At 62.0% G+C, this 110259-nt stretch carries 115 protein-coding genes, 1 tRNA gene and 3 pseudogenes (1 of these 119 running past the window's edge); 72 read left to right on the top strand and 47 right to left on the bottom strand.

Features of this window, described 5'->3' with window-relative positions:
- The 10 genes from KUV26_RS04100 to rarD form a co-directional block, all read left to right on the top strand.
- Positions 1-1015 carry the 3' portion of a sarcosine oxidase subunit beta family protein gene (locus tag KUV26_RS04100; RefSeq protein ID WP_222507399.1) on the top strand. The gene continues 230 nt to the left of window position 1, outside the view, so 1015 of the gene's 1245 nt are visible here — the last part of the coding sequence; the start codon falls outside the window, past its left edge; it ends in the stop codon at positions 1013-1015.
- A 115-nt stretch (positions 1016-1130) separates the two neighbouring features.
- Complete coding sequence (locus KUV26_RS04095; RefSeq protein ID WP_222507398.1) at positions 1131-1340, top strand: hypothetical protein; 210 nt, start codon at positions 1131-1133, stop codon at positions 1338-1340.
- A gap of 240 nt (positions 1341-1580) precedes the next feature.
- Positions 1581-1922 carry a sarcosine oxidase subunit delta gene (locus KUV26_RS04090; RefSeq protein ID WP_222503031.1) on the top strand — a complete coding sequence of 114 codons (342 nt, stop codon included), beginning with the start codon at positions 1581-1583 and terminating at the stop codon, positions 1920-1922.
- A 49-nt stretch (positions 1923-1971) separates the two neighbouring features.
- Positions 1972-5004 (top strand): sarcosine oxidase subunit alpha family protein, encoded by a 3033-nt coding sequence (locus KUV26_RS04085; protein ID WP_222507397.1) that lies wholly within the window; start codon positions 1972-1974, stop codon positions 5002-5004.
- Positions 4997-5563 (top strand): sarcosine oxidase subunit gamma, encoded by a 567-nt coding sequence (locus KUV26_RS04080; RefSeq protein ID WP_222507396.1) that lies wholly within the window; start codon positions 4997-4999, stop codon positions 5561-5563. The genes KUV26_RS04085 and KUV26_RS04080 overlap by 8 nt, the downstream gene beginning before the upstream one ends.
- 248 nt (positions 5564-5811) lie before the next feature.
- Complete coding sequence (locus KUV26_RS04075; protein WP_315900070.1) at positions 5812-6186, top strand: hypothetical protein; 375 nt, start codon at positions 5812-5814, stop codon at positions 6184-6186.
- A gap of 218 nt (positions 6187-6404) precedes the next feature.
- The gene (locus tag KUV26_RS04070; protein ID WP_222507394.1) at positions 6405-7007 is read left to right on the top strand and encodes a superoxide dismutase; all 603 of its coding nucleotides are present in this window, start codon (positions 6405-6407) and stop codon (positions 7005-7007) included.
- A 153-nt stretch (positions 7008-7160) separates the two neighbouring features.
- Positions 7161-7355 carry a hypothetical protein gene (locus tag KUV26_RS04065; protein ID WP_222503035.1) on the top strand — a complete coding sequence of 65 codons (195 nt, stop codon included), beginning with the start codon at positions 7161-7163 and terminating at the stop codon, positions 7353-7355.
- 4 nt (positions 7356-7359) lie between these two features.
- Positions 7360-7815: a host attachment family protein gene (locus KUV26_RS04060; RefSeq protein ID WP_222503036.1), complete on the top strand. Its 456-nt coding sequence runs from the start codon at positions 7360-7362 to the stop codon at positions 7813-7815.
- Between the two features lie 61 nt (positions 7816-7876).
- A complete protein-coding gene (gene rarD / locus KUV26_RS04055; protein ID WP_222507393.1) occupies positions 7877-8788 on the top strand; it encodes an EamA family transporter RarD in 912 nt (303 codons plus the stop codon).
- Here rarD and KUV26_RS04050 read toward each other — a convergent pair.
- Positions 8725-9276: a TIGR00730 family Rossman fold protein gene (locus KUV26_RS04050; protein WP_222507392.1), complete on the bottom strand. Its 552-nt coding sequence runs from the start codon at positions 9274-9276 to the stop codon at positions 8725-8727. The two genes, rarD and KUV26_RS04050, sit on opposite strands and share 64 nt — an antisense overlap.
- 124 nt (positions 9277-9400) lie before the next feature.
- Between KUV26_RS04050 and KUV26_RS04045 the strand changes: the two genes are divergently transcribed.
- On the top strand, positions 9401-11047 hold the full coding sequence (locus tag KUV26_RS04045) for a LysM peptidoglycan-binding domain-containing protein (protein ID WP_222507391.1): 1647 nt from the start codon (positions 9401-9403) through the stop codon (positions 11045-11047).
- Between the two features lie 97 nt (positions 11048-11144).
- Positions 11145-12974 carry an ABCB family ABC transporter ATP-binding protein/permease gene (locus KUV26_RS04040; protein WP_222507390.1) on the top strand — a complete coding sequence of 610 codons (1830 nt, stop codon included), beginning with the start codon at positions 11145-11147 and terminating at the stop codon, positions 12972-12974.
- A gap of 250 nt (positions 12975-13224) precedes the next feature.
- On the opposite strand, the gene KUV26_RS04035 is transcribed toward KUV26_RS04040, so the two are convergent.
- Positions 13225-17061, bottom strand: a complete 3837-nt coding sequence (locus KUV26_RS04035) for an efflux RND transporter permease subunit (RefSeq protein WP_222507389.1) — start codon at positions 17059-17061, stop codon at positions 13225-13227.
- Positions 17058-18173 carry an efflux RND transporter periplasmic adaptor subunit gene (locus KUV26_RS04030; protein ID WP_222507388.1) on the bottom strand — a complete coding sequence of 372 codons (1116 nt, stop codon included), beginning with the start codon at positions 18171-18173 and terminating at the stop codon, positions 17058-17060. Before KUV26_RS04030 ends, KUV26_RS04035 begins: the two co-directional genes overlap by 4 nt.
- Positions 18174-18461: 288 nt before the next feature.
- Between KUV26_RS04030 and KUV26_RS04025 the strand changes: the two genes are divergently transcribed.
- From KUV26_RS04025 to KUV26_RS04000, 6 genes are all read left to right on the top strand, one after another.
- Positions 18462-19133: a hypothetical protein gene (locus KUV26_RS04025; RefSeq protein WP_222507387.1), complete on the top strand. Its 672-nt coding sequence runs from the start codon at positions 18462-18464 to the stop codon at positions 19131-19133.
- Between the two features lie 53 nt (positions 19134-19186).
- Positions 19187-20509, top strand: coding sequence for a PQQ-like beta-propeller repeat protein (locus KUV26_RS04020; protein ID WP_222507386.1), 1323 nt, complete (start codon positions 19187-19189; stop codon positions 20507-20509).
- 72 nt (positions 20510-20581) lie between these two features.
- On the top strand, positions 20582-22045 hold the full coding sequence (gene der, locus KUV26_RS04015; RefSeq protein ID WP_222503045.1) for a ribosome biogenesis GTPase Der: 1464 nt from the start codon (positions 20582-20584) through the stop codon (positions 22043-22045).
- A gap of 31 nt (positions 22046-22076) precedes the next feature.
- A complete protein-coding gene (locus tag KUV26_RS04010) occupies positions 22077-22715 on the top strand; it encodes a MarC family protein (RefSeq protein WP_222503046.1) in 639 nt (212 codons plus the stop codon).
- A gap of 129 nt (positions 22716-22844) precedes the next feature.
- Positions 22845-23798, top strand: a complete 954-nt coding sequence (locus tag KUV26_RS04005) for a fatty acid desaturase (protein WP_222507385.1) — start codon at positions 22845-22847, stop codon at positions 23796-23798.
- A 67-nt stretch (positions 23799-23865) separates the two neighbouring features.
- Entirely contained in the window at positions 23866-24432 is a 567-nt protein-coding gene (locus KUV26_RS04000; RefSeq protein WP_222503048.1) for a helix-hairpin-helix domain-containing protein, read from the top strand.
- A gap of 75 nt (positions 24433-24507) precedes the next feature.
- Here KUV26_RS04000 and serS read toward each other — a convergent pair whose 3' ends face one another.
- On the bottom strand, positions 24508-25800 hold the full coding sequence (gene serS / locus KUV26_RS03995; protein ID WP_222503049.1) for a serine--tRNA ligase: 1293 nt from the start codon (positions 25798-25800) through the stop codon (positions 24508-24510).
- 243 nt (positions 25801-26043) lie between these two features.
- Positions 26044-26460 (bottom strand): SET domain-containing protein, encoded by a 417-nt coding sequence (locus tag KUV26_RS03990; protein ID WP_222503050.1) that lies wholly within the window; start codon positions 26458-26460, stop codon positions 26044-26046.
- A 312-nt stretch (positions 26461-26772) separates the two neighbouring features.
- Between KUV26_RS03990 and yajC the strand changes: the two genes are divergently transcribed.
- The 10 genes from yajC to KUV26_RS03940 all read left to right on the top strand — a co-directional run bounded on the left by yajC (position 26773) and on the right by KUV26_RS03940 (position 33661).
- A complete protein-coding gene (gene yajC / locus KUV26_RS03985) occupies positions 26773-27057 on the top strand; it encodes a preprotein translocase subunit YajC (RefSeq protein WP_222503051.1) in 285 nt (94 codons plus the stop codon).
- A 33-nt stretch (positions 27058-27090) separates the two neighbouring features.
- Positions 27091-28752 (top strand): protein translocase subunit SecD, encoded by a 1662-nt coding sequence (secD, locus tag KUV26_RS03980; RefSeq protein ID WP_222507384.1) that lies wholly within the window; start codon positions 27091-27093, stop codon positions 28750-28752.
- A gap of 1 nt (position 28753) precedes the next feature.
- Entirely contained in the window at positions 28754-29722 is a 969-nt protein-coding gene (gene secF / locus KUV26_RS03975; protein WP_222503053.1) for a protein translocase subunit SecF, read from the top strand.
- Positions 29715-30467 carry a TSUP family transporter gene (locus KUV26_RS03970; RefSeq protein WP_222503054.1) on the top strand — a complete coding sequence of 251 codons (753 nt, stop codon included), beginning with the start codon at positions 29715-29717 and terminating at the stop codon, positions 30465-30467. The genes secF and KUV26_RS03970 overlap by 8 nt, the downstream gene beginning before the upstream one ends.
- A gap of 11 nt (positions 30468-30478) precedes the next feature.
- On the top strand, positions 30479-30832 hold the full coding sequence (locus KUV26_RS03965) for an Mth938-like domain-containing protein (protein ID WP_222503055.1): 354 nt from the start codon (positions 30479-30481) through the stop codon (positions 30830-30832).
- 87 nt (positions 30833-30919) lie between these two features.
- The gene (gene ccmA, locus KUV26_RS03960) at positions 30920-31534 is read left to right on the top strand and encodes a heme ABC exporter ATP-binding protein CcmA (RefSeq protein ID WP_222503056.1); all 615 of its coding nucleotides are present in this window, start codon (positions 30920-30922) and stop codon (positions 31532-31534) included.
- Positions 31531-32187 (top strand): heme exporter protein CcmB, encoded by a 657-nt coding sequence (ccmB, locus tag KUV26_RS03955; protein WP_222503057.1) that lies wholly within the window; start codon positions 31531-31533, stop codon positions 32185-32187. Before ccmA ends, ccmB begins: the two co-directional genes overlap by 4 nt.
- A gap of 55 nt (positions 32188-32242) precedes the next feature.
- The gene (locus KUV26_RS03950; RefSeq protein ID WP_174144618.1) at positions 32243-32974 is read left to right on the top strand and encodes a heme ABC transporter permease; all 732 of its coding nucleotides are present in this window, start codon (positions 32243-32245) and stop codon (positions 32972-32974) included.
- Positions 32974-33129 carry a heme exporter protein CcmD gene (gene ccmD / locus KUV26_RS03945; protein ID WP_174144620.1) on the top strand — a complete coding sequence of 52 codons (156 nt, stop codon included), beginning with the start codon at positions 32974-32976 and terminating at the stop codon, positions 33127-33129. Before KUV26_RS03950 ends, ccmD begins: the two co-directional genes overlap by 1 nt.
- The gene (locus KUV26_RS03940; RefSeq protein ID WP_222503058.1) at positions 33122-33661 is read left to right on the top strand and encodes a DsbE family thiol:disulfide interchange protein; all 540 of its coding nucleotides are present in this window, start codon (positions 33122-33124) and stop codon (positions 33659-33661) included. The genes ccmD and KUV26_RS03940 overlap by 8 nt, the downstream gene beginning before the upstream one ends.
- Before the next feature lie 19 nt (positions 33662-33680).
- On the opposite strand, the gene KUV26_RS03935 is transcribed toward KUV26_RS03940, so the two are convergent.
- From KUV26_RS03935 to acnA, 3 genes are all read right to left on the bottom strand, one after another.
- Positions 33681-34019, bottom strand: coding sequence for a DOPA 4,5-dioxygenase family protein (locus tag KUV26_RS03935; RefSeq protein WP_222507383.1), 339 nt, complete (start codon positions 34017-34019; stop codon positions 33681-33683).
- Between the two features lie 70 nt (positions 34020-34089).
- On the bottom strand, positions 34090-34374 hold the full coding sequence (locus KUV26_RS03930; protein ID WP_222507382.1) for an antibiotic biosynthesis monooxygenase: 285 nt from the start codon (positions 34372-34374) through the stop codon (positions 34090-34092).
- A gap of 234 nt (positions 34375-34608) precedes the next feature.
- A complete protein-coding gene (acnA, locus tag KUV26_RS03925; protein ID WP_222507381.1) occupies positions 34609-37383 on the bottom strand; it encodes an aconitate hydratase AcnA in 2775 nt (924 codons plus the stop codon).
- Between the two features lie 234 nt (positions 37384-37617).
- Here acnA and KUV26_RS03920 point away from each other — a divergent pair, with 234 nt between their 5' ends.
- The gene (locus KUV26_RS03920) at positions 37618-38319 is read left to right on the top strand and encodes a DUF1223 domain-containing protein (protein ID WP_222507380.1); all 702 of its coding nucleotides are present in this window, start codon (positions 37618-37620) and stop codon (positions 38317-38319) included.
- 9 nt (positions 38320-38328) lie between these two features.
- Here KUV26_RS03920 and KUV26_RS03915 read toward each other — a convergent pair whose 3' ends face one another.
- The 4 genes from KUV26_RS03915 to purB all read right to left on the bottom strand — a co-directional run bounded on the left by KUV26_RS03915 (position 38329) and on the right by purB (position 42687).
- Entirely contained in the window at positions 38329-39261 is a 933-nt protein-coding gene (locus KUV26_RS03915) for a lysophospholipid acyltransferase family protein (protein WP_222507379.1), read from the bottom strand.
- A 164-nt stretch (positions 39262-39425) separates the two neighbouring features.
- Positions 39426-40616, bottom strand: a complete 1191-nt coding sequence (locus KUV26_RS03910; protein WP_222507378.1) for a flagellar motor switch protein FliG — start codon at positions 40614-40616, stop codon at positions 39426-39428.
- Between the two features lie 76 nt (positions 40617-40692).
- Positions 40693-41226, bottom strand: a complete 534-nt coding sequence (locus KUV26_RS03905; RefSeq protein WP_222507377.1) for a tetratricopeptide repeat protein — start codon at positions 41224-41226, stop codon at positions 40693-40695.
- Positions 41227-41382: 156 nt separating this feature from the next.
- Positions 41383-42687 (bottom strand): adenylosuccinate lyase, encoded by a 1305-nt coding sequence (purB, locus tag KUV26_RS03900; RefSeq protein ID WP_222503066.1) that lies wholly within the window; start codon positions 42685-42687, stop codon positions 41383-41385.
- A gap of 86 nt (positions 42688-42773) precedes the next feature.
- Between purB and KUV26_RS03895 the strand changes: the two genes are divergently transcribed.
- Positions 42774-43115 carry a hypothetical protein gene (locus tag KUV26_RS03895; protein ID WP_222507376.1) on the top strand — a complete coding sequence of 114 codons (342 nt, stop codon included), beginning with the start codon at positions 42774-42776 and terminating at the stop codon, positions 43113-43115.
- Between the two features lie 107 nt (positions 43116-43222).
- On the opposite strand, the gene KUV26_RS03890 is transcribed toward KUV26_RS03895, so the two are convergent.
- Complete coding sequence (locus KUV26_RS03890; protein WP_222507375.1) at positions 43223-44437, bottom strand: bifunctional alpha/beta hydrolase/OsmC family protein; 1215 nt, start codon at positions 44435-44437, stop codon at positions 43223-43225.
- A 95-nt stretch (positions 44438-44532) separates the two neighbouring features.
- On the opposite strand from KUV26_RS03890, the gene KUV26_RS03885 reads away from it, so the two are divergent.
- Positions 44533-45084, top strand: a complete 552-nt coding sequence (locus KUV26_RS03885) for an NUDIX hydrolase (RefSeq protein ID WP_222507374.1) — start codon at positions 44533-44535, stop codon at positions 45082-45084.
- Between the two features lie 68 nt (positions 45085-45152).
- Here KUV26_RS03885 and dddP read toward each other — a convergent pair whose 3' ends face one another.
- The 4 genes from dddP to KUV26_RS03865 form a co-directional block, all read right to left on the bottom strand.
- Positions 45153-46496, bottom strand: a complete 1344-nt coding sequence (dddP, locus tag KUV26_RS03880; RefSeq protein ID WP_222507373.1) for a dimethylsulfonioproprionate lyase DddP — start codon at positions 46494-46496, stop codon at positions 45153-45155.
- Between the two features lie 150 nt (positions 46497-46646).
- On the bottom strand, positions 46647-47474 hold the full coding sequence (locus tag KUV26_RS03875) for a hypothetical protein (protein WP_222507372.1): 828 nt from the start codon (positions 47472-47474) through the stop codon (positions 46647-46649).
- Between the two features lie 343 nt (positions 47475-47817).
- Positions 47818-48612, bottom strand: coding sequence for a lytic transglycosylase domain-containing protein (locus KUV26_RS03870; RefSeq protein ID WP_222507371.1), 795 nt, complete (start codon positions 48610-48612; stop codon positions 47818-47820).
- A gap of 93 nt (positions 48613-48705) precedes the next feature.
- Positions 48706-49953, bottom strand: a complete 1248-nt coding sequence (locus tag KUV26_RS03865; RefSeq protein ID WP_222507370.1) for an Hsp70 family protein — start codon at positions 49951-49953, stop codon at positions 48706-48708.
- A gap of 248 nt (positions 49954-50201) precedes the next feature.
- Here KUV26_RS03865 and KUV26_RS03860 point away from each other — a divergent pair, with 248 nt between their 5' ends.
- Entirely contained in the window at positions 50202-51545 is a 1344-nt protein-coding gene (locus KUV26_RS03860) for a hypothetical protein (RefSeq protein WP_222507369.1), read from the top strand.
- A gap of 127 nt (positions 51546-51672) precedes the next feature.
- Here KUV26_RS03860 and glnA read toward each other — a convergent pair whose 3' ends face one another.
- Together glnA and KUV26_RS03850 are read right to left on the bottom strand one after the other, a co-directional pair.
- Positions 51673-53079: a type I glutamate--ammonia ligase gene (glnA, locus tag KUV26_RS03855; protein ID WP_222503075.1), complete on the bottom strand. Its 1407-nt coding sequence runs from the start codon at positions 53077-53079 to the stop codon at positions 51673-51675.
- A 45-nt stretch (positions 53080-53124) separates the two neighbouring features.
- Entirely contained in the window at positions 53125-53463 is a 339-nt protein-coding gene (locus KUV26_RS03850; RefSeq protein ID WP_008554830.1) for a P-II family nitrogen regulator, read from the bottom strand.
- A gap of 171 nt (positions 53464-53634) precedes the next feature.
- On the opposite strand from KUV26_RS03850, the gene KUV26_RS03845 reads away from it, so the two are divergent.
- Positions 53635-55392: an NAD(P)H-hydrate dehydratase gene (locus KUV26_RS03845; protein ID WP_222507368.1), complete on the top strand. Its 1758-nt coding sequence runs from the start codon at positions 53635-53637 to the stop codon at positions 55390-55392.
- A 9-nt stretch (positions 55393-55401) separates the two neighbouring features.
- On the opposite strand, the gene KUV26_RS03840 is transcribed toward KUV26_RS03845, so the two are convergent.
- On the bottom strand, positions 55402-55929 hold the full coding sequence (locus KUV26_RS03840; RefSeq protein ID WP_222507367.1) for a Hint domain-containing protein: 528 nt from the start codon (positions 55927-55929) through the stop codon (positions 55402-55404).
- A gap of 219 nt (positions 55930-56148) precedes the next feature.
- On the opposite strand from KUV26_RS03840, the gene KUV26_RS03835 reads away from it, so the two are divergent.
- Positions 56149-56233 (top strand) — tRNA-Leu (locus KUV26_RS03835).
- 96 nt (positions 56234-56329) lie between these two features.
- Here the strand turns inward: KUV26_RS03835 and xerC are convergent.
- The 9 genes from xerC to KUV26_RS03790 all read right to left on the bottom strand — a co-directional run bounded on the left by xerC (position 56330) and on the right by KUV26_RS03790 (position 60626).
- Entirely contained in the window at positions 56330-57340 is a 1011-nt protein-coding gene (gene xerC / locus KUV26_RS03830; protein ID WP_222507366.1) for a tyrosine recombinase XerC, read from the bottom strand.
- Positions 57334-57537, bottom strand: a complete 204-nt coding sequence (locus KUV26_RS03825) for a helix-turn-helix transcriptional regulator (RefSeq protein ID WP_222507526.1) — start codon at positions 57535-57537, stop codon at positions 57334-57336. Before KUV26_RS03825 ends, xerC begins: the two co-directional genes overlap by 7 nt.
- A gap of 49 nt (positions 57538-57586) precedes the next feature.
- A complete protein-coding gene (locus tag KUV26_RS03820) occupies positions 57587-57766 on the bottom strand; it encodes a hypothetical protein (RefSeq protein WP_222507365.1) in 180 nt (59 codons plus the stop codon).
- Complete coding sequence (locus KUV26_RS03815; protein ID WP_222507364.1) at positions 57763-58422, bottom strand: hypothetical protein; 660 nt, start codon at positions 58420-58422, stop codon at positions 57763-57765. The genes KUV26_RS03820 and KUV26_RS03815 overlap by 4 nt, the downstream gene beginning before the upstream one ends.
- 56 nt (positions 58423-58478) lie before the next feature.
- On the bottom strand, positions 58479-58751 hold the full coding sequence (locus KUV26_RS03810) for a hypothetical protein (RefSeq protein ID WP_222507363.1): 273 nt from the start codon (positions 58749-58751) through the stop codon (positions 58479-58481).
- Positions 58752-58762: 11 nt separating this feature from the next.
- A complete protein-coding gene (locus tag KUV26_RS03805; protein WP_222507362.1) occupies positions 58763-59041 on the bottom strand; it encodes a hypothetical protein in 279 nt (92 codons plus the stop codon).
- Positions 59042-59187: 146 nt separating this feature from the next.
- Complete coding sequence (locus KUV26_RS03800; RefSeq protein ID WP_222507361.1) at positions 59188-59547, bottom strand: hypothetical protein; 360 nt, start codon at positions 59545-59547, stop codon at positions 59188-59190.
- A 226-nt stretch (positions 59548-59773) separates the two neighbouring features.
- Positions 59774-60043 carry a hypothetical protein gene (locus KUV26_RS03795; RefSeq protein ID WP_222507360.1) on the bottom strand — a complete coding sequence of 90 codons (270 nt, stop codon included), beginning with the start codon at positions 60041-60043 and terminating at the stop codon, positions 59774-59776.
- Between the two features lie 322 nt (positions 60044-60365).
- Positions 60366-60626, bottom strand: a complete 261-nt coding sequence (locus KUV26_RS03790) for a helix-turn-helix transcriptional regulator (protein ID WP_039146292.1) — start codon at positions 60624-60626, stop codon at positions 60366-60368.
- Positions 60627-60945: 319 nt separating this feature from the next.
- On the opposite strand from KUV26_RS03790, the gene KUV26_RS03785 reads away from it, so the two are divergent.
- On the top strand, positions 60946-61269 hold the full coding sequence (locus KUV26_RS03785; protein ID WP_222507359.1) for a hypothetical protein: 324 nt from the start codon (positions 60946-60948) through the stop codon (positions 61267-61269).
- Between the two features lie 38 nt (positions 61270-61307).
- On the opposite strand, the gene KUV26_RS03780 is transcribed toward KUV26_RS03785, so the two are convergent.
- Entirely contained in the window at positions 61308-61664 is a 357-nt protein-coding gene (locus KUV26_RS03780) for a hypothetical protein (protein ID WP_222507358.1), read from the bottom strand.
- Between the two features lie 187 nt (positions 61665-61851).
- Positions 61852-62016, bottom strand: coding sequence for a hypothetical protein (locus KUV26_RS03775; protein ID WP_222507357.1), 165 nt, complete (start codon positions 62014-62016; stop codon positions 61852-61854).
- A 221-nt stretch (positions 62017-62237) separates the two neighbouring features.
- Between KUV26_RS03775 and KUV26_RS03770 the strand changes: the two genes are divergently transcribed.
- From KUV26_RS03770 to KUV26_RS03620, 31 genes are all read left to right on the top strand, one after another.
- Complete coding sequence (locus KUV26_RS03770) at positions 62238-62672, top strand: hypothetical protein (RefSeq protein WP_222507356.1); 435 nt, start codon at positions 62238-62240, stop codon at positions 62670-62672.
- Positions 62665-63465 carry a DNA-methyltransferase gene (locus KUV26_RS03765; protein ID WP_222507355.1) on the top strand — a complete coding sequence of 267 codons (801 nt, stop codon included), beginning with the start codon at positions 62665-62667 and terminating at the stop codon, positions 63463-63465. Before KUV26_RS03770 ends, KUV26_RS03765 begins: the two co-directional genes overlap by 8 nt.
- Positions 63458-63853, top strand: coding sequence for a helix-turn-helix domain-containing protein (locus KUV26_RS03760; RefSeq protein WP_222507354.1), 396 nt, complete (start codon positions 63458-63460; stop codon positions 63851-63853). Before KUV26_RS03765 ends, KUV26_RS03760 begins: the two co-directional genes overlap by 8 nt.
- A gap of 51 nt (positions 63854-63904) precedes the next feature.
- Positions 63905-64528, top strand: coding sequence for a hypothetical protein (locus KUV26_RS03755; RefSeq protein WP_222507353.1), 624 nt, complete (start codon positions 63905-63907; stop codon positions 64526-64528).
- Positions 64529-64712: 184 nt separating this feature from the next.
- Positions 64713-65306: a hypothetical protein gene (locus KUV26_RS03750; RefSeq protein ID WP_222507352.1), complete on the top strand. Its 594-nt coding sequence runs from the start codon at positions 64713-64715 to the stop codon at positions 65304-65306.
- Positions 65303-66001, top strand: a complete 699-nt coding sequence (locus KUV26_RS03745; protein ID WP_261399716.1) for a hypothetical protein — start codon at positions 65303-65305, stop codon at positions 65999-66001. The genes KUV26_RS03750 and KUV26_RS03745 overlap by 4 nt, the downstream gene beginning before the upstream one ends.
- Positions 66002-66094: 93 nt before the next feature.
- The gene (locus tag KUV26_RS03740) at positions 66095-66466 is read left to right on the top strand and encodes an HNH endonuclease (protein WP_222507351.1); all 372 of its coding nucleotides are present in this window, start codon (positions 66095-66097) and stop codon (positions 66464-66466) included.
- A gap of 86 nt (positions 66467-66552) precedes the next feature.
- On the top strand, positions 66553-67044 hold the full coding sequence (locus KUV26_RS03735) for a hypothetical protein (RefSeq protein ID WP_222507350.1): 492 nt from the start codon (positions 66553-66555) through the stop codon (positions 67042-67044).
- Positions 67044-68771 (top strand): terminase large subunit, encoded by a 1728-nt coding sequence (locus tag KUV26_RS03730; RefSeq protein ID WP_222507349.1) that lies wholly within the window; start codon positions 67044-67046, stop codon positions 68769-68771. Before KUV26_RS03735 ends, KUV26_RS03730 begins: the two co-directional genes overlap by 1 nt.
- Positions 68768-69982 (top strand): phage portal protein, encoded by a 1215-nt coding sequence (locus KUV26_RS03725; RefSeq protein ID WP_222507348.1) that lies wholly within the window; start codon positions 68768-68770, stop codon positions 69980-69982. The genes KUV26_RS03730 and KUV26_RS03725 overlap by 4 nt, the downstream gene beginning before the upstream one ends.
- A 5-nt stretch (positions 69983-69987) precedes the next feature.
- A complete protein-coding gene (locus KUV26_RS03720; protein ID WP_222507347.1) occupies positions 69988-70839 on the top strand; it encodes a head maturation protease, ClpP-related in 852 nt (283 codons plus the stop codon).
- Positions 70840-70854: 15 nt separating this feature from the next.
- Positions 70855-72177 carry a phage major capsid protein gene (locus KUV26_RS03715; RefSeq protein ID WP_222507346.1) on the top strand — a complete coding sequence of 441 codons (1323 nt, stop codon included), beginning with the start codon at positions 70855-70857 and terminating at the stop codon, positions 72175-72177.
- A gap of 80 nt (positions 72178-72257) precedes the next feature.
- Positions 72258-72506, top strand: coding sequence for a hypothetical protein (locus KUV26_RS03710; protein ID WP_222507345.1), 249 nt, complete (start codon positions 72258-72260; stop codon positions 72504-72506).
- A complete protein-coding gene (locus tag KUV26_RS03705) occupies positions 72503-72802 on the top strand; it encodes a head-tail connector protein (RefSeq protein ID WP_222507344.1) in 300 nt (99 codons plus the stop codon). Before KUV26_RS03710 ends, KUV26_RS03705 begins: the two co-directional genes overlap by 4 nt.
- Positions 72803-72804: 2 nt before the next feature.
- Positions 72805-73155 (top strand): phage head closure protein, encoded by a 351-nt coding sequence (locus KUV26_RS03700; protein WP_222507343.1) that lies wholly within the window; start codon positions 72805-72807, stop codon positions 73153-73155.
- Positions 73152-73550: a hypothetical protein gene (locus KUV26_RS03695; RefSeq protein WP_222507342.1), complete on the top strand. Its 399-nt coding sequence runs from the start codon at positions 73152-73154 to the stop codon at positions 73548-73550. Before KUV26_RS03700 ends, KUV26_RS03695 begins: the two co-directional genes overlap by 4 nt.
- Positions 73543-73959 carry a DUF3168 domain-containing protein gene (locus KUV26_RS03690; RefSeq protein WP_222507341.1) on the top strand — a complete coding sequence of 139 codons (417 nt, stop codon included), beginning with the start codon at positions 73543-73545 and terminating at the stop codon, positions 73957-73959. The genes KUV26_RS03695 and KUV26_RS03690 overlap by 8 nt, the downstream gene beginning before the upstream one ends.
- Before the next feature lie 83 nt (positions 73960-74042).
- Positions 74043-74453, top strand: a complete 411-nt coding sequence (locus KUV26_RS03685) for a phage tail tube protein (RefSeq protein ID WP_222507340.1) — start codon at positions 74043-74045, stop codon at positions 74451-74453.
- A gap of 3 nt (positions 74454-74456) precedes the next feature.
- Positions 74457-74894, top strand: coding sequence for a GTA-gp10 family protein (locus tag KUV26_RS03680; protein ID WP_222507339.1), 438 nt, complete (start codon positions 74457-74459; stop codon positions 74892-74894).
- Positions 74891-75097 carry a hypothetical protein gene (locus KUV26_RS03675; RefSeq protein WP_222507338.1) on the top strand — a complete coding sequence of 69 codons (207 nt, stop codon included), beginning with the start codon at positions 74891-74893 and terminating at the stop codon, positions 75095-75097. Before KUV26_RS03680 ends, KUV26_RS03675 begins: the two co-directional genes overlap by 4 nt.
- Entirely contained in the window at positions 75069-77132 is a 2064-nt protein-coding gene (locus KUV26_RS03670; protein WP_222507337.1) for a hypothetical protein, read from the top strand. Before KUV26_RS03675 ends, KUV26_RS03670 begins: the two co-directional genes overlap by 29 nt.
- Positions 77132-77809 carry a hypothetical protein gene (locus tag KUV26_RS03665; RefSeq protein WP_222507336.1) on the top strand — a complete coding sequence of 226 codons (678 nt, stop codon included), beginning with the start codon at positions 77132-77134 and terminating at the stop codon, positions 77807-77809. The genes KUV26_RS03670 and KUV26_RS03665 overlap by 1 nt, the downstream gene beginning before the upstream one ends.
- Position 77810: 1 nt before the next feature.
- Positions 77811-78476, top strand: coding sequence for a hypothetical protein (locus KUV26_RS03660; protein ID WP_222507335.1), 666 nt, complete (start codon positions 77811-77813; stop codon positions 78474-78476).
- Complete coding sequence (locus tag KUV26_RS03655) at positions 78473-78901, top strand: DUF6950 family protein (protein WP_261399715.1); 429 nt, start codon at positions 78473-78475, stop codon at positions 78899-78901. Before KUV26_RS03660 ends, KUV26_RS03655 begins: the two co-directional genes overlap by 4 nt.
- Entirely contained in the window at positions 78898-82902 is a 4005-nt protein-coding gene (locus KUV26_RS03650; RefSeq protein WP_222507334.1) for a phage tail protein, read from the top strand. The genes KUV26_RS03655 and KUV26_RS03650 overlap by 4 nt, the downstream gene beginning before the upstream one ends.
- The gene (locus KUV26_RS03645; RefSeq protein WP_222507333.1) at positions 82899-83276 is read left to right on the top strand and encodes a hypothetical protein; all 378 of its coding nucleotides are present in this window, start codon (positions 82899-82901) and stop codon (positions 83274-83276) included. Before KUV26_RS03650 ends, KUV26_RS03645 begins: the two co-directional genes overlap by 4 nt.
- A complete protein-coding gene (locus tag KUV26_RS03640) occupies positions 83276-83668 on the top strand; it encodes a hypothetical protein (protein WP_222507332.1) in 393 nt (130 codons plus the stop codon). Before KUV26_RS03645 ends, KUV26_RS03640 begins: the two co-directional genes overlap by 1 nt.
- 22 nt (positions 83669-83690) lie before the next feature.
- Complete coding sequence (locus tag KUV26_RS03635; protein WP_222507331.1) at positions 83691-83942, top strand: hypothetical protein; 252 nt, start codon at positions 83691-83693, stop codon at positions 83940-83942.
- 255 nt (positions 83943-84197) lie between these two features.
- Positions 84198-84512: a phage holin family protein gene (locus KUV26_RS03630; RefSeq protein ID WP_222507330.1), complete on the top strand. Its 315-nt coding sequence runs from the start codon at positions 84198-84200 to the stop codon at positions 84510-84512.
- The gene (locus tag KUV26_RS03625) at positions 84463-85290 is read left to right on the top strand and encodes a lysozyme (RefSeq protein WP_315900067.1); all 828 of its coding nucleotides are present in this window, start codon (positions 84463-84465) and stop codon (positions 85288-85290) included. Before KUV26_RS03630 ends, KUV26_RS03625 begins: the two co-directional genes overlap by 50 nt.
- Positions 85287-85616 (top strand): hypothetical protein, encoded by a 330-nt coding sequence (locus KUV26_RS03620; RefSeq protein WP_222507329.1) that lies wholly within the window; start codon positions 85287-85289, stop codon positions 85614-85616. The genes KUV26_RS03625 and KUV26_RS03620 overlap by 4 nt, the downstream gene beginning before the upstream one ends.
- Positions 85617-86495: 879 nt before the next feature.
- Here the strand turns inward: KUV26_RS03620 and KUV26_RS03615 are convergent.
- The 6 genes and pseudogenes from KUV26_RS03615 to KUV26_RS03590 form a co-directional block, all read right to left on the bottom strand.
- Positions 86496-87284 carry an endonuclease gene (locus KUV26_RS03615; RefSeq protein ID WP_222507328.1) on the bottom strand — a complete coding sequence of 263 codons (789 nt, stop codon included), beginning with the start codon at positions 87282-87284 and terminating at the stop codon, positions 86496-86498.
- Entirely contained in the window at positions 87277-88608 is a 1332-nt protein-coding gene (locus KUV26_RS03610) for a DNA cytosine methyltransferase (RefSeq protein WP_222507327.1), read from the bottom strand. The genes KUV26_RS03615 and KUV26_RS03610 overlap by 8 nt, the downstream gene beginning before the upstream one ends.
- A 754-nt stretch (positions 88609-89362) precedes the next feature.
- Positions 89363-92212 (bottom strand): TrlF family AAA-like ATPase, encoded by a 2850-nt coding sequence (locus KUV26_RS03605; RefSeq protein WP_261399714.1) that lies wholly within the window; start codon positions 92210-92212, stop codon positions 89363-89365.
- A gap of 100 nt (positions 92213-92312) precedes the next feature.
- Positions 92313-92579 (bottom strand): hypothetical protein, encoded by a 267-nt coding sequence (locus KUV26_RS03600; protein ID WP_222507326.1) that lies wholly within the window; start codon positions 92577-92579, stop codon positions 92313-92315.
- 1116 nt (positions 92580-93695) lie between these two features.
- On the bottom strand, positions 93696-93881 hold the full coding sequence (locus KUV26_RS03595; RefSeq protein ID WP_222507325.1) for a helix-turn-helix transcriptional regulator: 186 nt from the start codon (positions 93879-93881) through the stop codon (positions 93696-93698).
- A gap of 62 nt (positions 93882-93943) precedes the next feature.
- Positions 93944-94285 (bottom strand): annotated as a pseudogene (locus tag KUV26_RS03590) (transposase); the annotation flags it as partial.
- Positions 94286-94685: 400 nt separating this feature from the next.
- Between KUV26_RS03590 and KUV26_RS03585 the strand changes: the two are divergent.
- Together KUV26_RS03585 and KUV26_RS03580 are read left to right on the top strand one after the other, a co-directional pair.
- Positions 94686-95279 (top strand): helix-turn-helix transcriptional regulator, encoded by a 594-nt coding sequence (locus KUV26_RS03585; RefSeq protein WP_222507324.1) that lies wholly within the window; start codon positions 94686-94688, stop codon positions 95277-95279.
- 252 nt (positions 95280-95531) lie between these two features.
- Entirely contained in the window at positions 95532-95783 is a 252-nt protein-coding gene (locus tag KUV26_RS03580) for a hypothetical protein (RefSeq protein WP_222507323.1), read from the top strand.
- Positions 95784-95859: 76 nt separating this feature from the next.
- On the opposite strand, the gene KUV26_RS03575 is transcribed toward KUV26_RS03580, so the two are convergent.
- From KUV26_RS03575 to KUV26_RS03560, 4 genes and pseudogenes are all read right to left on the bottom strand, one after another.
- Positions 95860-97095, bottom strand: a complete 1236-nt coding sequence (locus KUV26_RS03575) for an ABC transporter permease (RefSeq protein ID WP_222507322.1) — start codon at positions 97093-97095, stop codon at positions 95860-95862.
- Positions 97092-97865 carry an ABC transporter ATP-binding protein gene (locus KUV26_RS03570; protein WP_222507321.1) on the bottom strand — a complete coding sequence of 258 codons (774 nt, stop codon included), beginning with the start codon at positions 97863-97865 and terminating at the stop codon, positions 97092-97094. The genes KUV26_RS03575 and KUV26_RS03570 overlap by 4 nt, the downstream gene beginning before the upstream one ends.
- A gap of 4 nt (positions 97866-97869) precedes the next feature.
- Complete coding sequence (locus tag KUV26_RS03565; protein ID WP_222507320.1) at positions 97870-99216, bottom strand: efflux RND transporter periplasmic adaptor subunit; 1347 nt, start codon at positions 99214-99216, stop codon at positions 97870-97872.
- A 105-nt stretch (positions 99217-99321) separates the two neighbouring features.
- Positions 99322-100025 (bottom strand): annotated as a pseudogene (locus KUV26_RS03560) (IS6 family transposase).
- 215 nt (positions 100026-100240) lie between these two features.
- Between KUV26_RS03560 and KUV26_RS23845 the strand changes: the two are divergent.
- Positions 100241-100336, top strand: a pseudogene (locus KUV26_RS23845) (IS5/IS1182 family transposase); the annotation flags it as partial.
- Between the two features lie 1249 nt (positions 100337-101585).
- Here the strand turns inward: KUV26_RS23845 and KUV26_RS03555 are convergent.
- Positions 101586-102776 carry a tyrosine-type recombinase/integrase gene (locus tag KUV26_RS03555; RefSeq protein ID WP_222507319.1) on the bottom strand — a complete coding sequence of 397 codons (1191 nt, stop codon included), beginning with the start codon at positions 102774-102776 and terminating at the stop codon, positions 101586-101588.
- 354 nt (positions 102777-103130) lie between these two features.
- On the opposite strand from KUV26_RS03555, the gene KUV26_RS03550 reads away from it, so the two are divergent.
- The 3 genes from KUV26_RS03550 (at position 103131) to tig (ending at position 107234) form a co-directional block, all read left to right on the top strand.
- Positions 103131-104246 (top strand): porin, encoded by a 1116-nt coding sequence (locus KUV26_RS03550; RefSeq protein ID WP_315900066.1) that lies wholly within the window; start codon positions 103131-103133, stop codon positions 104244-104246.
- A 341-nt stretch (positions 104247-104587) separates the two neighbouring features.
- Positions 104588-105706 (top strand): porin, encoded by a 1119-nt coding sequence (locus KUV26_RS03545; RefSeq protein ID WP_222503079.1) that lies wholly within the window; start codon positions 104588-104590, stop codon positions 105704-105706.
- 196 nt (positions 105707-105902) lie between these two features.
- Positions 105903-107234 (top strand): trigger factor, encoded by a 1332-nt coding sequence (gene tig, locus KUV26_RS03540; protein ID WP_222503080.1) that lies wholly within the window; start codon positions 105903-105905, stop codon positions 107232-107234.
- Positions 107235-107430: 196 nt separating this feature from the next.
- On the opposite strand, the gene KUV26_RS03535 is transcribed toward tig, so the two are convergent.
- The 5 genes from KUV26_RS03535 to rpsF form a co-directional block, all read right to left on the bottom strand.
- Positions 107431-107907, bottom strand: coding sequence for a lytic transglycosylase domain-containing protein (locus KUV26_RS03535; protein WP_222503081.1), 477 nt, complete (start codon positions 107905-107907; stop codon positions 107431-107433).
- Between the two features lie 418 nt (positions 107908-108325).
- On the bottom strand, positions 108326-108517 hold the full coding sequence (locus KUV26_RS03530) for a hypothetical protein (protein ID WP_222507317.1): 192 nt from the start codon (positions 108515-108517) through the stop codon (positions 108326-108328).
- 179 nt (positions 108518-108696) lie between these two features.
- Entirely contained in the window at positions 108697-109308 is a 612-nt protein-coding gene (gene rplI, locus KUV26_RS03525) for a 50S ribosomal protein L9 (protein WP_222503083.1), read from the bottom strand.
- Positions 109309-109320: 12 nt separating this feature from the next.
- Positions 109321-109548, bottom strand: coding sequence for a 30S ribosomal protein S18 (gene rpsR / locus KUV26_RS03520; RefSeq protein WP_005608650.1), 228 nt, complete (start codon positions 109546-109548; stop codon positions 109321-109323).
- 28 nt (positions 109549-109576) lie between these two features.
- On the bottom strand, positions 109577-109930 hold the full coding sequence (gene rpsF, locus KUV26_RS03515) for a 30S ribosomal protein S6 (protein ID WP_222503084.1): 354 nt from the start codon (positions 109928-109930) through the stop codon (positions 109577-109579).
- Positions 109931-110259: the final 329 nt, after the last annotated feature.

The raw sequence follows: 110259 nt of genomic DNA, 5'->3' as shown, positions 1-110259 counted from the left end.
CACCATCATCCGCTCGAACTACCTGCAGGATCCCTCGGCTGCGATCTATGAAAAGGCGCGCAGCCTGTACGAGACCATGTCGCAGGACCTGAACTACAACGTGATGTTCAGCCCGCGCGGCGTGATCATGCTGGCGCAGACCGAGCATGAAATCCGCGGCTACAAGCGCACCGCGCATGCCAACCAGCAGCAGGGCGTGAAAACCGAGTGGATCACCCCGGAGCGCGTCAAGGAACTGGTGCCGATCATCAACCTGCACGGCCCCCGCTACCCCGTGCTGGGCGGCCTGTGGCAGGAACGCGGCGGCACCGCCCGCCACGATGCGGTGGCCTGGGGCTATGCGCGCGCGTGCTCCGACATGGGCATGGACATCATCCAGAAGTGCGAAGTCACCGGCGTCCGCGTTGAGAACGGCCGCACCGTGGGCGTCGACACCACCAAGGGTCCGATCGACTGCGACAAGATCGGTATGATCGTTGCGGGCAACGCTTCGGTGCTGTCGGAAATGGCGGGCTTCCGCCTGCCGATGGAATCCGTGGCCCTGCAGGCGATGGTTTCCGAGCCGATCAAGCCCTGCATGGACGTGGTTGTGATGGCCAACACCGTGCACGGCTACATGTCCCAGTCCGACAAGGGCGAGATGGTGATCGGCGGCGGCACCGACGGGTTCAACAACTACACCCAGCGCGGCAGCTTCCATCACATCGAGGAAACCGTGCGCGCGCTGGTAGAAACCTTCCCGATGGTCAGCCGCCTGAAGATGCTGCGCCAGTGGGGCGGTATCGTGGACGTGACCGGCGACCGCTCTCCGATCATCTCGAAGACTCCGGTGCAGAACTGCTTCATCAACTGCGGCTGGGGCACCGGCGGCTTCAAGTCGATCCCGGGGTCGGGCTGGGCGATGGCGGAGCTGATGGCCACCGGCCATTCGCCGCTGACCGAGGAGTTCTCGATCAACCGCTTCAAAGAAGGCAAGTTCATCGACGAGAGCGTCGCCGCGGGGGTGGCGCACTGATGAACCTCGACCTGACACTGTCCAGCTTGCCGTCAGCGCGGCATGCTGCGGCGGGGAACTTTCGTGCAGGTCCGGGCGTTGTGGCCCCGGACTGCAATCTGCACAGGAGGTTCTCATGTCTGACGAAATTCACAACGATTCCGGGTCCGGCTCCGGCTCCGGCAACGGTGCGCTCGCGTTCATCCTTGGCGGCGTGGTCGTCGCGCTCGCGGTCATCGGGTGGTTCGTCCTTGGCGGCGAAAACCCGGTCGACGAGCCTGACCTGCGCATCGAACTGCCGGACGGTAGCGCCATCGAAGGCGAAGTCGAAGGCTCCGGTCAATAACGCAATCGGGCGCGCCGCCCGTTGCGGCGGCGCGCCGGTTTCCGGCGGCACCGTTCCGGCCCGGATGGTGCCTGTTGCCGATGCTTCTGCCGTTCTGCGGCAGAGTGCGGGTCTGTACCCACAACTGAATAAACGTGCCAAGGGCGCCGCATCTGCGCGCCGGGCTGCGCCTGCGCGCGCGGTCCCGGGGCTGCGCTGTCGCTCCGGCGCCGCTGAATTCCTCTCGATGGAGCATGCAAAATGCTGATCCTTGAATGCCCCTATTGCGGCGTCAAAGCCGAAGAAACCGAACTGGCCGCAGGCGGCGAAGCGCATCTGAAGCGTTTTGGCCCCGGCTCCTCGGATGATGACTTCCATGACTACCTGTTCATGCGCGAAAACCCCAAAGGCGTTCATTTCGAACGCTGGCGCCATGCCAACGGCTGCGGCAAGTGGTTCCATGCCGCCCGCTGCACCATGACGCTGGAGGTCTTCGGCACCTACACCGCCCAGACCAGCGAGCCGACGCAGGAGATCAAGGACAAGATCGCTGCCAAACGCCCGGGCTGGACCTGGCGCGAATTTGCGGACGGCCAGAAATGATCCGCCGCCTGACTGAAACACCCGCTTTTCTTTTGAAAGGTCTGCGCCCATGAGCACGCGTCTTGCCAAGCACGGCCGGCTGATCGACCGCTCCAAACAGATCGCCTTCACCTTCAACGGAAAGTCCATGAAGGGCTTTGCCGGCGATACACTGGCCTCCGCACTTCTGGCTAACGGCCAGGTGATGATGGGCCGCTCGTTCAAGTACCACCGCCCGCGCGGCGTTGTCGCATCCGGTTCGGAAGAGCCCAATGCGCTGATGCAGCTGGGTGTGGGCGACCGTTACGAGCCGAACCAGCGCGCCACCACCACCGAATTGTTTTCCGGCCTGACCGCGCAGTCGCAGAACCACTGGCCCAGCCTGGAGTTCGACGTCCTGTCGATCAACAACAAGCTGTCCCGGTTCCTGACGGCCGGCTTCTACTACAAGATGTTCATCCACCCGCGTCCGCTGTGGAAACACGTCTACGAGCCGATCATCCGGAAGTCCGCAGGTCTGGGCGCAGCCCCCGACAAGGAGCTGAAGGACGCCGACACCTACGAGCACTTCTACTTCTTCGCGGACGTTCTGGTCATCGGCGGCGGCGTTGCCGGCCTGCAGGCGGCCAAGGCGGCTGCGGCGTCGGGCGCCAAGGTTCTGGTGCTGGAACAGAACGGCCACTGGGGCGGCCGCGCACCGGTCGACGGCGGCACCATTGATGGCGATGCGCCCGAGGTCTGGATCGAAAAGACCCTGGCAGAGCTGCGCGCGATGGACAACGTCACCCTGCGCGACCGCTGCATGGGCTCCGGCGTCTATGACCACGGCTATGCCCTGGGTTATGAGCGCCTGACCGACCATGCACCGGGCCAGGGCGGGCCGCGCCACCGCCTGTGGCGGATCCGTGCGAGCCAGATCGTCACCGCAACCGGTGCGATCGAGCGCCCGCTGTCCTTTGCTGGCAACGATGTACCCGGCGTGATGCTGGCAGCCTCGATGCGCGACTATGTGGTGAACTGGGGCATCAACCCGGGCCAGAAGGTCGTGGTTGCCACCAACAACGACGACGCCTACCGCACCGCTCTGGTGCTGCATGACGCAGGCGTCGAAGTGGTCCGCGTGGTCGACACCCGCGAAACCGGCGGCGGCGCGCTGATGGAAGCGGTCCGCGAGAAGGGCATCCGGGTCGAACTGGGCCGCGCCATCGCCAAGGTGAAGGACGGCAAATGCGTGACCGAGGTCGCCATCTGCGCCCAGAACGGCGAGGGCGGCGCGCGTGAAGTCGTGCAGGCCGATGCGGTTGCCATGTCCGGCGGCTGGTCGCCGGTGGTCCACCTGTGGTCCCACTGCGGCGGCAAGCTGATCTGGGACGAGGTGAACGCCAACTTCCGCCCCGACGCCTCCCGTCCGCCGCTTGGCGACAACGGCCAGGGCTTTGTGGTGCCGGCCGGTGCCGCCAATGGCGAGTTCGGCCTGGGCGCGCTGCTGGAAGACGCAGCCGCGGCTGGCGCCAAGGCGGCTGAAGCAGCTGGCTTCCCGGCAAAATCCGTGACGGCTGCCAAGGGTGAAGCCGAGGAAGAAGCCCGCATGGAAGCGGTCTGGCTGATGCCTGCAAAGGCAGACGTCAAGCTGCGCATGAAGTCCTGGCTGGACTATCAGAACGACGTGAAAGTGTCGGACGTGCAACTGGCTGCGCGCGAAGGCTACGAGAGCGTCGAGCACACCAAGCGTTACACCACGCTGGGCATGGCCACCGACCAGGGCAAACTGTCCAACATCAACGGCCTGGCCATTCTGGCCGACAGCCTGAACTCGGAAATCCCGCAGGTGGGCACCACCACCTTCCGTCCGCCGTACCACCCAATCTCGCTGGGCGCGATCGCGGGTGAAGCACGGGCCGAGATCTTCCAGCCGGTGCGCAAGACGCCGATCTACGACTGGTTCGACAAGAACGGCGCGGATTGGGAGCCAGTCGGCCAGTGGCGCCGTCCGTTCTCCATCAACAAGCCGGGCGAGGACCGTCATGCCGCGGTGAACCGCGAGGTGAAGAACACCCGCGAGAACCTCGGCCTGCTGGATGCCTCGACCCTTGGCAAGCTGGTCGTGAAAGGCCCCGACGCAGGCAAGTTCCTGGACATGATGTACACCAACATGATGTCCACGCTGAAGCCGGGCAAATGCCGCTACGGCCTGATGTGCACCGAGAACGGCTTCCTGATGGACGATGGCGTGGTAGCCCGCATCGACGAGGACACCTGGCTGTGCCACACCACCACCGGCGGCGCCGAGCGCATCCACGGCTGGATGGAAGAGTGGCTGCAGACCGAATGGTGGGACTGGAAAGTCTATGTTGCCAACGTGACCGAGCAGTACGCTCAGATCGCGGTGGTCGGCCCCAACGCCCGCAAGGTGCTGGAGAAGCTGAACGCGGCGGCTGGCGGCGGCATGGACGTCTCGAAAGAGGCGCTGCCGTTCATGGAATGGCGCGACGGCAAAATCGGCGAATTCGACGCCCGGGCTTACCGGATCTCCTTCTCGGGCGAACTGTCCTACGAGATCGCGGTTGCGGCCTCCGAGGGCCAGGCGTTCTGGGATGCGCTGATGGAAGCGGGCAAGGAATTCGGCGTCATGCCTTACGGCACCGAGACCCTGCACATCCTGCGCGCCGAGAAGGGCTTCATCATGATCGGCGACGAGACCGATGGCACCGTGATCCCGCAGGATCTGGGGCTGCATTGGGCGCTGTCGAAGAAGAAGGAAGACTACCTGGGCAAACGCGCGCAAGCGCGCTCGCACATGGTCGACCCGGACCGCTGGCAGCTGGTTGGCCTGGAAACCGTGGACGGTTCGGTGCTGCCGGACGGCGCCTATGCGGTGGGTGAAGGCGTCAACGCCAACGGCCAGCGCAACATGATCGGCCGGGTGACCTCGACCTATCATTCCGCGACCCTGGGCCGCGGCATCGCCATGGGCCTGGTCAAGCACGGTCCCAAGCGGATGGGTGAAGTGATCGAGTTCCCGGGCACTGACGGCAAGACCTACAAAGCCAAGATCGTTGACCCGGTCTTCTACGACAAGGATGGAGAGAAGCAGAATGTCTAAGGCTGTTTCCGTACTGAACGGCGCCCAGTATTCCGGGCTGGCCAAGGTCGAGGATGCCGGCCTGCAGGGGATGATCACCCTGCGCGGCGATCTGGACTCCAAAGCGCTGAAGGCGGCCGTCAAGGCTGCCACCGGCGCCGAGGTTCCGGCCCGGGGCGCCATCACCGTTGCCGAAAACGGCGCCGCGGCCTGGATGTCCCCGGACGAGCTGCTGCTGCTGGTGCCTTACGAGGACGCGGTTGCCAAGACCACCGAGGTGGCCGAAGCCTTGAAGGGCGAGCACGCGCTCGCCGTCAACGTCTCCGACGCCCGCGGGTTCTTCCGCCTGTCTGGCGAAGGGGCGCGCGAAGTGCTGGGCAAGGTGAGCCCGGTTGACTTCGACGCCGCGGCCTTCAAGCCCGGGCAGTTCCGCCGCTCGCGCCTGGCGCAGGTGGCCGGCGCCTTCTGGCTGAACGAGGACGGCAGCTTTTACATCATCTGCTTCCGCTCGGTCGGTGAATATGTGTTCAAACTGCTGAGCACTGCGGCCCATCCGCAAAGTAAAGTGGGTGTTTACTAAAATTTTCACTCGCTTTATGCTTGTGACGCCTTTACGCGTCATTTACGGTGCCCTGGAGTTCTTCCGGGGCACCGTTTTTTGTGGTTCTGGCCTCCGGAAGGTTCCCTTTGCATATTTGGCAAGAGGTTGATTTCAAGCTGTTTCCTCTGGGGGGAGGGGCCGCGCGATGAGGTTTCAGGGAGCTGCCAATGGGTCTGCGGACAAGCGGAATATTTGCACTTTTTTTCACGCTCTCAGGGGCGCCTGTCGTGGCGGGCCACAGCTTTCACTGCGGTATTGAGCCGCTTTCCGGCGATGCCTGGATCCCTGGCCAGGTCAGTTTGCAATTCACCGATGACTTCAAGGCCGCCGAAGTCACTGACAAGGCCTTTGAGGTTCCAGTCCGCGCCAGGGTGGTGCGGCACAGCAGCACCTCCTATGCGCTGAACTGGACAATGCCCCATCTCGCTGTATCGGAAGATGCCGGGCGTCCGCAGCCGCTGTACCGGGCGGTCTTGAACACCGCCAACCTGAAGATGAGCTTGCAGGTGGTGCGGGCGGGACAAAGCGGCTCACCGCCGCGCGGAAGCGGCCAGTGCAAATGGGAACACGACCTGCCGCTGCTGGCGCAGAACGCAGGTTGAGCTGCTGAAACCTGGATTACCATCTTGCCAGGATCAGGTCCCCTGGCTGTAAAAGGGGGCAAGGGCTGGTTTGAGCACAAACGGTGTGCCGCCATGCCGGAGGCGGCGATTTTGCACATGGGCCTTGCGCGGAAATGCACCGGTGGCCCCTTGACCTGATAGCGCGCAAACAGCATGTATCTGCGCAGGAACGCAAACATTTTTCACAGGGGGCCCAAATGGCTTTTGAACTTCCCGATCTTCCTTATGCACACGACGCACTGGCCGCCAAAGGCATGTCGGCGGAAACCCTGGAATACCACCACGACCTGCACCACAAGGCCTATGTCGACAACGGCAACAAGCTGATCGCCGGAACCGAGTGGGACGGCAAGTCGCTGGAAGAGATCATCAAGGGCACCTATGACGCAAGCGCGGTCGCCCAGAACGGCATCTTCAACAACATTTCCCAGCTGTGGAACCACAATCAGTTCTGGGAAATGATGGGCCCGGGCGAAAGCAAGATGCCGGGTGAGCTGGAAAAAGCCCTGGTGGACAGCTTCGGCTCCGTCGAGAAGTTCAAGGAAGAGTTCTCCGCCGCAGGCGCGGGCCAGTTCGGCTCCGGCTGGGCCTGGCTGGTCAAGGACACCGACGGCGGCCTGAAGGTCACCAAGACCGAAAACGGCGTGAACCCGCTGTGCTTCAACCAGACCGCGCTGCTGGGCTGCGACGTGTGGGAGCACTCCTACTACATCGATTTCCGCAACAAGCGCCCGGCCTATCTGTCCAACTTCCTGGACAATCTGGTGAACTGGGAAAACGTCGCCTCCCGCCTGGGCTGAGACAGCTTGAATGGCAGCCGGTTCCTTTGAAAGTTCCGGATTAAACAGATTGCCCGCGCAGTATCGCTGCGCGGGCTTTTTCATGGGCGTTTCAGGAACAATGGCCTCCGGGTGCGCGTTGATTTCCTACATGCGCAACGAAAGGAGGCTCCCATGGCTGAACGCAAACGATCGAAAGACGGACGCCGAGAGACGGAAGAGATTCCGGGTGCGAAAGGGACCATCTCGCAGCAAGGCCGAACCGGCGGCACGCTGCAGCGCGATATTGCCTCGGAAGACGAGCTGAAACGGGCCAAGGAACGCCCGGCCGGTTCGACCCGAGTGACCAAATCGAAGGAGCAGGAGTGACACCATGACATCTCTGACGCAGGGCACCTGGGTGCTGGTTGCAGACAGCGAAAAAGCGCTGTTCCTTGAGAATACCACGGATGCGCAGAATCCCAATCTGCAGGTGCGGCGAAAGGACGAACAGGAGAACCCCTCTGACCGGGAGCAATCAGCCAACCGGCCGGGGCGGTTCAACGACGGTCCAAGCGTGCACCGCTCGGCAGTGGATGACACTGACTGGCACGAGCTGGCCAAGGAGCGGTTCGCCAAGGACCTGTCGGACAAACTGTACGAAATGGCCCACCGCGGCGATTTCGAGAAGCTGGTTCTGGTCGCCGCCCCGGAGGTCCTGGGCGAATTGCGCAAGAACCTGCACAAGGAGGTCAGCGACTGCGTGATCGGGGAGATCAGCAAGAACCTGACCGGTCATGAGATCGGCAAGATCGAGGAAATGGTCAAAGACGCGCTGCGTCACAGCTGACTGCACTTGACCCGCGCGCCTGCCCGGTGTCTGTGAGACAAAAGCCGGGCAGGAGCACACCATGGGCGAGGCACAAAAAGGCGTTCTGGCACTCTGTGCCTCCTGCACCGTCTGGGGGCATTCCGGCATTTATTACAAGGCATTGTCGCATGTTCCGCCGGAGCAGGTCCTGTCGCACCGGGCGCTGTGGTCGTTTGTCTTTTTCGCGATTGTTCTGCTGTTCCAGGGCCGTATAAGCGCGCTTGGCGCAGCGCTCTCCACCCGCCGCAGCGCGCTGCTTTTGGCCTTTGCCTCGGCGATGATCTCTCTCAATTGGTTTATCTTCATTTCGGCCGTGCAACTGGGCTATGCCACCGAGGCAAGCCTCGGCTACTACGTCTTTCCGCTGCTGAGCGTGCTTCTGGGGCGGCTGGCCTTCGGTGAGCGGCTGACGCGGGCGCAGGGGGTGGCGGTTTTCCTGGCAGGGCTTGCAGTGGCGGTCCTGTCCTTCGGGCTTGGTGCCGCGCCCTGGATCCCCTTGGCGCTCAGCTTCAGCTTTGCTCTCTATGGTGTTGTTAAGAAACAATTACCACTTGGGCCAGTGGTGTCTGTCACAGCGGAGGTCGCTCTGCTGCTTCCGGTTGCGCTGGCCATCATTTGGATGACCGGCGGGGCCGGTTTCCTGGGCGGTCCCGGGGACGCCGCCATGCTGATGTTCTCCGGCATCCTGACCGGCTTGCCGCTGATCCTGTTTGCCTATGCCGCGCGGCGCGTGCGGCTGGGCACCGTCGGGGTGCTGCAATACCTGAACCCGACGCTGCAGTTCCTGGTGGCGGTGCTGGTCTTTGCTGAGCCCTTCACGCCCTGGCATGGCACCGCCTTTGCGTTGATCTGGAGCGCGGTTGCGGTGTTCTCCTTTTCGGCCCTGCGTCAAGAGCGGGCGTCGCGCAGGGCGGCGATGGCGGCGACGGGCGTATCGGCCCAAATCAGATAATCCAGGGTTTCCCGGCCGGCAAAGCCCTGGCCGGTGACATGCCCGAGCAAGTCGCGCAGCTTGTCCCAGTAGCCTTCGATGTTCAGGATCACGATCGGTTTCGAGTGCAGGCCCAGCTGGCGCCAGGTCAGGGCTTCAAACAGTTCATCCAGAGATCCGGCGCCGCCCGGCAGCACAACGACTGCGTCGGCGTTCCATAGCATCACCTTCTTTCGCTCGTGCATGGTCTCCGTCACCACATAGGTGGTGAGATCCGATTTCCCTGCCTCGCGCCGTTCCAGGTGGCTGGGGATCACGCCGAAGGTCTCGCCGCCGGCCTGTTGCGCCGCCCGGGCCACTTCGCCCATCAGCCCGACATCGCCGGCGCCATAGACCAGCCGCATGCCGTTTTCGGCCAGCGCGGCGCCGAATGCGCGGGCCGCCTCGGCGTAGGCAGGCAGCGCCCCGGCGCGGGATCCGCAGTAGACACAGACGGATTTGATGCTCATCGGCCAGCCTTTCCGTGGAATATCAAGGTGAAAACCAATTGGTGTTTTGACCCGTGATAGCTGGATTGCTAGATTCCCTCAACTAAGCGGAAGGACACATTCCGCAATTGCCGAAGGGAAAGAAATGGCGGATGCATCGGGAAGCGGGGGTCTTGGGGCCCTCACACTTGGCGGTATTGCCGGCGCGGTGGTGGTCGTGGGCGGCGTGGTGCTTTACCAGCTGGGGATGTTTGGCACTGTAGCACCCGACGGCGCGGTGGTGACCGAAAAGACCGCCGGACAGGCGGCGGACGGCAACGGGGCGTTTTCCGGCACCGGCGGCGAATCCGGCCAGCCGCTGCAGAACCGGGCTGTTCAGGAAGCGGCAAGCAATCAGGTTGAAGCGGTTGAAGACGGCCCGCAGCCGGTAGCCGGGGCGGCGGAGGAAAGCGCCGGGTCGGACATCGCGGCTGGAGATCAGGCCGAAGCTGTGCCTGACGGCAGCGGAGCGGAAGGTGCCGGTGATGACGGCGAAACGGCAGAGGCCGGCGCGGATGACGCCGGAGCGGAAGCACCGGATCAAGGCACTGAACTGGCGGCTTTGACCGCCCCTGGGGACACCGCAGCGGGCGCCCGGCCTGAGCCGGAAACCGAAGCCGCAAAAGAGGATATTTTTGTGCTGCAGGCGCCGGAACTGGATCTGGTGCGGGTGGACAGCGATGGGGCCGCCGTGATTGCGGGCCGGGCGCAGGAAGGGGTGCAAATCTCGGTCCTGCTCGACGGTGAAATTCTGGAACAGCTTGAGGTGCCGGAAGGCGGCGAATTTGTCTCTCTGACCACGATTGAGCCCAGTGCGGATGCCCGGGTGGTTTCGCTGATGGCCGAACATGGGGGCGAGCAAAGCGCTTCCGGCGCCTCTTTCATCCTGGCGCCGGCCAGCCCGGTGGCTGCCGCTCTGTCGCAGGAGGCGGCGGAAACGGCTGCGGAAGGCCCGGCAGATCAGCTTGCAGCGCTGAGTTCCGAAGTCGCTGCAGCAAAGCTGCCGGAGCCCGCTCAGGCGGCGGAACAGGAATCCCTGGAAGAAAAGTCAGCCGCGGCCGGGACGGAGGAAGCAGTTCCATCCGCGCAGGGCGCATCTGACACCGGGCAGGATGCAGCCGAACCCGCCGCATCTGAAACGGCACCCGGCAGTGCGGCGCCTGCCGCTGACCCGGCCGCTCCGCAGCCGCAAGGGCAGGCGGTTGCCGTGCTGCGCGCAGACGAGGACGGGGTTGAAGTGGTTCAGCCCGCGATCCCCGCCGATCCGGAGCTGAGCGCGGAAGTGGCGCTGGATTCGATCAGCTATAACGGCACCGGCGGTGTCGAACTTGCGGGCCGGTCACGGCCGAAGTCGCGGGTGCGGGTTTACGTGGACAATCTGCCGGTTGCCGAACTGGACGCGGCTGAGGACGGCCGCTGGACCGGGGAACTGGCTGATGTGGCGCCGGGGGTTTACACCCTCCGGCTGGACGAAGTCGAACTGGGTTCCGGCAAGGTGGTCAGCCGTCTGGAAACGCCGTTCAAGCGCGAAGCGCCGGAGGTCCTGCCGCAGCCCGGAGGCGATGCGGAGCCGGACCGGCCAGCACCGCTGGTACGGGCGGTTACGGTGCAGAAGGGCGATACGCTCTGGGCCATATCGCAGCAGAAATACGGCAGCGGCTTCCTGTACGTCCGGGTGTTCGAGGCCAACCGCAGTGCGATCCGCGATCCGGATCTGATCTACCCCGGGCAGGTGTTCACCATTCCGGAATAAACATTCTAAAACGCGCCTCTGCGGCGCGTTTTTTCTGCCCGACCCTCGCAAAACCGTGAACAGGTGAATATCTGGAGGTGTCTAGCCAGGAACCGCCATGACCCAGACAGATCAGGCCGCCGCGCCGCGCCAAGCCGAAATAGCCCGAGACGAGCGCCGGTCCGGTCTGCGCACCCTGCGCAAGGTGGGGCCGTACCTTTGGCCCGCGGGCAACCGGGCGGTGAAGGTGCGGGTGGTGCTGGCGCTTGCGGTGCTGGTGCTGGCAAAGCTGATCGCGGTCTACACGCCAATGCTCTACAAGGGTGCGGTGGACAGCCTGGCAGGCGAGGGCGTGCCGCCGCTGGCGCTGGGGGCCGTCGGCCTCACCGTGGCCTATGGCCTGTCGCGGATCCTGACCACCGGCTTCCAGCAGCTGCGCGATGCGGTCTTTGCCCCGGTGGGGCAGCGCGCCCTGCGCCGCCTGGCGCTGGAGACCTTTACCCATATCCACCGTCTGTCGATGCGCTATCACATCACCCGCAAGACCGGCGGCCTCAGCAGGATCATCGAGCGCGGGGTGAAGGGCGTCGAATTTCTGCTGCGCTTCATGCTGTTCTCAATTGGGCCGCTGATCCTGGAACTGACGCTGGTGGCAGTCATCCTGACAGTGCTGTTCGACGCCTGGTATCTGGTTGTCGTGGCCGTCACCATCGGGCTCTATGTCTGGTTCACCTTTGCGGTCACCGAGTGGCGGGTGAAGCTGCGCCGGGAGATGAACAAGCAGGACACCGATGCCAACCAGAAGGCAATCGACAGCCTGCTGAACTTCGAAACGGTCAAATATTTCGTCGCCGAGGAGCGCGAGGCGGCGCGCTATGACGGCGCCATGCGGGGCTACGCCCAGGCCGCGCTCAAGACCGCATATTCGCTGGCCTTTCTGAACTTCGGCCAGAGCGTGATCATCACTGCCGGCCTGATCGGTGTCATGGTGATGGCCGCGATCGGGGTGGAACGCGGCGATCTGACCGTTGGCGATTTTGTCATGGTCAACGCCTACATGATCCAGATCACGGTTCCGTTGAACTTCCTCGGCACCGTCTACCGCGAGATCCGGCAAAGCCTGGTGGACATGGGGGAGATGTTCGATCTGCTGGAACAGCCCGCGGATGTGAGCGACCGGGCGGACGCACAGCAGTTGCAGGTCAATGGCGGCCGGATCACGCTCGAGAATGTGCGGTTCTCCTACGATGCGGGCCGTGAGATCCTGAAGGGCATCTCGCTGGAGGCGGAGCCGGGGCAGACGGTGGCCATTGTCGGCTCCACCGGGTCCGGCAAATCGACCATCGGACGGCTGCTGTTCCGGTTCTATGACGTGACCGGCGGGGCGCTGAAGATCGACGGGCAGGATGTGCGCGGCGTGACCCAGAAAAGCCTGCATCAGGCCATCGGCGTGGTGCCGCAGGACACGGTGCTGTTCAACGACACGATCCGTTACAACATCGCCTACGGCCGCGACGGTGCCACCCAGGAAGAGGTCGAGCAGGCGGCGCGCGATGCGCAGATCCACGACTTTATCATGGCGCTGCCGGAAGGCTACGACACCCAAGTGGGCGAACGCGGCTTGAAACTGTCCGGCGGTGAAAAGCAAAGGGTGGGGATCGCCCGGACGCTTCTGAAGAACCCGCCGGTGCTGCTCCTGGACGAGGCAACGTCGGCGCTGGACACCGACACCGAGCAGGAGATCAAGGAGGCGCTGGCGCGGGCCGGGCAGGGACGCACGGTGATCACCATCGCGCACCGCCTGTCCACCATTGCCGAGGCCGACCGGATCGTGGTGCTGGAGCAGGGCGAGATCGCCGAAACCGGCACGCATGAGGAGCTTCTGGCACGCGAAGGGCGCTACGCCCGGCTGTGGCAAGGCCAGCAGGCGGACCAGGACGCGGCCTGAGAGGCCTGGCAAGGGACCGCCATGCGGTCCGCCCCCAGCCGACGCCCCTCATGACGGATGAAGCGGACCCTCAAAGCGCGCCGGTTGCGGGATTATGCGGCCATTGGCTGCCTCTGTCCCGAGGACAACGATACCCAGGTGGAGAGAAAACCGGGCCTGTGTGCCGCCACCGGCAGGCTTTCTGCGCTGTGGCAGACCTGCTGTCCGCAAACGAAAAAGCCCCGCGGCAGCGGGGCTTTTGCTTGTTTGATTACTCCGCGGCCCGCAGGCGTCCCCGGGGGGCAGGGGGCTGCGGCTCGTCCTCTTCTGTTCCAGCCTCGCGTTCGCCGGTCTCGGGCAGCTTGTCTTCGATCCATTGAATTTCCGTGGTGGGCAAATGGCGCGCCTTTTTGAACAGCTTGGAATCCTGCGCGATTCGGCTGGAACGGCCGCGGGTGATCCGCGACAGCATCCGGCCCAAGGCGCGCATGTAGGTCGAGAACCATACCCGGATCGCGAGCAGCGACGGCGTCACCACCAGAGTCAGCACCGTTGCGATGCCCAGCCCAAAGACCACGGCGGTTGCCAGCTGCTTCCACCACAGCGCGGTGGGGCTGTCGATGGAGTAGCCGCCGTTGATGAAGTCCAGGCTGACGCCGAACATCATCGGCGTCAGGCCCGCCATCGTGGTGATGGTGGTCAGCAGCACCGGGCGGATGCGGGCCTCGGCGGTGCGGATGATCGCCTCGATCCGCGGCATCTGCTGGCTGAACTCCTGATAGGTATCGATCAGCACGATGTTGTTGTTCACCACGATACCCGCCAGCGCCACAATGCCGGTCCCGGTCATGATGATCGAGAACGGCTGCTGCATCACCATCATCCCGATCAGCACGCCGGTCGTGGACAGCACCACGGCCAGCAGCACCAGCACCGAATTGTAGAAGCTGTTGAACTGGGCCAGCAGGATCACGAACATCAGCGCCAGCGCGCCTGCAAAGGCCTTGGACAGGAAGGCGCCGGATTCCTCCTGCTCCTCCTGGTCGCCGGTCCATTCCCAGCCGATGCTGCGGGGAAGGGGGTCGGTCTTCAGCCACTCGGTCAGGAGGCCAATCCGCTCGTTCGGGTTCACGGGGCTGATCTTGGCGCCATTTTCCAGTGCGGCCTGCACCTCCTCAAAGCTTGCGGCTCCGGTGAGCTGTGCCAGCTGCATGGTCTTGCCGTTTGGCGCAACCAAGGTGTCGCCCGAGGCGGAAGCGCCTTCGGGCAGCTCCTTCAGGACCGCCAGGCGGGTCATTTCCCCGCTATCGGCATTCTCGATCACAACCTTGCTCAGTCCGGGCTCAACGTCCGCCTTGACGTCATAGAAACGCTCCTGGCCGATGCGGTTGATCTGCGCCAGCTTCGGCACCGGGTGGCGGGTCACGAAGTTCGACAGCGGCACCAGCCCGTCCGCGGTGCGGACCTTGAGGTTGTCCAGCGTCGACAGCACCCGGTCTGCCTCCGGCAGGCGGACGCGGATCTCGATCTCTTCATCCGAACTGTCGACCCGCATGGTGTCCAGCAGGATGCCGCGGGTAACCAGCTGCACCATTGCGCCCACGGTCGCCACGTCGGCGCCGTAGCGGCCGGCCTTCTCGACATCCACGTTGATCTGCCAGTCGATGCCGGGCAGCGGCAGGCTGTCCTCGATCAGGATCAGGCCCGGGGTATTCTCGAACTTCTCCCGCGCGGCCAGGGTTGCCGCGGTCAGATCCTCCCAGCCGTCGCCGCGCAGCCGCAGATGCACCGGCTTGCCGGAAGCCGGACCCTGCGCCAGGGCGCGGACCTCGACCTCGAAGCCGGGCAGCTTGCCGAGCACGGCATTCAGCTCTTCGATTACGGTGTTGCCGTCATATTCTTCGGCGATCACCTTCTTCTCGAACCCCAGGTATTGGCTCAGAACCCCGCCCAGCCAGCCGCCCAGCGGCTCGCTCTCGGTGGGGCGTTCTTCCCACGGGATGATCTCGAACTGAACCTGGCCGATGGTGTCCGGCGGCAGCTGCGCGCCCGATGCGTCGGTGTTCAGGCCGCCATCACCGGCAAAGGAGAACACATTGATCACCGCGTGATGGTCCAGAATGATCTCTTCGGCGGCGCGGACCAGCTCGTCCTTTTCATGCAGCGAAATATTGCCCCGGGCGCGGATATAGGCGGTGGCCTGTTCCGGTTCCGAATCCACAAAAAACTCGACGCCATAGTTGTTCTCGCTGAACATCGAGAACACGGTCATGATGGCAAAGCCGACAGCAGCGATCGTGACCACCGGCATAACGGGATTGCCGGCGATGAACTTGATGACCAGGCCAAACGGCGTGTGATGGTAACCGGGGGCAACCTCCTTTTCCTCACGCTCGATCCTGACCGAGCTGAGAGTGATCGAGGTGGCAAAGGCGGCGAGGGTGAACACCAGCCCGCCGAACAGCACTCCTGCCATCGGGCCGGTGCCGTCGCCTAGCAGGTATGATGGATTCAGCATCTGCATCGCACCTGCAAACATGCCCCACATGGAGACCGGCACCAGCAAGGCGCGCAGCCACCAGGGCGCGATCATGCGCAGGGCCCGGGAGGCGCCCTCGAAGGTGCGGCTGATGCGGCCGGTGACACCGCCCATGACCGGCAGGTAGATCAGTGCCACCACCAGCGAGGCCGACAGCACGAAGATCAGGGTCACCGGCAGCATGCCCATGAACTCGCCCGGCACGCCGGGCCAGAACAGCATCGGCAGGAAGGCGCAGAGCGTGGTCGCGGTGGACGACACGATGGGCCAGAACATCCGCTGCGCCGCCTCGACATATGCGTGCATCGGGCCGGTGCCTTCCTTGATCCGCTTGTCGGCGTATTCCACCACCACGATGGCGCCGTCGACCAGCATCCCCACGGCGAGGATCAGGCCGAACATCACGATGTTTGAGATCGAGATGCCCATCAGGGCGAGCAAGGCGAAACACAGCAGGAATGATGTTGGAATGGCAAAGCCAACCAGCAGCGCAGCCCGGCTGCCAAGGGCGGACAGCACCACGATCATCACCAGTGCGATGGCGGTCAGCACCGACCCCTCCAGCTGGCTGACCATCGAGCCGACCACGCGGCTCTGGTCGTTGGAGGTGCCGACCTCGACCGCGGCCTGCAGTTCGGGCGGCCAATTGGCCTTGGAATCTTCCAGGGTCGCCTTCACCAGGTTCACGGTGTCGATCAGGTTGTAGCCCTTCCGCTTCACGACCTGCAGGGCAACCGTATCTTCGCCGTTGAAGCGGGCGGTGCCCTCGCGGTCTTCGAAAGTGAAGTTGATCTGCGCCAGTTCACCCAGTTTCACCACCCGGTCGCCGTTGGTCTTGATGGGCAGCTGGTAGATGTCCTTCACATCATCGAAGGAAGAGGGGATCTTGACCGAAAACGCGCCTTGGCTTGTTTCCACCTCGCCGGCGGCAATCAGCTGGTTGTTGTTTTGCACAACATTGATCAGCTCCAGCGCGGTGACGTTATAGGCTTCCAGCCGCAGCGGGTCGATCAGCACCTCGACCATCTCGTCGCGGTTGCCGGCGATCCCGGCCTCCAGCACCGCATCCAGCGCTTCAAGGTCGTCCTGCAAGTCCTTGGCAATGCGCGCCATCGTGCGTTCCGGCACCGCGCCGGTCAGGTTCACGATGACAATCGGGAATTCGGAGAAGTTGATCTCGGTGATCGAGTATTTCTCGGCGCCTTCCGGGAATTCGGCCTCGGCCTTGTCCATGGCGTCGCGCACGTCGGCCATGATGGCGGTCTTGTCCCAGCCGAACTCGAACTCCAGCGCCACCCCGGCATAGCCTTCGGCGGCGGTGGAGGTCATCTTGTCGAGCCCGTCGAGGTCGGCAAGCTCGGTCTCCATCACCTTGACCAGCAGGGTTTCCGAATCCTCGGCGGAGATGCCGGGGAAGGGGACCGAAATGAACAGGGCCGGGATTTCGATGTCCGGCTCGCCCTCCTTGGGCAGCATCGAGTAGGCAAAGCCGCCGACAAGCAGCGAAATCGCGATGAAGGCGAGGACCATCCGGGCGCGGCCGGCGGCCCAATCGACGATGCCAATCACTGTTCAGTCTCCCGGTAGGTGGCCGCCACGGCGACGCCTTCGGTCACGAAATCCTGTCCCACCACGATCACGTCCGCGGTTTCCGGAAGGCCGCTTAGCCAGACGCCGTCCGCTTCATCCCGCAGAAGCTGCACGGGATAGAATACCACGGTGCTGTCGGCTCCGACAACGCGCACGCCCAGCTGCCCCTCGTTGTTGAGGGTCAGCGCCGATTGCGGCAGCTTGTGCGCCAGCGACCCTGCCGAAGAGATCGCGATGTCTGCCGTTTGGCCGTCACGGATGCTCAGGTCCGGGTTCGGCACGGTGATCTCCACCTCAAAAGTGCGGGTTGTGGGATCGGCGGAACGGCTGAGGAATGTGACCTCGCCTTGGACTTGCTGGCCGGTGGAAAGCTTGGCGCCCGCAGTGGCGCCGAGCGACACCTTGTTGACCTCGGCCTCGGGCACATAGCCAACCAGCTTGATCGTGTTGAGCTGGATCACCGTGCCGCACAGGCTGCCCGGCTGCAGCAGGCTGCCGAGCTCTGCGGTGTCGCTTTCCAGCAGCCCGTCAAACGGAGCGGTGATTTTCAGAAGCGCGATCTCCCGCTCAGCCGCAGCCACGGCTGCTTGCGCCGACCGCTGGGCAGCCTCGGACGAGGCCAGCCGGGTCTCAGAAGCATACCCGCCCTCGGACAGCTTCGAGGAGGCTGTGAGGTTGATTTCGGCCTCTTTCAGCTGCGCCTGCGCTTGCAGCAGGGTGGCGGGCCGGGTTCCTGGATCCAGCTCGCACAGCAGGTCGCCCTTTTTGACGTGGGCGCCCTTGCGCAGCGGTTCGGAAATCACCGTCGAAGTGGTTTCGGCCCGCACCTCCACCTGCCGTATGGCCTGGGTTTGTCCGCGCAGGATCACGGCATTGCCGATGGTGCGCGCCTTGCTGCGCAGCGCCACAACGCCGACACGCGATTCTTCTGCCTGGGCAGTCTGCTGGCCGCCAGCGGCTGCCGGGTCAGCCTGGCCGGCGTCCGAAGCGCTCTCGCCGCGGGCAAAGGCCATCAGGTCGTCGCGCTCGATAACCACCAGATAGAGGCTCGCGGTGACCGCCACTGCGGTCAGTATCGGTACAATGCGCATGTCGGCTCTTTCCTGTTCTCATTTTTAGCCCCGTGAAAGCCGCCATAGACCGGTTGCGGCCGGAGCTGTTCGAAACGGGGATCGCGCGTATGTGATAGACCTGATATAGGAGATGTCCATTCTAAACTAAGCAGTTCAGTTCACATTTCTTGCTTTTCTGGCCGAAATGACAAAGTTTTTGGTGCAAACGGGCCACTTGGCTTGGCCTTTGTGCCGGGGTAAGAGGGGCGCGACGCATTCAATACTGGCGCGGGCCAAGGTCCGGGCCGCGCATATCAGGGGCTTTTCATGAGCGATACCGACAGCTTTATCGATGAGGTGACCGAAGAGGTCCGCCGTGACCGGCTATTCCTGATGCTGAAGCGCTACGGATGGATCGGCGGCGTGGCTGTCGCGCTGATCGTCGGCGGGGCGGCGTTCCGCGAATACACCAAGGCACAGGAACAGGCCGCGGCGCAGGAACTGGGCGACGGCATCACTGCGGCACTGGAAGCCGAAGACAGCGACGCCCAGGCAGAGGCGCTGGCCGCGGTTCCGGCCAGCAGTGCCGGCGGGGCAGCCATCCTGAACATGCTCGAAGCGGGGGCGCTGGCGGAGGCTGGCAAAACCGCTGAGGCGGTTGCTCAGCTGGAGGCGGTTGCCGTCGACGGCGAACTGCCGCTGATTTACCGGCATGTCGCCGGCTTCAAGGCGCTGGCGCTGCAGACCGAAAGCCTGAGCGTTGCCGACCGCCGGGTGCAGTACGAGGCGCTGGCCCAGCCCGGCGCGCCGCTGGCGCTGCTGGCCGCGGAACAGCTGGCGCTGCTCGATATCGAAGAAGGCAACACCGAGGCAGCCATTGCCCGGCTGCGGGAGATCGTGGCGGATGCAACGGTCACTGCAGACTTGAAAGACCGCGCGTCTCAGGTGATTGTGGCGCTTGGCGGCACGGTCAACGAGGACGCTGCGCCTGAGGGGTAAGGCGCTCCGCGGATGGGAATTTGCGGACCAGGAACGGCAGACAGGGCAGGGCAATGACAATAAACAAAACTTTCTCCCGGGCACGGGTTCTTCTTTGCACAACCGCAGCTGCGGCCGTTCTGGCGGCCTGCGCGGAAGAGGAAGTCATTCTGCGCGGAGAGCGTGAGGACATCCGGCCCGAGGCCGCTGTGGAGATCGTCAATCAGTCCCGTGCCATTTCCCTGCCGCAGCAGGTTGCCAACGCCAGCTGGGAACAGGGGCACGGAGCCGAGGCCGGGCGCACCGCGCACCCGGCGCTGTCGGCGGCCCCGCAGAGGATCTGGTCCGCTTCGATCGGTGCCGGCGACAGCCGCCGCCAGCGGATTACCGCAACCCCGGTGGTCGGCGGCGGGCGCATCTACACGCTCGACAGTTCCGCCAGGGTGTCCGCGGTGTCCCCCCAGGGGCAGGTTCTGTGGCAAAGCGAATTGATCCCGGCAGCCGATGATGAGGGGCAGGCCACCGGCGGCGGTTTGGCCTTCGACGGCGGCGTCCTGTATGTCTCGTCCGGCTTCGGTGTGCTGACGGCGCTGAATGCGGCGGACGGAAGCCTGATCTGGCGGCAGGAACTGGAAGCCACCGGCTCGGGCCAGCCGCGGGTCAGCGGCGGTCTTGTCTACCTGGTGGCAGGTGACGACACCGGCTGGGCGGTGAACACAAAGGACGGACGCATTGCCTGGCAGATCGATGCCGCACCTTCGCCGGCCAATGTTTTGGGCGCCCCGGCTCCCGTTGTCACCAATGACCTCGCAGTCTTTGCCTTCGGTTCCGGCGACCTGATTGCCACTTTCCGCCGCGGCGGCCTGCGCCGCTGGAGCGCCTCGGTTTCCGGCCAGCGCACCGGCCGGACCCTGTCGCGGATCAGCGACGTCACCGGCGCGCCGGTGGTCTCCGGCAGCCGTCTGTACGCAGGCAACAACTCCGGCCGCACTGTGGCAATCGACCTGGAGACCGGCGACCGGCTGTGGACCGCACGAGAAGGCGCAGCCGGCACCGCATGGCCTGCGGGCGGCAGCCTGTTCCAGGTCAGCGACCTCAATCAGCTTCTGCGCCTGGACGCAGCCAGCGGCGAGGTGATCTGGGCGGTGGACCTGCCCGGTTATCTGAAGGACAAGCCCAGGAAGCGCGGCCAGATCCATGTGCACCACGGCCCCGTGCTGGCCGGCGGTCAGCTGGTCCTTGCCTCCAATGACGGGCTCCTGCGCTTCTTCAACCCCACCGATGGCAGCCTGGCCCGCACCGTCGAAGTGCCCGGCGGCGCCACAACGGCACCGGTTATTGCCGGGCGGACGCTTTATGTCGTTTCCACCAAGGGCGATTTGCTGGCATACCGCTGACAGGTGTTTCCGGGTGGCGGAAGCCGCCCGGATGCGCTATGAGCCGCGTCTGAATCGCAGAAAGCTGGTCTGATGTCCTTTACCCTCGCCATCGTGGGCCGCCCGAACGTGGGCAAGTCCACCCTGTTCAACCGCCTTGTGGGCAAGAAGCTGGCCCTGGTCGACGACCAGCCGGGCGTGACGCGCGATCTGCGCGAAGGCGCGGCGCGGCTGGGCGATCTGCGCTTCACGGTGATTGACACCGCGGGTCTGGAGGACGCCACCGACAACTCGCTGGAAGGCCGCATGCGCCGCCTGACCGAGCGGGCGGTGGACATGGCCGACATCTGCCTGTTCATGATCGACGCGCGCACCGGCGTCACCCCGACTGACGAGATCTTTGCCGACATCCTGCGCCGCAAGTCCGCGCATGTGATCCTCGCCGCCAACAAGGCCGAGGGCAACGCTGCCGAGGCCGGGGTGCTGGAAGCCTACGGACTGGGCCTGGGCGAACCGCTGCGTCTGTCCGGCGAGCACGGCGAAGGGATGCCGGACCTTTATGGCATTCTGCAGCCGCTGGCGGAGAAATTCGAAGCCGCGGCCGAAGAGCATGCGCCGGTCACCGATGTCGAACTCTATGAAGAGATCGGCGAGGACGAGGAAGAGATCATTCCGGTCCCGACCGATGCCAAGCCCCTGCAGGTCGCTGTGGTCGGCCGCCCGAACGCGGGCAAATCCACCCTGATCAACAAGATCCTTGGCGAGGAGCGGCTGTTGACCGGCCCGGAGGCCGGGATCACCCGCGATGCGATCTCGCTGAAGATCAACTGGAAAGACGTGCCGATGCGGGTGTTCGACACCGCGGGCATGCGAAAGAAGGCCAAGGTGCAGGAGAAGCTGGAGAAGCTCTCTGTGTCCGACGGCCTGCGCGCGGTGAAATTCGCCGAGGTCGTCGTGGTGCTGCTGGACGCCAGCATCCCGTTCGAGCAGCAGGATCTGCGCATCGCCGACCTGGCCGAGCGCGAGGGGCGCGCGGTTGTGGTGGCGGTCAACAAATGGGACGCCGAAGAGCACAAGCAGGAAAAGCTGCGCGACCTGAAGGAAGCCTTCGGCCGCCTGCTGCCGCAGCTGCGCGGCGCGCCTCTGGTGACAGTGTCCGCCAAGACCGGCAAGGGGCTGGACCGGCTGCACGAGGCAATCATGCGCGCCTATGGCACCTGGAACCGGCGTATCCCCACCGCGGCGCTGAACCGCTGGCTGGTGGGCATGCTGGAACAACACCCGCCGCCGGCCCCGCAAGGCAAGCGGATCAAGCTGCGCTACATGACCCAGGCCAAGAGCCGCCCGCCGGGGTTTGTGGTGATGTGCTCGCATCCCGACAAGCTGCCGGAAAGCTATACCCGCTATCTGGTCAACGGCCTGCGCGAGGATTTCGACATGCCCGGCACCCCGATCCGCCTCTATATGCGCGGGCAGGGCGACAAAAACCCTTACAAGGGCAAGCGGGCCAAGAATGCAGGCGCGCTGGAAAAGCACCTGAAAAAGCGCGGCAGCTGAGACAGCCCGTCAGAGGCGGAAAGCAGGAACCATGGATTGGCAGAGCCTCGTCCGGGAATTCGTGACCTTGTTTGTTGTGATTGACCCGGTCGGCTCGATTCCTGTCTTTCTGTATGCGACGGCTTCGATCCCGAAACGCCTGCATAAGACCTTTGCCCTGCGCGCGGTCCTCGCTGCGGCGGCCGTGCTGGCCTTTTTCCTGGTTGCGGGCCAGCTGCTGCTGGAAGCGATCGGACTGCGGCTGGGCGCCTTCCAGATCGCTGGCGGCATCGTATTGTTCCTGTTCGCGCTGAGCATGATTTTCGGCGAGGCGAAGCCTGAAACCGAAATCGAGGAAGCCGAGAACGAGGATCTCTCGGGGGCGGTGTTCCCGCTGGCTATCCCCTCAATCGCCTCGCCGGGGGCGATCCTGGCCGTGGTGATCCTGACCGACAACCATGAAACGGCCATCGCAGAACAGGCGGCAACCGCGGGCCTGCTTGCCGTGGTGCTGCTGATCACCCTGCTGATCCTGCTGCTGGCAGGCCGTATCGTGAAGCTGATCGGCCGCACTGGCGCCAGCGTCGTCAGCCGGGTCATGGGGCTGATCCTGGCCACCGTGGCGGTGGATGCGGTGCTGCAAGGGCTGGAACAGGTCGGTGTTCTGAAACTGGCCGCCGCCCCGTTCTGAGCCGCGCCTGCGCCGCGATATCCGCGGCGCTTGCGTCTTGCAGCTCTGCCGGCAAGAATTACCTGTAGTGCAGATTTCGAACGGCCTGGGTTCAACAGCCCGTCATATTCCGCATTTATGAGGTGTCTTATGGATCTGAGGGCACATACGCGCGCTTTTTGCGAGAAAGACAACGGGCTGGCGTCGCTCAGCTATTTCGGGACATTCGCCGTCTATTTCGCGGCGCTGTGGCTGGCTATTGCCCATGCCGACCGCTGGTATGTCATGCTGCCCGCAGGCATTGTTTTCGCCTTTGCCGCAGTAAGGCTTTATGTGCTGCAGCACGACACCGGCCACCATTCGCTGTTCGAAACCCGGCTGCAGAACGAGATCGCGGGCCACGTGCTGTCGCCGTTCACATTTGCCCCCTTCGAGGTGATGAAGCAGAATCACAACCTGCATCATTCCAATATCGGCAACCTGGAGCACCGCGAGACCGGTGAGATTCACACCATGACGGTCCGGGAGTGGAAGGCTGCCGGGTTCTGGCAGCGGCTGGGCTACCGGCTTTACCGCAATCCGTTTGTTTTGGTGCCGCTGGGGTCGGCCTTCACCTATTTCATCCGCTACCGCTGGCCCAAGAATACGGTGCGGTTCGGCGCCGCCGGGGTGATCCTGCATAACCTGGTGATCGTCGCCATGCTGGGCCTTCTTTACCGGGTGGCGGGGATGACCGGCATTTGGGTCTGGCTGGTATTTTCCTTCCTAGGCGGCATGATCGGGGTATTCCTGGTCTACTTGCAGCACAACTTCGAGGATACCTATTGGGATCGCCGCCCTGACCTGAACCCGCAAGTGGCGGCGCTGCAGGGGTCGTCCTGTCTGGATTTCGGCTGGTTCTTTGACATGGCAGTGGCAAACATAACCCTGCATGACATCCATCATTACAACGCCCGCATTCCATCCTACCGGTTGCGGCAGTGCCATTACAGCCTGCCGCCGGAACTGGGCCTGCGCCGGATCAAGTTCCCGGAGGCGGTGCGGGCGCTGGCGCTAAAGCTTTGGGATGAAGATAAAAAATGCCTGGTTCCCTTTCCGGCATGAGCGTTTATGTGCCATGCTTTTAACGGGATCCGGCAAGGAAAATGCATAATTCGGGGATGAAGCAGCGATGACAGCCATTCAGAAACTGCGCGGTGTGGGGCCTGCGCTGGCCAGGATGCTGGAAGCAGGCGGGGTCGATACCGTGGAGGCCCTGGCCGCGCTGGACGAGGCCCAGTTGCGGCGCATTCCAGGAATCGGCGCCAGCCGCGCAGCGAACCTGAAAAGTGCGGCCAGGGAGCATGCCCGTGAGCATTCCGATGCGCACCCCTCGGCCAAAGTGTCCTCTCCCGCTGCGGCGCGCATGAACGGCCAGCTGGCGAAACAGGGCGCCGGGGCCGGCGCATTATCCGGCGTTTCACCCTCTCAAGAGGAAATGGATGCCAGACTGGCGGAGGCTGAGGCTGCACGGGCCGCAGCTGAAAGCAAAGCTGAAAAGGCGGTAGCCAAGGCCGCAAAGGCCAAGCGCAAGGCGGCAAACCTGCTGGAGGAGTTTGCCGAGGCCAAGGTCAAGGCCAAGCTGAAGGCGAAGAAGATGAAAGCCAAGGCCAAGAAGGCCATCGAGAAGGAGAAGGCCAAGGCGCAGGCGATTCTGGAAGGCAAAGACGTCCCGAAGAAAAAGAAGAAGAAAAAGTAGCTGTAACTGTCCGGACGCAAAGAAAAACCGGCGCTGCCAAGCGCCGGTTCTTTTGTTCCGTCTTTAGGGTCCGGCTTAGGCCAGGTTGCCTTCTGCCGTCAGGGTCAGCTTGCCGCCCAGGTAAGGCGCCAGAACTTCCGGCAGCTTGACTGAACCATCGGCCTGCTGGCCGTTTTCCAGCACTGCGATCAGGCAGCGGCCGACCGCCAGGCCGGAGCCGTTCAGAGTGTGCACGAACTGCGGCTTGCCGCCGTCTGCGGGCTTGAAACGCGCGTTCATCCGGCGGGCTTGGAAGTCGCCGCAGACCGAGACCGAGGAGATCTCGCGATAGGTCTTCTGGCCGGGCACCCAGACCTCGATGTCATGGGTCTTGCGCGCGCCAAAGCCCATGTCGCCGGTGCACAGGACGATGGTGCGGTAGGGCAGGCCCAGGCGCTCCAGGATGTCCTCTGCACAGCGGGTCATGCGCTCGTGCTCCTCCACGCTCTTGTCCGGGTGCGTGACGGAGACCATCTCGACCTTTTCGAACTGGTGCTGGCGCAGCATGCCGGCGGTGTCCTTGCCGGCCGATCCGGCCTCGGAACGGAAGCACTGTGTGTGCGCCACATAGCGGCGCGGCAGGTAGCCTTCCTCAACCACGAGGCCGTTGACGATGTTGGTCAGCGTGACCTCGGCGGTCGGCACCAGCCACCAGCCGTTGGTGGTCTTGTAGCTGTCTTCGCCGAACTTGGGCAGCTGCCCGGTGCCGTACATCATCTCCTCACGCACCAGAACCGGAGTCCAGGTTTCGGTGAGGCCGTTTTCGTCGACGTGGGTGTTGATCATGAACTGTGCCAGGGCGCGGTGGATGCGGGCAACCGCACCGGACAGCACCACAAAACGGCTGCCCGAGAGTTTGGCCGCAACTTCGAAATCCATTCCAGGCTTCACGCCTTCGATTTCGAAATGCTCCTTGGCTTCGAAGTCCAGCGCCTTCGGCTCGCCCCAGCGGCGGATCTCGACATTGTCGTCCTCATCCGCGCCGTCCGGCACATCATCAAACGCCAGGTTCGGAATGGTCATCAGCATATCGGTCAGCTGCTGATCCAGCTCCTTGGCCTCGGTGTTCATGGCCGCCACTTCGGCCTTCTTCTCGGCCACCAGCGCGCGCAGACGCTCGAACTCGGCCTCGTCACCGCGGCCCTTGGCTGCGCCGACTTCCTTGGATGCCTTGTTCTGCTCTGCCTGGGCGGTTTCCGCTGCCAGGATCTTGGCCCGGCGCGCCTCATCCAGCGCCAGGATCTCGGATGACACGCCCGCATCCCCGCGCCGCGCCACAGCGGCGTCGAAGGCGGCAGGATTTTCGCGGATAGCGCGGATGTCATGCATGAGAGTCTCTCCTAGCGTTGGAAACGATTGAATCAGTAGGCCCATCCTATGACGCAAGGGTGAACAAAGGGGAAGGGGGGCGTGCGGTCTGTGCGCCGGAAGGGCTTTTCCGGCACAGTCCGCGCGGCTTGCGGCCCGGCAGAAAAGGCGGGAGGTGCCCGTCCGTACAGCGCGGACAGGCGCCTCCCGCCTTTCGCTGAGAAAATGGTCAGGACCGGCGGGCCGGTCCCGGTGTCATTTGAATCATTCCGCCGCCATCGGCAGCATATGCACCTGATGCCGGGGCGGCTGCATCCGGATCTCGCCGGTCAGGAAGTCCGCGTAATCGTAGGTCAGTTCCGTTCCGGCCGGGATGTTGCACAGCGCCCGGCCCCAGACCCCGTCCGAGAAATCGAGGTTCGGGTACATCGAGTGGTTCAGGAAGCGCCCTTCGTCGCATTGCAGGATAAGATAGCCCGGTCGGGTGGGATCCGGCACGCAGTATCGCTCCAGAAACTCTTTGGTGTGCGGCTCCACATTGTCCAGCTTGCTTTCCGGGAAGGTGGTGTCGAGCATTCTGTCATGCCGCCAGACGATGTCTCCCTTGGTGATGTGCTCATGGCAAAATACGCCCAGACCTTCGATGGCCGAGGGGGCGAGATAGCAGCGCACCATCATCATGCGCCTGTTCCTTCTCAATGGAATGGCCGGGCCGCCTTCCGGACCGGAGAATGGGGGGCATAGCCCCGCGCCTGGCGGCTTGCGCAAGGGAAAGCAAAGCGCCGAATCATGCTGTTTTGCAATCAAAATCTGCAGGCCGGATGTGGGCGTTTGCAGTTTCTTCCCGCCTTGTCCGGACGGGAGGCCGCCGCAGCCTGCATCCAGCGCTGTCCGGACCGCAGCGTTCCCTTGCAAACCCCCGGTTCAGCGAATAGGTTCCGCTGCAAAATTCCGGCGCTAAAACCGGCGCCGCTTTGACAGAAGGAATATCCCATGGACGGTGGCGCAATCGCCCAATTTCTCCCGCTTATCCTGATCTTCGCGATCATGTACTTCCTGCTGATCCGCCCGCAGCAGAAAAAGATGAAGCAGCATCAGGCGATGGTGGACGGCCTGCGCCGCGGCGACCAGGTGGTGACCCAGGGCGGCGTCATCGGCAAGGTGGCCAAGGTCAAGGAAGACGGCGAGATCGAGGTCGAGATTGCGGACGGCGTCAAGGTGCGCGTGGTCAAGGCGACCATTGCCCAGGTTCTGAACAAGACCGAGCCGGCAGCTTAAGCGCCCTTAACAACCAATTGAAAAGGCAGGGCAATGCTTCAAATCGATCTCTGGAAGAGGGTGCTGATCTGGCTGGTCTGTGCGGCCGGCCTGCTGCTTGCCCTGCCAAACGGATTTTACACCCGCGTCGAACAGGCCAATGACGCGGCCGCTGAAATCATCGCCAAGGGCGAGACCCCGGAACGGCTGGAAACAGCCGGCCAGTGGCCGTCGTTCCTGCCGTCGGGCCTGGTGAACCTTGGCCTCGACCTGCGGGGCGGCGCGCATCTGCTGGCCGAAGTGCAGGTCGAAGACGTCTATGAGGCGCGGATGGATGCCTTGTGGCCGGAGGTGCGCGATGCGCTGCGGCCGGAACGGGACACCGTCGGCACCTTCCGCCGCCAGCCGGGTCCCGCTGACCAGATTCGCCTGAAGATTTCCAAGCCCGACGGCATGTCCCGCGCGCTTGAAGTCGTGCGCGGCCTGGCCAACCCGGTGACCAGTCTGACAGGCGCCGGCGCAACTGATATCGAAGTCTCGTCGCAGGGCGATATTCTGGTCGTGCAGCTGAGCGAAGCAGAGAAGCTCGCGTCCGACGACCGCACCGTGCGCCAGTCGCTGGAGATCGTGCGCCGCCGGATCGACGAAGTCGGCACCCGCGAGCCAACCATTCAGCGCCAGGGCGCCGACCGCATCCTGATCCAGGTGCCGGGCATCGGCTCCGCCTCCGAGCTGAAAGCGATCATCGGCACCACGGCGCAGCTGACCTTCAACCCGGTTGTGGGCCGCGGCAGCGATGCCGATGCGGCGCCTGGCATCGGCAACAAGATCGTTCCGTCGCTGGATGAAGAAGGCGTCTATTACACCATCGAGGCCGCTGCGGTCGTCACCGGCGAGGACCTGGTGGATGCCCAGCCTTCCTACGACCAGAACGGCCGCCCGGCGGTGACGTTCCGCTTCAACACCTCCGGCGCGCGCCGGTTCGGGGACTATACCGCCGAGAATATCGGTTCTCCCTTTGCCATCGTGCTGGATGACGAGGTGGTTTCTGCTCCGGTGATCCAGTCGCACATTCCGGGCGGCTCCGGCATCATCACCGGCAATTTCACCATCGAGGAAAGCACCAACCTGGCCGTGCTGCTGCGCGCAGGCGCGCTGCCCGCGGGGCTGGAATTCCTGGAAGAGCGCACCATCGGCCCGGAACTGGGGCAGGACAGCATTGACGCCGGCAAGGTGGCAACCGCTGTGGCTTTCATTGCCGTGCTTGTCTACATGATCGGCAGCTATGGCATGTTCGGCATGTTCGCCAATGTGGCGCTGGTGCTGAACATCGCACTGATCTTCGGCATGCTCAGCCTCATCGGCGGCACCCTGACGCTGCCCGGCATCGCGGGCATCGTGCTGACCGTCGGCATGGCGGTGGATGCCAACGTGCTGATCTTTGAACGTATCCGCGAAGAGCTGAAGGCGGGCCGCGGCCCGGCCAAGGCCATCGACGAAGGCTATTCCAAGGCGCTGAGCGCCATTCTCGACGCCAATATCACCACCTTCATCACCGCGGTGATCCTGTTCGCCATGGGCTCCGGCCCGGTGCGCGGCTTTGCGATCACCCTGGGGCTGGGCATCATGACCTCGGTTTTCACCGCGATCTTCGTGACCCGGCTGATGATTGTGATGTGGTTTGAACGGCGCCGTCCGAAAACGATTGAGGTGTAAGATGCGGCTGAGACTTGTTCCCCAGGAAACCTCATTCGATTTCTTCAAACGCGCCAAGCTGTGGCTGGGCATCTCGGCCCTGATGATGGTGGTGGCTCTGGCCTCCTTCCTGCTGCAGGGGCTTAATTTCGGCATCGACTTCCGCGGCGGCACCACCATCCGCACCGAGGCGTCCGAAACAGTGGACGTGGGCGCCTACCGCGATGCGCTGGCGGTTCATGAACTGGGCGATGTGTCGATCACCGAGGTGTTCGACCCGTCGTTCGAGGACGACCAGCACGTTGCCATGATCCGCATCCAGGCGCAGGACGACGGCGAGGCGATCTCCGGCGAGATGATCGAAACGCTGAAAGCCTCGCTCGACGCGGTGGCGCCCGGCATCAAGTTCGTGTCGGTCGAATCCGTCGGCCCCAAGGTCTCGGGCGAGCTGATCACCACGGCGGTGATTGCGGTTGCCTTGGCGATTGGCGCGGTGCTGATCTACATCTGGCTGCGCTTCGAGTGGCAGTTTGCGCTGGGTGCGGTTGCGGCGCTGCTGCATGACGTGGTGCTGACCATCGGCGTGTTCTCGGAACTGCAGATCAAGTTCGACCTGGCAATCATTGCGGCCCTTCTGACCATTGTGGGCTACTCGCTGAACGATACCGTGGTCGTGTTCGACCGGGTGCGCGAGAACCTGCGCCGCTACAAGAAGAAGGACCTGGCCGAAGTTCTGAACATCTCGATCAACGAAACCCTGAGCCGGACCATGATGACCTCTGTCACCACGCTGCTGGCGCTGGTTTCGCTGTATGTGCTGGGCGGCGATGTGATCCGCGGCTTTGTCTTTGCGATGATCTGGGGCGTAATTGTCGGGACCTACTCGTCCGTGTTCGTGGCGTCCACCATCCTGCTGAAGCTGGGGGTCAAGCGCGACTGGTCGAAACAGGCCAACACCACCGGCAACCAGTTCTCCAACATCGATGCTTGAGTCGTTTCAGGCAGCCCTGCAAACGCCGGGGCTGTTCTGGCTGCTGATCACCATCGGAGCCGCGGGCCTTGTCCGCGGCTTCACTGGTTTCGGCACCGCGATGATTTTTGTTCCGGTCGGCGCGCAGTTTCTGCCCTCGGCGGATGTGGTGTTCCTGATGGTGCTGATGGGGGTATTTTCCACCATCACCCTGTTTCCGCAGGCCTGGAGCCAGGCGGACAGGGCAGAGGTCGGGGCCTTGTCCATGGCCGCAGCGGTGACCGTGCCTGCGGGGTTGTGGCTCATGTCGCAGATGGACCCGCTGACGCTGCGCTGGGTTGCGGCCGGAGTAATCGGTGTGACGCTAGCGGCCGTGATTTCCGGCTGGCGCTGGCAGGGCAAGCTGGGCTGGCCGGGGCGGTTTGCCATCGGCGGCGCGGCCGGCATCGTTGGCGGCATGACCGGGCTGACCGGGCCGGTGGTCATCGTATTCTACTTGGCCAACGTGCGCGACGTGGCGCGGGTCCGGGCCAACACCATCGTGTTTCTGGCCGCGCTGGATGTGGTGATTGCGGTAAATCTGATCTTCGGCGGACTCGCCAGCCTTCAGGCCTTCATTCTGGCGGGGCTTCTGGGCATCCCCTATTTGGTCACCACGCTCACCGGCAAGGCGCTGTTTGATCCCAAGCTGGAGAAGCTCTACCGTTTTGCCTCCTATTCCGTGATCGCGCTGGCCGTGCTATCCAGCCTCCCGGTATTCGACTGAAAGGAGCGCCCATGCGCCTGAACGAAGTGAACTATTCCGACGCGCAGCCGGTTGACGGCTATGGCGATGGTTTCTTCCGGATCGGCGGGCAGGTGCATCAGGGGGCGGTGCTGACTTCGACTGCCGGCACCGCGTCTTGGGGCGGGCTGGGCGATGCCGAACCGCTGCTGGCGCTGGCCGGCCAGATTGACGTTCTGTTCATCGGCACCGGGCCTGAGATCGCCCATATCCCGGCGGAACTGCGCAAGGCGCTGGAGGAGGCCGGGCTGGGTGTGGAGACAATGAACTCCCCCGCGGCGTGCCGGACCTACAATGTGCTCCTGTCGGAAGGGCGGCGGATTGCCATGGCGGCGCTGCCGGTCTGATTTCCTGAAAGTCATTTGACCTGCCGCAAAGCGCGCCTCCGCTGAATGGTCTTTTCATGCGCTGGCACAATGGGATAAGCGAACTCCATGACACTGACTGTGACGGATCTGAGCGTGGCGCGCGGCGGCATTCCGGTGCTGGAGGGGCTGAGCTTTGCGCTGGCACCCGGCAGGGCGCTGATCCTGCGCGGCCCCAACGGCATTGGCAAGACCACCCTGCTGCGCACCGTCGCGGGCCTGCAGCCGCCGCTGACGGGGCAGGTTGAGGGCGCTGAGGACCAGATCGCCTATGCCGCCCATTCCGACGGGTTGAAGCCGACGCTGACGGTGGCGGAGAACCTGATCTTCTGGGCCAGTGTGTTTGGCCGCAACGGCATAGAACAGGCACTGGACGGGTTCGACCTGCAAGCCCTGCGGGACCGGCAGGCGGGTGCGCTTTCCGCGGGCCAGAAACGCCGCCTGGGCCTGAGCCGGATGCTGGTGACTGGCCGCCCGGTCTGGATCATGGATGAGCCGACCGTGAGCCTCGACAAGACCTCGGTCGCGATGTTCGCAGATGCCGTGCGGGCGCATCTGGGGCAGGGCGGTTCGGCGCTGATCGCTACCCACATCGACCTGGGCCTTGAGGCCGATGTTCTGGAGGTCGGCCCCTACAAGGCCAAGCCCCCGGAGATCGACGATTTTGACGGAGGCTTCCTGTGATTGCGCTTCTCCTGCGGGATCTGAAGCTCGCCTTCCGGGCGGGCGGCGGCTTTGGGCTGGGTCTTGCGTTCTTTCTGATCGTGACCGTGATGGTGCCGTTTTCCGTCGGCCCGCAATCCGAGTTGCTTGCCCGCATCGCCCCGGGTGTGTTGTGGCTGGGGGCGCTGCTGGCGTGCCTGCTGTCGCTCGACCGGCTGCTGGCGCTGGATTGGGAGGACGGCTCGCTCGACCTCCTGGCCACCGCGCCGCTGCCCTTGGAAAGCACTGTCTCGATCAAGGCGCTGGCGCATTGGATCACCACCGGGCTGCCGCTGGTAATGGCGGCCCCGGTGCTTGGTGTGCTTCTGAACCTGCCGGTTCAGGGCTTCCAGTGGCTGGTGGTCTCGCTGCTGCTGGGGACGCCCGCGCTGTCCGTCATCGGCACCTTCGGGGCCGCGCTGACCGTGGGGCTGAAGCGCGGCGGTCTTTTGATGTCGCTGCTGGTGATGCCGCTTTACGTGCCGACGCTGATCTTCGGATCCGAAGTTGCCCGCCGCGGGGCCGAGGGCATGGCGGTGCAAACACCGCTGCTGCTTCTTGCCGGGATCTCTGCCGCCTCCATTGCCCTGCTGCCGTTTGCCAGCGCCGCCGTCCTGCGCGTCAATTTGCGCTGACCGCATCCCGTGACCGTGAATTGAGAAACCCGAGAACAAGAGCTAAATAGCCACCATGTCGATCTGGGAATACGCCAACCCGAAAAAGTTTCTGGCCACCACCGAAAAGGTGATGCCGGCCCTGTGGGTCAGCTCTGCGGTACTGATTTCCGTGGGCCTGGTCTGGGGCTTCTTTTTCACGCCTGACGACTACCGGCAGGGCTCTACCGTCAAGATCATCTTCCTGCATGTGCCATCGGCGCTGATGGCGATCAACGCCTGGTTCATGATGCTGGTGACATCGCTGGTCTGGGTGATCCGCCGACACCATGTCAGCGCCTTGGCCGCGCGTGCCGCGGCGCCGGTCGGTGTCGTGATGACCGTGATCGCGCTGGTGACCGGTGCAATCTGGGGCCAGCCGATGTGGGGCACCTGGTGGGCCTGGGATCCGCGGCTGACCTCCTTCCTGGTGCTGTTCCTGTTTTACCTCGGCTACATCGCCCTTTGGGAGGCGATCGACAATCCCGACACCGCTGCCGACCTGACCTCGATCCTCTGTCTGGTCGGCTCGGTCTTTGCGGTGCTCAGCCGCTATGCGGTGAACTTCTGGAACCAGGGACTGCACCAGGGCGCGTCGCTGAGCCTCGATGAAAAGGAAAACGTGGCTGATGCGTTCTCCAACCCGCTCTATGTCTGCATGGCAGGCTTTGTTCTGCTGTTCATTGCATTGGTGTTCTACCGCACCGGAACTGAAATCCGCGCCCGCCGCATCAAGGCCCTGATGGCGCGCGAACGGCTGGAGGCCTGATGCCCGATCTTGGAAAATACGCCGATACGGTGCTGTCGGCCTACGGCGCCTCGCTGGTGCTGCTGGTGGCGCTGGTGGTGGTGACGATCCTGCGAGGCCGCAAGGTGCGCCGGGAAATGGAAACTCTGGAAACCCGGATGAAACGCAATGGCTAAGATATCTCCGCTGATGGCGGTGCCCGGTGTGGTGTTCGCGGGCTTCGTGGGCCTGGCGCTTGTGGGCATGTTCCGCGAGGATCCTGACAGCCTGCCGTCCGCCCGCGAGGGCCAGCCTGCGCCGCCGGTGGTGCTGGATGAATTTCCGGGCAAGCAGATGTTCAGCGACGCCACCCTGCGCGACGGCACCGTGAAGCTGGTGAACTACTGGGCCAGCTGGTGCGCGCCCTGCCGGGCGGAGCATCCGAATTTGGAGGCCCTGTCCAAGGAGGGCATCCCGGTCTATGGCATCAACTACAAGGACCAGCTGGCCAATGCTGAGGCGTTCCTGAACGAGCTTGGTGATCCTTACACCGCGATCGGACGCGACGAGAAGGGCCGCATGGCGATCGACTGGGGCCTTTACGGCGTGCCGGAGACCTATGTGGTGGACGGCGAGGGCAACATCGTTCTGCGGTGGGCCGGACCGATCACCCAGCGGGTGATCGACAAGACACTGCGCCCGGCGATGGAAAAGGCCGCAGCGCAGTAAGGCCGGCTGGAGGTCGGCCTCAGCCGAACACCGACAGATCGAGCTTCAGCCCGGCGCCCAGCCAGATCCCGTGATCGCTGTGGTCCTCCAGGGCGTTTCCGGTTTCGGGATGGGCAAAGACAACCAGCCCGTTCCGGTTCAGTGCCAGCCAGGGCAGCAGCCGGGCGAATTGCTCCGGTGTTGCGGCCAGCTGGCAGGACCACATGGGATGCGGACCAACGGGTTTCTCATGAACGCGCCCCATCTCCACATCGAATTGCGCGGCCGCCTGCTGGCACAGCGTTCGGGCCTGCGCCACGGTGGCGGCGTCGAAGTATACATGGGCGTGGTAGCCCGTGATGCTGTCTGTCTGTTTCATGCCTGCAGTGTCACCAAAGCGGACCGCTCCGGCAAGGCAATGAAAATGAACAGGCCCTGTGCGTCACCTGCTAGGGCACGGAATAGGTGCGGAAGTCCTGTTCCCGCCGCATGGTAGCACTGCGGGCATCAAGATCGCCGCGTTCCGCCCGCCAGTCGAGGTAGCGGTTCAAATGGTCCGGCGATTCCCACAGGTGGAAAATTGCGATTTCGCAGCGCTCCCGGTTGATGCCGGCATGCGCCTGGATGCAGCCGGGAAACGACCGTGTTCCGGGCAGCATTGCCAGCACCGCCTCGGCGTGGTCATCGAATGTGTCGACGTCCGGGTAAACGACTGTAATAGCAGCCTCTTTCATGCTTCTGCATCCAGCTTATTCAAAGTTTTTCGCGGCGTTGTCAGATGCGTCCAGGAACTCCATCTGCATGTGCGATCTTAGCCGCGCAGACAGGAACCGGAAGGCGGTTTGCACAAATAAGTGAATTCGTGCTGCGGAGCCCGGCCCGAACGCGTTTGCCATTGGTTTGGCCCGGCTGCAAAAAAAACATGCACCCCGCAGGGTGCATGTTCAATGTTCACGAACTGGCGGGTCTTACGACTTAGCCAGGTTGCGCAGCACGTAGTGCAGCACGCCGCCGTGTTCGATGTACTCGATCTCCGGCGCGGTATCGATGCGGCACTTCAGGGTGATTTCCTTCACCGAGCCGTCTGCGAAAGTGATCGAGCAGGGCACCTCCTGCAGCGGCTGGATGGTGTCCAGCCCGCTGATCGAGACGGTCTCTTCCCCGGTCAGACCCAGCGTTTTGCGGGTGTCGCCGCCGGTGAATTCGAACGGAATCACACCCATGCCGACGAGGTTGGAGCGGTGGATGCGCTCGAAGCTCTCGGCGATCACTGCCTTGACGCCAAGCAGAGCAGTGCCCTTGGCCGCCCAGTCGCGCGAGGAGCCCGCGCCGTACTGCTCGCCGCCGAACACCACCAGCGGGGTGCCGTTGGCCTGATGCGCCATCGAGGCCTCGTAGATCGAGGTCTGTTCGCCATCCGGGCCTTTGGTGTAGCCGCCCTCGACGCCGTCCAGCATCTCGTTCTTGATGCGGATGTTGGCAAAGGTGCCGCGCATCATGATCTCGTGGTTGCCGCGGCGCGAGCCGTAGGAGTTGAAGTCGCGCGGCTGCACCTGGCGTTCCAGCAGGTACTGGCCTGCGGGCGAGGTGGTGGCAAAGGAACCGGCGGGCGAGATGTGGTCGGTGGTGACCATATCGCCCAGAACCGCCAGAACCTTGGCGTTTTCGATGTTCGAAATGGTGCCCGGCTCGTGACCCATGCCCCGGAAGTAAGGCGGGTTCTGGATGTAGGTCGAGGCTGCGGGCCAGTCATAGGTTTCCGCATCGGTGGTCTCGACCGCCTGCCACTTCTCGTCGCCCTTGAACACATCGGCGTATTTCGACTGGAACGCCTCGCGGGTCACGGTTTGCTCCACCAGGTCGGCGATTTCCTTCTGGGTCGGCCAGATGTCTTTCAGGTAGACGTCATTGCCGTCCTTGTCCTGGCCCAGCGGTGCAGTGGTGATGTCAATGTTCATGTCGCCTGCCAGCGCATAAGCCACCACCAGAGGCGGCGACGCCAGGTAGTTGGCGCGCACGTCGGGCGAAATCCGGCCTTCGAAGTTGCGGTTGCCAGACAGCACCGAAACGCCGATCAGGTCGTGTTCGTTGATGCACTTGGAAATCTCCTCGGCCAACGGACCGGAGTTGCCGATGCAGGTGGTGCAGCCGTAGCCGACCAGGTTGAAGCCGATGGCGTCGAGGTGCTTCTGCAGGTCCGCCGCTTCGAGATACTCGGACACCACCTGCGAGCCCGGCGCCAGCGAGGTCTTGACCCAGGGTTTGCGGGTCAGCCCGCGCTCATGCGCTTTCTTGGCGACCAGGCCTGCGCCGATCATCACGTAGGGGTTCGAAGTGTTGGTGCAAGAGGTGATCGAAGCGATCACGATGGAGCCGTCATGCAGCTGGTAGTTGTGCTCGTCCGTTGAAACGAAGCCGAGCTTGTGATGGCCTTCGTTGCCGGGAATGTCCTGCGGTTCGGGCTGGCCGCCCTCCGCTTCCCAGCGGCCTTCGGCGCGCGCGCTCGCATCCTTGGCGGCGCGCTGGCCCTCGACATATTTGTGGAAGGTGGCCGCGGCGGCGTCCAGTGCGATGTAATCCTGCGGACGCTTGGGGCCGGAAATCGCGGGCACGATGGTGCCCATGTCCAGGTGCAGCGTGTCAGTGTAGACCGGGTTGTAGCTGCTGTCGCGCCAGAAGCCGTTTTCCTTGGCATAGGCTTCGACCAGCGCGATGCGGTCCTCGTCGCGGCCGGTGTTGCGCAGGTAGCGCAGGGTTTCGTCGTCGATCGGGAAGAAGCCGCAGGTGGCGCCGTATTCCGGGGCCATATTGGCGATGGTCGCGCGGTCTGCCAGCGGCAGGCGGTCCAGGCCTTCGCCGTAGAATTCGACAAACTTGCCCACGACGCCTTTGGCACGCAACATTTCGACCACTTTCAGAACCAGGTCGGTGCCGGTGGTGCCTTCGGTCATCTCGCCCGTGAGCTCAAAGCCGACAACCTCGGGGATCAGCATGGAGATCGGCTGGCCCAGCATTGCCGCTTCGGCCTCGATGCCGCCAACGCCCCAGCCCAGGACGGCAGCGCCGTTGACCATGGTGGTGTGAGAGTCGGTGCCGACCAAGGTGTCGGGGTAGGCGACTTCCTCGCCGTTCTGGTCGGTGTCGGTCCAGACGGTCTGGGCCAGGTATTCCAGGTTCACCTGGTGGCAGATGCCGGTGCCCGGCGGCACCACGCGGAAGTTGTCAAAGGCGTTCTGGCCCCATTTCAGGAACTGGTAGCGCTCCATGTTGCGTTCATACTCGCGGTCCACGTTCATTTGGAACGCGCGCGGGTTGCCGAACTCATCGATCATGACGGAGTGGTCGATGACCAGGTCGACGGGAACCAGCGGGTTAATCTTGGCCGCCGAGCCCTTCAGGCCGACGATGCCGTCGCGCATGGCGGCGAGATCGACCACGGCGGGAACGCCGGTGAAGTCCTGCATCAGCACGCGGGCCGGGCGGTAGGCGATCTCGCGCGGGTTCTTGCCGCCGTTGGCCCCCCATTCGGCAAAGGCCTTGATGTCGTCGGTGGAGACGGAGAAGCCGCCGTCCTCGAACCGCAGCATGTTTTCCAGCACCACTTTCAGCGCGGCGGGCAGTTTGGAGAAGTCGCCAAAGCCTGCTTCGGTGGCTGCGGGAATGGAGTAGTAGGAGATCGACTTGCCATTGACGCTGAGCGTTTTGCGCGCCTTGGCATTGTCCTGTCCGACGGTAATAGGCATGGTTGGCCTCCCTCAAGAATTTGAAACCGGGGAATTCGCTGCCTGCTAAATGCATGAGGAAGATGAAGCATTCAATAGCCCAAACGCCGCAGGGCGCACTTTTGTATGCGATTGTACACATTTTTTGCAGATGGCGCGCCCGAAGCCCGGCTTTACCCGCCTCAAAAATGATTGATTGGCCAATTCGGCGGTACATCTTTAGACCGGAAGCCTAGAAAACGGAGACGGCGATTCATGAGACTTCTGGCGACTGCTGCATTGGTACTGGGGTTGGCCCTGCCGGCTTACGGGCAGTCCGCAGCGGAACCCGTAGTGGTCGAACTGTTCACCTCTCAGGGCTGTTCCTCCTGCCCGCCGGCCGACGCGCTGCTGCATGAACTGGCAGCGCGGGAGGACGTATTGGCCCTGGCGCTGCATGTGGACTATTGGGACTACATCGGCTGGAAGGACAGGTTTGCGATCCCCTCGCACACCAAGCGGCAGAAGGGCTATGCCCGCCGGGGCGGGCGGCGGATGATCTACACGCCGCAAATGATCATCATGGGGCAGGACGAGGTGGTCGGCGCCGATGCGATGAAAGTTGAGGACGCCATCACCAGGCAAAGGAAGCAGCCGCGGCCCGTATCGCTGACCGTGGCCCGCCGCGGCGGGGATGTGCTGGTCCGGCTCAAGCCGAAGGCGCAGATGCCCAAGGGGCGCCTGCTGGTGCAACTGGTGCGGTACACGCCGGAGCGAACCGTCAGCATCAAACGCGGTGAACTGGCCGGCCGGACGCTCAGCTATGCCAATGTCGTCGAAGACTGGCAGACCGCGGCAGAGTGGGACGGGGCAGGCGATCTCGAGGTCTCGGTGCCGTCTCCTGCCGGCAAAACGGCTGCGGTTCTGGTGCAGACGGCCCCGTTCGGGCCGATCATTGCTGCGGCGCGCGTGGACTGACCTGCCGGGTCACTCCGGTTCCGCTCCGCTTTGACGGGCAGCTTTTCCTACCGGCACATAGGGTTTCCAGCGGCGGTGGATCCAGAACCACTGGCCGGTATGCTTGCGCACAATGGCTTCCAGATCGGCGCTCAGCGCCCTGGTCATCGTCAGCGGATCGGAGGGCGGCACTTCGGCATTCATCACAATCTCGAAGTCGAGGCCATTTTCCTGCCGCACCGCGTAAACAGGGATCAAAGCCGCGCCGAATTTCAGCGCCAGTTCCGCTGGCACCGTGGAGGTCACGGCGGGTTTGCCGAAAAAGTCTATTAGCTTGCCGCCCTGGGCATGCAGGTCGGTGACGATGGCGGCGATGCCGCCCTTTTTCAGGTGGCGCACCAGTTCCACCATGCCGCGCTTGCCCTGTTCGAACATCGGCTCGCCGTTCTGCTTGATCGCTTCGACGTAGTGTTCGTTGAAATAGGGGTTGGCCATCCGGCGGTACAGCGCGCCCATCGCGTGGCCGCGGCCCACCAGCGCCGCGCGGGCGGCGTCATAATTGCCGAAATGAGCGGTTGCCAGCAGCACCGGACGGCCCGCTGCGCGGGCCTCTTCCAGCGCCTTCAGGCCGGGGCCGGTCACCGGCGCGGCCATGGCACGGTCATGAAACGGCGCCCCGGCATAGATTTCGGCGATCATCCGGCCCGCGTTGTCGCTGACATCCCGGTACAGCTCTGCCGGATCCATATCCGACAGCTCCGGGCTGACCAGTTTCAGATTGTCGCGCACCCGCTTGTCAAAGCCTGCCAGCCGCCCCATGGCGGTGACCAGCCGGCCCATCATCGGCACCCGGTACCGGTAGGGCACCAGTTTCATGCCCTGCAGCAGACCGCGCAGAAAAAGGTTGCTGCCAAAGTATTTGACATGGCTCCAGGTGGAGAGCTCGGAAGGATCTGCGGGCATGGCGTCTGGATGGCTGCGGCGCGGAACTGCGCCCGGAAGCCTGCATCATACGCAGCTGCCGCGGCAGGCACAAGCAGCTGGGAATGGCAAACGGGCAGGGCATCATCGGCGGCCGGGCGGGGCCGCCGCAACGGGCGCAAGGGTCAATTCAGACCCGTCAGGATTCAGGCGGCGTCCGCCTCATCGTCTTCTTCCGCTGACTTCAGCTCGATTTCGCCCGTGGCAACCAGATCGCGCATGGCAGAGATAATCAGGCTGAAGGCGGCCTCGCCGTCGCTGCGCTTGACCTTGCCGCGTTCGGCCACTTCCTCCCGGATGTTGTCGGCCATCCGGCTGGACATGTTCTTGAGCAGGAATTCGGAGGTGGCGACGTCTTCCTCGTCGGTGGCAAAGGCGATCGCGGTCACCAGGTCGGGCTGAGACAGCACGCGGACCAGCTTGGGCACATCCAGCGGTTGCATCCTTTCGGCAATCAGCGCGTAGGTGAAGATTGCCTTGCGCACGGTGATGGCAAAATCCTCGTCCTGTTCGTCCAATGCCGTCAGGACCTCGTCGCGCTTGGCTGCAGCAGCCTCGGTCAGAATGCCGCCGAGCCGCTGGCCCGGTGTCTGGTCAAACGCAAGGTCCGGCCGCGCCTCCACCTGGGCGGCAAGCGACAGGCCGATGCGGTCCACCGTGTCCGGCGTCACATTTGCTGTCTTGCTGACCGCAAATGTGATGCGGCGCGCCACAGGTCCGGGCAAGTGGATCAGCATCTGGGCGGCCTTGGCCGTGTCGAGCTTGGACAGCAGCACGGCGGCCACCTCGGTGCTTTCGGCTTCGGCCAGCCCGGCCAGGTCCTCGGGCGGAAGCTGCTTCAGCCGTTCCCAGGGATCGCCGAACTGGCGCACGCCGGCCTCCCGGCGCAGGCGGCTGTGGGTGTGGCGGCTGATCTTGCCTTCCATCGCGCTCAGCGCGCCGGCCAGGCCGTTGGGGAAATGCAGGCCAACATTGTCCAGAAGATCGGCAAATTCACCGGCAACGGCATTCAGCGTCTCGCGGTCGACGATCCGCATCCGGCCCATCTGCTGGGTCAGCTCCAGCTGCAGGTCGTCGGGCAGTTCCTCCAGCGGGATCTCGGCGCCTTCATTCAGCAGCAGCCGCACGATGATGGCAGCCTTGGCCTTGCCGCTGAGGCCGGAGGCCGCGGCCGGGTTCGCGACCGCGCCGCCCATTGCACCGCCGCCGAGGCCGCCTGCATCCAGACCGCCCATCGGCGCGGGAGCGGCGAAATCGCCCATGTCCATTCCGCCCATTCCGCCCATGTCGCCCCCGCCTAAATCCATCGGAAGCGCCAGCATGTTGTCTTGAGGCATTCTCGCACCCTAGCAAAAGATTCTTCTCAATCGTGGAGGGCAGGATAGGCCGCAAGCCGTAAAGAAAGGCTGAAGCCTAGTAGCTGTGGGAGGTGCCCGTTTCCAGCGCGCTGCGCAAGGAGGCCTCCGCCCAGCTGCCATCGCCGCCGCGGGCTCGGATTTCCTTCCACTGGGTCAGCGCTGCGCCGTATTTTCCCTGTTCGACAAAGCCTTGTCCCATGTAGGAACGGGTCAGAATATTGTCCGGGTCCTGCGCCAGCGCCTGCTCGTAATAGGCCTGCGCCAGCTTCAGATTGCCCAGCTTGCGGTGGGTGAAGCCCCAGTAGGTCAGCACCATGCTGGCTTGCTGATCCGCCATCGCGCGCAGCACTGCTTGCGCATCCTGCTGGCGTCCGGCATAGGCAAGCTCCCGCGCCGCATCCAATAGGCCCTGCTGGTCCAGCGAGGACTTGCGCGGCCTTACGCAGCGTTTCTTGGTCTCGTCCCAGACCCGTTTGCCCTTGCAGGTCTTGGTGGTCTCGGTGGGTTTCGGCGGGTTCCAGTCGTTGCCGCTGGCGGCAAGCGCTGCAACCGGCAGCGTCAGGGCGGCAGCCAAGGCGATAATGCGCATCTTCAGAACTCCAAATGCAAAGTTTTGGTCACTCTAACCTGAGACACCGGTGAGTAATTGGAATTTCTGTTCACAAAGGCGTTTTCCGGACTGTGAATGAAAAAAAAACGCCCCGCCGGCCAGGCGGGGCGTCAGATGCTTCATCCTCGGTCAGGCTTACTCGCCAAAGACCCGCTTGAAGATCGTGTCGACATGTTTGGTGTGGTACCCCATGTCGAACTTCTCGTTGATCGCTTCTTCGCCGAGCGCCGCAACCACGTCCTTGTCGGCCAGCAGAAGCTCGCGGAAATCGACGCGCTCCTCCCAGACCTTCAGCGCGTTGCGCTGCACCATCGCATAGGCGTCCTCGCGGCTGACGCCTGCCTGCGTGAGCGCCAGCAGCACCCGCTGCGACATCACCAGGCCGGGGAATTTGTTCATGTTGTCCAGCATGTTCTCGGGGAACACCAGCATCTTGTCGACAACGCCGGCCAGGCGGTGCAGGGCGAAGTCCAGGGTGATGGTCGCATCCGGGCCGATGCCGCGCTCGACGGAGGAGTGCGAGATATCGCGCTCATGCCACAGCGCCACGTTCTCCATCGCCGGGATCACTGCCATGCGCACCAGGCGGGCCAGGCCGGTGAGGTTCTCGGTCAGAACCGGGTTCTTCTTGTGCGGCATCGCCGAGGAGCCTTTCTGGCCCATCGAGAAGAATTCCGCGCCTTCCAGCACCTCGGTGCGCTGCATGTGGCGGATTTCCACCGCGACATTCTCAATCGAGGAGGCGATGACGCCGAGGGTGGCAAAGAACATCGCGTGGCGGTCGCGCGGGATCACCTGGGTCGAGATCGGCTCGGGGCGCAGGCCCAGCTGCTCGCAGACGTGTTCCTCAACCGCCGGGTCGATGTTGGCGAAGGTGCCGACCGCACCGGAGATCGCTCCGGTGGCGACTTCCCAGCGGGCCTTTTCCAGGCGGTTCTTGTTGCGGTCCATTTCCGCGTAGAAGCGGGCAAAGGTCAGGCCCATGGTGGTGGGCTCGGCGTGGATGCCGTGGCTGCGGCCGACGCGCACGGTGTTCTTGTGCTCCAGCGCGCGTTTCTTCAGTGCGGCCAGCACCTTGTCCATGCCATCCAGCAGAATGTCGGCGGCGCGCACCAGCTGCACGTTCAGGCAGGTGTCCAGCACGTCCGAGGAGGTCATGCCCTGGTGCACGAACCGGGCTTCCTCGGAACCCACGTGCTCGGCCAGGTGGGTCAGGAAGGCGATGACGTCGTGCTTGGTCACCGCCTCGATCTCGTCGATGCGCGCGACGTCGAACTCCACATCCTTGGCTTTCCATACCGCGTCGGCGTTTTCGCGCGGGATCACCCCCAGGTTTGCCATGGCTTCACAAGCGTGGGCCTCGATCTCGTACCAGATCTTGAATTTGGTCTCGGGAGACCAGATGGCGACCATCTCGGGGCGGGAATAGCGGGGGATCATGGGCGAAGGCACCTTTATGTGATTGCGCAGCAGATGCCCGGCCTCTTAGATCAGCGGAGGCAGGACAGCAAGGCTGGGAGAGGCTCATGAGGCAGTTTGCCCTGATGATTGCGTTATCATCTGCGGTTTCACCGGTTTCGGCCGGCGAATGGCAGCGCCTGAGCGGCGACGAGGTGCAGGCGGCACTGGAAGGGCGGCGGCTGGTCTACGGCAGCGGCGCCTGGCAGGAGTTCAGCGCCTTTGGCCGGACGCTCTACAACGCCGGCAGGGACAGCTGGGGCTACTGGGGTGTCCGGGACGGAAAATACTGCTCCAGCTGGCCGCCGTTGGATCTTTGGGCCTGCTACGCGCTGGAAAGTGACGGTGATGCCGTGCGCTTCATCGGGGAAAGCGGCGGCATCACGACGGGCCGCTATCACGGGCAGTGACGGTGGCCGTTCCGCAGGAGCCAGGTTCCGGGCTGCAGCAGTTGCAGACCGCAGCAGCGGACGGTCCGGCAGCGTCCCGCCTTCCTTTGAACCGCGGCGGCGTGCAGTCAGCCGTCCAGCCGCGTCACGACACGGGCACCGCTTTCCAGGGTCCTGTGAACCGGGCATTTACCGGCAATCTCCAGCAGCCTGGCGCGCTGCGCGTCATCCAGCGGGCCGCTCAGGTGTATGACCCGGGTGAACTGATCGATCTTTGCAGGCCCGGAGGGCAGCGCGTCCTGTGCATGCACCTTGTCGTGGCTGACATCGACGCTGATCCCTTCCAGCGGCCAGCCCTTGCGCCGCGCATACATCCTGAGCGTCATCGAGGTGCAGGCGCCCAGCCCCGCAGCGACGAAGCCGTAAGGCGACATGCCGCGGTTGGTGCCGCCATAGGCCAGCGGTTCGTCGGCCAAGGCGTGGTGGTAGGGGCCGGACTGCACGTCCTGCAGAAACCCTTCCGGGTCGGCTTCCGTCACCCGCAGGATGCCTTCAGGCGCACCGGGCGGCGGAGCCGGCGGCGTCATTCTGACATAGCGCCCGGCCCAGGCGGCAATGACCTCGGCAGCATATTCCGCATCTGCAGCGTTTGATATCAGGTGGTCGGCATCATCCAGGGTGACAAAGCTCTTGGGGTGTTTCGCAGCGGTGAAGATCAAGGCGGCATTGTCGATGCTCACGGTCTCATCCCGCGGCGCATGCAGCACCAGCAGCGCCGCCTTCAACTCCGCAATCGCAGGCTCCAGCGCCTCAGCCTTGATGTCCTCGACAAATTCCCTGGCGATCACAAACGGCCGTCCGCCGAGGCTGACCTCGGCCCGGCCCTCCGCCTCGATCTCCGGCAGGGCATCGTCGAAATGATGTGAAACATGGCCGGGATCAAACGGCGCTCCCAGCGTGACCACCCCCTTGACCGACGGAATGCCCGCGCGCGCCCGCAGAACCGCGGCACCGCCGAGGGAATGGCCGATCAGCAGTGCAGGCGCCATGTTGCACCCGGCCAGATACTGCGCCGCCTTGATCAGATCCGCCACATTGGAGCTGAAGGTGGTGTTCTCGAACTCGCCTTCGGAATGCCCCAGCCCGGTGAAATCGAACCTCAGCACCGCAATCCCCATCGCCGCCAGCCGCCCGGCAATCCGCCGCGCCGCCGGAATGTCCTTGGAGCAGGTGAAGCAGTGGGCGAACAGGGCGGTGGCCAGCACCGGCCCTTCGGGCAGGTCGAGGCGGGCGGCAAGGGTGTTTCCGGCATGGCCGGTAAAGGAAATCCGTTCCGTGGGCATGGGCGTGGCCTTTGTTGGGTGTTCCGCATAGATTGAGCGCTCAACCCGGCCGGAACAAGGCAGCGTGCCGGAACGTCACGGGAAGGTGAAGGCAGATGAGCAGCAGCGCCATCAGGGAAATCGGATGTTACAGCCCGCAGGACGCACGGGACCGGGAGATGTGGCAGCGCCTGCAGGACTTCTGCACGAGCGAGCCGCAGGCCTTCGGCCGCAATCCGGAAACCGGCCATGTGACCGGCTCCGCCTTTGTGATGTCGCAGGACATGAAGAGCGTGCTGCTGACCCACCACAGAAAGCTCAACCGCTGGTTCCAGCTGGGCGGTCATTGCGACGGCATTGCCGACGTGCCCTTTACAGCGCTGAAGGAAGCCTATGAGGAAAGCGGGCTCAAGAGGATCCGGCCGCTGTCAGCGCAGATCTTTGACGTCGACATCCACGAAATCCCTGGGAACGCGAAAGAATGCGCGCATCTGCATTACGATGTGCGTTACTTGTTTCAAGCAGTGGCGGGGGAGATTGTTGCCAGCGGCGAATCTCATGCCCTGGCCTGGGTGCCGCTGAGCCAGCTTGAAGAAGTCACGGGCTCGCCCGGCGTGCTGGTGCTGCGCGACAAGCTGGCGCCGTTCCTTAAGCAGCATTGTCAATAAGCGGTGGCGCCTGACGGCGCCGCAGGCTGTCCCGGCCCCTCCTGGCAGGAGGGACCGGCTGATTGGAATCAGGCCCCGCCCAGCAGTGCCTTGTCGAAGGGGTAGCTGGTCAGGTTCTCATACCCGTCCTCGGTGATCAGCACCTGATCCTCCAGCTTGATCGAGAAATCGCCGCCTTCCGGTGAAACCAGCGCCTCGACGCAGAGCACCATCCCCGGCTCCAGTTCATAGTCGAAGGCGCCCTCGACCATCTGGTCCGGGTAGGCAACCAGCGGCCATTCATCGCACAGGCCGACGCCGTGCATCATGCAGCCGTATTTCTGCTTCTGGAATTGCGCATCCAGCACATGGCATCCGCGCGAAAGCTCCTGGATGTTCACGCCGGGCTTCAGCATCTCCATGTTGTGGCGGATGTGCTCCAGCCCATGCTGCATGGCATAGACCATGTCGGGCCGCGGCTTTGCATCGCCGATCCACCAGCTGCGGGAGATGTCGATGCAAATGCCGTAGGAGCCGACCAGATCGGTGTCGAAACTGATCATCTCGTTGTTCTGGATGATGCGGGGGCCGCATTCCTGGAACCACGGGTTGGTGCGCGGGCCGGAAGCGAGAAGGCGGGTCTCGATCCATTCGCCGCCGCGGCGGATGTTTTCGGCATGCAGCACCGCCCACACGTCGTCTTCGGAGATATTGCCGCCAGGCACGTTTTCCCGGGCGAATTTCTCCATCGCCGCCACCGCGGTTTCGCAGGCGTGATGGGCGCAGCGCATTGCCAGGATCTCATCCGGGCCTTTCACCGCGCGGCATTTCTCGGTCAGCTCCTCGCCTGGGAGGATCTCCAGCCCCTGCGCTTCCAGCGCCCGCAGCCCGTGCAGCATCACCTTGTCCACCGCCAGCCGCTTGTTGCTGCCGCTGTGCTCCTCCAGCAGGATCCGCACTTCGTTGGAGAATTTGTCCGCGGCCACGTCGATCTTGTCGCCGCGGTCGAAATAGAACAGGTCGGCGCCTGCGCGCTGCTCGCGCACCAGCGGGTTGAACTCGCTGAGGAAGGGCGACTGCTTGTAATCCCACAGCACCATGTAGCCGTCGGCGCAGATCAGCAGCGCGCGGAACGGGTTGTGGGTGTTCCAGAGCTGCATGTTGGTGGAATCGGTAGCGTAACGGATGTTGAGCGGATCAAACACCAGCAGGCCGCCATAGCCGCGGTCGTTGATGTGCCTGACCAGCCGCTCCCAGCGGAATTTGCGCAGCGCCTGCAGATCCGGCAGCTGCAGCCCCGCCTTGGCCCATTCGGCAAAGGCCAGCTGGGTCGGGCCGATCTCGACCCGGTTGTTGTCGTTGGGGGTGTTGTCGCCCAGTGTGGCGCCGCGGGTCGGATCGATTTTGCGGGTGTCGCGGTAATGCTCGTTCATGCTGGGAAGTCCTCGCTGCACAGTTCTGTCCAATGTGCAGCCGGACGAGGGCAGATTCGCTGCTGAATGCGACGGATTCGGCCGTCGTTTCTGACCCGGGGCCGCGCGTTCAGCGGGCAGCCCGCCTTGCAGCGGGGCAGTGGTCGGGCCCTAAGGCACCAGCGGCCGGGCGGCGAGAACCATGCCGGCGCTTTCCAGATACAGCATCAGAGCGGAAACCAGCAGAACGTGGCTGATGAAGCGCAGGCGGCGCGCGCCGCCCAGGGACAGCGCAGCGAGGGCAGTGGCCTGCAGCTGCCGGCCCCAGCCGCGGCGCAGGTCGGCGGCCGGTTGCCCTGACGGCCGCGTGGCGGCAGCCGCCGCGGCGGCGGCGCGTGCCGCCTTGCGCATCTGCACTTCCTGCAGGGCGCGGTCGCAGTGGGCGTCAAGCGCCAGTGCGGTCTGATCGACAGGCGTGAAGCAATCCCGGCCGCGCGGACGGGCTTCTGCAGCCTGAACCGGCTTTGCTACCCGGGGCGCAACAGCGGCAGCTGGACGCGTGTCAGGCTGCTTTTCAGCGGCTTGCGGATCGAAAACGCTCAGAAACTGCTCGCAGGTCAGCGCAACCTCGGTGTCCAGCCATTCGACAGAGGTTGCTTCCACGGAATCCAGCAGGCGGCGCAGCATTTCCGCCAGCAGCAGTTCGGAAATCTCCTGGTCGCAATAGCCGGGGTAGGCCGGCGACAAGGACAGCTCAAGCAGGGCCGAAGGCTGCATGACGCTGCCAGGCAGTTTGCTCGTGCGCCGCAGGGGCACCCGGCGCAGGCGCACTGTCACAAGGTAATGGTCGCATTGCAGCCTGGCGGTGTTCTCCGCCCGGGCCGCGATCATTTCCGCAGGGTGGCCGAAATCCTCGAGCGTGTCGACAACCGCGGTCACCGCAGCCGAGAGGGTGCCGCTGTCGCGGTTTTCCAGCCCCAGCCGGCCTGTATATTGCACTGTTTCTGCCACTGTCCGGATCCTCCATTCAGGGTGCCGATAGAGAAACAGTAAAATTTGAAATAGTTAAAAGTGGGGCGGATCGGGCCAATTGCCGCGGAAACGGCGCGGCAGGCCGCGGTGAAATGGGGCGGTCTGCAAGTAATTGATTTTAATTGTTTATGTTGAAGGTTCAGCACTCCAGCGGCCAGAATGCGGCCCAACTGTGGCGGCTGGAGGACACATTGATGCCCCAAGGCCTACAATCGCCGAGGAATCGCGCGGACTGTTTTTGCCTGTCGGGCAGCAACGAAATACGCCGGCCGGCGGGCCGGCGTGCAACCCGCATTCCGCTGGCTGGGGATCAGCCGTCGATCTGGCGGCCCATGATGGCCAGAGACTGCTGATAGACGCTGGCCGCATTCCATTCCTTCAGAACGCGGTAGTTGGGCTCGCCGGGCTGATACCCCTTGCCGGGTTTCCAGCCCTTCTGCCGCAGGTAATTGGCGGTGGAGGCCAGCGCGTCGCCCATGTTGTAGAAATCCACCCTGCCATTGCCGTCCCAGTCCTGCCCGTATTCCAATGCATTGCCCGGGAGGAACTGGGTATGACCCAGTTCCCCGTGCTTGGCGCCCAGGGTCGCCGCGGAAATGGCGCCCTGATCCACCAGCTTCAGCGCGCCCAGCGCGTGCGGGCGGAAGAAATCGGAACGGCGGCAGTCATAGGTCAGCGTCACGATGGCGGAGACCACCTGGCTGTCGCCCATATAGTTGCCGAAGGCGGTCTCCATGCCGTGGATCGCGATCAGAACACCGGCGGGCACACCGTACTTGCGCTCCAGTGCGGCATAGAAATCGGGGTTGCGCGCCTTGCGCTTGCGGCCCTGCGCCACGATGGTTGCCGACCCGCGGATCTGCATGAATTTCTCCAGCGAGTATTTGAAGCTCTTCTGGTTGCGGTCGGCGGCAATGGTCCGGCGGGCGTACTGAGCATTGGCCAGCGCCTGCAGTCCCGCCTTGCGCACGCCTGCTCGCTTGGCCTCGGCGCTGAATGCCTGTTTCCAGGAATCAAACCCGGCAGAGCTGTTGCCGCAAGTGGCAGCGAGGGCGGGGGAGGCAAGCAGGGCGGAAATCAGGGCAGGGGCCAGCAGGCGGCGCATGAAGCAAACTCTCGGAATGTGACTCGTGGCCTGCAGCCTAACGCGCTGCCGCCTCATGTCTAACGGGAAAAGCCGCGATTGGTTCCCATTTGCCTAGGCAAAGGCGTCAGCGGAGGCCAGCGCCAGCCCGCCGGCAACTGCCGTCATGGCATTTTCCGTTTCCAGACGGGCATTTGGGCACAGCGCCCGCATTTCCGCCTGTACCGACGCCAGCAGCGAAGAGCCGCCGACCAGGACGATCCGATCCACCTTTTCCGCCGCTAGCCCGGCCTGAGCCAGTGTCTCGGCGGCGCAGGCGCCAATCGCGGCAGTCTGCTCCGCCAGCGTTTGTGTCATGGCGGCAGCATCCAGCGGCACCGATAGCCCGCGCTGCAGAAGCTTGAGATCGATGAGCGCGGTCCCGTCACCGGCATTGGCGCGGATCTTGCCGTGCTCCACAGCAAAGGCCAGCTCATGGCCCAGCTCGTCCTCCAGCACGGAAACCAGCCGGGCCAGTTTTTCCGGCTCCACCGCATTGGCAGCCAGATCCTGTGCCGCCCGGCGGCTGTCCGGCGCATAGAGAAAGGGGATCATCTGCCAGGTCGCAAGATCGTTGAACAGCCGGTTCGGCGCGGGCAGGGCGCCGCCGCCGAAGGCGTTGCGGATCTGGCTGCCCCGGCCCAGCAGTGGCATCACATGGCGGATGCTCAGCTGACGGTCGAAATCGGTGCCGCCCAGCCGGACGCCATGAGAGGCGAGGATGCGGGTTGCGCCACCGGCGTCCTGCTCAAAGGCGGTGAAGTCCGAGGTGCCGCCGCCGATATCGACAATCAGCCCGGTTCCGGGGGCAGGGGCAGCGGCGCGCAGCGCGGCCTCGGGCTCATGCATGAACAGCACATCCTGAAACCCGGCTTCCAGGTAGCAGGCCCGCAGGTCCCGTTCCGCCTGCGCATTGCGGTCCTCGTCCCTGGAATGAAACCGCACCGGCCGCCCCGACAGCGCATGGGTGAACTCCATCCGGGTGGCCGCTTCCGCCCGGTGCTTCATTTCCGCCAGGAACCGCGCGATCAGGGTGGCAAAGCTGATCCGCTCACCGCCCAGCCGCCGTTCCTCCTGCAAGAGCGGCGTGCCCAGCAGGCTTTTCAGCGCCCGCATGAACCGCCCCTCATCGCCGTTGATCAGCGCCCGTGTCGCGCTGCGGCCGATCCGCATGCTCCGCGCGCCCTCCTCAAAGAACACCGCGGTGGGCAGCGTCTGCTCGCCCGGCTCCATTTCCACCAGCCAGGGACGGCCCGCAACCGCGATCCCGGCCGCAGAATTGGAAGTGCCGAAGTCAATGCCGAGGGTGTTCGGGGCAGTCATGGGGAGGCTCCTGTCAGCTGCGGGAGCGGGCCTGACTACCGGCAGTCGAAGGCGAAGGCAAGAGGAGCAGGAAGGCCGCGCGTTTGCCCTGAACCGGCGGGTCGCGGTATATTGCAGCGGAGGGTCCCGCCCGAAAGGGCGCGCCGGGCAGTTCAATAAGCACCGGCCGTTTCAAGAACCGGCACATCAGTCATCGGGATACGCGGCACCAATTGCGCCGTGCAATCCCCTGTTTTTGGAGGGACGCCATGGTTGTCACACTCGCCGGATCCGTAGGGCGCAAGGGGAAGAACGGCGTGGAAGACGTCAGGGCCGTGCAAAAGCTGCTGAACGGCTTTGCCGGCCTGCTCAAACTTTCCAAGCTCAAGACCGACGGCAAGCCCAGCAAGGCGCTGGAAACCGCGATCGGAAAATTTCAGGAGGAGGTTTGCAAATTCCGCCCGGATTACAGGGTCGATCCGAAAAAGACCACGCTGAAGAAGCTGAACGCCGGGCCGGGCAAGGCGGCTTCCGAACAGAAGGCGGCAGAGAAGAAGCACGAAAAGGCCAAGGAGGATCAGCACAAGAAGACCATGGCAGCGGTGAAAAAGCTGGCGGAGAAAGCGGCCAAGAAGCAGGGCGTTGATTCCAAGAGCTGGGCGTCGCTTTACTCCGACCTCGAAAAATACGCGACCGAGCAGTGGTTCGCTTATATGGGAAAGGAGGAGAAAAACGGGCCTGCCGACAAGAAATGCATGGTCAAAACCGCCGAGCAGGCGCGGAAGGACGCCTTGTCCAGCCTTGCCTGCCTTCTGGAGGAAAACGGCCAGTCGCAGCCGGGCAGCAAAGTGCCATTGATCCTCAAAGGCTCAGCGACGAACATCAAAAGCGGGTGCTTCGACTTTAAGGTCAGCGGCGTCAGCCCGGACCCGAAGGCCAAAGTTTTCCTGATTGCCGGGAAGGCGCCCCTCAGGATGGATATCACCAAGGGCTGGACCAGGAAATCCATGGTGGAGCTGTTCAAGCTCCTGGACCAGGGCGGGCTGTGGGGCAAGAAGGTTTCCTTCTATGCCGCGGAAACCACAGACGGAAAGCTGGACATGTGCACGATGTCCAGGCCGGTGGTGCTGGCGACGCCGGTAGCACCGTTCAAGGGGACCGTCTCGCTGGACGGCATCGGCAAGGACACCGGCATGACCTACACCGGCAATGGCAAGGGGCGCTACCTCTACACGGCGCCGATCAACGGCTGGTACTTCCTGAAATACGGTCCCGACTTCGAACGCGACCCGAAGATGCGCGGGTTTGATTGCATTACCTTTGTCGGCAGCGCCATGAAGACGATGCGCGGCATGAGCGGCCGCGGCGACGGGCTGGCCGACCATCTCGGGGCTTCCAAGGTCGGCATGGAAGGCGTGAGCAAGGACAAGGTGGTGGAATTCTTCGGCAAGGACGGCAAGACCGGCACCTATATCGCCTGGTGGTCGACCCATTGCATCGCGGTGAAAAACGGCACGGTCTATGAGTTCTCGCAGTCGAAGAAAGGCTTCAACAAGAAGTCCGCCGGCTCCTATGGCTGGCCGTCGTCAGGCAATCATGTCCGCAAGCTGTAGACGGCACGAGGGAGGGGCCGCCTGGGACCGGTGAGACCGGCCAGATGCAGCAGCTGTGCAGCGGGCTTCGGGCGGCAACAAAAAAGGCGCCCCGAACGGAGCGCCTTAATCTTGCAACTGCTGCCAATCAGCAGCTGTAGTACATGCCGAATTCCACCGGGTGCGGGGTGTGCTCGTACTTGTGGACCTCTTCCATCTTCAGCTCGATGTAGCCGTCGATCTGGTCCTTGGTGAACACGTCGCCCTGCAGCAGGAAGTCGTGGTCGGCGGCCAGGGCGTCCATGGCTTCGCGCAGCGAGCCGCAGACGGTCGGGATGCCTTCCAGCTCCTCGGCCGGCAGGTCGTACAGGTTCTTGTCCATGGCTTCGCCCGGATCGATCTTGTTCTTGATGCCGTCCAGGCCGGCCATCAGCAGCGCCGCAAAGCACAGGTAGGGGTTTGCCGCCGGATCGGGGAAGCGGGCCTCGACGCGCTTGGCTTTCGGGCTTTCGGTCCACGGGATCCGCACGCAGCCGGAGCGGTTGCGGGCGGAGTAGGCGCGCAGAACCGGGGCTTCGAAGCCGGGGATCAGGCGCTTGTAGGAGTTGGTGGACGGGTTGGTGAAGGCGTTCAGGGTCTTCGCGTGCTTCAGGATGCCGCCGATGAAGTACAGCGCTTCCTGGCTGAGGTCAGCGTATTTGTCGCCCGCGAACAGCGGCTTGCCGTCCTTCCAGATCGACATGTTGACGTGCATGCCGGAGCCGTTGTCGCCATAGATCGGCTTCGGCATGAAGGTCGCCGACTTGCCATAGGCGTGCGCCACGTTGTGGATCACGTATTTGTACTTCTGCAGCTCGTCAGCCTGTTTGGTCAGGCTGTCGAAGATCAGGCCCAGTTCGTGCTGGCAGGACGCCACTTCGTGGTGGTGCTTGTCGACCTTCATGCCCAGGCGCTTCATGGTCGACAGCATCTCAGACCGCAGGTCCTGCGCTTCGTCGGTCGGGTTGACCGGGAAGTAGCCGCCCTTCAGGCCCGGGCGGTGGCCCATGTTGCCCATTTCGAACTCGGCGTCGGTGTTCCAGGAGCCGTCGGTCGCGTCAACCTCGTAGGACACCTTGTTGATGGTGTTGGAGAAGCGCACGTCGTCGAACAGGAAGAATTCCGCTTCCGGGCCCATGTAGGCCACATCGCCGATGCCGGAGGACTTCAGGTAGGCTTCGGCCTTCTGGGCGGTGCCGCGCGGGTCGCGCTCATAGGCTTCGCCGGTGTCGGGCTCGACGATGGAGCAATGGATGCAGAGGGTTTTCTCGGCATAGAAAGGGTCGATGTAGGCAGAGGTGGTGTCCGCCATCAGTTTCATGTCGGAGTTTTCGATCGACTTCCAGCCGGCGATCGAGGAACCGTCGAACATGAAGCCTTCTTCCAGGAAGTCTTCGTCGACCAGGTCCACGTCCACGGTCACGTGCTGCAGCCTGCCGCGCACGTCGGTGAAGCGGATGTCGACATAAGCGACGTCTTCGTCTTTGAGTGTCTTGAGAACTGCTTCTGCGCTCATTCCCTCGGTCCTTTTGATTTAGATGTCAGGATATTCGTTGAATTCTTACAGCGCGTCCGGGCCGGTCTCGCCGGTACGGATGCGGATTGCCTGCTCGACGGGCGAGACAAAGATCTTGCCGTCGCCGATCTTGTCGGTCTTGGCGGCATCGACGATGGCTTCGATCGCCTGGTCGACCTGGTCGTCGTCCAGCACAACCTCGACTTTCACCTTGGGCAGGAAGTCGACCACGTATTCGGCGCCGCGGTAGAGCTCGGTGTGGCCCTTCTGACGGCCGAAACCCTTGACCTCGATCACGGAGAGGCCCTGGACGCCAACGTCCTGCAACGCTTCCTTCACCTCATCCAGTTTAAAAGGCTTGATGATGGCTTCGATCTTTTTCATCGGCTTTGGCTCCTCGCAAGCTTGTTGGGGGTGTCATTTCACTTCTAAATGAAGGCAGCAATGCAGGAGGCTGCGGCTGCGGCAATTGCGGGCAGGATTTGATCGTATCTGCCTAAAAATTAAGCACTGCGCCCGGAAAATGCGCAGAATTGAATCGGGGAAGGGCAAAACATGACCGAACTGCTGACCGCAGCCCAGATGCGGGCCATCGAACAGGCCGCCATCGCATCCGGCGAGGTGACCGGGCTGGAGCTGATGGAGCGGGCCGGGCAGGGGGTGGTCGAGGCCATCTTCGAGGAATGGCCGGAGCTGGCAGAGCCTGCGGATGGCGGGCGAGGGGCCGGCCCCTCGCGCACCCCGGAGTATTTGGAGAAAGGTGAAGAGGCGCACCGGGCAGTGGTTCTGTGCGGTCCGGGCAACAACGGCGGCGACGGGTTTGTGGTGGCGCGGTTGCTGAGGGAGCGCGGCTGGGAGGTGGAGGTTTTCCTCTACGGCGACCCGGACAAGCTGCCGCCGGATGCGAAGGTGAATTATAGGAGGTGGAGGGAGATTGGCAGTGAAGAACCGCTTACGAGTGGTTGCCTTGCCTCGGTTATTGAGCCTGACCTTTTGGTCGATGCTCTGTTTGGCACGGGGCTTACCCGTCCGCTGCCTGATGAGATCCGGAAAACCTTTCACTGGCTTTTGAAGTTTCGGCCGGAATGGAAGGAGGAAAGCCCTAGCGGAAAGACGCGGCGAACTCTAAGGAAAGTTGCGGTCGACATTCCCTCTGGTCTTTCGTCGGACACTGGGTTTCCCATCACAGAGGCGGATGAGACTGAAGAGGCTGCAGACACGGAAGGGGGATGGCCATACTTTATGTCGGCTGTCTTCCACGCTCATTTGACGGTTACCTTTCACAGCCCCAAAACCAGTCACTTCCTGGGAGCCGTTGTTATAAACGGAACCCGCGTCAAAGTTGTTGACATAGGGCTCCGGGGCGATGCGATGGAAAGAACCGTGGCTTGCGCGCAGGACCCGGACGTAGAACGTGTCAGGCTGCTTGAACCGCGGTTCTGCTGGCGCCCTCTGAAAACTCCGGGGTTTCCTCACCCGATGCTTGAGAAATCAGGCGGAGGGCACAAGTACAATGAAGGCCATGCCCTCGTCCTCTCCGGCGGCCACGGCAAAACCGGCGCCGCCCGGCTCGCCGCCCGCGGCGCTTTGCGGATCGGGGCAGGGCTGGTCACTGTCGGCTCGCCGCGCTCGGCGATGTTTGAAAATGCAGCCAACCTGACCGCCATCATGCTGCGCCAGATCGACGGCGCGCATGGGGTCAGCGAACTCTTGGAGGACACACGCTTTAACGCCGTCTGCCTTGGCCCCGGCCTGGGGCGCGGCGCGGACACCCAGGCGGTGGTGATGGCGGTGCTGAAGGAAAACCGGGCCACCGTGCTGGATGCCGACGCGCTCACCCGGTTTGAGCTGAAGCCGCAAGCGCTGTTCGAAATCCTGCATGAGAACTGCGTGCTCACCCCGCATGGCGGCGAATTTGCCAAGCTGTTCCCGGACCTGGCGGAGAAACTGAACGCGCCCGCCACCACCGGCCCCGCCTATTCCAAGGTGGACGCCACCCGCGAGGCGGCCAAACGCGCAGGCTGCGTGGTATTGTTCAAGGGGCCGGACACTGTGATCGCCGCGCCGGACGGGCGCTGCTCTGTGAACTCGGCCCATTACGACCGCTCCGCGCCCTGGCTGGCGACCGCCGGATCGGGCGATGTGCTGGCAGGCTTCATCACCGGGCTGGTGGCGCGCGGGTTTTCCCCGATGCAGGCGGCGGAAACCGCCGCCTATATCCACGTGGAATGCGCGCTGCAATTCGGCCCCGGCCTGATCGCCGAGGATCTGCCGGAGCAGATCCCCGCGGTGTTCCGCAAGCTGGGGCTGTAAGGCCCTGGCTCAGGCCGCAGGGCGCAGGTCCTCCTGCGGTGCGGCGGCTGCGGCCAGTTCCAATCCGCCTGCATAGATCACATGCGGGCGGGAGAACTCCAGCACCGTCAGTTCCATCATCTGCAGGCCCAGGTCGCGGATGAACTCGCCGTCCACCAGCTCATAGGCCGGCACCACCGCCTGCGGCTGGCCGAACATCGCCTTGGCGCGCCAGTCGCGCACCAGGATGCGCTGGTCCCACGGAACCACAAGATCGCTGTCAGCGCGCATGTCTCCCAAGGAGCCTGCGGCAATGCACACCGCCTGCAGCATTGCACGGCGGCTGCGGACGTCCTCTACCTGGGCCATGCCCTGGGTGCGGGTGATCAGGCTGTCGCCGGCCTTGATTTCCTCAGCGGCGCGCTCTCCCACGCGGGTCAGCACAATGGTGCCGCGCAAGAGGCTGATATTCTGGCTGCCTTGAAACAGCCGCCGGGGCTGTGCCTGGCCGCGCATCGCCATTTGCGCGCGCAGGGCCGCATTTCCAAACGGTTTCATGTTGTTGCTCGCTTTGTCTGCCTCAGACTTTTTCCGCCAGACTACGGCACAACCGGATTCCAGGCCCAGCCCTTTTGCGCGAAAACCCGCTCATTGTTGCGATATTCCAGACGGATTGTTGCCGTTTTGCACAAAGGCGCCCGGCGCACGATTTCCCCTCGCATCCCCCGCCAAGCTTTGCTATTCAGCGCCGCACACGGGGGCGGATCCTCGTGCCGTGCGGGTGTGGCGGAATTGGTAGACGCACCAGATTTAGGTTCTGGCGCCGCAAGGCGTGGAGGTTCAAGTCCTCTCACCCGCACCATTCTGATTGTAAAGAGAAATACGCTTAATTGCAGGGTGGTGCTGCGCCTGTGATCCAGAGTGTTTTACACTTTGTTTTACACTCTGGAATCTGTTCTTATTCTGTTTTTGTTCTGTTCCGGCGCAGCTGGGCTGTCTTTGAAAGCTGTTTTTGCCTTGCCTGCTGGCGGTACTTCTTGACCATTTCTAGCGATTTGTGGCCGGTCACAGACTGGATTTCTGTGTCTGAGCAGCCAGCCTCTGCCAGCTCTTTCGCGGCGGAGTAGCGCCAGCCGTGGATAACAAAGTCCTGGGCTTCGATCTTTTTGCGGACTTCTGCCACAAGGCTCTGAGCGCGCCGTTTGCTGATGTGCTGCGTCAGGTTCTTTGCCAGGATGTGTTTTCCGTTGCGCGGCAAACGCTCCAGGAAAGTCTGGAGGCGATCCGGGCAGAAGATCGAAAGCCGGGCGCCGGTCTTCTCCTGCACAACGTCCATGTAGCCGCCCAGGAAGTGGGCCCATTCCATGGCGACCACATCACCAATGCGCTGTCCGGTGCCGATGCACAGCTCATAAATCGCGCGCTCAATCGTCAGCCCGTGCTGTTCACAATAGCGCTCATATGCGGCCAGCTTTGTCTCCGGCCAAGCTTCATAGCTGCCGCCCTTCAGCTTTTCGACGCCCTGGGCAGGGTTGGCGGTGATCCATTCCAGATCAATGGCGTGACGGGCCAGAATCGACAACTGTTCGACCATGGCATTCGCCTTGCGCCATTGGTCTGCATACTTGTCCCGCGCTGCGATAACGTGTTTGCGGCGCAGTTTGGTGAAGTCCTTAGGCCCGTTCTTTTCACGGAGCAGTTCCAGCGTTCGGCGGTACTCTGCCTTGGTGCTTGCCTTCAATCCCCTGAAGCGCGGCGTCTGGTAGTAGCTTGTGATCAGTGCCTCAAAGGTGGTTTTAACCGTCGCCTTGTGCTGGCCGGACCTGATGGCCCAGTATTCCCGGTCAAATTCCTCGCTGTCGGGATCGTCGGGCAGGCGAATCAGGGTTTTGCCCTTTCGAAAATACCAGTAGTCCTTTCCGCTGCGCGGGATCCGGGCCAGATAGGGTTTTGAGTTCTTCTTTACCATTCGAAATCTTCGCTTAGCATGGTGCCTGAGCTGATTGCCTCAAGCTGTTTCACGGACCAGCGCTCAACCTTGCCGCCGATCTTGACCGGCTTGGGCAGGCTGCCCGCTGCCACCAGGGCGCGGAATTCCTTGAGCGGCATATCCAGCATCTTAGCTGCCGTGCTTTCGCGTGCTAGGATTTGGTTTGCTGCAGCCACGGATTCTGTCTCCTGGTTCAGTTCTCGCCGCGGCGCATAAGTTCCGCATTCAATGCGAACATTTGCGCGCGCAGTTGGGGGTGACATGGACGTCGAGCTGATTGACGTGCGCAGACCAGGAGAAATGGGCCTCAAAGTCCGTTTCCTCGCCAATCAGAAAGCAGGTCTGTGCCATCTCGCCGTGAATGCGGGTGCAAGGGTTCGTTTTGTTCCGGTGAGGCTTCTTCATGCTGCGGCCTCCTGGTCGGTTGCCCAGCCGCCCCACTGGTTGGCCATGGCGGCAGCTATCCCGGGGAAGGTCTTGCTGCGCAGCTTCCATCGATCGGGTCCGGGGCTGGCGCGGTGAATGGCTGACCAGCGCTTATGCTCTTTGGAACCCTTCTCGGGCGGTGTCAGGCGGTTTGTGGGTTCAAGCGGCGGGAGCCCGCGCAGATAAAGGCCGGTGGACTTAAAGGCCGGATCACCAAACCACCAAGGCTGTACATGCTGTGCGGCGGGCTGGTAGTTCTCGATCCTCTCTTTCGCGTGGCGGTGCATCACAGGGTTTTCCACTGCAACGCGCGGGATCGGGGCGTTCCAGCAGTCGGAGAACAGCTTGGCGCCTTCGTCCAGCTCGGACCACATTTCCGGCAAAGTCCGCCCTTTGGGCGGGCTGCTGAGCCAGCGCACACCACTGTTGCATAGACGGGTGCATGGAGGGTGCATCACGGCGAGCAGGTCCCACCCCATATCCAGAACCTCGCGGATATCGCACTGCATATGGCGGTTGCTGCTGTCGTCAGCGGGTAGCAGGTCGCAGGACCATGCTTCATGCCCACGATCAAGGAAGGCCCGGCGCACCGCACCGGAAGTTTCGCAGCCGATCAGGACTCGCAGAGATTTCATGGTTTTGTCTCCTGGTTTCCGTCGCTGCCCCTGGTGCCCAGAGGCAGAAAGAGAAATCAGTTCTTGGCTTGGGCGCGTTGCATCCGGCGGGTGCATTTGCGCATGATCTGGCGGCGTTCTTCTTTCAGGTCGTGCAGGGCGCGCTCTTTCACCCGGATACGGACGTGGAGCTTAGCGAGGCGGCGCAGGTCCATTTCATCCGCGAAGTGCAGCCACAGTGCCCTGAGGCCGAATAGTTCGACCTTTGCCAGCGGCTTGCGCACCTCTTTTGATCCGGTCTGTGTATCTGTGCCAGCTACACGGGCGGCGGTGTCTGTTGCGGTCTGCATGGGTGTCCTGATCATCGGTTGGGGGTTGCGAGCTTGCCGGTCCATGCGTCGAACTCGGTACGCAGGGCCTGGAAGCGAGCGGCGGCGGCTTGGTCGTGCAGCAGTTCGCAGCGGCTAGTTACCTTACAGATCTGGCGGATGTATTCAGCTGCGCCGCCTTGGGTGAACTGCTTATCCGGGTAGCCGCAGCGTTGGGCTGCAAAGGTCTGAAACCGCGGGTCATTGCAGAGGATGCCTCCCTGTGTAGACGGCGGCAGATCGTCAAAGCGCTGTTTCTGTTCCGTGGGCATTGGCTTGCCTTTCTGCATGGTTGGGCGCGGCGCGGGTTTGTGAGTGGTGGACTTTGCCGCGCCCGGCGGATCTGACGGGGTTCGTTTTCTGGAAAGTGCCGGTGGCCGTTTCGGCGACCCCCGGCCGGTGTGCTAAGGCGCAGGTTTCAAGTGGCCACGGCAACTCTCGTGTTTGCGTGCGGCAGCAGTGCAGCGCCGTTGTACGGGCAGTCCGGGCGGCCATCGGTCGCGCGGTGGGTGTTGTCGTTTTTGAGGCGCGTTTGTGCGGCTCGCATCCATGCGTCCAGCGTTTCGGGCAGGTCATCACCTGAGGCGCAAACGCCCATTAGCGAAGCGTGCCAGCGCGTGGCTTCGTAATCGAAGCGATCGCTGGCGTCAGTGCTGGCCGGGGTGACCTTGCCGCCGAGTTCCTGCAGCAGCATCGCCTGGCCGAACCGGCAGCGGGCGCGCATGTTGCGTTCAGCGGCATAGAGTTCCTGTGAGGTGCAGGGGCTGGTGTTGTGCATAGGGTGTCCTAGAAGAAAGGTGCGCGGGCAGCGGATTGTTTGGAGGACTGCGCCGCCCGCGCTGATCCGCGCCGCAAGACGGGCGCGAAACCTCAATAAAAAACGGCGCGTCAATCCTCCGTCACGCGCCGCTTTTGGCTATTTGGGGTGGGGCGGTGCCCTTGGATGCGCTCTGCCGATTTTGCCGGTATCGGACGATGCTCCGTTGGCGGATGCGGTCTGTGCGTCAGGCTGCATTGCGGCGATGCAGCGGGATGTTTTTCTCCGCGATGAGCGCGCGCACCTTGGCGCCGACGCGCGCAAGGGTTTGGTCGGTCGGTTCCGGCGCCGGTTCGGGGTGGTCGATCAGGTGGGCTGCCCGCAGGCGGGCCGGGTCAAATCCCTGGCCGCGGGCAGCCTTCATGGCGGCCCAAGCCTGGGTGAACAAGCTGGTATCATCCAGGTAGTGTTCTGGTGAACCGACGATCTGTCGGGCGGTGTTGTTCATGTCTTGCATTCAATCCTCCATCGGTTGATAGGGATATCGATAAACTAAGCAAAACGCGTAGGTCAAGAGTAAAACTAAGCAATATGCGTAGTTTGAATTAGCGCAAGGTTTACCATTGTGCATGGCTATTGCCTGCGGGGGATTCTGAGGTCGGGGATTCTGCCCTGCTGGCGAGGGCTTCATTTGATGAAGTCCCCCGACTTTCGCGCAATCTATGCGGACTTAGGCAAATGAATATGAACGAAGAAAAGTTATTGTGGTTGTTGAAAGAGGCGCGAGCCAAGTCGGGCCTGCCGTTGGACTTCTGGGCGGACGTAACAGAAGGACTGGATTACAAATCCCTCGAGATCCTGGTGGGCAAATCCTCGATCTTTCCAAAGTACATGAACTCAAGCGGTAAGCTATAGCACTTTCGAAGTTTTTTTGCGGCGCTTAGGGAGAGTTCCCGCCGCGCATTTTCAAACGGTCCGTACGTCTGTTCGGTCATGCCTGCGCGTTCTGCGAACTCTTTCTTAGTGAGTCCGAGAATTTCGCGCACGCGTTTCAGCCGGGCTGCGACTGCTTCAATGTTGTCTTCTTGATCTTCAAGCATGGTCAGTTTCTACCGTTGAAGCTGAATTGCAGCACTGAGCAATTTGCGTATTTACTTCCTACGCAAAATGCGTAGTTACTTGGCAAATGATTGCTGAGAGCAGAACAGAAACAGTTGCCAACTTTCTTGATGTCGTCGACCGGGTGCAGTTTCAAAAGGAAACTGGGTTCTCGGTGCAGTTGGTGACACGCGCGAAACGTGTGGGGCTCTTTCCCGCGCACTGGTTTTGGGCTGTTCGGAGCTACTGTGAAAAGCATGGGATTGAGGTCCCTGAACATCTTTTCAAGGGGCACCCGGACGCAAGAGGAAAGGACGCCGCATGAGCCGCCCCCGCCTGACCTTGATTGTAAACAATAATGATCCATGCGGTGAGCCTGGCGCGGAAGCCGGTCAAAAATCTTGGTCAAATCAGATTGACCCTTATGCGCTGAAGGCTGCTGCCCCTGACTTGTGGTCGGCCTACTTCCGATCCAGATTCCGCAGCCCGCGCGAGGTTGCGCTGTTTTGCGATGTGAGCTTTCAGACCGCTCTGAACTGGTGGGGCGCAGTGACCGCGCCGGCCAGCCACATCGCGCTGCTGGTCATATTGACTGATCCGGGCGCGGTTGCGTTCTTCGGAGATGAGTTGGTGAGGGCGGCGTGATGGCTGAAGCCCGTCCAGAAAACGGCCTTGCGGCCTTCTTACATCAAGCTGGCGTCTCGGCTGAGGTCTATTGCCCGCAGTGTGGCCAGACCCGCCCCACTTGCCCCGGCGAGATAGAGGCTGATCCCAATGAAGGTCCAGCGCCTTGCCGGACCTGTGAGTTTGTACCGACCGAGCGGGTCTATGTGCTCCCTAAAGGTGCGCGTTTCAGCTTCACCGAAACCAAGGCCGATCATGGTCAGGGAAATATAGCCGATCAGCAGATCATCATGCGGCGTTCCTTTGAGCATGACCCACAGGAGAGCAATCAATCCGATCGCTCCAAGGCCCGCATACCATTTATCGGCGGCAAGGTTGGCAAGGTCGTTCAGGGCTTTGCCTGCAAGTGTTTCCAAAGTGATTGTTCCTTAATTCGGAGGCTCATTGCCGAGCTGCGGAGGTCGATATGACTGTTGGTCAATCAACGGGCGAATGTCCAGAAAACGGCCAATTTGGAATGCCTTCTGCGACCGATGCCAGCAGTGGCGCGGCGGGAGCAGGCGGCCGGGGGTGCGGACACGGCCCGGCCGCCGCAAATATGCCTCAGGCGGCGGGTTCTCTGCTGAGGTCTTTCATCACCAGCACGGCGATCAGGCCGAAAATGCCGGTCAGTGCGCCGATCAGCAGCCAGGCAATGCCACTGCGCCCGCGGGCGTTGGCAGCAATTGCAGTAATCACGGCAAAGCCGATCCAGATGGCAAGAAACATGTTTTGGCCCCTTTTAAGTTGCGTGGATGAATTAGTGCATCGGTTCAAAGTTGTGCGCCGGTGTCAAGGTGCGGAAATTTCTGCAGGGCGGGCAACTGTCCCCGTTATGCGCGCTGACCGGGGGCAGGCGTTCCTGCAGAAAGCCCCTGAATACCTCCCTGTTGACTTTGGGCGCGTGGCGCGGACCTTGCTGCGCGCCCCTTTTTCTGAGGGGGAGGTTAATGCTTGATTTTTCGCCTTCTGAGAACTGGCGCAGACTGCGCCAGCAGCACAGGCGGCCAGCCCGCGGGCGGGCGGCACTGTTTCATGAGGGGGTGCTGCTGGGGGATGTGGTGGACGATGCAGCAGGCAGGCTTGCCTGTCTGGCCACTCCATACGCCACCCACAGTGGCGGGCCGGTGATTGCTGCGGATATGGCGCTCAATTGGCTGGGCTTGCTGGCAAAGGTTCGGATCCCGGCGGTTGCGCCTGCGTTCATGGCGGCAGAGGCTGAATTGCTTACCCCTGAGCCGGAGCTGGTTATGGCCCGCGTGGAGCTGGTGATCATCCCGCCGCTGGACGGGTGGCAGGAGTGCCCGGGCGTTTGGCGGGCGGCCTTTCTGGCGCTGGAGCTGAGCAAGCCGGTGTATCTGCTGAACGGTGGCGCCGATGGCTGATCCGTGGGTGCGCAAGGTGGTGATCGGCAGCTGCGAGCTGTACCTGGGTGACTGCCTGGAGGTTATGCCGAGCCTAGGCAGCGTTGATCATTTCATGATGGACCCGCCATATGAAGAGATCACCCATACGGCTAAATCCAAGGGTGGGGCTCGCAGGGATATGCGTGCCGATGGCCGCAAAGAGCTGCAGGAGCTGGACTTCGCGCCCATTGATGAGATCCGCGGTCGTGTAGTGGAGCTAGGTACACAATGCGATGGCTGGTTTATTGCGTTCTGTACGCCAGAGGGAGTGCGTCCCTGGGCGGATGAGATCAACGCCAGTCCGATGAAATACAAGCGCGCCTGCACCTGGATCAAGCCGGACAGTCCGCCGCAATTCAACGGGCAAGGTCCAGCGTCTGGGTTTGAAAATTTCGTTTGCGCCTGGGCGGGCAAAGGCCATTCGCGCTGGAATGCCGGGGGAAAGCGCGGGGTTTATACCGAAATGGTCAGCCCTAAGGATCGCACCGGCGGCCACCCCACGGAAAAGCCTTGGCGGTTGATGCGTGAACTACTGTTTGACTTCACTCGGCCGGGCGACCTAGTGGCGGACCCCTTTGCGGGATCCGGAACCACGCTGGTCGCTGCAGCGCTGACCGGGCGTCGGGCCATAGGGATTGAGCAGAACCCGGAATATTTCTCACTGGCCTGCCGCCGAGTTCGCAAGGCGGTTCTTTCGGTTCAGCAGCTTGGCGCTGATCTGTTGCCGTGCGTTCAGGGGGATATGTTCCAGGAGGTGGAAGCCTATGGCTGAAATCCTTCCGTCCCCCATGCGTCCGCTGCGAGCCCCGGAAATCATCGAAGTGGTCAGGGATTATTACAAGCTCGGGCGCGGTGAGTTGACCGGCCGGGACAAGACCCGCCGCGTTTCCTGGCCGCGTCAGATGGCAATGGCGCTGATGCGCTACCGGACCAGACTTAGCACCACGCAGATGGCGGCGGCCCTCGGGTTGGATTGCCACACCTCAGTTTTGTACGGCCTCAAGGCTGTGAACGCGCGGCGTCGCGAGTTCCCCCATCTGCAGGCGGACTTCGAGGAATTAAACCGGCGGCTGACAGGCAGTGCGGGCGGCGCGGAGTTCATCCGCCACGCAGCCGCGCATGGCCGCCCGTTTTCAACGGTGCGCAGGCGCGCCGGTTAGGAGCGGGAGGATAGGGCAGTGAAAGACTTGATCGAAGATCCAGGAGGGCGAATGCCCGATACCTGGCCCTTGCAGCGCGGGGAAACTCTGTCCTCGCATGACTGGTTCCCGTTCTTCGGGCACAAGTTCCTGTCGTCCCGGTTCCTGAGCAAGTCGGTCATGACCGGCCGCCGTGCGGATATCGGGACGGCGCTGATTCTGTGGGCCGAGGCAATGCGCCAGGATCCCGCGGGCACGCTGCCGGTGGATGATCTGGAGCTGGCTGATATGGCGCGCTTCCGGTCCTTGGGTGAATGGCAAGAGGTGCGGGAATCCGTGCTGCATGGCTGGGAGACGGTGTTGGTTGAGGACCCCCGCACGGGTGAGTGCGAGGAGCGGCTGGGCCACCCCGGGCTGATCGAGGAGATTGTGCAGGATATGTACAAGCGAAAGCGCGGCAGGGATGCGGCGCGTGAGGCCGGGCGGCTGGCGCTCAAAAAGCACAAGATCCGCAAGAAGATGCACGAAATGGGAGTGCCGGAGCACATCATCAAGGATGATCGCGCGATTACGGCGCTGGCGGAGCACTTCGAGCATTCGGAGCTGTACATCACGCCGGACAACGTGCGGGCCGCCATGATCGAGGTGCTGGGATATACCGGCGATGTGACCCCGATCAGCGCGGCACGGAAGTGAAATTCATCTGAAATGAAGTGAAATGATTTCACCGGATTTCAGTCCTATTTCGGGCCTTTCAGTGAAATTGCCCTACAGGACAGAACAGTAAAAAACAGAAGAATACAAAACACCTTACAGGGACCAAACGCAGGCCGGAGAGCCGTTGGAAACGTGGGATTGCTGAGAATGAGGGATTGCGGAAATGAATGAGAAAGAGCAGGCCGCAGGCGAAAAGCGGGTCAAGGAATTACTGATTGAGCCGCTGGAGGCGCTGGGGCTGACCAAGCCCGGCACCATGCGCAAAGAGCAGTTCGAAACCATGAAGAAAGAGCTGCGCCAGATGCTGGCCTATATGCAGCCCAAGAGCCTGGAAGAACTGCGGGAGTGGTGCGCCGCGCATCCGGGCGGAAAAGAGCGGGACCGCTTCCCCATTGCCCTGCACATTCTGAACCAGGCGCGCCGGATCGAGCCACCGGAAACCGGGCCGTCGCCGCTCATGCTCAAGGTGTTCGGCCACCCCTTGGGGCGGGAGGCGATTGCCAAGGGCTGGTCGCCTGAGCTGCTGACCTGGCTGAAGGGCAACCGGGAATGGCCGGGCAATTTCACACTGAGCCAGATCAAGGCTGCCGCGGATGATCCTGTGCGGCGTCTGGAGGATATCGAGGCCCGGCTGGCGCGCGGTGGCGCTGTCAGTGCGGAGGAAGCGGTATTCCGTGACCGCCGCCGGGCGGCGCTGCAGAAGTGTCAGGACATTGCCGATGAAGCGCGGTCGCAGCGGCCGGAGGTGCAGGCATGAACGTGGCGGCATCGCAAAGCCGGTTCGTCATGGCGCCGCGCCAGCAGGGAAAGCGAGCTGCGGTGCAGGCTTTGCGCACTGGCAAGATGGACGTTAGCGCGCTGCAGCTGATCGAATGGGCCTTTCAGCGGGAAAAGGTCGGATTGGACTTTGACGAAATCGAGAAGGAAACCGGCGCCCGGCCGGGTATCGGGATGGAATACATCATGGTTGAGCGGGCCAAGCTGGGCTGCAGGGTGCAGGGCGGCGGCAGCTCGCCCCGCCACCACGATGCCGATATGGTTGCTGCCTCTCTTGCCAGCCTTCCGGAAGTCTATGGCGGGCGGCGGATGGCGGTTCAGATAGCTGAGCTGGCGCGGGCTGGTGAGGTGCCTGATTGGATGGGCGGTGCCGTGCCCGCCTGCGAGCCTGTTGCCTGGCGCCGCTGCAAGCATGGTTCCTTTGCTGCGACTGAGGTGTGCAGGGTGCCCGGCCAGCGTTGGCCGGCCGATCAGCTGGGAAAGAAGGCGGATGGCTCCTGGTGCCGGGTGTCCTACAGCAACACGGCACGGGACATGGCGGCCGCGCGGCGCCGTTATCTGGACTGGTACAGGGCTATTCACCATTTGCGCTTCATCTTCCAAAAGGCGTGCCACCTCACCTCCTTCACTGTTATAGACGCTCTGCCGCCTTGTGCTCCGTGGAAAGGGGCTTGACGCAAATCTCAATCTGTTGACATAGTGCAAGCGACCGAATTGCGCCCGGAGCGGAGACCCCGCCTCGGGCGCTTTGCGTTTGGAGGGTGCGCGATGGGCAAGCTGAAGGGCAGGGCGGTTAAGCCCCGGTTGCAGCCTGCCCGGTCCCGGCTGGCTGGTGCGCCTGTCGGCGAACGGCAGCGTTCGCAACAGCGGGACGCCGTGCATTCCTGGCGCGCATGGTACAAGACGGCGCGCTGGCAGAAGCTGCGGCTGCAAGTCCTGAAGCGTGATGGCTGGACGTGCCAGCAAACCGGGGAGCTGCTGGTGGGCAAGTATCCGGCGCTGAACAGCCCGGTTGTTGACCATCTCAAGCCGCACCGCGGTGATCCAGATCTGTTCTGGGATCCGGACAACCTGCAGACCGTGTCGAAGCGCTATCACGATGGCGAAAAGCAAAGCATGGAAAAGCGCGGCCTGGTCTGAGGTCTGCGCAAGGGAGGGGGTGGCGCAAAAGTCCCGAAGGGCCGCCGCGCCCAGACCCGTCCCCCCCTCATTCGGAGATTTTTTTCTTGGCAGAGCAAGAATTTGACCTGTTTGGCGACCCGGTGCGGCTGGCCAATGGCAGGCGTGGTCGGCCTGCTCATGTGGCCACCCAAGAAAATCGTAATAAAGTCATAATGTTACTGGCTTTCGGATGGGGTAATGAACGCATTGCCGCGGCGCTTCGCATCACACAGCCGACGCTGAGGAAGTATTATTTTTCAGAACTCAAGGCTCGGGATATCCAGCGGGACCGCTTGGACCTGAAGCGTTACATGCAGGTGTTCGAGGCTGCAGAGCAAGGGAACGTTGGTGCGATGCGCTTGCTTGAACAGCTGATTGCCAAGAGCGATTTGGCGCTGACCACAGGCCGGATCAATGAGGCGCAGCGTAAGTCTTCGGCCAAGCCGGAAACGCCGGGCAAGAAAGCCCAGGAAAGGCTGGACGCTCATAACGTTGTCGGCGGAGACGCGGATAGCGGCTGGGGTGATGACATCAAGCCAGGAAGTGGAATGCACTAGTGCTTGATTTTTCAGGTGATGAAGATTTCGGCCTGGATCCTGACTGGGATACGTCGGTTCCGGACTGGGAGCACCGGATTCTCAATGGGCTGTCGCTGATTCCGGACCTTCCGCTGTTTGATGCACCAGCGGAAAAGGCACTGCGGATCTTCAGGCGGCTGAAAGTCCCGGATCTGCCCGGCACGCCAACCTTCGGCGAGGTCTGCGACGATTGGGTTCTGGATTTCGTCCGCGTCATATTTGGCAGCTACAACCCTGAAACCAAGCGCCGGATGCTGCGGGAATTCTTCCTGCTGGTGCCCAAGAAGAACGGGAAGTCAGCGATTTCCGCGGGCATCATTGTCACCGCGGCGATCATGAATGAGCGCCCCCAGGCTGAGCTGTATCTGATTGCGCCAACACAGAAGATTGCCAATATCGCTTTCAAGACAGCGAAGGGGATTATCCAGCTGGATGAAACCCTGTCCAAAATCTTCAAGATCCAGACGCATCAGAAAACCATCACCCATCTGACCACGGAAGCGGTGATCATGATCCTGTCCGCGGATGGGGACGTGGTTACCGGATCCAAGGGGTGTTATATCCTGGTGGATGAAACCCACGTCCTGGGCAGCAAGCACAAGGCGCCGGAGGTCTTCATCGAGCTGCGCGGCGGGCTGAAATCCCGGCCTGAAGGGTTCTTCCTGCAAATCACCACCCAGTCAAAGGACCGCCCGAAAGGGCAGTTTGAAAAAGAGCTGGCGACGGCCCGGGCTGTTCGGGATGGCGAAATCCGTCTGCCCATGCTGTCGGTGATGTATGAGCTGCCCCAGGACATGCTGGAGAGCAAAGCCTGGAGAGATCCCAAGACCTGGGGGCTGGTCAATCCGAACATGGGCCGGTCGGTCCACATGGAAGATCTGGTAAACGACATGCGCAAGGCGGAGCGGGAAGGCCCGGAAGCCGTCGCACTGTTCATCTCACAGCACCTGAATGTCGAGCCGTCTATCGGTCTTGGCACCGGCAAATGGGTTGGCGCCTTGTTCTGGGAGCAAGCCGCACGGGACATAACGCTGGAGGATATCCTGGCCACTTCGGATGTGTGCGTGGCTGGGGTGGACGGTGGCGGCCTGGATGACCTTCTGGGCTTCGGCATCATGGGCCGTCACCGCGAAACCAAGCGCTGGCAGTTTTGGGCAAAAGCCTGGGCGGATGAGATGGTCCTGGAGCTGCGCAAGGAAATCAAGCCGGAGCTGGAGGCGCTGCGGGATGCCAAGGAGTTGTCGTTGGTGGGCAACCTGGAGGAGGAGGCGTTCCCGGAAATTGTGGATTTATGCGTGCAGCTTCGGGATCTCGGCCTTCTGCCGGAAGAAAACGGCATCGGCATGGACCCGGAAGGGGTAGCCAAAATCGTTGATGCGCTGATCGACGCCGGGTTTGTGATCGAGGACATGACGCCGATTTCCCAAGGCTACAAGCTGAATGCGGCGATCAAGGCGGCGCCAGTCAAATTGAAGAATGGCACCCTTGTCCATTGCGGCCAGCGGATCATGACTTTTTCGGTGGAGAACGCAAAAACGGAAGCGCGCGGGAATGCCGTGATTGTCACCAAGGCGCAATCGGGCACCGCAAAGATCGATCCGCTTATGGCCATGTTCAACACGGTCCAGATGATGAGCTGGAACCCGCAGCCGCGGGGCGGCAACAACCTTGATGATTTCCTTAACAACCCGGTGATGGCGCTATGATCTCACGACTTGTCAAAGCCGCGGTGCGCGGCGTGCGGAATGAGCTGGCGGCGGGCCAATCCGGCTGGACCGATGCGGCTTCGGCCGGGAGCGTGGTTTCTGTCTCGGGTGCTGTCGTCAGTCACTCCACCGCCATGACAATTTCCGCGGCGTTTGACTGTGTGCGGAAGCACGCGCAGGCCGTGGCTAGTCTGCCGCTGGCGGTTTATGAGCGCCAGTCTGACGGGTCCAAGAAGCGGATCGAGCCTGATCTGGCGGAAATCCTGACAATGACGCCCAACCAGAACCAGACCAGTCTGGACTATTGGGAGGGCATGGCGGCGCAAACCATCCTGGGCGGCAACGGCTATTCGGAAAAGCTGGAGCTTCCCGGCGGCCGCCTGGTTGGGTTGCGCCCGTTGCACGGAGTTGTCCCGCAGCGGCTGCCTGGTGGGGGATTCCGGTATTCCTTCATTGACCGCGGTAAGCGGGAGTATCTGCCTGCATCCAAGGTCTTCCATGTGCGCGGTTTTGGCGCCGGTGACGGCCTGGGGCTGTCAGCCATCAAGTATGGCGCAAACGCCTTTGGCGCGGCGCTGTCCGCCGATGAGAGCGCGGGCAAGGTCTTCAAGTCCGGCCTGATGGCCAGCGGGGTTGTTTCATCTGAACAGACCTTAACCGCTGAGCAGAGGGCCGCTTTGCAGAAAATGCTGGAGGAATACCGGGGGTCCACCAATTCCGGCAAGCTGATGACACTGGAGGCCGGTCTGAAATTCCAGCGGCTGCAAATGAACCCTGAGGACGTGCAGCTTCTGGAAACCCGCCGGTTCAATGTCGAGGACGTTTGCCGCTGGTTCGGGGTGCCGCCGGTGGTGATTGGTCACGCGGCCCAGGGGCAGACCATGTGGGGCAGCGGTGTGGAGGCGATCATGCTTTCCTGGATGACACTGGGGATCAATCCGGCGTTGCGGAAGATCGAGGCCCAGGCCCGAAAGGATCTGGTCCCACCGGAGCGCCGCCGCCGGTGGTTCGTCGAGTTCAACCGCGAAGCGCTGCTGCAAATGGACAGCAAGTCGAAAGCTGAGTTCCTCAGCAAAATGGCAAGTTCCGCAACCATGACCGCCAATGAGCGGCGCGCGAAACTCAACTTGCCGCCGCATCCTGATCCATCAGCTGAACAGCTGCTGGCCCAGGGCGCAATGTTGCCAATCCAGGACTTGGGAAAGGAATAGGGCCAATGAGCAAAAGCAATCTGCCCAAGGCGGCCGTGCCTGGCCGCCCTGGCGTCAAAAGCGACGTGACCGCCACCGCGGCGCAGCGCTGGAACCCGGACATTCGCGCGGCGGCCGATGATGAGGGCGCCACCTCCATTTCAGTGCTGGATCCCATTGGCGCCGACTTCTGGGGGGATGGTGTGACCGCCAAGCGTATCGCGGCTGTGCTGCGCAGCGTCGGCAGCGGTGATGTGGTGGTGAATATCAACAGCCCGGGGGGCGACTATTTCGAGGGTCTGGCGATTTACAACCTGCTGCGCGAGCACAAGGGCAGGGTGACTGTGCGGATCCTTGGCATTGCCGCCTCGGCCGCTTCCATCATCGCAATGGCCGGTGATGAGGTTCAGATCGGCCGGGCCGCCTTCCTGATGATCCATAACACTTGGGTGGTGGCTGCTGGCGACCGGCACGCTTTCCGCGATGTCGCCGATTGGCTGGAGCCCTTTGATCAGGCTGCGGCCTCCATCTACGCCGCACGCACCGGTATGGCAGAGGCTGAAATTGCCGCCATGCTGGACCGTGAAACCTGGATCGGCGGTGAGGCCGCAGTTTCCCAGGGGTTTGCGGACAGTCTGCTTGACAGCGATGCTGTGGAGACTGCGCAGAATGCTGCGGAATTCACGCCCATGGCGGCAGCCAAAAAGCTTGATCTGTTTCTGGCCAGCGGGGCCAGGGCATCGAAATCCGAGCGCCGCCAGCTGGTGGCCGCGCTCAAAGGCGGGGGCAAGTCTGGCGCTGCCCCTGACAGCGGCAAGTCTGGCGCTGCCGTGACCCAGCTGGCGCAGGATGCGCTGGCGAAACTCAATTCCATCTAACCGGAGATTTCCGAAATGAAGAAACTACATATGCCCGCCATTTCCGTGGCGGCACTGGCTGCGGCTGCGCCGCAAAACGTGGTTCTGTTTGGCGGTGTTCGGGCTGACGCTTCGGCCGATCCCGAGAAGCTGCTGGCTGAGGTCAGCCAGAAGCTCGGCCAGCTGAACGGCGAGGTGAAGCAGACCGCTGAAAATGCGCTGGCAGAAGCCAAGAAGGCGGGCGAGGTCTCCCAGGAGACCAAAAACCTGGCGGACAAGCTTCTGACCGCCCAGAACACCCTGAAGCAGACCGCCGACAAGATCACCGAGCAGCTGGAGGGGCAGGACGCAAAGATCCTGGAGGTGTCCCAGGTGCTGGCTTCCGGAGGTGTAGGCGGTGGCGCTGAGGCGCGCATGACCATGGGTCAGGCCGCACTGGCCGAGGGCGGAGAGCAAATCAAGGCATTCCTGGAGAGTGGCGCCCGCGGCAATCTGCGCATCCCGGTTTCCAATGCGATCACCACGGCAGACGGGTCCGGCGGCGGCCTGATCTATCACGAGGAGGAGCGTGCTCCGGTCAGCATGGCCCGCCGCCGCCTGCGGATCGTCAGCCTGCTGAGCCGTGGCCGTACCGGATCGGACTTGGTGAAGTACCGCAAGCAGACCCTGCGCACGGATGCCACTGCGGCCATTGCTGAAGGCGGCACCTATCCGGCGTCGGCGTTCGGCTGGACCAAGGCGCAGGCCCAGGTCAAAAAAATCGGTGCTGTGACCAACATCACCGAGGAAACCATGGCGGACGCGGATCTTCTGCAGAGCGAAATTGACGTGGATCTGCGTTATGGTCTGGATCTGGAGGAGGAAAAGCAGATCCTGGCCGGTGATGGTGTCGGGGAAAATCTGCATGGCCTGATCCCGAATGCAACCGCCTTTGCTGCGGCCGCCGGCCTTCCGAACCAGACCCGGATCGACCGTCTGCGCCTGGCGGTTCTTCAGGTTGTGCTGGCGGATTACATTCCCACGGCCTTTGTGCTGAACCCGCTCGACTGGGCGGCCATCGACCTGTTGAAAGACAGCGCAGGCCGGTTCGTTTTTGGCAATCCTGGCGCGCAGTCCACACCGGTTTTGTGGGGTAAGGATGTTGTGGAAAGCAACACCATGAGCGCCAATGAATGGCTGGCTGGCGATCTGGAAATGGCAGCAACCTACTATGACCGCAGCGATGCGGAGGTAATCATTTCCTCGGAGCATGATCAGAACTTTGTCGAAGACATGCTGACCATGAAGGCCCGCAAGCGCGCCGCCCTGGCGATCAAGCGCGCTGCAGCCATGGTCACCGGGGATTTCACCTTCGCCTAATTGGCGGGTGATCCTGCAGCTGGCCCGCCCGGTTTGATCCGGGCGGGCTATCCCTTCAATGATGATGGAAAGGCAAGCGCATGTTTGTGAAGGTAAAGCAGACCCGGCACACCAAAATCGGAACCCTGCGACCGGGTGTCCTGGACGTGTCGCCTCTGGGGGAAAGGGGCCGCGAGGTGGTCGAGGCGCTGATGGAAGGTGAAAACCCGCCGGTGGTGAAGTTGACCAAAAAGCAGGCTGAGACCGAATTGGCCAAGGTCAAATCTCTGGTTCCTGAAGGTTCCACCGATGAGGGTGCGGACGGTGATGAGGGAAGCGGCTCCGAATGACCCAGATCAGCGCCGCAGATATGAAGCTGCATTTGTCCATTCCGGCCGCTGACAGCGGCAATGATGGGCTGATTGAAGGCTACATAGGGGCCGCCGAAAGTTTCGTGGCGCGCCATCTGCGGCGCGACATGGAGGTCGATTTTCCCGGTGGCTGGCCGCCGGACGCACTGCAGGCTGTGCGCCTGCTGGTGGCGGATTGGTATGAAAACCGCGAGCCGGTCACCTCCGGGGGGCAAGTGGAGTTGCCAATGGGGGTTCGAATGCTTTTGGCCCCGCTTCGCGATCTTGGGGCGTAGCCATGGCTGCAGGAAAATACCGCGATCTGGTGGAATTCCAGCGCAAGGGCGGCGACGGAGGCCGGGATCAATACGGTAATCTTTCGGGCGATTGGGAAGATCTGTTCGAGGCCCGTGGGTGGCTGCGGCAGACGCCGGGCAAGGAACAGGTTGCCGCGGGCCGCCTGGAAGCGACCGCAACTGCAACCCTGCGGGTGCGGTCCAGCCTTTCCGGCCCTGCCTGGGGTGTCAAAGGCGGGGATCGGGTGCGTGTGCGGGGGTGGCCCTGGGACATCAAGGCTGCGCCGATTGATCCCGATGGGCGGGGGGAAACTGTTGAGTTTCTGCTGGAGCGCGGGGAGGCGGCCGAGTGAAGGTTGAAAGCACAAGGCTGATCAGGCAACTGGAGAAGCTGCCTGATGCCCAGCGAAAGCACGTTACGGGCGCCATCCAGAAATCCACTGAGGAAGGCGCCCGGGTTGCGAGGGTTCTGGCGCCCGACGTGACTGGCGAAACCCGGGAGCAGATCACAACGCAATATCATGATGGCGGCATGGTCGGGGAGGTGGTGGTTATCGCCTCGGACGCGCCCCGGGCTGAAAAAGACCGGGCCTATTCGATTGAGCACGGCCGCAAGCGAGGCGACCGCGGCACCACCGAAGGTTCGCACCATGTGCATCGCACCCGTCAGTATCTCGGCAAAAAGCACCGGAACCGGATCAAGCGCGCAGTGAAGAAGGCGGCGAAAGAGGTGGCTGGCAATGGCTGATGGATACCTGACCGCAGCCCAGGTGGGGTTGCGCGCGGCACTGGTGGCGGATCCCGGGGTGGCCACCCTGGTCGGGGATCGTGTAGTGGATGAACCCGGGGAGGGGATCCACCTGCCTTACGTCCGCTTTGGCCGCAGCGAGGTTTCAGAAGATGATGCCGGCGCCACCCGCGGCGCCATTGTGCAGTTCGGCCTGGAGGTCCATTCGCGGGCCGGTTCTGCGGGAAAGGTGGAGGCTTCCCACATCTGCGAGGCGGTTTCCTCTGCCCTGCATAAGCGGCCGGAGGTGGTGGCCGCCGAGGGCTTCACAGTCACTGAGGTTGAAATCCAGACCTGGTACGTGGAGCGCGCCAGGAACGGAAAGGACCATCTGGGCCGCCTGGCCCTGCAGGTTCATCTGGACGCCTGAGGCGCGGGGATAGGCGCCGCTTTTGAGCGTGCCCGTTTGGGCGCGCTTTTTTTGTGCAATCCGACAACTTGGAAGGAACGGCTATGGCTAAAATTCTGGGCCGGGCAATTCTGCTGCTGGTCAAAATCGACGCGGCGTTTGTGCCCTTTGCATCGCTGACAGGCAAAAGCCTGTCCATCAACAATGAGCAGATCGACGCCACGGCGCCGGATCCCGCCACGCCCGAGGGTGCGCAGTGGCGTGAATCGCTTGCGGGCACCAAATCAGTTGATGCCAGTGGTGATTACGCTCTGATCACCGGCGATGCCGCGCAGGCAAAGGCCATTGAAATCGCCATGGCAGACAATCCTTCGGCGGAATTTCAGATGTTCTTCCCGGGCCTCGGCACTTTCGAAAGCACGTTCTTTGTCAACCTCCAGCTGGGGGAGGACGGAAAGGGCACTGGGTCCATTTCGCTGGCCAGCTCCGGCGCTGTGACCTTCACTGCGGCGTAACTCATGGCGATTGCGAAGGTAGGGGAGCGGGACGGCGGCGCTGCCGTCGCCGCACCACGGGGCGGCCTGGCGGAAAAGCTGGGCCAAACCCGCCATGCGCTGTTGCTGGGCAATGGCGAAATCGAGCGTTTCGAGGATCTGCACCGCGGGATCTTTGATTTGCATGACGGTTTTTTCGGCCGGGCGCAAAAGCCAACAGCCCGCGAGGTGCGCGACCTGGTGGCCCTGGGCCTAGTGGGCAACGGGATGGAGGCCGAAAAGGCCGATGCGCTGGTGTCCGCTCTAGGCCCGGAGCACAACCCGCATCTCTATCAGGTCGCGCAGGGCTTGGTCGGTATTGCCTTTTATCCGGACATGGCAGGACCGGGCGGCGGCGAGGATCCGGGCGGGGATGACGCAGGGACTTCCGAAAAAAAGACGAGACCCGCGCCTGGGGCGTGAGGCGGATTATCCGCAGCGCTGCGCCGCTGGGGATCCTGCCTGACCAGGTGCGGGCGATGATCCCGCGGGATTGGATACTGATTGCCCGCGGCTACGCGGATCAGGCCAAGGCGGGCAAGCCGGGCGCGGATGCGCCGAGCCGGGCGGAAACAGATGAACTTGTGAGGCTGTACTATGAGCGGCACGGATCTGGAGCGGCTTAACATCATCCTGGCGGCCCGCGACCGCGAGTTTGCCAAGGCGATGGACCGCAATATCCGGCGGGTGGAGCGCTTTTCCAAGCAGTCGCAGCGCAACCTGTCGCGCACGTCTAAATCCTTTGACGCTTTGGGATTTGCGGCCAAGCGGCTGGCGCCAGTGATGGCAGCCCTGGGTGCTGGGGCGGTGTTGGCCAAAGTGCAGCGCACTGTGTCTACCCTGGACGACATTGGAAAGACTGCTGATAAGATCGGGCTTTCCACTGATGCGCTGCAAGAGTTGCGCACGGTGGCAGAAAGCGCTGGCGTATCGCAGGGGGCGCTGGACAGCAGCCTGGAGCGCTTCAATAAGCGCTTGGGGGAGGCCCAGCTGGGCGGCGGCGCGGCTGCCAAGATGCTGAAAAGTATGGGGCTGGAAGCGGACAAGCTGGCGGCTGCGGGACTGGATGATGCCCTGGCTCAGGTCGCGGATAGAATCGCCGGGATTGCCAGCCCGACCGAGCGCGCCGCGGCAGCCGCTGCCCTGTTCGGCCGTGAAGGTGTGGCCATGGTCAACCTGCTGCGCGAAGGCAGCGGCGGCATGGCAAAGATGCGCCAGGAGGCCCGGGATCTGGGTATCATCATTGATGAAAGCCTGATCCGCGGCGCCGAAGATGCCCAGACCAAGCTGGACCTGATGGGCCGGGTGATTTCCGCGCAGCTGAATTCTGCGCTGATTGAGCTTGCGCCGCTTTTGGTGGCCGGGGCCACGGCGTTGGCGGATATCGCTCGCGGTTTCAATGCGGGTATTGATGCAATCCAGAGCTTTCTAACCCCGCAGACCCAATTGCAGTTGGCCACTGACAATGTTGTGGCAGCCATGGGTGATGAAATCCGCCAAAGCCAGTTGCTGGACCAGGCCTTGGGGCGGGGGATCACCTTTAGCCAAGCCACGGCGCGGGCCAAGCTGGAGGAGGCCCGTACCCGGCATGAAAACGCCAAGGCTGCTCTGGCTGAGCATAAGGCTATGGTTCTCAACAGCGAGGAATGGGCCGGTCTGACCTCACAGATTGCCGACACCCAAAGCCTTCTGAATGCCACGGGGTTTCACGGTGATAAGTCCAGCGCAATCAACGCGGCTGCCTATGAGGAAGAACAGCAGCGCTTGGCGTCCCTGATCATCACCCGCCAGGACTTGCTCAAAACCGGCCAGGAACTGGAGGCCCAGCTGGCCCGAACCGGCAGCAATGTCTCCATCCTGGAGGGGGCCATCGGGCAATCCGGCGGAGGTCTGGTGTCGGTGGAGGGTGCAGCGGTTAACCCGATTGAAACCGGACTGCGCACCGAGATTGGCGGCACCGGCAAAGCGGCCAAGGCATCAGTGCCGGACCTGTCCGATTACGCCGAGGTCTTGGAGCGCATAAAGGCTTCCTTCGGGGAGGCGGGCGCAGCTGGGGGCAGCTATGCGGAGACGCTGTCCAAGCTGGAGGCAATGAAGCGCCAGGGCATCCTGTCGGAGGAAGAATATGCCGATGCGCTGGACGCTGTGGAACAGAAGTTCGGGGATGCTAAATCCGCGGCTGACAGTCTGAAATCCTCTGCGGCCTCCACCTTTGCCAGCATTGTTACAGGGGCGCAAAGCGCCCAGGATGCGCTGTCCAGCCTGCTGTCCAGCTGGGCGCAGATGTTTGCCAATGCCGCCTTTATGGGGGTGATGAAGGACAGTGGCATTTTTGACGGTGTGGGTGATCTGCTGAGTTTTGACGGCGGCGGCTACACCGGCAGCGGCCCTCGGTCCGGCGGATTGGACGGCAAGGGCGGTTATCTGGCCATGGTCCACCCGAATGAAAGCGTGATTGACCACAGCAAGGGCCAGCGGATGCCTGCCAGCAGCAACGGCGGCCGGGTGGAAATCAACGTGAATGTGTCCGGGGCCCGCGGCAATGCCGAGATTGAAAGCATGGTGGAAAGCGGAGTGCGGCAGGGCTTGCAGCAGTATGACCGCCACCAGCTGCCGCGCTCTGTAGCGCAAATCAACAAAGACCCGCGGAGGATAAGCTGATGGCTTTGGTGTACCCCTTGGCGCTATCCGGTTTCATGGACCTCTTGCGAGTGCAAGAGGTGCGATTGGATCTGGATCGCCCGTTGCAGATGAACAGTCTGCACGGTGGTGAGTTGCTGACAGCTGAGGTGGCTCCACCTTACTGGCGCGGCTCAATCGCACTGGCACCGATGGCGTCACGGGCTGCGGATGAGGTTTTGACGCTACTGGCAGCGCTGTCCGTTCCGGGGCGCGCATTTGAGGTTTGCCACCCGCACCGGATCGGCCCGGCCGGGGATCCGCTGGGCGCGGCGCTGTCAGGGTTTGCGCCGGTGATTGAGGCAGTGCCCTCCAACGCATTCAGTCTGCGCCTTGGCGGTTTGCCACAGGGATATGCGCTGTCTCCTGGTGACATGATTTCTTTCGACTATGACCCTGGAACCGGAACTCGGCGCGCTCTTCACCGCGTTGTCGAGGACCGGGCGGCAACCACTCTATCAGCCTTCAGTGGCTATCGGACCGGAGAGTTCGAAGTGGTGCCATATGTACGGCCAGGTGCCGCTGCTGGAGCAGCTGTGAGGCTGGTCCGGCCTGCTTGCCTCGGTGTTCTGGTGCCGGGGTCGGTTAGCAGCGGCAGCACCCGGGGCAGTGTCACCTCCGGGGTGGCGTTTTCCTGGCGGCAGAAACTGAGGGCCTGACATGCGGGTATTTGACAGCGGTACAAGCGCGGCCTTTGCGGCCCGTGACGGGCTGGCGGCGCACCGGCTGGTCTGGATCACCGCCCGCAACCGCTCCAGCGGCCTGCTGGAAACCCTCGGCCTGTGGAGCGGCGAGGATGATCTGGCGGTGACCATCGGCGGCCAGGCCCGGACCTATACCGGCGCCGGGGCGCTGCTGGAGGCGGAGCCGGTCACCGCGGGGGCGGGGCTGGAGGTGCGGACCTATCGGCTGCGGCTGGCGGCGGTGGCGCCCGAGGTGGAGGATCTGGCAAAGGGTTATGAAACCCGCTTTGCCCCGGTGGAAATCCACCGGGCGCTGTTCGATCCGGCCAGCCGGGCGCTGCTGGCCGAGCCGCACCGGGTGTTTTCCGGCTTTATCAACGGTCTGGACTTCGGCACCGCGGAGCCGGGCGGCCTGGGCACCTGCACCCTGGAATTGGTCAGCGAGACGCGCGTTCTGACGCGCCGCCTGGCCAGCAAGAAATCTGATGAAAGCCAGCAGCGCCGCAGCGGCGACCGCTTCCGGCGTTACGGCAATATTTCCGGCGTGGTGCCGGTCTACTGGGGCGAATTGCGGGTGGAGGCGCCCGCGGATCCGGCGCCGGGGGGCAGCTCTGTGCCGGACAGGAGGGAGCCGACCAAATGACAGCCATTCCCGAAATCGCGCCGCGGCTGCCGGACTGGCGGGTGCGGCTGGGGGCATATCTTGCCCGCGTGGCGCATCTGCCGTACCGGCCCGGCCAGCATGATTGCGCGCTGTTCGCCGCGGGAGCGGTGCAGGCCATGACCGGCACCGACCTGGCGGCGGCCTGGCGCGGCCGCTACCGGCGCCTGGAGGATGGCCAGGCCGCGCTCCAGGCGGCGGGCTTTGCCAGCCATGTGGATCTTGCGGCCAGCCTGTTTCCCGAGGTGGTGCCCAGTTTTGCCCAGGCCGGGGATGTGGCGGTGTTTGAAGCGGACGGCGCCGGGCAGGCGCTAGGGATTGTTCAGGGCGGCGCGGCCTATGTGCTGCGGCCCGAGGGGCTGGCGCTGGTCAGCCGCCTGCATATGCAAAGGGCGTTCCGGGTATGAAAGACAAGCGGACATTCTGGGCCGTGCTGATGGTGGCGCTGCTGGCGCCCGCAGCAGCTGCGGCGGATCCGATCACTGCCTGGGTGGCCACCACCCTGGCGGTCAGCACGGCCACGGCGGCCTTTATCGTGCGGATCGGTATTTCCCTGGTGCTGTCGTCTCTGTCGTCAGCGTTGCGGAAGAAGCCGGGCCAGCCGCGGCAGCCGGGAATCAAGACCGAAAGCACCACCTCCGGCGGCAGCAATCCGCAGTCTTTCATCCTCGGCACCTATGCCTCCGCGGGCAATATGGCGGCACCGCCCTATTCGCATCCGAACAGCGGCGATCTGCCCAACAAATGGCTGACCTATGTGGTGGATGTGTCCGACGTGCCTGGCGTGCAGCTGTCGCGGGTGATGGTGGGCGGGGAATATGTCACCGACCTGGACTTGCGCGAAAACGTGACCGGCGCCCAGGCGCTGGCGCATGACATGGCGGGCATGGTGCATGACGGTCACCCCTATTTGTACCTGACCTGGCACGACGGCACCCAGACCGCGGCGGATGCCTTCATGCTGGAGGAATATGCCGATCACCCGGACCGGCCCTGGAGCGCGGACATGACCGGCACCGGCGTGGCCTATGCGGTGCTGACCTTCCATTACAGCCGCAAGCTGTTCAATCAGCTGCCCGGCGTGCGGTTTGAGGTGAAGGGCATTCCGCTGTATGACCCGCGCAAGGACAGCACCGCGGGCGGCTCCGGCGCCCACCGCTGGGCGGATCCCGCAACCTGGGAATTCACCGAAAACCCCATTGTGATGGTTTACAATATCCTGCGCGGCATCGCCCTGCCGGACGGCCAGCGCTGGGGTGGCCAGGCGTCCGCTGCGGCGCTGCCGCTGGACAACTGGTTTGCCGGGATGAATGAATGCGATGTGTCCGTTTCCCTGGCCGCGGGCGGCAGCGAGGCGCAGTATCGCGCCGGGCTGGAGGTGCTGGTGGATGATGAGCCTGCGGAGGTGATCCAGCAGCTGCTGAAAGCCTGTTCCGCGGAAATCAGCGAACTGGGCGGCACCTACAAGGTGCGGGTGGGGCCGCCCGCGCTGCCGGTCTATTTCTTCACCGATGAGGACGTGATTGCCGACCGGCCGCAAAGCCTGGTGCCCTATCCGGGGCTGGACGGGGTTCATAACGCCATCCACGCCAGCCACCCGGACCCGGAAAGCCTCTGGGAAAGCCGAGATGCGCCGCCGCGCTATAACGCCGGATGGGAAGCCGAGGATGGCGGCCGTCAGCTGGTGGCGGAGGTGGATTTGCCCGCGGTGGCCTCGGTCACCCAAGTTCAGCGTTTGATGAAAGCCTGGATCGAGGATGAGCGCCGGTTCCGCCGCCACAGCTTGACCCTGCCGCCGGATGCGGCGCTGCTGGAGCCACTGGACACTGTGGCCTGGACCAGTGCGCGCGAAGGGTACACTTCCAAGCTGTTTGAGGTGGGCGAACTGACCGACGATCTGGCCGCCTGCCTGCAAACCCTAGCGCTGCGGGAGCGGGATGCGGGGGATTTCACCTGGGTGCCCGGCAGCGATGAGGTGTCGGTGGACCACCCCAGCACTGCGGTTACCGTGCTGGGGCCGAGGACGCTGCCCGGCTTTAATCTGCTGCCGCACAGCCTGCCGGACGGCACCGGAACCGCGCGGCGCCCGGCCTTGCGGCTGGTCTGGTCCGCCCAGGATCTGCTGGCGGATGATGTAGTGGAATGGGAAATCCAGCTGGCGGATGGCACCTTGGTGGCCGCTGGCCGCGCGCCCGGCCCGCTGAGCGGCGAGGTTGTGTTTGCCTCGGGCATCCTGTCGCAAACCGCCTACCGGGCAAAGGGCCGGATACGCGGGCGCAATGACGGGATCTGGACCGGCTGGGCCAGCGCCACAACCGCGGATCTGCGGCTGGGGTATCTGGATTTGCAGGAGCAGATCCAGCTGGAGGTGGACGCGGCCCAGGCGGCGGCGGATAATGCGGCGGCGGATGCCACCCAGGCGCTGACTGATGCGGCGGCGGCCCAGGCGGAGATTGCCGCGGTGCGGTCCCGGATCATCCATTCTGACTTTGCCGCAGATGGGGCGCATTGGACCAGTACCGAGAGCGGCGCGCCCGGAGTAAACCCGTTGGATGCCCGCTGGACATTCGCCGACGATCCGGCCGAGGGCCGGATTGCCCGGATCGCCGACATGCAGGCCGCAGTAGAGGATCGGCTGTTCACCCGCGGCGTGTTTGTGCCGAAAGTTGGGCGCACCTACCGGGTCACAACACGGGTGCGGCTGACCGGCACGATTAGCGGCGCGGGCAGCAATTTCAACATCACCCGCCGCGGCCTTGATGCGTCCTATGCCTGGGTAAGCAACGACGGCACAGGTTTTGAGGCGACCGGCACTTGGCAGGATTTTGTAAAGGACTTTGTCTGCACCGCGGGCAATGTCTCTGCCTTCTGGCGTCTGGGCGTCTTCCGGCATTCCGCGGATACCGGCGACGGGGCGTTTGAAGTCGCCTATGTTCAGGTTGAAGACCTGACGGTTGCTGATCAGTTGGAAGCGGAAATCGAAACGATCCGCGAACTGGACGCAAGCGGTATGACCGGCAGCGCGTTGGCGACCCTGATCACTCAGCTGCAAGTCGACGCGGGCGGTACGTCTGCCACTATCACCGATCACGCAAGCGCTGTGGCCGACATGGACGGCTTTGCGGCGGCGCACGCCGGTCTGACCGTTACCACCAGCAGCGGCAAGATCGCGGGCCTGAAGGCCACAAGCTGGATTGATCCTGATGGCGAGGGGGGCGCGCTGCTGGAATTGCTTGGCGACGTGATCGCCGAAGGCAGTCTTGCGACGAACCGTTTGCTGGTCGGAATCGGGAAGAACCTGCTCGAAAACCCGGATTTCACCCAGGGTCAGGTCGGGTTTGAATTCGACACGAACAACGAAGTCGGCAGCGGCGCGAATATTGCCATTCGAACCGACGACAGCAGCTATTCCAAGCCGTTCCACCCGTCAGTGCGCCTGCAGACGTTCGCGGAGAACTCAGGGAACGGCTGGATCGGCTGTTCTTTCAAGCCGGTGCGGGATAATGGCAGTCTGGGCGTCGGCTATTCCGTCGACCCGAACAAGTTTTACGAATTCAGCGCGAAACTGAACGTGCGCCGCGCGCAGGTTTCGGTTCGCATCTACTGGTATCAGGACGATGGTAGCCCGTCGGCCGTCACCCCCTATTCGCAAGTGGCGCCGGATCACAATCAGACAGGTGCGGATGCGCTGGGTCCACTTGTCAGCTGGACTGCACGCGGTGGGGTGGCTCAACCGCCCAGTGATGCCGCCTACGCTGTCCCGACAGTTCGCCTTGTCGCAAGCCGCGGCGTGAACGGGGAAATCCGGGACGTTCACATCTTCCACCCGATGTTCGCCGAGACGTCAGAGGGCGCGGCGTTGTCGCCTTACTCCCCGGGCGGCAGCACCTACATCGACGGCGGCCGCTTGGTGGCAGACAGTGTGACAACGGAAGCCCTGAAGGCGGGATCGGTCACTGCGGCAAAGGCCAATTTCGCAGACCTTGCATCGCTGAACATCACGGTGAAGAACCTGGACGTCGAAGACCTCACCCTGAGCGGCGAGAAAATGCAGGCTAACGCCGTGACCAAGTCCCGTATTTCCACCGGCAGTTCCCCGTCAATCACATGGACCCCTACAATTAAAGGCGAAGCCACGTTCATTTTGGACGTTGAGAGCAGCATCGGCGCCTGGCCTGCAGCCCGGAGTGTGGACATCTGGCTCCGCGTCAACGGGACGAACCGGCGGCGGGTTGTTCTCTACCATGCGTTAGACGGCAGCACTGCGGAAGCCAAAAGCACGGCGGTTTGGAAAATGAACACCACCGGCGGTGCGCAAGTGACGGCTGAAATATGGGTGAACCATAACGGCGGCGGTGGTGCGCCGACCCAGTCAGCCAGCCTGATTGCATTGGAGACGAAACGATGAGCGCAACGGCCACCTTCTACCTGAAGACTACCGGGGAAATCCTGCGGGCGAACGACCTGCAGGACGTGATCGAAATCCTCGAATGCCTGCGCGACGGTGAAGACTGGGTGACCGGGGCTTATTCTCCGCAGACCCATTATGTTGTCGGCGGGGCGGCTGCTGAGCGACCAGCCGTGCCTGTGCCAGCAGGGTCCGTTTACGACCTTTCCCAGCTGCCTGTCGGGGCAAAGCTGACAGTGACCGACGAAGAGGGGTATTCGACAGTCCTGTCGGCGCAGCAAGACATACTGGAGCTGGTGGACGCTGGTAGCTACCGGCTTCGGTCGGTCAGCCCATTTCCGTATCTGGATTTTGACGTGGAGGTGACGGTCTGATGCCCATCCAAATCGGGATCAATCAGGAGCACCGCAACGCCCGCTTGCAGGTTTTGCTGACTGATGAGCTGGAGCGGCGCTTGGCCGTCGGCTTCGACTATGATTTTGGCGACAGTCGCGGCACGCACCGGATTGGTACAACGCCCGCCGACATGAAGCGCTGGGTTGATGAGGTCTCACCGGCCGCACAGGCGCTGATCAATGTCGGGCAGCCTGACGCTACCATAGATCTCAAGACAGAAGTGGGTCCTGTGTCTGTCACGGCAGCGGAGTGGCAGCAGGTTCTGGTTGCCGCAATGCTGTTCCGTCAGCCGATCTTCCAAGCCTATTTCACACTGAAGGCGGAAAGTTCACTGCCTTCGGATTTCACCGATGACAAATACTGGCCCTAAACCGAACAGACAGGAGAAACCCGTGCTGGACCCCTCGCAGATCACCCGTATGAATGATGAGCAACGCGCCGAAGCGGAAGCGAAACTGGCTATCGTTCATGAGAGGCATCCCGAAGTTAAGCCGCTGTTCGAACTGATGCGGCGGGTTTCCGAAATGCCCGATGCAGCGAACAGCGGCATTATTGATCTGAAACAGCAGAAGGCGATGGCGCTGCGCAGCATGGCGATGGCGCACAATCATCTGCTGGTTCTGCTGAAGCTGGCCCAGGAGTGAACCCTTTCCTGCGGCGTGCAGCCTGCAGACGTTGTGATGCACAAGCTTGGTCACTGCAACGGTAGGCCGGCGCAGCGCTCAGCACGGCACCTTTTAATAACTTGATATGTGACCCGGCGCGCGGATGAAGGCGCCGGGTTTTCTTTTGGGCTTTGTCGGATTGGCGGGTGGCCCAAGGGGTTAAAGGCAGGACTAACAATTGCAACACCGGCCCCGCTGTAGCGAGCCGGACGGCATGAGGGCAAAGGGCAGAGAATGGATGAGACGGGGTTTGTGGGCTGGCTGTCCAGTGTGATGGGGGGCGCGGCGACAACGTTGTTCGGAGCCGCAATGGGGCGGCTTATGTGGCACTCCAGCGAAGTGCGAAAAGGGCAGCGGCGGTTTGTCGGCCCGGAGTTGATTTGGGAAATTCCGGTGGCCCTTGGGATGGCGATTATTGGCGAGGCAATCGCCAGATACATTGATGCTGGCGCAACGGTCAGCACGGGCATCGTTGCGTTGGCAGCTTACATCGGCCCGCGTGGCGCTGAAGTTCTGCTTACGAAGTGGCTCAATAGATCAGCACCTTAGGCTGATTTTCATCACTTACCGAAACCGGCCCCGCTTCTGCGGGGCTTTTTTTGTGGGGAACATCATGAAACTTATCTCGAACTGGAGGGAGGTGCTGACGGGCTCTTGGTCAGTGCTTTTCATCTTTGCTGGTCTGGTATGCCTGGCTGGTTTCTTCCTTGCCCTGGTGTCAGCGGAGCAACTTGGCTGGAACCCGGTGTGGTTTGCGGCTGCCGCCGCTCTGTTCCAAGTTCTGGCGATACCGGCGCGCATCGTACTGCAGGAGGGCTTGCGCAATTTCCGGGCCGATTCCGGCGGGGCTGTTTCCCGGCGCGGTGTGGGGTTGATCGCCGGTTCGTCGATCGCTCTTGCCTCTGCCGTGGGTTTCGTCGGCCAGTGGGAGGGCCTGCGGACTGAGGCATACCGCGATATCGTCGGGGTCTGGACTGTCTGTTACGGCGAAACCAAGGGGGTGGAACCCGGGGACAGCTACAGTAAGGCTGAATGCGATCAGATGCTGGCGAGTGAGATTGTCAGATATGAAGCGCACCTTGACCGCTGTCTGACTGCCTCTGTGCCGGTGGGAATGAAGATCGCGCTGGTATCCTGGACATACAACGTCGGGCCGGGCGCGGCCTGCCGCTCAACTCTGGTGAAGAAGGCAAATGCTGGCGACCTGGCGGGCGCCTGCCGAGAGCTGCCGCGCTGGAACAGGGCAGGGGGGCGGGTGATACGCGGCCTGTCAAACCGCCGCGCATCTGAACGCTCGATGTGCTTGAAGGCCTTGGAAGCGGCATGATGCTGTCTTTGCGCTCGATGCTGACCGGTGCCGGTGTTGCCGCTCTTGCAGCTGCGGTCTGGTGGCTGGTCCAATTGACGGCCGATCGTGAGACGCTGCGGGCGGAGCTTGCCGCTGTGCATGACGATCTTGGCCGGGCCAATGCGAATTTGGCCCGGGCTAATGAGGCTGCCCGTGTTCACCGGGCGCACCTGGCGCGGGCGGCGGAGCAGGCCTGGCGGTGGGATGCATTGGCCCGTGATCTGCAATCCATGGAGGGCCGTGATGCGCCTTTGTCGCCTTTTCTGCGTGCTGCTGCTGAGCGGCTGTATGGGCCGGAACGTTGAGCCGGTGACCGGTCCGCCGACAGTGCCAGCCGATTTGCTCGCCCCCTGCCCGGGCTATGTCGGCCCGTTGCCGGAGAGTGAAGGGCAGCACTCCGACGCGCTTGTCGCGGAGGCCCGGGGGCGGGCGTGCGCCAATGCCAAGCTGGCTTCTGTCGCTGAAATCCTCCACCCGGTTGGGCCGCAATAAAACCAGGGGGTCCTTGGTGACCTCTGGGGTTCTTTATGCCTTGCGATTGGGTCGGGGTGTCGAAGCAACGAGTTGGGCGTGGCGCGGCCAGTCAACTCTCACGGCAACCCATTGGGGTTTTCCGCGGCAGTGACACAGGGCTTTTTCGACATGCTTACCGCAGCGGGGCAGGGACAGGACCCCGAAGGCGTTGTCTCAGCCGACTTGGCGGCCGGGCTACTGCGCGTCGATACAGAGACCCAGCCTTAGGGCAGGTCACATCTAAAACATGAAAGCCCCGGTTTGCTCGGGGGTGTCGTCCTGGGCGACCGGGCGGTTTCTGGATTGTTAGGCCCAGCCGGAAACGGCTTGTGCGGCTTTCTCGTCTGCTTGCTTCCGCAGGTCGCGTGCCGTCTCCATAGCGGCCGCCGCTGCTTCAACGCCAAGCTCCTCCAGCATGGCGCTTCAAAAGGTCGCTACTTCTTCGCTGTTGTCGAATGGGTTGAAAGCATAGTCCGACTTGGAATAGCGGTACTCGCCGCTCCAAGATGCCTTTGCGAACAGCGTTTTAGGCCAGCCCTTGGCAACTTGGAACAGCACCGCAGCACAACTGCACCGGACCGGACTTTTACCGCTTGTTCAAAAACAAACGTGCGGCGTACTTCCAGGCCGAGGTAAAAGATCACTTTTTTCATTTGGCCCCGCGGCGGCTTTTAGTCGCGGTAGTCTCTTATAGTCGCTTGATCGAGCTCTTTCGCGGGGACAAGTCGGTAGTGTCGCTCCTCGACGACCTTGATCTCGTCGTCCTGAAGCGTAAGCTCAAATAGCGCAATAATTTGGTCTTCCATGAATTGTGCGGCGATCGCACGGCATCGCATTCCCGGAAACTTATCCTCAACAAAGCGGATATCTTGGGAGATTTGAACGATACCAATCTGATCTTTCCCACCCTTGGCCTGAACTGGAATAACGTAGTGGCAGCCACGCTTGTCGAGCCCGACATAGAGCTCATCAATCTCTATCTGCCCAATCCCTTTCACGGTCGTTCGAAGGTGATTTTGCAAACTGTACGTCGTGAGCCCTAGGAATGTGTCGATCAACCGATTGTAACGAACGATAGCCAAAAGGGCCTGCTCATCATCGAGCGCATAGGCACGGATCAACTCTGGAGTTGCATCAGGAATATCGATCCGAATAAGGTCTTCACGAGGTAGGACACGATTGAATTTGACTAGGCGAAATCTGTAGGCAGCCTTCCCAGCAAGCTCGATTACCCACTCCATACCAGCAGGTTGGGTCTCAAGAATACTCTCAGGCAAAGCGACCCTAAACCTAAACGAATACAGCACATCCCCCAAGTTCTTCGGTAGCTTGATGTTTAACGCTTCGGCAGCGGCTTCAATATCCGTTCGTGCAAAGTGGAGCTCGGTTTGTCCAGTGCTGTAGCGATCAAGGAAGATTTTCTCGATAAGAGCACCATAGCGATTGGCGATTTTAGCCATGAGCCGTCCTCGCCGAGTTGAGTGCTTCTTCGATCTCTTCCTGTTTTCGTTTCGTAGCACCACTCTTCCGATCTCGTTTGCTCTGTGGTGCCTTGACCCCAAAGTGGCGCGACGCCTGAGAAAGATCGAGTGTCAATAGTCTAGGATCGCCAAGAGGAATATCCTCTTCAGGTCTCGATGGCGTTGCGCCAAGAGCTTCAATCACTTTGGCTGCGATTGCCATGGCCAATGGCGGGGGAACTGAATTTCCGATCTGTCTCGCTCCGTGCCACTTTGTCGCGTTAAACCTGAACCAGTCGGGGAACCCGTGCAGCCGTGCCATTTCACGTACCGTTATGCAGCGTGCGTAGAGATAGTGGATTGGACGCGGACTTGTGAATGCCCCTCGCGCCCCATCAGTTCCGGCCCGCAGTGTATTCGAAACACCCCAGCTCGGGAGCCGGAAAAAGCGGCTGATAGGCTCAACTGTTCCCTCCTCAGTTTCACGAAACCGCCTCTTAGATATCTCGGTGTGTACTGTTCGCGCGCTGGAGGTGAGGACATTGGGCAACCATTGCCTCGGATACCCATAATGCCATGAGTCGTTTTTGAGGCAACGCAGCTCGGCCGCGTAGTCAGACGGCTTGCCAAACCGAGTTGTTTTTACTGCGTCGCTTGCGTTTAGAGTCTCAAAGGTGTCTGCGTCAGGTAGATCCCCGAGTGCATCAGCACATGATGGCCCGAATTCCAGGTCCGGGTAGAGTTTTGGTCTTCCCGAAATATTTGTTTTCGGCGCCGGATAGTCAGGAAGAGTATTGCCCTTCTTGACGCCCATAAGAATAAAGCGCTCACGCGACTGCGGGGTGCCAAAGTGAGCTGCATTTAACACCTTCCAAGGCAAGCGGCATTCATACCCTGCATCATCGAATGCGTTTACCAGCTCTTTTAAGAATGCTTTGTGTTTGCCAATTGTCAGACCTTTGACGTTTTCAAACACGAAACTTTCAGCATCTAACTCACGCACAAGGCGAACAAACTCCAAGACCAACTTGTTTCTAGGGTCGTCGAGCACTCGCTGGCCTATCATAGAAAAGCCCTGGCAAGGCGCTCCGCCAAAGACACAATCAATCTGCATGCCAACCAAACCTGCCCGCTGCTTGATTTCGTTGCCAGAGAGGTCTGCGACCGACGCTGGAATCACTGTCGTGGCAGGGAAGTTAAATTCGTGGACAGCGCAGTGTACGGGGTCGATCTCAACCGCCGCCTTCACATCGAAGCCGGCCTGCTCGAACCCAAGGCTTAAGCCCCCCGCCCCTGCAAATAAGTCGATACCGATTGGTCGCATATCGTGCCCCTGTTACCTTTGGTTCATCTTTGTAGGCAAAAAATATCCGAATGTTGATCGCAGAATCAGACTATCGAAGTTCGTTGGAAGCTACTCTTTTACTGCCCTACACCGATGGCGGTCTAGGCACCGCCTTGCCGCGTCTGAATGCAGCCCGACCTAGCAGGCGATCAGCCTGTTGCAGGGCAACGCTGGTCTGCGTGATATAATGAAAGAAATGCGCTGCGACAAGTTGCTCGAATTCTTCATCTTCGGGTGTTCCCTGAGTGTCTTCAAACGCAACAAGGATTGTTATGTTGTGAACGGTCGCTATTCGAAAAGTGACGTTTATTCAGTGTGAGTACAGCAAACTCCCGCCCTCCGCTCCGACTGCTTACGAATCCGTCGTGGCTTTGCGGCAAGCCGGAGGTCGGCTTCGAGCTAGCTTAAGCCGATCTCAACTGGCCTGGGGCAGGCTGGAGCTCGGTGCTGTACTGCCGCATGGCGGTTTAGAGCAAACAGCTGACATCGCCGCGACCATGGGGCGCCGCGAGTGTAGCCGACGGTTTCAGCCTAAAGCGGACGGGATCGCTACCGCCGCTCGCGCCCGACGGCCCCGCAAGGTCGGGCGGGTAAGCGACCGTTCTCCGCTTTGCAACATGGATTTGATGGCGCCGCTAGAGCGGACCTTGAAATAGCCCGAGAGACCGCTGTCGAGCGGTCGGCACATTTTCAGGAGAATGTGTCGAGATCTACTCGGGTAAAAAGAGCATATTCAGTAGCCGTACTTTTCTTTTCTATCGCGAAACGCTTGCGGTCCACCTTCCATAATTTCTGTGATTTTATCGCAGACCTCTTTTGTGTCGATTGCCCCTTCGCAGGTGACATCTCTTTTCGCGTTTTGACTTACATCTAGGCCAAGAACAAGTTCCGACGAACCGTTAACAACGATGTTCGCATTGTGGCTCGCAAATATGATCTGTCTGTTCTTTTTGGCATCGTGAAGCTTTTCGGCAAGGTCCGACACAATCTTATTGTCGAGGTCTCCTTCTGGTTGGTCGACCAGAAGTGGTCCACCCGGCTGTTCTAGCAACATGAACAAGAGTGCCGCTGCGCGTTGGCCTTCCGAAGCTTTTTCAAATGATATTTTTCTATCTCCATCACAGTAAAGCAAAGAGATGTCATCGCTTGGAACCGCGGTGGCTATAGCCTCAACACGCGGGACATCCATCAACTCAACACATCGTTCAATAGCTCTTGGAGTTGCACCGGTGGCTTCTGCTAGTACGTCCATCTGTGGTGGCTTTCCGCTTTCAGATTGCGAAAGGACATTCCAGCGAAGAGCGGCGAGGGCATCAGCCCTCAATCTGTCGAGAGATGACCAAACACCTGACCTCTCTAAGCACTCGTCCGTTCGTTGAATTCTCGTTGCTTCCTTGATGCCTGCCTTGGCCGTTAAAACCTCTACAGCGTCATGAATGCCGGACCAGTTTGCGTCGGCCTTCAGCTGGGCCTCTATCCTTTTGCCAGATAATGTCTCGATCTTGTCGGCCCATTCTCTCGTCTTGCCGCCCTTGAGTTCGACAGTATGTTTCAAATCATCAACCGCCGATTTCAGCTTTTCAAACCATTCATCAGCTGAACTGGTGGTGACCGACAGTTCAGCAATTTGCTTGAGAACCCCTTGAAGTTCAACTTGGAGATTGGAAATCTGGGCCGTAGCTGATCGGTGTTCAGTGAGTTTTTCCATAGCCAAATCGCGCTCGACTTTCGCGGCTTCAAGAGCGCCGTCTATATCTGCCCCGCCTTCAGCCATGGCATCGCGGTGTTTTCCAAGCTCAATTCCAAGCGCTTCGATACCACTCGAAAAGGCGGAGTGAAATTCCGCGAATGCCTTCTGAAATTTTGCCGCTTCAGGTAACGCCGAGCTCAGGTCTACGGGCTTTCTGGAAGTATGCCAAAGCTGGGTAACGTCCTCCATGACAGAAGCCACTTGGGCCGTCGCCTGTTGTCTCTTGGCCTCGAGAGCGGATAGGTTTTTATATTTATCAACGGTTGCTTTGTCGGCATCGGATAATTCAGGAAGCGTCTTTTGCAATGCGGCAATGCGCTGTTCTAGTGAGGCCTTTGAGGCTGCGTACTTGCTAATCTTGGCTTCTAGTGCCCATGCCGACGAAAGTCCTTGAACGGCCTGTCGTACGCGGGTTTTCGCTCCGTCTATTTCTGAATTAAGACGCTCATCTTCACGTTTATATTCTTGGTCAACAAATTGCAGCAGGTCCGAGATATGAGTGCGCTTGCCGGCCTGTTTTCCAAGTTCAGAGAGCTCTCCCTGACTGTAAACGACAGAAGGAAAAAGAGTTCGGAGCTCTTGAGTGCTCAGCCTTTGGGTCGAGCCGTCTGGGTAAGTAATGTCGGGCTGGTAGGCGTTTGCTCCGCTACGGCGAATTGTGAATTCCGCGCCATCTTGAACAACCCCAATGGTTAGTGTTGCTCCTTTTGCGATGAGCGTTTGAGATATGAGTTCTTTTAGTCGGCCTGCCCCAGAATAAGAATCTTTCGGTAGATCGTAGCAACTGCGGCCCAGTCCGAAAGCTACATATTCGAGCAATGTGCTTTTTCCACTACCTCTCCCGCCGATGAATGAGTTCAGTTCCGAGCTGAGGTCTGTCCGCCGATCAATAAATATTTCCGACCCGCTGACCTCAATGAAGTTCACACTCAGCGTAGGTGTTAGGGGTGGTTTGATCGAAATGCGAGATCGATGCCCCAAAAACGCTTGCCTGATCGCCTCAGCGGTAGGTGCAGCAAGCTTAATCCAACAGCTATTTGTACCCACCTTGGAAAAGTCCGCTGACCGGCCATCTGATGTGGGCAAAGGATAAACGAAACGTTTTCCCCAGATGTCTTCTTCACCTGATAAGCGCCTCTTATTCTTTCCGTTCATCGTTTCAATATTCTGCCCTGTATCGAGGTAGCCCCCCACATAAGACATAGACTTGAAGTCCGCGTGGGATCCTTCAGTTAAGACAGTGTGCTGGCCTCCCTGAGAGACATTTGGCAGGACAATATATCGTCCCTGAAGTTCCGGGACTACATCAAGTCGTTTAGAGATTTCAGGATACGGGAAATCAAGTTGCGTGACCTTAGGCCCTTGCTTTCCATTGACATTCAAGGAAGGTATTGTAATCCCTAATTTAGATTGGGCTTCAATGCGCCACTCATCCGAAAGATCAGCGTCAAAAATGATCAAACATTGCACACCATTGCGGCAGGTCAGCTCCATTCCAGGAAAAAGCCATAGGTCAAAGTTGGCTTCCTCAGAAATCCGTTGAGATATAGCCAGCTGCACGTACGGTATCATTACCATTTCATGATGGTCAGTGATCGCTACGGCTCGCAGGTCTCTCTTTAGACAAATCCTAATGAAATCATTCGCCCATGCTAGCCGAGCAGCATCTACATCGGCTTGTGTTGCTGGGCCATTGTCAGTTTCATCGCCCAAACCAATGGGCCTTTTTCCATTCCAGTTGGGATCTCTTGGAGTATGGAGCTGAAAATCACATTTTCGCCATGATGCAAAATTCATTGAAGGTTTCTCAACTTTTGAAATTGGTGTTGTCATTAATTAGGGGAATTTCGAGCGCTCAGGCAGTTAAGCCCGCTATTGAGAAGTCGCACCTCTAATCATCCCATCGCGCAAACGGCAGATTGGGGTCGTTCGTCTACTTCTTAAACGGGACGACGTTTGAACCACCGTTCGAAAATGCGACTGCGCCTTCGTTGCGAATGGTACTAATTGCCTCTTCGAAGGCGGCTCGGTCGTCTTCAAAGAGATCGTCCCACACAATGGATGTCCCGTCTTCTGTCACAACTTCCAGCGACCAACCGTCCCCGCCTTCGAGCTTGTAGATGTCCACCTTGAATGGCATCCCATCCTCAACAATGCGCTGCGAAGCGCTGGAAATGACAAGATTGGGTTCTCGTTCCATCTGAATACCTCTTTGGCTTGCCGCAGATGATAGAAGCACTGATCACGGAAGCCAATGTCCGCAAAGCCGGATGCGATCACAGCATATTGTACAATCGACAAAAGGCCGCTGTGGGCCGCGTCCGGCCGGAGATCGTGCCCGATCACCCCGACTTTGCAAAGGGCGCTTTTGCAGCGAAGCAGCCGTGGAACTTTGTCGAGGCCGCACACGCAGCGGACGGCCGCAAGAGTCCGGCGTAACGGTTGCTAGTGCCTAGGATGAACGGCCCGCAGCGCTCAGATGGGGTGAGCGCTGCGGGCCGTTCCTTCCCGCTCTGGTGCGATTGGGATGTGGAGGCTATAGCTGAATAATCCGAGCGGTCCAAGTAAGAGCAGAGGCGATGAGCGTCAGCAAGATAAAGGTTGAGCGGCTGCCTGATGGCCAGGTTAGCGTTCGAAAAGGCTCATGGTTCGATGTCTTCCCCGAAGATAGGCGGGAACCCTGGGCGGCATGGTATGAACAGATGCACGCCGAGTATGGCTATACCGGCTACCTCGATATGACCAAAGCGTTGCGGGGGCTGGCGCCTCTCCCGGGGTAGTCTGGAAAGGGAGAGATGGGGTTAGCTCGGCTCTTTACTGGCAGCGCCCCACCAGTTCTGCGCATAGAAAGGGCGGCAGCGCCCGCGCATGTTGTCGGGCGAAACTCGATCTTCAGGGCAATCGGCGGCGATGATCGAAAGAGCTTGAGGCAGTTCTGTGTGTTCACCGACCAGGTCAATGAATCTGCTCTTTCGGTACTTCCCGTAACGTCCACAGTGGTCGCAGGCTATCTCGACTACTGGCAACGGGTAATCTCTTGCCTTCATTTGTGTATGTATCCCGCTGCGCAAGTAGAGGTGGGCTCAACATAGGCCCAAAGTGGCGCCGTTGACCCTGTTTTACGGTTTCATGTTTCGTTCTGGCAATGTCCTGTAAATTTTTCTCGTTAAGCGCTCTGAAAACAATGAAACTTCATTAGTTTTAGGTTCTGGCGCCGTAAGGCGTGGGGGTTCAAGTCCCTTCACCCGCACCATCTTTTTCTGCACGCCGCTGTTTTTTAAGGGGTGCGATTGGTTGGCCGCTCTCAGCCCGCCAGTTAGCCCGCCAGCTCTTCAACAAACTTCTCGATCTCGGTGCGGCGCCAGACGGTCACGCCCTCCCATTTGATCGGCTTCGGAAGCTTGCCGGAATTGGCTCGGTTCCACACGGTTGTGCGCCCGATTCCCAGAAGATGCGCCACCTGGGTGTCGCGCAGCAGCAGCGGCAATGTGTTGTCCGTCACTTACCTTCCTCCTTCTCCAGCTTGGCGAGGGCGACCTTTGCCTCGTCGCGCGCGAACTTGCTTAGGTGGTTCGGGCCGTATGGCCGGCTCACGTTCAGCGTTTTCCGGCGGCGGCACGGGGGGCTATAGTCGGGCTCTGTCCAGTCCAGTCCAACCAGCCGCAGAAGGCTTTGCACGAACCCGGTCGTTTGCCGAAGCGGCATCCCGAACAGCACTTTCAGCGTCAGGCAAGTCTGGACCGCAGAGCCGCTGAAACGCTGCTGGCGACCTCGCGTGCCGCTCGGTGGTGGCTCCCAGATCATCTCTGGGTCAAACCAAATCGACAGCGATCCGCGCTGCTTCAATGCTGCGTTATACGAAGGCCAGTTCCTGGCATTGTACTTCGTCGGGGCCCAACTGCTCATGCTCCCCTGCTATCGCTCTGGATTCACGACATGAATCCCTCGCGGGTTTTGTGCAACAAAGCCCCTACAGGGGGCCAAAGTTCCGTGCCGATTGACAGGCTGGATTTAAGTACGAGAAAAAATTTGGTGAAATTTCCAATTCGTGGCTCGGAAACGGTACAGGCAGCTCTCGTGATTTACTTTCCGGCGCATATGAAGTATTGAATGCGTAAGAAGTGCATATGGATTGCAGGGTGGTGCTGCTGGTGCCAATACCTGCCCGCTGATTGCGCTTAGGGGCAAAGATTACACATCTCACTGCAAGTACATTTTCAGCCGCAGCGGACCCCGATAGCACTTCACCCACGAGGCCATGTCGAGCCAGTCACGGCGACTGGAAACGTGATGAGGGGTGCACGCGTTGACTTCTGTATGGCTGGAACAATGGACCGATCTGCTCGGCGGCAAGTGTCATGGGCTGATGGTGTTGGACGGGACGGGCAACCTTGCTTTTCTCGACATTGTTTTAAACGGCAGCCCGGCCTGCCAGCTGGTTGTGCATTGGCAAAACATCCGGGTTAGTGACCCGTTGCAGAACGCAAAGCTGTCGCGCCTGATCCGGGCCGGAATCGACTACGACGAAAATTCCGGGCAGCCGCTACCTCCGCCCGTCAAGATCAAGATTTCAAATGATAAATCCTTCTACATTGATCTCATTCCTTTGCCTGTGGCTTTCCGTGAGAAACTGGATGGCGCGAAGTCGCTGCTGAGTATCCGGCAGGTTGAAGACCAGTCGGACACAAATGCGGACTTGCTAAAGCTGGAGTTCCATCTGACACCCGCCGAAGCCGCGGTGGCCATTCAGCTTTCCAAAGGGATCAGCCTCAAGCAGGCGGCCAGGACGCTGGGAGTTTCGATCTGGACCGCCCGCAGCCATTTGCGTTCGATTTTTCAGAAAACCAACACTCACCGGCAGGGGGAATTAGTGTCGCTGTTGGCGCATTTCGAGAGTTAGGCTCCAGCCTTTACGGCCACTGCAGCTTCTGCTCCTGCAGCGCAGCAAGCCCGTCAGATTTGCTGACTGATTCCTGACACGATGCATATCAACGGGCGCTATACGGGAAGCGATGACTATCAGATCTCGGTATGCGGGAGGCTGCCGCGCATACGAGGTAGGTTTCGTCGGCTATTTGTCCCGTAAGTGAGCGATGCGGTGCTTCTGTGATTTTGCTTGAGTGGAGCTGTTCGTTAATTAGTGGAGGCTGTTATGTTGAAACTTCTTGTTGTTACCGCGCTTGCAATCAGCTTTAGCGCACCTGCAGTTTTGGCTGGCGGAGGCAAGCCAAGTGACCGTGAACTGGCTGAACGCCGCTGCGGCAACAATGGCGAAGGCAACGATGCGGAAGTTCTGAAATACAGTTACAGGAAGGGAACTTGGATCTGCATCAAAAATGTGGACTTCGCTGGGCCATACTTTGAACCGGATGAAGATCACCCCAGAGACGTAGATCCCAACTGATGCACCCCCTTCTGGCTATAGGGCCGGATAGAGTTGCAGAGCGTGGCGCCCCTCCTCGTTGGGGCGCCATTTTTGTTCACTCCATCCGCAGAGCCGTCACCGGATCCAGATGCGAGGCGCGCCGGGCCGGAAAGAAGCCGAAGATGACCCCCACAACCGACGCCAGCCCCACCGCGCCGATCAGCGACAGCGGGCTGAGGTGAACCGGCCAGCCGGCAATCCTGCTGGCGGCATAGGCGAGGCCAGCCCCGGTCGACAGTCCGATCAGTCCGCCCAGGAAACACAGCAGCACCGCCTCCATCAGGAATTGGAATTGCACGTCCCGGGTGCGGGCGCCGACCGCAACACGCAGGCCGATTTCCCGGGTCCGCTCTGTCACTGACACAAGCATGATGTTCATGATGCTGATCCCGCCTACTATCAGCGATACGCCGGCGATTCCTGCCAGCAGCCAGCCGATGGTGCGCGACGCCGCGTGCTGGGCCGCCATCAGCGCAGCCGGGTCGACCACGCGGAAGTCGTTGTCCCGGCTTTCGCGGATACGGTGCCGCTGCCGCAGCAGCCGGATGATTTCCTGTTCTGCTCTGAATACTGTTTGGGGCGACGAAGCTTTGGCGAGGATATAGTCGACTGACCCCCGGTGGACCTGGTTGGCGCTGCCGAACAGCCGTTTCTGCGCCGAGGCAATCGGGATGAAGACGATGTCATCCTGTTCGCGCCCGCTGCCGGAGGCCCCCTTTTCCGCCAGAATGCCGATCACCTCGAACGGCACCGACTGGATACGGATGGTTTGACCGACCGGGTCGCTTTCGCCGAACAGCTTGTCTGCGGTGGCCTGGCCGAGCAATGCAACCTTGCCGCTGCTGAGCTGCTCCTGGCCGGAGAACATCCGCCCCCGGCTCAGTGGCCATTCGCGGATGGTGAAATAGCTGGAGGTGGTGCCGTTAACCGTGACCCAGGTGTTTTTGTTCCTATTGATCACCTGTAAGTCCTCCCGAACCGAGGGCGCGGCGGCAACCACTTGTGCTATATTTGCGCCAATCGCTGCAGCATCGGATTCCCGCAGGATTGCAGACTGGTAAAGATTTGTATTGTCATCGCCGCCGCGGTTCAGCTCAGGGACAATCATTAGCACGTTTGCGCCCAGCGTCTTGATCTGGCGGCTGATCTCGCGTTGCGCGCCTTCGGCGAATGCCACCATCGCCACAACCGATGTGACCCCCACGATGATTCCCAGCATGGTCAGGAAACTGCGCAGCAGATTGGCCCGCAGCGCCCGCAGCGCAATCCGAAGGCTTTCGAGCAAGGTCATTCTGGTCGCCGCGGCTGCAGGCCTGTGCCACGCAGCTCGGGGTGGCGCACAAAGCTGGCCGCCTTAGCAGTATCCGCCTGGTAATGCGGTGTGAGCACCAATTCATCCTCGATGATGCAGCCGTCTTTCATGCGCAGGATACGGTCCGCGCGGCAGGCGACATCCTCGTCGTGGGTGATAACAACAATGGTACGGCCAGCCTTGTTGATCTCTTGGAACAGGTCCAGGATTTGTGCGCCTTTTTCACTGTCCAGAGCCCCGGTCGGCTCATCCGCAAGGATAAGCTGCGGGCTGTTGGCCAAGGCCCGGGCAATGGCGATCCGCTGCTGTTCGCCGCCTGACAGCTGATTAGGGAAATGCGCCTGCCTCTCCTCCAGTCCGACCTTCCGCAGCAATTCAACCGCCCTTGTGCGTCGCGTGGCAGCCCGAACACCGGCATAGGTCATTGGCAGTTCGATATTTTCTTGCGCGGTTAGCCGGGGGAGAAGGTTGTAGGACTGGAACACGAAGCCAAGTATCTGGTTCCGAAGTCCGGCCCTGATATCCGCGGACATGTGGCCGGTGTCCTGCCCGCCTATCCGGAACTTCCCGCTGGTTTGCCGCTCCAAGAGGCCGAGGATGGACATTAGCGTCGATTTTCCCGAACCGCTTGGGCCGGTGATGGCTAAAAATTCGCCTTCGCGGACGGAGAAGGAGCAGTCTTTCACGGCCTCGATCCGGGAGCCGCCGTTCCGGTAGCTTCTGCAGATGTTCTCAGCTTCGATCAGCATGGTCTCAGCGCCAGTTCCGGAGAAATTGTGCGAAGCTGTTCCCAGGTGCGGTAGCGATTTCGCCGCTTATGATCAGATCACCTTCGTTTAGATGGTTGGATAGAATCGCGGTATGGCTGGCGTCCTGGCCACCGATTCCGGCTTCAACGGCTTCCGGCTTGCCGGAGCCGTCCAGGCGCCAAAGAACCGGTTGTCCGCCGGCGCTGTCCGCCAGTTCCTTCAGCGATGGGCGGTAGGACAGGACACTGGTTGGCACCTTAAGCACCGGCTCGGTTTCACGGATGGCAATATCGACTAGCGCTGTCATTCCCGGAAACAGCAGATCGTCCGGGTTTTCGGTGTCCAGAACAACTGTGTAGGTGACGATGTTCTGAAGGACCTTTGCCGACTTCCGGATTTCGCTCACGGTGCCTGAGAACCGTTTGGCGGGATAGGCATCAACGGAGAATTCTGCCTTCTGGCCAGTCCGGATGCGCCCTATATCGGTTTCGTCCACGCTGACATGCACTACCATCCGGCTCAGTTCTTCGGCAATCGTGAACAGCTTGGGCGCTTCCAGGGCCGCTGCAACTGTTTGCCCTTCATCAATAGTACGGTCGATAACTACGCCATCTATCGGGGAGCGGATTGCCGTGCGTTCCAGTTCAACCAGCGCAAGCCGCAGAGCAGCTCTGCGCTGCGGCACGTTTGCCCGCGCGCCGCTAAGCTCCGCCTTAGCCCTGGCATGCTCTGCCTTGGCCGCTTCCACCCGCTGGCTGCTTGCGGCCAGCTGAGCTTCCGCTTCTCGCAGCTGCGCTTCAGCTCGTAAGACTTCCCCTTGATAATCCTCTACGTCGGCGGCAGCGACAGTGCCATTCTTCCGCAGGGATTCCTTGCGAGCCAGGCGGGAGCGTGCGACGGAAAGGTCGGCGGAGGCTTGATCAATCCGCGCCTGAAAGACCTCCTTCTCCAGCTTGGCGGCCTCGACCTCCACAGCCGCTCTTTCCATTGTTGCGCTTTGCACATTTACCGCCGCCAGAGCGATCTCCACTGCGGCTTTAGCCTCTTCCACCCGCGCCTGAAACCCTTCGCGGTCGATGATGGCCAGCGGTTCGCCCTTATATACACGACTGTTGAACCCGGCTTTGACCTCGGCAATCCTGCCTGAAACCTGCGAGCTGATATCGACTTTCACCAATGCATCCAGTGTGCCGGTTGCAGTTACAAACTCAACCAAGGGACCGTGCTCCACTGAGTGTGTTTGGTAGCTCGTTTTCGAACCAGATTCTGATCGCAGCGAAAAGAAGGCGGCCACGGCTAGAACGGTCAAAGTTATCGCGAACACCTTCAACATCACGGTTAACAATGCCATTTTGAAGCAGATTTTTCAATGAAATCCCATTGATCCCCGATGCGGGAATTGCCGAACTTATTTTCGGAAAGTTGCAAAGTTGCGGGACCCTTGTCAGTCAGGCGGCTATTTCGGCCGCATTCGTCTCCAGAGGTAGAAAGCATCGGTCCTGGCGTGGCGATAAGAGATGGTGGAGAGTCGATAGCGGCGGGGATGGAAGATTGTGTTGATCTGATCGTGAGCGGCGCGGAGCCTCTGGTATTGCCCGGATGACTTGAAGCGTCCCATCAATTTCTCGCGTTTCCGGGTTGGCCTGTTCGACCCCTCAATCCGGTTGTTCAGGCCCTTTTTGCGCATGATGATCGGAACCCGATGCAAAGGTCCCGGATAGGCTTGATATTGCTGCGCAGCTTGTCAGTGATCATGACACGCGGCTCGCCGAAACGGGCGATCAGCCTTGCCAGAAAGCGCCGTGCGGCCCTGGCATTCCGCTGTGGCTATACGAGGATGTCAAGCAGATCCCTGTTCGCGTCGACAGCCCGCCAGAGTCAGTATTTTCGGCCGCATATCGGGATGACCACCTCATCGAGTTGCCATTTGTCGGTCGTATCGGGCCTGTCTCGCCGGATGGAAACGGCAAAATGGTGGCCAAAGCGGTTCACCCATTGCCGGATTGTTTCCCGACTGACCAGCACGCCACTTTTGGCGAGAAGATCCTCGACATCCGCAGTGCTGAGCGCAAAACGATGATAGACCCAGACGGCATAGGCGATAGTCTCGCGCGGGAAACGAAAACCCTTCAGACGCGGCCTTTTGGGCGGTATCTTCATCCGTGAGGCGTAACCAGTTCAGAACGCGCAAACAAGTTGGCAATCACATTTGAACGGTTGAGCTACTCAAAAATAGACAGGACCGAAAAAGAGCGCGCAGTGCATACCCCCGATTGTGCTACCACAGATGGAGGGCGCTTGTGGATCAGATCGGCTTTGTTGCACAAATCCCGCGAGGGATTCATCTCGTGAATCCAGAGTGATAGCAGGGGGGCATGAGCAGTGGAGCCCCTTCGAAGTACAAGACAAGGAACTGGCCTTCGTATATGATACGGAGGAGTTCGATCGACTTCCAAGTCAGCTGGAAGGCCTGCAGGGGAGAAATTGAGGCGGGCTCGCACCTACTTTGATGTGCCATACGTGCGCGCGAGGATCGGTTGTACCCCTGACCGTGGTTAGCGCGAATGGGGCGATAGTGGAGCTGTCCCGCTGGCGGGGCGAAAACGCAGGCTGTATCATGCTGCCGCATGGGGTCACCCGCCAGAGGAGTCTGGGTTCCTGACCGGAGGAAGTTCCGAAATACTGAGAAATATTATGCGGGAGCTCTAAGGGGAGAGCGCCGCAGACCTAACCCAGCGGCGCGGGGTTGTGGCCGAACGGACTGAAGCTGGTGCAAACCGGGATGAGACCGCAGGCGCTAAAGGATGAGGTGGCTAAACTCGTTGAGCGGCTGGAGGCTGCGGCGGCCATGGTTTTCTTTATCCAGGTGGAGGTTTTTTGCCCGGGGAGGAGGCTTCCGCTCTTATTGCTCCGAACTCCGGTAAAACGGATATGTCCCAGGAAAATGACCTAAAAAAGGAATTTGACCACAGGGGTTATTGTTGAGGTTGTGAAGTTTGGTGAAAGAGGCATAGGACGACCAGCCCCAGCGGGTGCTGAGGCTGGTTCCTAGCCTCAGCCGATGTTATTGCGTCGGTCGCTCGTTCGGCTCAGAGGCCCGCCGGTCACATAGGGGAAATGCCTTGCGGTCGATCGCTACTTGCAAGAGCCTTCCCTGGCTCCAGGCAACCCCGCTTCGATCTTTCGGACTGCGGTTCGGATTTGGCTGCGCCCACTGGTATCCGGTCATCATCATGCCGCCAGCGTCTGGTTACCACCCGGCACAACGGAGCTAAGATCGCGGGAAAGACGGCGCGCGTCAAGCACGCTTGTCATGCCAAGAAAGAATAGCCGAGGCTCTTGCGGAACAGATTCGGCTATGAGATTTTGAAGCTCTGGTAACCACCCGCCTCGCAAGAGGTATAAGCCCCGCACAGCTTGCCCGCTGTGCGGGGCTTTCCTTTTTGCAGTTGCAGTGCACCCATCCGCGGGATGTGATCTTCAACTGAACGCTAGGCCGTTCTCAAGTCGCTCTGCCTTCACGCCTCTTCCTCCTTAGCCTCCGCCAGCGGGTTCAAGCCAGCATCCCAACCCAGCCGCGCCTCTGTCTGCCCGGCTTGCCCGCAGCGTGAGCAACGGAACCGCATAGGCTCCATCCGTATCCAGCGCTCTATCGCCTGTTCCTCTGTCACGGTTCCATAGTGGCCGCAGGCGCATGTGATCTGGATGGAGAGCAAGGGGCTACTTCAGGCCGCGCAGAGGGACGACGTTGGCCTGCGCTCCTGTCACATGCTGCCCCCATGCCTCCATGACGGGGCGGCGCCGGTCCAGAAGGTCAGACCGGGCATAGGCCCTTTCGACCTTTCCGCCGATGGTATGGGCGAGAATCGTTTCCGACACTTCCCAAGGGCAGGCATCAGTGTCCTGCACCCATGTGCGGAAGCTGGTGCGGAACCCGTGCGGCCGGCCTTCCTCCCCCATATCGCTCATGTGCTTCGACAGGCTGGCGTCGGTCACGGGCTTTCCGCGCGGGCCTGCGAACAGAAATTCCCCGCCAAGCGCTCGGCGGCGCTCCACCAGATCCAGAGCGGCGGCAGACAGCGGCACCCTGAAATCCTGAACCTTGCCGACCTGTCCTTTCATGCGCTCCGCGGGAACGGTCCAAACATCCCCCTCGATCTCATCGAAACGCGCACCGCGGCAGCCGGAGGCGCGCACGACGGTCAGGGCCATGAATTGCAGGCAGGAGGCCACGGAGCCGCGGTCGGCCAGACGCTCGAAAAGGCCCGGCAGCTCCTGCCAGGGTGTTGCGCTGATCGGCTCGGCTTCATGGATGACCTGGCCGAGCATGTGCTGCGCGGCGTCGATGGTGAACGGGTCGCACTCGAAACCCATCAGCTTGCCTTGCCGGAAGATGATCCGCAGGCGCTGGATAGCCTTCTCTGCCGTGGGGTGCTTGGTGCGCCATATCGGCGCCAGCGCGGCCTTTACATCGGCCTGATGGATGGTGCTGACCGGCTTGCGCCCGATCTTCGGGAAGACGTGCCGCTCAAGAGGGGAAAGCCAGCGGGCGCTTTTGCCTTCCCGGCGCAGGCCTGCCTTCCTAGCTTCCAGAACATCGAGGGCCAGCTGCTCAAGCGGCGGATCGTGGCGCTCCATCTCGGCCTTGGCGGCGGCCTTGGCGGCGGCGCGCTCGGTGATCGGATCCCGGCCTTGGGAGATTGTCAGAGCCCACCGGTCGCGCTCTTTGCGGGCACCTGCCAGGCTGACGGCGGGATAGGAGCCCAGTCCCATCTGGCGGCGCTTACCGGCGAAGGAGTAGCGCCAGATCCACTTGCCGCCGTCGCCGCTCTTGTGGAGCTCCAGGCCGCCGCCGTCGCCGTGCCGGCCGTCGCCTGCCTTCTTGATCCCCACCGCTGTAAGATTGCCCATTTTCAGCCCGCCAGTTAGCCCGCCACATTTCGCCCGGATTGCACTGAACGGGATGGGACAGTGCGGAGCGGCGTTGTTTCACTGGGGGCTATAGTATGTTGGCGATGCTGAACGCATCAATACAGGCATGGACGGTTTTGGACGGGTATTAAAGGTGCTTCACCCGCACCATCTTTCAAACCCAGACCTGTGCCGCCGAAGCGCCGTTGCGGCGGCTGCGGGCCGGTCCGGCCCTTCGGGCAACAATTTCCCCGGCTCCGGCCGCTTTATGCTATACTGGGCCCCGGCTGGCCCGCGGCGGCCTGCGGCCGGCCCAAGCGTTTATCAGTAAATTGTTAACTATGGGGGATGGCCATGAAACGTCTTCTGAATATCTCCACTGCTGCAGTCGGGCTGTGCGCCTTTGCCCTGCCGGCCTCAGCCGAACTCCGGTATGACAACAATTCCGGCGGCTACGTCGAAATCTACGGCCAGTTCAATCCGGCCATCATTTCGGTCGACGACGGCCAGCAGACCGAAACCAACCTGCTCGATTACGACCTGTCCCGGTCCCGCGTCGGTCTGCGGCTGATGCAGCCGATCGGGGCCAATACCTTCGGGTTCCGGTTCGAAGCCGGGCTGGGCTTCCCGAATTCCACCGAAGTGAACCAGTTCGGCTCCAGCTACAGCGGCTGGACACGCGCCGACCTGCGCCATGTGGACTTCTGGCTGGAAGGCGGCTGGGGCAGGCTGTCGGCCGGGCAGGGCAGCATGGTGGCGGACGGCGCCGCTGAAACCGACCTGTCCTATGTCGGCACCGCGCTCTACTCCTATACCGCGGACGCCAACGCGGGCTTTCTGTTCCGGGACACGGCCGGAGCGCTGAGCGGCCCGGCCGTCGCTTCCGCCTTCGACAACCTCGACGGCTCCCGCCGCGGCCGGATCCGCTATGACACCCCGGATTTCAACGGTTTCTCCGCCGGGGTGGCCTGGGGCAAGAACGTTCTGTCGTCGTCGGATGACGCGGATTACTATGACATCGGCCTGTTCTACGGGCAGGAATTCGGCACCGCCAATTTCGCTGCCTCGCTTGCCTACCAGGTGCGCGACGACGCCGGGGCGGAGCGGTCGGACGTGATCGGTTCGGCCTCGGTGCTGCTCGACAACGGGCTGAGCTTCACCCTGGCGGGCGGCAGCCGTGACAATGATGCGGCGGGCGCCAGCGATCCCAGCTATTACTATGCCAAGATCGGCTATGAGAACGAGTGGCTGCCGTGGGGCAAAACCGGCTTCGGAGTGCACTATTATGACGGCGAGGACTTCAACGTTGCAGGCTCCAGCACCAAGGGCTGGGGAATCGGCGCCGTGCAGAAGGTCGAGAGCATAAACACCGATATCTATCTGACTTACCAGGAGTATGAATACCGCGATGCTGCCGCGGCCTACCAGGACCTGACGACATGGGTCCTGGGCGCCCGCTGGCGGTTCTGACCAACGGCCAGGTTTCCTGAAAGAACAGAACGCTCCGGTCAGCCGGAGCGTTTCTTTTTGGAAGTTGAATTCCGGTCCCGTTCGCCCGGCGGATTCACGGTTCAGGGTTGCGCGTGAGGCATAGCTGCTTTGCGTGAGGCGGGCCGTAAACGTGATCGTCTTCACATCTGCCGTCCCGCGGCGGCGCTACGGTGCAGGAGATTTTTTGCCACGGGCAAATTTTCAAAAATGTCGCAGCGGTCAACTGACCCGGACTTCATGCCAGCGCCCGGAGGCACCCTCGGCTCCTGCGCTGGCTTGTGCCGGACGGCGGCCGTAAGCGACGGAACAGGAGACAGAACATGAAAACCAAATTTGCAGCCCGCGCCGGCGCAGCCACTCTTGCAGCCGCAGTTGCTGCCCCGGCATTTGCAGGCCCGACCTACACAAACGATACCGGCGGCAGCTTCCGCTGGTACGGCCAGTTCAACCCCGCCTACCAGTCCTTTGACGACGGCGAGCAGGACTTCAACCGCCTGACCGACAACGCGGCGTCCAACTCGCGCATCGGCTTTGAGTTGTCGCAGGAGTACGGCGAAAACACCCTGCGGTTCCGCTTTGAAACCGCCTTCGGCTTCCGCTCCTCGGACGGGGTGAGCCAGCTGTCCACAGGCGACAACCTGAGCTGGGACCGCACCAATATTCGTCACGTTGACTTCCAGTTCGACACCGCGCGCTACGGCCGCTTCTCCGCAGGTCAGGGCTCGATGGCAACCGACGGCATCACCGGAGCGGACTTCTCGGGCACCGGTCTCGGCGCCTCCAACGCGGTGGCCGACTCCGCCGGCGGCTATGCTTTCCGCACCGGTGCAGGCGCGCTCAGCAGCGTCGACATCGGCGATGCCTTCAGCGACCTGGACGGCAGCCGCCTGGGCCGCATCCGCTACGATTCGCCGGAACTGGCGGGCTTCACCCTGTCGACCTCCTGGGGCACCGATATCCTGAAGGACGCCAACGACCGCGAAAGCTATGACGTGGCCGTCCGCTGGGCCAATGACGACGCCGCAGGCTTCGCCATCGACACCGGCATCGGCGCCTCCTGGACCGAGGAAACCGGCCAGGCCGACTATCGCGACATTTCCGGCTCCTTCGCAGTGCTGCACAAGGCCACCGGCCTGTCGCTGAACCTGGCCGCGGGCGAGCGCGACATCGCGGGCAGCTACGCCTATGCCAAGCTGGGCTACACGGCGGACCTGATCTCGGCCGGCTCCACCTCCTTCTCGGTGGACTACTATGACGGCTCCGACATGGTCAGCACCGGCGACAGCGCCGAATCCTGGGGTGTTGCCGCGGTCCAGAAGATCGATGCGCTGAACGTCGAGACCTATCTGGCCTACCGCGACTATTCCTACGCGGATACCAGCGCCACCACCTACCAGGACGCCAACGTGATCCTGGCCGGTGCCCGCTGGAAGTTCTGAACCGCAATTCCCTCGGTTTTCGGAACGGAGACACGCCCCTTTGCGGGCGTGTTTTTCGTTTGCGGGCCGGGAAATCCGCGGGATTACCCTGCAAACCGGCAATGCCCCTTGCGCCGGAGCGCCGGGGGAAATAGAAGACCGCAAATTGTCTGGGGGCGCCTGCGCGCACGCGCCCCGAATCTCTATGGGGAATAGGATGCAGGTCACCGAGACGCTGAACGAAGGTCTGAAACGCGGTTACGCCATCACCGTCACCGCCGCCGAGCTGGACGAGAAGGTCAACGAAAAGCTGGTCGAAGCCCAGCCGGAAATCGAAATGAAAGGCTTCCGCAAGGGCAAGGTGCCGATGGCGCTGCTGAAGAAGCAGTTCGGCCAGCGCCTGATGGGCGAAGCCATGCAGGAAGCCGTCGACGGCGCCATGAACAAGCATTTCGAGGACAGCGGCGACCGTCCGGCGCTGCAGCCCGAAGTCAAGATGACCAACGATGACTGGAAAGAAGGCGACGACGTCAACGTCGAGATGTCCTACGAGGCACTGCCGGAAATCCCCGAGGTCGATTTCTCCGGCGTCGAGCTGGAAAAGCTGGTGGTGAAGGCTGAAGAAGAAGCCGTCACCGAAGCGCTGAACAACCTGGCTGAAACCGCCAAGGAATTCGAAGCCCGCGAAGAGGGCGCTGCAGCCGAAGACGGCGACCAGGTCGTGATCGACTTCGTCGGCAAGATCGACGGCGAAGCCTTTGACGGCGGCGCAGGCGACGACTACCCGCTGGTGCTGGGCTCCAACTCCTTCATCCCCGGCTTTGAAGAGCAGCTGGTCGGCACCAAGGCCGGCGAGGAAAAAGACGTGACCGTGTCCTTCCCCGAGGAATACGGCGCGGAGCATCTGGCCGGCAAGGAAGCCGTTTTCACCTGCAAGGTGAAAGAGGTGAAGGCCCCGAAAGCGGCCGAGATCGATGACGAGCTGGCCAAGAAATTCGGCGCCGACGACCTGGACGCGCTGAAGGCTCAGATCACCGAGCGCCTGGAAGCCGAATATGCCGGTGCCGCCCGCGCGGTGATGAAGCGCGCGCTGCTGGACAAGCTGGACAGCCTGGTTTCCTTCGACCTGCCGCCGTCGCTGGTCGACGCCGAAGCCAAGCAGATCGCGCACCAACTGTGGCACGAGGAAAACCCCGAGGTGCAGGGCCACGACCACGGTGAGATCGAAACCACCGAGGAGCACACCAAGCTGGCCGAGCGCCGCGTGCGCCTGGGACTGCTGCTGGCCGAGCTGGGCCAGAAAGCCGAGGTCGAAGTGACCGACGCCGAAATGACCCAGGCAATCATGGCGCAAGCCCGCCAGTACCCGGGCCAGGAGCGCCAGTTCTTCGAGTTCATCCAGCAGAACGCCCAGATGCAGCAGCAGCTGCGCGCGCCGATCTTCGAGGACAAGGTTGTCGACCACATCGTCGGCCAGGCCAAAGTCACCGAGAAAGAGATCTCCAAGGACGAGCTGCAGAAAGCCGTTGAGGAGCTGGACGAGGAGTAATCCTCTGCCCTCATGAATGACGGAAAGGCCGCCCGGACGGGCGGCCTTTTTTGCATGGGTGTGCAGGATTTAAGGGCAGCCTTGTCACCGAGTTTGGGGCCGGCCCGGCAGGCCTCCCGCCCGCTCTTGGCGCCGTCCTGCGGACCGCGCCGCGGCCCGTTGGGCCGGGCAGCGCCCCGCAGGGGCGCTGCACCTGTCAGGCGCCGGGGCGCAGGCCGGTTTCCACCAGCATGCCGCGGCGTTTGGCCTCGTAGTAGTAGCCGCGGGAATAATGCTTCACCGCCATGTCCTGGCTGCCATCGGCCAGAAGCCAGGCGCCGCGCAGGTATTTCACGGCAAATTGCAGATTGGTATCGGCATCCAGCAGTTCCTTGGGCTCGCCATCGAACCCCATCGACCGCGCCGTCGCGGGAAGGATCTGCAGCAGCCCGTAGTAGGGGCGGTTCACCGCCTTGGGCCTGTGGGTGCTTTCGCGGATCGCCAGCCGGTGGACCAGGCTGCGCGGTACCTCGTAGTGGTCTGCCCAGTAGTTGATCTTCTGGCGCAGTTCCGGTGTCTCGTTCGGGTGGAGCGGCGGGGCGGCTCTGGACACCTGCGGGGGGGACGCGGTGCTGGCGCAGGCGGACAGCACAGCGGCAGCGAAAAATAAGATCAAAGTCATGCGGCGGGGCATGCGGCCTCCGAAAGCGGTTTCTAACGCCGGGCAGATTAGCCGCCTCGCCTCAGTCTGCAATGCCGTCAGTGCGCCGCGCCCCGCAGGGCGGCGGGGAACCGCCATTCAGGCTGGGGAAAACCGCCTGTGCGCCGGGCCCCGGGAGGTCCGTCAAACTTTAATCATTAGGCAATTGTTAAATATGGCCCCCCACTACATATTGGGGTTGCGCATTGAGGCAGAAACAACCCTCAGGGCAGTTTGCCCCTCACGCCTGTGGGGCAACTGGCCGGATCGGGCAGAAGGGACCGCGGCTGTTTCCCAAAATTTCGCGGTCCCTACAACCCCGGTTGAAGCCCGGCGCAGCCGCCATTCAACGGCCAAAAAACGGGCGCAGACCGGACGCCCGGACGCGTGCCCTCAGGCCGGTTTCCGCGCGTCAGGCCGGCTTGCGCGCGGCCTGCGGCTGCGGTTTGAACAGGCTTTCGCCCGGCGCGATCAGCCCCGCCGGCACCAGCTCTGAAATGGCCTCGGTGCGGAAAGCCGGCCGGTCGGCCCGCTGGCCGCGCAGCAGCCGGAACAGCAGCCGCCGCCGCAATGCCAGTTCCTCGCTATCAAATGCGTCCTGCATGGCGCATCCCCCGTTTTACTCCACTCCGCCAGTATTCTGGCCAATTCCGGCAAACAGATGGTTATTCCGGGGCAGGGGATCTCCGCGCAATTTGCCTCAGCTTTTCAAACTGGGCCCCGGCAACGAAAAAGGCCGCCCCGGAGGGCGGCCTTTTCCATGTTTCACTGTCCCGGACGGGATCAGTTGGTTTCTTCGCCAGCGGCTTCGGCGGCCGGTGCCTCGTCGTCGTCGGACGCGGCAGAGCCGATGTCGTCGAACAGCTCGGAAATCTCGAACTCAGCAGCGGCTTCCTCTTCGGCGGCCAGCTCCTGGATCGATTTGCCCGATGCCTGCAGCTCGGCTTCCTCTTGGGAGCGGGCCACGTTCAGCTTGATTTCGACTTCCACTTCCGGGTGCAGCTTGACGGCGACCGCGTGCAGGCCCAGTTCCTTGATCGGTGCGATCAGGGCGACCTGTTTCTTGTCGACCGAGAAGCCGGCTTCGGTTGCAGCGTCAGCCGCGTCGCGCGGGGTGACCGAGCCGTACAGCGCGCCCGCGTCCGATGCGGAGCGAATCACGATGAACTGCTGGCCGTCCAGCTTTTCTGCCAGAGCCTCGGCCTCTTTCTTGGTCTCCAGGTTGCGCGCTTCCAGCTGCGCTTTCTGGGCCTCGAAGGCGGCGATGTTGGACTCGGAGGCGGTTTTTGCCTTGCCCTGCGGCAGCAGGAAGTTGCGGGCGAAACCGGGCTTCACGTCGACGACGTCGCCCATCTGGCCCAGCTTTGCAACGCGCTCAAGAAGGATAACTTGCATCTGCCTATCTCCTTACTTCACGGCGTAGGGCAGCAGGGCGAGGAAGCGGGCGCGCTTGATAGCACGGGCCAGCTCACGCTGCTTCTTTGCCGAAACGGCGGTGATGCGCGAAGGCACGATCTTGCCGCGCTCAGAGATGTAGCGCTGCAGCAGACGGGTGTCCTTGTAGTCGATCTTCGGCGCATTTTCACCCGAGAACGGGCAAACCTTGCGGCGGCGGAAAAACGGTTTGGCTGCCATGATTTAGCGTCCTTTTCTCAAGCGTTGATCAGCGGCGCTCGCGACGGCCGTCGCGTTCGTCGCGTTTCTGCATCTGGACCGAAGGGCCCTCGGCGTGCTCGTCGACCTTGATGGTCAGGACGCGCATCACGTCATCATGCAGACGCATCAGGCGCTCCATTTCCTGAACGGCAGACGACGGTGCGTCGGTCTTCAGGAAGGCATAGTGGCCCTTGCGGTTCTTGTTGATCTTGTAGGCCATGGTCTTGACGCCCCAGTACTCCTGGTCGACCAGCTTGCCGCCGTTGTCGGACAGAACAGCACCGAAATGTTCGATGAGGCCTTCAGCTTGCGAGTTGGACAGGTCCTGACGCGCAATCATGACATGCTCATAGAGTGGCATGCGAACTCCTGTTTGTGTCTAGGCGCATTTCATAGACGGGGCATGTAACGCTTCCGCTGCCCTGTCACGAGAGGCTGCGCGGATCGAAGATGTCGCGGAAGCTGGGCCTCCTATACAGGCTGCGGCCGAAAGAGCAAGGCAAAAGGGTATTTTGCGCTGGCTGCAACGGCACGCCGCGGCAAAACCGCAAGGCCGCCCAAATGCTGCCGCAAACGGGCACTTCACTGGTTAAAGAAGCCTTAACGCGGTCAGGCGCCGCGGCGCCAGACCAGCGGCCCCGGGCCGCAGCAGCAAGGCAGCAGAGACAGGACAGCAGCAGAAGGGCAGTC

It is taken from the genome of Leisingera daeponensis, from assembly GCF_019801465.1.
Classification (GTDB): domain Bacteria; phylum Pseudomonadota; class Alphaproteobacteria; order Rhodobacterales; family Rhodobacteraceae; genus Leisingera; species Leisingera daeponensis_A.
Note: the sequence above shows the minus strand (reverse complement) of the source record. Positions and strands in the feature narration are given on the sequence as shown.

What these genes read in the sequence shown, in the direction of transcription:
- KUV26_RS04095 (WP_222507398.1), top strand. Translation starts at nt 1,131, where the DNA reads ATGTCTGACGAAATTCACAACGATTCCGGGTCCGGCTCCGGCTCCGGC.
- KUV26_RS04090 (WP_222503031.1), top strand. Translation starts at nt 1,581, where the DNA reads ATGCTGATCCTTGAATGCCCCTATTGCGGCGTCAAAGCCGAAGAAACC.
- KUV26_RS04085 (WP_222507397.1), top strand. Translation starts at nt 1,972, where the DNA reads ATGAGCACGCGTCTTGCCAAGCACGGCCGGCTGATCGACCGCTCCAAA.
- KUV26_RS04080 (WP_222507396.1), top strand. Translation starts at nt 4,997, where the DNA reads ATGTCTAAGGCTGTTTCCGTACTGAACGGCGCCCAGTATTCCGGGCTG.
- KUV26_RS04070 (WP_222507394.1), top strand. Translation starts at nt 6,405, where the DNA reads ATGGCTTTTGAACTTCCCGATCTTCCTTATGCACACGACGCACTGGCC.
- KUV26_RS04065 (WP_222503035.1), top strand. Translation starts at nt 7,161, where the DNA reads ATGGCTGAACGCAAACGATCGAAAGACGGACGCCGAGAGACGGAAGAG.
- KUV26_RS04060 (WP_222503036.1), top strand. Translation starts at nt 7,360, where the DNA reads ATGACATCTCTGACGCAGGGCACCTGGGTGCTGGTTGCAGACAGCGAA.
- rarD (WP_222507393.1), top strand. Translation starts at nt 7,877, where the DNA reads ATGGGCGAGGCACAAAAAGGCGTTCTGGCACTCTGTGCCTCCTGCACC.
- KUV26_RS04050 (WP_222507392.1), bottom strand. Translation starts at nt 9,276, where the DNA reads ATGAGCATCAAATCCGTCTGTGTCTACTGCGGATCCCGCGCCGGGGCG.
- KUV26_RS04045 (WP_222507391.1), top strand. Translation starts at nt 9,401, where the DNA reads ATGGCGGATGCATCGGGAAGCGGGGGTCTTGGGGCCCTCACACTTGGC.
- KUV26_RS04040 (WP_222507390.1), top strand. Translation starts at nt 11,145, where the DNA reads ATGACCCAGACAGATCAGGCCGCCGCGCCGCGCCAAGCCGAAATAGCC.
- KUV26_RS04030 (WP_222507388.1), bottom strand. Translation starts at nt 18,173, where the DNA reads ATGCGCATTGTACCGATACTGACCGCAGTGGCGGTCACCGCGAGCCTC.
- KUV26_RS04025 (WP_222507387.1), top strand. Translation starts at nt 18,462, where the DNA reads ATGAGCGATACCGACAGCTTTATCGATGAGGTGACCGAAGAGGTCCGC.
- KUV26_RS04020 (WP_222507386.1), top strand. Translation starts at nt 19,187, where the DNA reads ATGACAATAAACAAAACTTTCTCCCGGGCACGGGTTCTTCTTTGCACA.
- der (WP_222503045.1), top strand. Translation starts at nt 20,582, where the DNA reads ATGTCCTTTACCCTCGCCATCGTGGGCCGCCCGAACGTGGGCAAGTCC.
- KUV26_RS04010 (WP_222503046.1), top strand. Translation starts at nt 22,077, where the DNA reads ATGGATTGGCAGAGCCTCGTCCGGGAATTCGTGACCTTGTTTGTTGTG.
- KUV26_RS04005 (WP_222507385.1), top strand. Translation starts at nt 22,845, where the DNA reads ATGGATCTGAGGGCACATACGCGCGCTTTTTGCGAGAAAGACAACGGG.
- KUV26_RS04000 (WP_222503048.1), top strand. Translation starts at nt 23,866, where the DNA reads ATGACAGCCATTCAGAAACTGCGCGGTGTGGGGCCTGCGCTGGCCAGG.
- serS (WP_222503049.1), bottom strand. Translation starts at nt 25,800, where the DNA reads ATGCATGACATCCGCGCTATCCGCGAAAATCCTGCCGCCTTCGACGCC.
- KUV26_RS03990 (WP_222503050.1), bottom strand. Translation starts at nt 26,460, where the DNA reads ATGATGATGGTGCGCTGCTATCTCGCCCCCTCGGCCATCGAAGGTCTG.
- yajC (WP_222503051.1), top strand. Translation starts at nt 26,773, where the DNA reads ATGGACGGTGGCGCAATCGCCCAATTTCTCCCGCTTATCCTGATCTTC.
- secD (WP_222507384.1), top strand. Translation starts at nt 27,091, where the DNA reads ATGCTTCAAATCGATCTCTGGAAGAGGGTGCTGATCTGGCTGGTCTGT.
- secF (WP_222503053.1), top strand. Translation starts at nt 28,754, where the DNA reads ATGCGGCTGAGACTTGTTCCCCAGGAAACCTCATTCGATTTCTTCAAA.
- KUV26_RS03970 (WP_222503054.1), top strand. Translation starts at nt 29,715, where the DNA reads ATGCTTGAGTCGTTTCAGGCAGCCCTGCAAACGCCGGGGCTGTTCTGG.
- KUV26_RS03965 (WP_222503055.1), top strand. Translation starts at nt 30,479, where the DNA reads ATGCGCCTGAACGAAGTGAACTATTCCGACGCGCAGCCGGTTGACGGC.
- ccmA (WP_222503056.1), top strand. Translation starts at nt 30,920, where the DNA reads ATGACACTGACTGTGACGGATCTGAGCGTGGCGCGCGGCGGCATTCCG.
- KUV26_RS03950 (WP_174144618.1), top strand. Translation starts at nt 32,243, where the DNA reads ATGTCGATCTGGGAATACGCCAACCCGAAAAAGTTTCTGGCCACCACC.
- ccmD (WP_174144620.1), top strand. Translation starts at nt 32,974, where the DNA reads ATGCCCGATCTTGGAAAATACGCCGATACGGTGCTGTCGGCCTACGGC.
- KUV26_RS03940 (WP_222503058.1), top strand. Translation starts at nt 33,122, where the DNA reads ATGGCTAAGATATCTCCGCTGATGGCGGTGCCCGGTGTGGTGTTCGCG.
- KUV26_RS03935 (WP_222507383.1), bottom strand. Translation starts at nt 34,019, where the DNA reads ATGAAACAGACAGACAGCATCACGGGCTACCACGCCCATGTATACTTC.
- KUV26_RS03930 (WP_222507382.1), bottom strand. Translation starts at nt 34,374, where the DNA reads ATGAAAGAGGCTGCTATTACAGTCGTTTACCCGGACGTCGACACATTC.
- acnA (WP_222507381.1), bottom strand. Translation starts at nt 37,383, where the DNA reads ATGCCTATTACCGTCGGACAGGACAATGCCAAGGCGCGCAAAACGCTC.
- KUV26_RS03920 (WP_222507380.1), top strand. Translation starts at nt 37,618, where the DNA reads ATGAGACTTCTGGCGACTGCTGCATTGGTACTGGGGTTGGCCCTGCCG.
- KUV26_RS03915 (WP_222507379.1), bottom strand. Translation starts at nt 39,261, where the DNA reads ATGCCCGCAGATCCTTCCGAGCTCTCCACCTGGAGCCATGTCAAATAC.
- KUV26_RS03910 (WP_222507378.1), bottom strand. Translation starts at nt 40,616, where the DNA reads ATGCCTCAAGACAACATGCTGGCGCTTCCGATGGATTTAGGCGGGGGC.
- KUV26_RS03905 (WP_222507377.1), bottom strand. Translation starts at nt 41,226, where the DNA reads ATGCGCATTATCGCCTTGGCTGCCGCCCTGACGCTGCCGGTTGCAGCG.
- purB (WP_222503066.1), bottom strand. Translation starts at nt 42,687, where the DNA reads ATGATCCCCCGCTATTCCCGCCCCGAGATGGTCGCCATCTGGTCTCCC.
- KUV26_RS03895 (WP_222507376.1), top strand. Translation starts at nt 42,774, where the DNA reads ATGAGGCAGTTTGCCCTGATGATTGCGTTATCATCTGCGGTTTCACCG.
- KUV26_RS03890 (WP_222507375.1), bottom strand. Translation starts at nt 44,437, where the DNA reads ATGCCCACGGAACGGATTTCCTTTACCGGCCATGCCGGAAACACCCTT.
- KUV26_RS03885 (WP_222507374.1), top strand. Translation starts at nt 44,533, where the DNA reads ATGAGCAGCAGCGCCATCAGGGAAATCGGATGTTACAGCCCGCAGGAC.
- dddP (WP_222507373.1), bottom strand. Translation starts at nt 46,496, where the DNA reads ATGAACGAGCATTACCGCGACACCCGCAAAATCGATCCGACCCGCGGC.
- KUV26_RS03870 (WP_222507371.1), bottom strand. Translation starts at nt 48,612, where the DNA reads ATGCGCCGCCTGCTGGCCCCTGCCCTGATTTCCGCCCTGCTTGCCTCC.
- KUV26_RS03865 (WP_222507370.1), bottom strand. Translation starts at nt 49,953, where the DNA reads ATGACTGCCCCGAACACCCTCGGCATTGACTTCGGCACTTCCAATTCT.
- KUV26_RS03860 (WP_222507369.1), top strand. Translation starts at nt 50,202, where the DNA reads ATGGTTGTCACACTCGCCGGATCCGTAGGGCGCAAGGGGAAGAACGGC.
- glnA (WP_222503075.1), bottom strand. Translation starts at nt 53,079, where the DNA reads ATGAGCGCAGAAGCAGTTCTCAAGACACTCAAAGACGAAGACGTCGCT.
- KUV26_RS03850 (WP_008554830.1), bottom strand. Translation starts at nt 53,463, where the DNA reads ATGAAAAAGATCGAAGCCATCATCAAGCCTTTTAAACTGGATGAGGTG.
- KUV26_RS03845 (WP_222507368.1), top strand. Translation starts at nt 53,635, where the DNA reads ATGACCGAACTGCTGACCGCAGCCCAGATGCGGGCCATCGAACAGGCC.
- KUV26_RS03840 (WP_222507367.1), bottom strand. Translation starts at nt 55,929, where the DNA reads ATGAAACCGTTTGGAAATGCGGCCCTGCGCGCGCAAATGGCGATGCGC.
- xerC (WP_222507366.1), bottom strand. Translation starts at nt 57,340, where the DNA reads ATGGTAAAGAAGAACTCAAAACCCTATCTGGCCCGGATCCCGCGCAGC.
- KUV26_RS03820 (WP_222507365.1), bottom strand. Translation starts at nt 57,766, where the DNA reads ATGAAGAAGCCTCACCGGAACAAAACGAACCCTTGCACCCGCATTCAC.
- KUV26_RS03815 (WP_222507364.1), bottom strand. Translation starts at nt 58,422, where the DNA reads ATGAAATCTCTGCGAGTCCTGATCGGCTGCGAAACTTCCGGTGCGGTG.
- KUV26_RS03810 (WP_222507363.1), bottom strand. Translation starts at nt 58,751, where the DNA reads ATGCAGACCGCAACAGACACCGCCGCCCGTGTAGCTGGCACAGATACA.
- KUV26_RS03805 (WP_222507362.1), bottom strand. Translation starts at nt 59,041, where the DNA reads ATGCCCACGGAACAGAAACAGCGCTTTGACGATCTGCCGCCGTCTACA.
- KUV26_RS03800 (WP_222507361.1), bottom strand. Translation starts at nt 59,547, where the DNA reads ATGCACAACACCAGCCCCTGCACCTCACAGGAACTCTATGCCGCTGAA.
- KUV26_RS03795 (WP_222507360.1), bottom strand. Translation starts at nt 60,043, where the DNA reads ATGCAAGACATGAACAACACCGCCCGACAGATCGTCGGTTCACCAGAA.
- KUV26_RS03790 (WP_039146292.1), bottom strand. Translation starts at nt 60,626, where the DNA reads ATGCTTGAAGATCAAGAAGACAACATTGAAGCAGTCGCAGCCCGGCTG.
- KUV26_RS03785 (WP_222507359.1), top strand. Translation starts at nt 60,946, where the DNA reads ATGAGCCGCCCCCGCCTGACCTTGATTGTAAACAATAATGATCCATGC.
- KUV26_RS03775 (WP_222507357.1), bottom strand. Translation starts at nt 62,016, where the DNA reads ATGTTTCTTGCCATCTGGATCGGCTTTGCCGTGATTACTGCAATTGCT.
- KUV26_RS03770 (WP_222507356.1), top strand. Translation starts at nt 62,238, where the DNA reads ATGCTTGATTTTTCGCCTTCTGAGAACTGGCGCAGACTGCGCCAGCAG.
- KUV26_RS03765 (WP_222507355.1), top strand. Translation starts at nt 62,665, where the DNA reads ATGGCTGATCCGTGGGTGCGCAAGGTGGTGATCGGCAGCTGCGAGCTG.
- KUV26_RS03760 (WP_222507354.1), top strand. Translation starts at nt 63,458, where the DNA reads ATGGCTGAAATCCTTCCGTCCCCCATGCGTCCGCTGCGAGCCCCGGAA.
- KUV26_RS03755 (WP_222507353.1), top strand. Translation starts at nt 63,905, where the DNA reads ATGCCCGATACCTGGCCCTTGCAGCGCGGGGAAACTCTGTCCTCGCAT.
- KUV26_RS03750 (WP_222507352.1), top strand. Translation starts at nt 64,713, where the DNA reads ATGAATGAGAAAGAGCAGGCCGCAGGCGAAAAGCGGGTCAAGGAATTA.
- KUV26_RS03745 (WP_261399716.1), top strand. Translation starts at nt 65,303, where the DNA reads ATGAACGTGGCGGCATCGCAAAGCCGGTTCGTCATGGCGCCGCGCCAG.
- KUV26_RS03740 (WP_222507351.1), top strand. Translation starts at nt 66,095, where the DNA reads ATGGGCAAGCTGAAGGGCAGGGCGGTTAAGCCCCGGTTGCAGCCTGCC.
- KUV26_RS03725 (WP_222507348.1), top strand. Translation starts at nt 68,768, where the DNA reads ATGATCTCACGACTTGTCAAAGCCGCGGTGCGCGGCGTGCGGAATGAG.
- KUV26_RS03720 (WP_222507347.1), top strand. Translation starts at nt 69,988, where the DNA reads ATGAGCAAAAGCAATCTGCCCAAGGCGGCCGTGCCTGGCCGCCCTGGC.
- KUV26_RS03715 (WP_222507346.1), top strand. Translation starts at nt 70,855, where the DNA reads ATGAAGAAACTACATATGCCCGCCATTTCCGTGGCGGCACTGGCTGCG.
- KUV26_RS03710 (WP_222507345.1), top strand. Translation starts at nt 72,258, where the DNA reads ATGTTTGTGAAGGTAAAGCAGACCCGGCACACCAAAATCGGAACCCTG.
- KUV26_RS03705 (WP_222507344.1), top strand. Translation starts at nt 72,503, where the DNA reads ATGACCCAGATCAGCGCCGCAGATATGAAGCTGCATTTGTCCATTCCG.
- KUV26_RS03700 (WP_222507343.1), top strand. Translation starts at nt 72,805, where the DNA reads ATGGCTGCAGGAAAATACCGCGATCTGGTGGAATTCCAGCGCAAGGGC.
- KUV26_RS03690 (WP_222507341.1), top strand. Translation starts at nt 73,543, where the DNA reads ATGGCTGATGGATACCTGACCGCAGCCCAGGTGGGGTTGCGCGCGGCA.
- KUV26_RS03685 (WP_222507340.1), top strand. Translation starts at nt 74,043, where the DNA reads ATGGCTAAAATTCTGGGCCGGGCAATTCTGCTGCTGGTCAAAATCGAC.
- KUV26_RS03680 (WP_222507339.1), top strand. Translation starts at nt 74,457, where the DNA reads ATGGCGATTGCGAAGGTAGGGGAGCGGGACGGCGGCGCTGCCGTCGCC.
- KUV26_RS03670 (WP_222507337.1), top strand. Translation starts at nt 75,069, where the DNA reads ATGAGCGGCACGGATCTGGAGCGGCTTAACATCATCCTGGCGGCCCGC.
- KUV26_RS03665 (WP_222507336.1), top strand. Translation starts at nt 77,132, where the DNA reads ATGGCTTTGGTGTACCCCTTGGCGCTATCCGGTTTCATGGACCTCTTG.
- KUV26_RS03660 (WP_222507335.1), top strand. Translation starts at nt 77,811, where the DNA reads ATGCGGGTATTTGACAGCGGTACAAGCGCGGCCTTTGCGGCCCGTGAC.
- KUV26_RS03655 (WP_261399715.1), top strand. Translation starts at nt 78,473, where the DNA reads ATGACAGCCATTCCCGAAATCGCGCCGCGGCTGCCGGACTGGCGGGTG.
- KUV26_RS03650 (WP_222507334.1), top strand. Translation starts at nt 78,898, where the DNA reads ATGAAAGACAAGCGGACATTCTGGGCCGTGCTGATGGTGGCGCTGCTG.
- KUV26_RS03645 (WP_222507333.1), top strand. Translation starts at nt 82,899, where the DNA reads ATGAGCGCAACGGCCACCTTCTACCTGAAGACTACCGGGGAAATCCTG.
- KUV26_RS03640 (WP_222507332.1), top strand. Translation starts at nt 83,276, where the DNA reads ATGCCCATCCAAATCGGGATCAATCAGGAGCACCGCAACGCCCGCTTG.
- KUV26_RS03630 (WP_222507330.1), top strand. Translation starts at nt 84,198, where the DNA reads ATGGATGAGACGGGGTTTGTGGGCTGGCTGTCCAGTGTGATGGGGGGC.
- KUV26_RS03620 (WP_222507329.1), top strand. Translation starts at nt 85,287, where the DNA reads ATGATGCTGTCTTTGCGCTCGATGCTGACCGGTGCCGGTGTTGCCGCT.
- KUV26_RS03615 (WP_222507328.1), bottom strand. Translation starts at nt 87,284, where the DNA reads ATGGCTAAAATCGCCAATCGCTATGGTGCTCTTATCGAGAAAATCTTC.
- KUV26_RS03610 (WP_222507327.1), bottom strand. Translation starts at nt 88,608, where the DNA reads ATGCGACCAATCGGTATCGACTTATTTGCAGGGGCGGGGGGCTTAAGC.
- KUV26_RS03605 (WP_261399714.1), bottom strand. Translation starts at nt 92,212, where the DNA reads ATGACAACACCAATTTCAAAAGTTGAGAAACCTTCAATGAATTTTGCA.
- KUV26_RS03600 (WP_222507326.1), bottom strand. Translation starts at nt 92,579, where the DNA reads ATGGAACGAGAACCCAATCTTGTCATTTCCAGCGCTTCGCAGCGCATT.
- KUV26_RS03580 (WP_222507323.1), top strand. Translation starts at nt 95,532, where the DNA reads ATGTTGAAACTTCTTGTTGTTACCGCGCTTGCAATCAGCTTTAGCGCA.
- KUV26_RS03575 (WP_222507322.1), bottom strand. Translation starts at nt 97,095, where the DNA reads ATGACCTTGCTCGAAAGCCTTCGGATTGCGCTGCGGGCGCTGCGGGCC.
- KUV26_RS03570 (WP_222507321.1), bottom strand. Translation starts at nt 97,865, where the DNA reads ATGCTGATCGAAGCTGAGAACATCTGCAGAAGCTACCGGAACGGCGGC.
- KUV26_RS03565 (WP_222507320.1), bottom strand. Translation starts at nt 99,216, where the DNA reads ATGGCATTGTTAACCGTGATGTTGAAGGTGTTCGCGATAACTTTGACC.
- KUV26_RS03555 (WP_222507319.1), bottom strand. Translation starts at nt 102,776, where the DNA reads ATGGGCAATCTTACAGCGGTGGGGATCAAGAAGGCAGGCGACGGCCGG.
- KUV26_RS03550 (WP_315900066.1), top strand. Translation starts at nt 103,131, where the DNA reads ATGAAACGTCTTCTGAATATCTCCACTGCTGCAGTCGGGCTGTGCGCC.
- KUV26_RS03545 (WP_222503079.1), top strand. Translation starts at nt 104,588, where the DNA reads ATGAAAACCAAATTTGCAGCCCGCGCCGGCGCAGCCACTCTTGCAGCC.
- tig (WP_222503080.1), top strand. Translation starts at nt 105,903, where the DNA reads ATGCAGGTCACCGAGACGCTGAACGAAGGTCTGAAACGCGGTTACGCC.
- KUV26_RS03535 (WP_222503081.1), bottom strand. Translation starts at nt 107,907, where the DNA reads ATGCCCCGCCGCATGACTTTGATCTTATTTTTCGCTGCCGCTGTGCTG.
- KUV26_RS03530 (WP_222507317.1), bottom strand. Translation starts at nt 108,517, where the DNA reads ATGCAGGACGCATTTGATAGCGAGGAACTGGCATTGCGGCGGCGGCTG.
- rplI (WP_222503083.1), bottom strand. Translation starts at nt 109,308, where the DNA reads ATGCAAGTTATCCTTCTTGAGCGCGTTGCAAAGCTGGGCCAGATGGGC.
- rpsR (WP_005608650.1), bottom strand. Translation starts at nt 109,548, where the DNA reads ATGGCAGCCAAACCGTTTTTCCGCCGCCGCAAGGTTTGCCCGTTCTCG.
- rpsF (WP_222503084.1), bottom strand. Translation starts at nt 109,930, where the DNA reads ATGCCACTCTATGAGCATGTCATGATTGCGCGTCAGGACCTGTCCAAC.